105 protein-coding genes (2 of these 105 only partly in view) are annotated in these 114,220 nt (G+C 66.1%); 51 read left to right on the forward strand and 54 right to left on the reverse strand.

Annotation, left to right across the window (positions count from 1 at the left end):
- Positions 1–114, forward strand: the final stretch of a protein-coding gene (locus BMX78_RS10135) for a carboxylesterase/lipase family protein (RefSeq protein WP_091419104.1). Its footprint begins 1,461 nt before the window's first position; only the last 114 of its 1,575 coding nucleotides appear in the window; the start codon falls outside the window, past its left edge; its stop codon occupies positions 112–114.
- 106 nt (positions 115–220) lie between these two features.
- Positions 221–424, forward strand: a complete 204-nt coding sequence (locus BMX78_RS10140; protein WP_091419105.1) for a hypothetical protein — start codon at positions 221–223, stop codon at positions 422–424.
- A gap of 12 nt (positions 425–436) precedes the next feature.
- Here BMX78_RS10140 and BMX78_RS10145 read toward each other — a convergent pair whose 3' ends face one another.
- Genes BMX78_RS10145 through BMX78_RS10170 form a run of 6 tightly spaced genes read right to left on the reverse strand, consistent with a single transcriptional unit; the run spans position 437 to position 5,828 of the window.
- Complete coding sequence (locus BMX78_RS10145) at positions 437–1,543, reverse strand: GTP pyrophosphokinase (RefSeq protein ID WP_091419107.1); 1,107 nt, start codon at positions 1,541–1,543, stop codon at positions 437–439.
- Between the two features lie 47 nt (positions 1,544–1,590).
- Positions 1,591–2,637 (reverse strand): LacI family DNA-binding transcriptional regulator, encoded by a 1,047-nt coding sequence (locus tag BMX78_RS10150; protein WP_091419303.1) that lies wholly within the window; start codon positions 2,635–2,637, stop codon positions 1,591–1,593.
- Positions 2,638–2,684: 47 nt separating this feature from the next.
- On the reverse strand, positions 2,685–3,581 hold the full coding sequence (locus BMX78_RS10155; RefSeq protein ID WP_091419108.1) for a dihydrodipicolinate synthase family protein: 897 nt from the start codon (positions 3,579–3,581) through the stop codon (positions 2,685–2,687).
- Positions 3,582–3,585: 4 nt separating this feature from the next.
- A complete protein-coding gene (locus BMX78_RS10160; RefSeq protein WP_091419110.1) occupies positions 3,586–4,488 on the reverse strand; it encodes an EamA family transporter in 903 nt (300 codons plus the stop codon).
- 1 nt (position 4,489) lies between these two features.
- On the reverse strand, positions 4,490–5,230 hold the full coding sequence (locus tag BMX78_RS10165; RefSeq protein ID WP_091419111.1) for a B3/B4 domain-containing protein: 741 nt from the start codon (positions 5,228–5,230) through the stop codon (positions 4,490–4,492).
- Positions 5,223–5,828, reverse strand: a complete 606-nt coding sequence (locus BMX78_RS10170) for a helix-turn-helix domain-containing protein (RefSeq protein ID WP_091419305.1) — start codon at positions 5,826–5,828, stop codon at positions 5,223–5,225. Before BMX78_RS10170 ends, BMX78_RS10165 begins: the two co-directional genes overlap by 8 nt.
- A gap of 109 nt (positions 5,829–5,937) precedes the next feature.
- On the opposite strand from BMX78_RS10170, the gene BMX78_RS10175 reads away from it, so the two are divergent.
- The 4 genes from BMX78_RS10175 (at position 5,938) to BMX78_RS10190 (ending at position 9,948) form a co-directional block, all read left to right on the forward strand.
- Positions 5,938–6,153, forward strand: coding sequence for a hypothetical protein (locus BMX78_RS10175; protein ID WP_139204912.1), 216 nt, complete (start codon positions 5,938–5,940; stop codon positions 6,151–6,153).
- Positions 6,154–6,508: 355 nt separating this feature from the next.
- Complete coding sequence (uriH, locus tag BMX78_RS10180) at positions 6,509–7,531, forward strand: uridine-preferring nucleoside hydrolase UriH (RefSeq protein WP_286138899.1); 1,023 nt, start codon at positions 6,509–6,511, stop codon at positions 7,529–7,531.
- Entirely contained in the window at positions 7,532–8,959 is a 1,428-nt protein-coding gene (gene uriT, locus BMX78_RS10185) for a uridine transporter UriT (protein WP_091419115.1), read from the forward strand.
- A complete protein-coding gene (locus tag BMX78_RS10190; protein WP_091419116.1) occupies positions 8,956–9,948 on the forward strand; it encodes a ribokinase in 993 nt (330 codons plus the stop codon). Before uriT ends, BMX78_RS10190 begins: the two co-directional genes overlap by 4 nt.
- A gap of 66 nt (positions 9,949–10,014) precedes the next feature.
- On the opposite strand, the gene BMX78_RS10195 is transcribed toward BMX78_RS10190, so the two are convergent.
- The gene (locus BMX78_RS10195) at positions 10,015–11,232 is read right to left on the reverse strand and encodes an MFS transporter (RefSeq protein ID WP_091419118.1); all 1,218 of its coding nucleotides are present in this window, start codon (positions 11,230–11,232) and stop codon (positions 10,015–10,017) included.
- A 345-nt stretch (positions 11,233–11,577) separates the two neighbouring features.
- Here BMX78_RS10195 and BMX78_RS10200 point away from each other — a divergent pair, with 345 nt between their 5' ends.
- Entirely contained in the window at positions 11,578–12,369 is a 792-nt protein-coding gene (locus tag BMX78_RS10200) for an alpha/beta hydrolase (RefSeq protein ID WP_091419119.1), read from the forward strand.
- Positions 12,370–12,378: 9 nt separating this feature from the next.
- On the opposite strand, the gene BMX78_RS10205 is transcribed toward BMX78_RS10200, so the two are convergent.
- From BMX78_RS10205 to BMX78_RS10230, 6 genes are all read right to left on the reverse strand, one after another.
- Positions 12,379–13,425, reverse strand: a complete 1,047-nt coding sequence (locus BMX78_RS10205; RefSeq protein WP_170850768.1) for a LacI family DNA-binding transcriptional regulator — start codon at positions 13,423–13,425, stop codon at positions 12,379–12,381.
- A gap of 16 nt (positions 13,426–13,441) precedes the next feature.
- Positions 13,442–14,182, reverse strand: coding sequence for a cupin domain-containing protein (locus BMX78_RS10210; protein ID WP_091419122.1), 741 nt, complete (start codon positions 14,180–14,182; stop codon positions 13,442–13,444).
- Entirely contained in the window at positions 14,179–15,123 is a 945-nt protein-coding gene (locus tag BMX78_RS10215; protein WP_091419124.1) for a DUF6807 domain-containing protein, read from the reverse strand. Before BMX78_RS10215 ends, BMX78_RS10210 begins: the two co-directional genes overlap by 4 nt.
- A complete protein-coding gene (locus BMX78_RS10220) occupies positions 15,120–16,238 on the reverse strand; it encodes a Gfo/Idh/MocA family protein (protein WP_091419126.1) in 1,119 nt (372 codons plus the stop codon). The genes BMX78_RS10215 and BMX78_RS10220 overlap by 4 nt, the downstream gene beginning before the upstream one ends.
- A 2-nt stretch (positions 16,239–16,240) precedes the next feature.
- Positions 16,241–17,539: an ABC transporter substrate-binding protein gene (locus BMX78_RS10225; RefSeq protein ID WP_091419308.1), complete on the reverse strand. Its 1,299-nt coding sequence runs from the start codon at positions 17,537–17,539 to the stop codon at positions 16,241–16,243.
- A gap of 290 nt (positions 17,540–17,829) precedes the next feature.
- Complete coding sequence (locus BMX78_RS10230) at positions 17,830–18,555, reverse strand: GntR family transcriptional regulator (RefSeq protein ID WP_091419127.1); 726 nt, start codon at positions 18,553–18,555, stop codon at positions 17,830–17,832.
- A 138-nt stretch (positions 18,556–18,693) separates the two neighbouring features.
- Between BMX78_RS10230 and BMX78_RS10235 the strand changes: the two genes are divergently transcribed.
- The 7 genes from BMX78_RS10235 (at position 18,694) to BMX78_RS10265 (ending at position 26,472) form a co-directional block, all read left to right on the forward strand.
- The gene (locus BMX78_RS10235) at positions 18,694–20,076 is read left to right on the forward strand and encodes an MFS transporter (RefSeq protein WP_091419129.1); all 1,383 of its coding nucleotides are present in this window, start codon (positions 18,694–18,696) and stop codon (positions 20,074–20,076) included.
- A complete protein-coding gene (locus tag BMX78_RS10240; protein ID WP_091419130.1) occupies positions 20,073–21,104 on the forward strand; it encodes an L-idonate 5-dehydrogenase in 1,032 nt (343 codons plus the stop codon). The genes BMX78_RS10235 and BMX78_RS10240 overlap by 4 nt, the downstream gene beginning before the upstream one ends.
- Before the next feature lie 104 nt (positions 21,105–21,208).
- Complete coding sequence (gene manD / locus BMX78_RS10245; RefSeq protein ID WP_091419132.1) at positions 21,209–22,420, forward strand: D-mannonate dehydratase ManD; 1,212 nt, start codon at positions 21,209–21,211, stop codon at positions 22,418–22,420.
- Positions 22,421–22,467: 47 nt separating this feature from the next.
- Entirely contained in the window at positions 22,468–23,403 is a 936-nt protein-coding gene (locus BMX78_RS10250; RefSeq protein WP_091419133.1) for a PfkB family carbohydrate kinase, read from the forward strand.
- A gap of 68 nt (positions 23,404–23,471) precedes the next feature.
- Complete coding sequence (locus BMX78_RS10255; RefSeq protein WP_286138904.1) at positions 23,472–24,857, forward strand: mannitol dehydrogenase family protein; 1,386 nt, start codon at positions 23,472–23,474, stop codon at positions 24,855–24,857.
- Positions 24,850–25,473: a bifunctional 4-hydroxy-2-oxoglutarate aldolase/2-dehydro-3-deoxy-phosphogluconate aldolase gene (gene eda / locus BMX78_RS10260; RefSeq protein ID WP_091419137.1), complete on the forward strand. Its 624-nt coding sequence runs from the start codon at positions 24,850–24,852 to the stop codon at positions 25,471–25,473. Before BMX78_RS10255 ends, eda begins: the two co-directional genes overlap by 8 nt.
- Before the next feature lie 57 nt (positions 25,474–25,530).
- Complete coding sequence (locus BMX78_RS10265; protein ID WP_091419310.1) at positions 25,531–26,472, forward strand: carbohydrate kinase family protein; 942 nt, start codon at positions 25,531–25,533, stop codon at positions 26,470–26,472.
- A gap of 16 nt (positions 26,473–26,488) precedes the next feature.
- Here the strand turns inward: BMX78_RS10265 and BMX78_RS10270 are convergent, their stop codons facing one another.
- Positions 26,489–27,358: a ThuA domain-containing protein gene (locus tag BMX78_RS10270; protein WP_091419139.1), complete on the reverse strand. Its 870-nt coding sequence runs from the start codon at positions 27,356–27,358 to the stop codon at positions 26,489–26,491.
- Positions 27,359–27,474: 116 nt separating this feature from the next.
- Here BMX78_RS10270 and BMX78_RS10275 point away from each other — a divergent pair, with 116 nt between their 5' ends.
- Complete coding sequence (locus tag BMX78_RS10275) at positions 27,475–28,767, forward strand: C-glycoside deglycosidase beta subunit domain-containing protein (RefSeq protein WP_091419141.1); 1,293 nt, start codon at positions 27,475–27,477, stop codon at positions 28,765–28,767.
- A gap of 29 nt (positions 28,768–28,796) precedes the next feature.
- Positions 28,797–30,275 carry a sugar phosphate isomerase/epimerase family protein gene (locus BMX78_RS10280; protein ID WP_091419142.1) on the forward strand — a complete coding sequence of 493 codons (1,479 nt, stop codon included), beginning with the start codon at positions 28,797–28,799 and terminating at the stop codon, positions 30,273–30,275.
- Positions 30,276–30,362: 87 nt separating this feature from the next.
- On the opposite strand, the gene BMX78_RS10285 is transcribed toward BMX78_RS10280, so the two are convergent.
- Positions 30,363–31,319, reverse strand: a complete 957-nt coding sequence (locus tag BMX78_RS10285) for a LysR family transcriptional regulator (protein WP_091419144.1) — start codon at positions 31,317–31,319, stop codon at positions 30,363–30,365.
- A gap of 239 nt (positions 31,320–31,558) precedes the next feature.
- On the opposite strand from BMX78_RS10285, the gene BMX78_RS10290 reads away from it, so the two are divergent.
- The 12 genes from BMX78_RS10290 to BMX78_RS10345 all read left to right on the forward strand — a co-directional run bounded on the left by BMX78_RS10290 (position 31,559) and on the right by BMX78_RS10345 (position 43,201).
- Positions 31,559–32,848 (forward strand): ABC transporter substrate-binding protein, encoded by a 1,290-nt coding sequence (locus BMX78_RS10290; RefSeq protein WP_091419146.1) that lies wholly within the window; start codon positions 31,559–31,561, stop codon positions 32,846–32,848.
- A 54-nt stretch (positions 32,849–32,902) separates the two neighbouring features.
- On the forward strand, positions 32,903–33,862 hold the full coding sequence (locus BMX78_RS10295; RefSeq protein WP_091419147.1) for a carbohydrate ABC transporter permease: 960 nt from the start codon (positions 32,903–32,905) through the stop codon (positions 33,860–33,862).
- A 3-nt stretch (positions 33,863–33,865) separates the two neighbouring features.
- Positions 33,866–34,702 carry a carbohydrate ABC transporter permease gene (locus BMX78_RS10300; RefSeq protein ID WP_091419149.1) on the forward strand — a complete coding sequence of 279 codons (837 nt, stop codon included), beginning with the start codon at positions 33,866–33,868 and terminating at the stop codon, positions 34,700–34,702.
- 152 nt (positions 34,703–34,854) lie between these two features.
- Positions 34,855–35,631 carry a TIM barrel protein gene (locus BMX78_RS10305; RefSeq protein WP_091419151.1) on the forward strand — a complete coding sequence of 259 codons (777 nt, stop codon included), beginning with the start codon at positions 34,855–34,857 and terminating at the stop codon, positions 35,629–35,631.
- Positions 35,628–37,187 (forward strand): c-glycoside 3-oxidase CarA, encoded by a 1,560-nt coding sequence (gene carA / locus BMX78_RS10310; RefSeq protein WP_091419152.1) that lies wholly within the window; start codon positions 35,628–35,630, stop codon positions 37,185–37,187. Before BMX78_RS10305 ends, carA begins: the two co-directional genes overlap by 4 nt.
- A gap of 85 nt (positions 37,188–37,272) precedes the next feature.
- Complete coding sequence (locus tag BMX78_RS10315) at positions 37,273–37,668, forward strand: C-glycoside deglycosidase beta subunit domain-containing protein (protein ID WP_091419154.1); 396 nt, start codon at positions 37,273–37,275, stop codon at positions 37,666–37,668.
- On the forward strand, positions 37,665–38,768 hold the full coding sequence (locus BMX78_RS10320; protein ID WP_091419156.1) for a sugar phosphate isomerase/epimerase family protein: 1,104 nt from the start codon (positions 37,665–37,667) through the stop codon (positions 38,766–38,768). Before BMX78_RS10315 ends, BMX78_RS10320 begins: the two co-directional genes overlap by 4 nt.
- A 19-nt stretch (positions 38,769–38,787) precedes the next feature.
- Positions 38,788–39,813, forward strand: a complete 1,026-nt coding sequence (locus BMX78_RS10325) for a sugar phosphate isomerase/epimerase family protein (protein ID WP_091419157.1) — start codon at positions 38,788–38,790, stop codon at positions 39,811–39,813.
- A 9-nt stretch (positions 39,814–39,822) separates the two neighbouring features.
- Entirely contained in the window at positions 39,823–40,593 is a 771-nt protein-coding gene (locus BMX78_RS10330) for a nuclear transport factor 2 family protein (RefSeq protein WP_091419159.1), read from the forward strand.
- Positions 40,594–40,601: 8 nt separating this feature from the next.
- The gene (locus BMX78_RS10335; RefSeq protein WP_091419160.1) at positions 40,602–41,000 is read left to right on the forward strand and encodes a C-glycoside deglycosidase beta subunit domain-containing protein; all 399 of its coding nucleotides are present in this window, start codon (positions 40,602–40,604) and stop codon (positions 40,998–41,000) included.
- Positions 40,997–42,184 carry a Gfo/Idh/MocA family protein gene (locus BMX78_RS10340; RefSeq protein ID WP_170850769.1) on the forward strand — a complete coding sequence of 396 codons (1,188 nt, stop codon included), beginning with the start codon at positions 40,997–40,999 and terminating at the stop codon, positions 42,182–42,184. Before BMX78_RS10335 ends, BMX78_RS10340 begins: the two co-directional genes overlap by 4 nt.
- A 12-nt stretch (positions 42,185–42,196) precedes the next feature.
- Complete coding sequence (locus BMX78_RS10345) at positions 42,197–43,201, forward strand: sugar phosphate isomerase/epimerase family protein (RefSeq protein WP_091419162.1); 1,005 nt, start codon at positions 42,197–42,199, stop codon at positions 43,199–43,201.
- Between the two features lie 62 nt (positions 43,202–43,263).
- Here the strand turns inward: BMX78_RS10345 and BMX78_RS10350 are convergent, their stop codons facing one another.
- The 3 genes from BMX78_RS10350 to BMX78_RS10360 all read right to left on the reverse strand — a co-directional run bounded on the left by BMX78_RS10350 (position 43,264) and on the right by BMX78_RS10360 (position 45,609).
- A complete protein-coding gene (locus tag BMX78_RS10350; RefSeq protein ID WP_091419164.1) occupies positions 43,264–43,734 on the reverse strand; it encodes a carboxymuconolactone decarboxylase family protein in 471 nt (156 codons plus the stop codon).
- A gap of 141 nt (positions 43,735–43,875) precedes the next feature.
- Positions 43,876–44,550 carry a TetR/AcrR family transcriptional regulator gene (locus BMX78_RS10355; RefSeq protein WP_091419165.1) on the reverse strand — a complete coding sequence of 225 codons (675 nt, stop codon included), beginning with the start codon at positions 44,548–44,550 and terminating at the stop codon, positions 43,876–43,878.
- Between the two features lie 51 nt (positions 44,551–44,601).
- Positions 44,602–45,609, reverse strand: a complete 1,008-nt coding sequence (locus BMX78_RS10360; RefSeq protein ID WP_091419167.1) for an apurinic/apyrimidinic endonuclease family protein — start codon at positions 45,607–45,609, stop codon at positions 44,602–44,604.
- A gap of 69 nt (positions 45,610–45,678) precedes the next feature.
- Between BMX78_RS10360 and BMX78_RS10365 the strand changes: the two genes are divergently transcribed.
- Positions 45,679–46,095, forward strand: coding sequence for a C-glycoside deglycosidase beta subunit domain-containing protein (locus BMX78_RS10365; RefSeq protein ID WP_091419312.1), 417 nt, complete (start codon positions 45,679–45,681; stop codon positions 46,093–46,095).
- 23 nt (positions 46,096–46,118) lie between these two features.
- On the opposite strand, the gene BMX78_RS10370 is transcribed toward BMX78_RS10365, so the two are convergent.
- Entirely contained in the window at positions 46,119–47,381 is a 1,263-nt protein-coding gene (locus BMX78_RS10370; RefSeq protein WP_091419169.1) for an ROK family protein, read from the reverse strand.
- Positions 47,382–47,488: 107 nt separating this feature from the next.
- Between BMX78_RS10370 and BMX78_RS10375 the strand changes: the two genes are divergently transcribed.
- The 7 genes from BMX78_RS10375 to BMX78_RS10405 all read left to right on the forward strand — a co-directional run bounded on the left by BMX78_RS10375 (position 47,489) and on the right by BMX78_RS10405 (position 54,573).
- The gene (locus BMX78_RS10375) at positions 47,489–48,529 is read left to right on the forward strand and encodes a Gfo/Idh/MocA family protein (RefSeq protein WP_091419170.1); all 1,041 of its coding nucleotides are present in this window, start codon (positions 47,489–47,491) and stop codon (positions 48,527–48,529) included.
- Positions 48,526–49,320 (forward strand): hypothetical protein, encoded by a 795-nt coding sequence (locus BMX78_RS10380; RefSeq protein ID WP_091419172.1) that lies wholly within the window; start codon positions 48,526–48,528, stop codon positions 49,318–49,320. Before BMX78_RS10375 ends, BMX78_RS10380 begins: the two co-directional genes overlap by 4 nt.
- 185 nt (positions 49,321–49,505) lie before the next feature.
- Positions 49,506–50,984: an MFS transporter gene (locus tag BMX78_RS10385; RefSeq protein WP_286138900.1), complete on the forward strand. Its 1,479-nt coding sequence runs from the start codon at positions 49,506–49,508 to the stop codon at positions 50,982–50,984.
- A 16-nt stretch (positions 50,985–51,000) separates the two neighbouring features.
- Entirely contained in the window at positions 51,001–52,569 is a 1,569-nt protein-coding gene (locus BMX78_RS10390) for a GMC oxidoreductase (protein ID WP_091419175.1), read from the forward strand.
- A 66-nt stretch (positions 52,570–52,635) separates the two neighbouring features.
- Positions 52,636–53,598: a LysR family transcriptional regulator gene (locus tag BMX78_RS10395; protein ID WP_091419176.1), complete on the forward strand. Its 963-nt coding sequence runs from the start codon at positions 52,636–52,638 to the stop codon at positions 53,596–53,598.
- A gap of 136 nt (positions 53,599–53,734) precedes the next feature.
- A complete protein-coding gene (locus BMX78_RS10400; RefSeq protein ID WP_091419178.1) occupies positions 53,735–54,310 on the forward strand; it encodes a DoxX family protein in 576 nt (191 codons plus the stop codon).
- Positions 54,311–54,417: 107 nt separating this feature from the next.
- Entirely contained in the window at positions 54,418–54,573 is a 156-nt protein-coding gene (locus BMX78_RS10405; protein ID WP_502686285.1) for an SDR family oxidoreductase, read from the forward strand.
- Between the two features lie 89 nt (positions 54,574–54,662).
- On the opposite strand, the gene BMX78_RS10410 is transcribed toward BMX78_RS10405, so the two are convergent.
- From BMX78_RS10410 to BMX78_RS10450, 9 genes are all read right to left on the reverse strand, one after another.
- On the reverse strand, positions 54,663–55,439 hold the full coding sequence (locus BMX78_RS10410; RefSeq protein WP_091419179.1) for an SDR family NAD(P)-dependent oxidoreductase: 777 nt from the start codon (positions 55,437–55,439) through the stop codon (positions 54,663–54,665).
- A gap of 1 nt (position 55,440) precedes the next feature.
- Positions 55,441–56,439 carry a fumarylacetoacetate hydrolase family protein gene (locus tag BMX78_RS10415; RefSeq protein ID WP_091419181.1) on the reverse strand — a complete coding sequence of 333 codons (999 nt, stop codon included), beginning with the start codon at positions 56,437–56,439 and terminating at the stop codon, positions 55,441–55,443.
- A gap of 11 nt (positions 56,440–56,450) precedes the next feature.
- Positions 56,451–57,524 (reverse strand): amidohydrolase family protein, encoded by a 1,074-nt coding sequence (locus tag BMX78_RS10420; RefSeq protein ID WP_091419182.1) that lies wholly within the window; start codon positions 57,522–57,524, stop codon positions 56,451–56,453.
- On the reverse strand, positions 57,521–58,645 hold the full coding sequence (locus BMX78_RS10425; protein ID WP_091419184.1) for an FAD-dependent monooxygenase: 1,125 nt from the start codon (positions 58,643–58,645) through the stop codon (positions 57,521–57,523). The genes BMX78_RS10420 and BMX78_RS10425 overlap by 4 nt, the downstream gene beginning before the upstream one ends.
- A gap of 73 nt (positions 58,646–58,718) precedes the next feature.
- Positions 58,719–59,753, reverse strand: coding sequence for a cyclase family protein (locus BMX78_RS10430; RefSeq protein ID WP_091419185.1), 1,035 nt, complete (start codon positions 59,751–59,753; stop codon positions 58,719–58,721).
- A complete protein-coding gene (locus tag BMX78_RS10435; protein WP_091419187.1) occupies positions 59,750–60,706 on the reverse strand; it encodes a fumarylacetoacetate hydrolase family protein in 957 nt (318 codons plus the stop codon). The genes BMX78_RS10430 and BMX78_RS10435 overlap by 4 nt, the downstream gene beginning before the upstream one ends.
- 6 nt (positions 60,707–60,712) lie before the next feature.
- A complete protein-coding gene (locus BMX78_RS10440) occupies positions 60,713–61,732 on the reverse strand; it encodes a VOC family protein (RefSeq protein ID WP_091419188.1) in 1,020 nt (339 codons plus the stop codon).
- Positions 61,733–61,982: 250 nt separating this feature from the next.
- A complete protein-coding gene (locus BMX78_RS10445) occupies positions 61,983–63,167 on the reverse strand; it encodes an ABC transporter substrate-binding protein (protein WP_091419190.1) in 1,185 nt (394 codons plus the stop codon).
- 179 nt (positions 63,168–63,346) lie between these two features.
- Complete coding sequence (locus BMX78_RS10450; RefSeq protein ID WP_091419192.1) at positions 63,347–64,042, reverse strand: DUF2306 domain-containing protein; 696 nt, start codon at positions 64,040–64,042, stop codon at positions 63,347–63,349.
- Between the two features lie 158 nt (positions 64,043–64,200).
- Here BMX78_RS10450 and BMX78_RS10455 point away from each other — a divergent pair, with 158 nt between their 5' ends.
- Positions 64,201–64,932, forward strand: a complete 732-nt coding sequence (locus tag BMX78_RS10455; RefSeq protein ID WP_091419193.1) for a TetR/AcrR family transcriptional regulator — start codon at positions 64,201–64,203, stop codon at positions 64,930–64,932.
- 82 nt (positions 64,933–65,014) lie between these two features.
- On the opposite strand, the gene BMX78_RS10460 is transcribed toward BMX78_RS10455, so the two are convergent.
- Together BMX78_RS10460 and BMX78_RS10465 are read right to left on the reverse strand one after the other, a co-directional pair.
- The gene (locus BMX78_RS10460; protein WP_091419195.1) at positions 65,015–65,989 is read right to left on the reverse strand and encodes a polysaccharide deacetylase family protein; all 975 of its coding nucleotides are present in this window, start codon (positions 65,987–65,989) and stop codon (positions 65,015–65,017) included.
- Positions 65,990–66,026: 37 nt separating this feature from the next.
- Positions 66,027–67,544: a purine-cytosine permease family protein gene (locus tag BMX78_RS10465; RefSeq protein ID WP_091419196.1), complete on the reverse strand. Its 1,518-nt coding sequence runs from the start codon at positions 67,542–67,544 to the stop codon at positions 66,027–66,029.
- 109 nt (positions 67,545–67,653) lie between these two features.
- Between BMX78_RS10465 and BMX78_RS10470 the strand changes: the two genes are divergently transcribed.
- Entirely contained in the window at positions 67,654–69,201 is a 1,548-nt protein-coding gene (locus tag BMX78_RS10470; RefSeq protein ID WP_091419198.1) for a PucR family transcriptional regulator, read from the forward strand.
- A 35-nt stretch (positions 69,202–69,236) separates the two neighbouring features.
- On the opposite strand, the gene BMX78_RS10475 is transcribed toward BMX78_RS10470, so the two are convergent.
- The 7 genes from BMX78_RS10475 to BMX78_RS10505 form a co-directional block, all read right to left on the reverse strand.
- On the reverse strand, positions 69,237–70,190 hold the full coding sequence (locus BMX78_RS10475) for an ROK family protein (protein WP_091419200.1): 954 nt from the start codon (positions 70,188–70,190) through the stop codon (positions 69,237–69,239).
- A gap of 2 nt (positions 70,191–70,192) precedes the next feature.
- A complete protein-coding gene (locus BMX78_RS10480; RefSeq protein WP_091419201.1) occupies positions 70,193–72,211 on the reverse strand; it encodes a twin-arginine translocation signal domain-containing protein in 2,019 nt (672 codons plus the stop codon).
- Between the two features lie 126 nt (positions 72,212–72,337).
- Positions 72,338–73,351, reverse strand: coding sequence for a hydroxyacid dehydrogenase (locus BMX78_RS10485; RefSeq protein ID WP_091419203.1), 1,014 nt, complete (start codon positions 73,349–73,351; stop codon positions 72,338–72,340).
- Positions 73,348–74,274 (reverse strand): carbohydrate ABC transporter permease, encoded by a 927-nt coding sequence (locus tag BMX78_RS10490; RefSeq protein WP_091419204.1) that lies wholly within the window; start codon positions 74,272–74,274, stop codon positions 73,348–73,350. The genes BMX78_RS10485 and BMX78_RS10490 overlap by 4 nt, the downstream gene beginning before the upstream one ends.
- Positions 74,271–75,203 (reverse strand): carbohydrate ABC transporter permease, encoded by a 933-nt coding sequence (locus tag BMX78_RS10495; RefSeq protein WP_091419206.1) that lies wholly within the window; start codon positions 75,201–75,203, stop codon positions 74,271–74,273. Before BMX78_RS10495 ends, BMX78_RS10490 begins: the two co-directional genes overlap by 4 nt.
- 52 nt (positions 75,204–75,255) lie before the next feature.
- A complete protein-coding gene (locus tag BMX78_RS10500) occupies positions 75,256–76,569 on the reverse strand; it encodes an ABC transporter substrate-binding protein (RefSeq protein WP_091419208.1) in 1,314 nt (437 codons plus the stop codon).
- Positions 76,570–76,697: 128 nt separating this feature from the next.
- A complete protein-coding gene (locus tag BMX78_RS10505; RefSeq protein WP_091419209.1) occupies positions 76,698–77,876 on the reverse strand; it encodes a substrate-binding domain-containing protein in 1,179 nt (392 codons plus the stop codon).
- 155 nt (positions 77,877–78,031) lie between these two features.
- On the opposite strand from BMX78_RS10505, the gene BMX78_RS10510 reads away from it, so the two are divergent.
- Positions 78,032–78,790 (forward strand): sugar phosphate isomerase/epimerase family protein, encoded by a 759-nt coding sequence (locus BMX78_RS10510; protein WP_091419211.1) that lies wholly within the window; start codon positions 78,032–78,034, stop codon positions 78,788–78,790.
- A 311-nt stretch (positions 78,791–79,101) separates the two neighbouring features.
- Here the strand turns inward: BMX78_RS10510 and purU are convergent, their stop codons facing one another.
- Genes purU through glyA form a run of 7 tightly spaced genes read right to left on the reverse strand, consistent with a single transcriptional unit; the run spans position 79,102 to position 87,948 of the window.
- The gene (gene purU / locus BMX78_RS10515; RefSeq protein ID WP_091419213.1) at positions 79,102–79,998 is read right to left on the reverse strand and encodes a formyltetrahydrofolate deformylase; all 897 of its coding nucleotides are present in this window, start codon (positions 79,996–79,998) and stop codon (positions 79,102–79,104) included.
- A gap of 3 nt (positions 79,999–80,001) precedes the next feature.
- Positions 80,002–81,375, reverse strand: a complete 1,374-nt coding sequence (locus BMX78_RS10520) for an L-serine ammonia-lyase (protein ID WP_091419214.1) — start codon at positions 81,373–81,375, stop codon at positions 80,002–80,004.
- A complete protein-coding gene (locus BMX78_RS10525; protein WP_091419216.1) occupies positions 81,376–82,014 on the reverse strand; it encodes a sarcosine oxidase subunit gamma in 639 nt (212 codons plus the stop codon).
- Complete coding sequence (locus tag BMX78_RS10530) at positions 82,007–84,949, reverse strand: sarcosine oxidase subunit alpha family protein (protein WP_091419217.1); 2,943 nt, start codon at positions 84,947–84,949, stop codon at positions 82,007–82,009. The genes BMX78_RS10525 and BMX78_RS10530 overlap by 8 nt, the downstream gene beginning before the upstream one ends.
- Positions 84,946–85,359: a sarcosine oxidase subunit delta gene (locus tag BMX78_RS10535; RefSeq protein WP_091419219.1), complete on the reverse strand. Its 414-nt coding sequence runs from the start codon at positions 85,357–85,359 to the stop codon at positions 84,946–84,948. The genes BMX78_RS10530 and BMX78_RS10535 overlap by 4 nt, the downstream gene beginning before the upstream one ends.
- Positions 85,360–85,390: 31 nt before the next feature.
- A complete protein-coding gene (locus BMX78_RS10540; protein ID WP_091419220.1) occupies positions 85,391–86,611 on the reverse strand; it encodes a sarcosine oxidase subunit beta family protein in 1,221 nt (406 codons plus the stop codon).
- Entirely contained in the window at positions 86,608–87,948 is a 1,341-nt protein-coding gene (glyA, locus tag BMX78_RS10545) for a serine hydroxymethyltransferase (RefSeq protein WP_091419222.1), read from the reverse strand. Before glyA ends, BMX78_RS10540 begins: the two co-directional genes overlap by 4 nt.
- Positions 87,949–88,103: 155 nt before the next feature.
- On the opposite strand from glyA, the gene BMX78_RS10550 reads away from it, so the two are divergent.
- Together BMX78_RS10550 and BMX78_RS10555 are read left to right on the forward strand one after the other, a co-directional pair.
- The gene (locus BMX78_RS10550) at positions 88,104–88,775 is read left to right on the forward strand and encodes a GntR family transcriptional regulator (RefSeq protein ID WP_091419223.1); all 672 of its coding nucleotides are present in this window, start codon (positions 88,104–88,106) and stop codon (positions 88,773–88,775) included.
- Between the two features lie 102 nt (positions 88,776–88,877).
- The gene (locus BMX78_RS10555) at positions 88,878–90,092 is read left to right on the forward strand and encodes an MFS transporter (protein WP_091419225.1); all 1,215 of its coding nucleotides are present in this window, start codon (positions 88,878–88,880) and stop codon (positions 90,090–90,092) included.
- A gap of 108 nt (positions 90,093–90,200) precedes the next feature.
- Here the strand turns inward: BMX78_RS10555 and BMX78_RS10560 are convergent, their stop codons facing one another.
- From BMX78_RS10560 to BMX78_RS10580, 5 genes are all read right to left on the reverse strand, one after another.
- The gene (locus BMX78_RS10560; RefSeq protein WP_170850770.1) at positions 90,201–91,289 is read right to left on the reverse strand and encodes a LacI family DNA-binding transcriptional regulator; all 1,089 of its coding nucleotides are present in this window, start codon (positions 91,287–91,289) and stop codon (positions 90,201–90,203) included.
- 38 nt (positions 91,290–91,327) lie between these two features.
- Complete coding sequence (locus BMX78_RS10565; RefSeq protein ID WP_091419227.1) at positions 91,328–92,230, reverse strand: carbohydrate ABC transporter permease; 903 nt, start codon at positions 92,228–92,230, stop codon at positions 91,328–91,330.
- The gene (locus tag BMX78_RS10570) at positions 92,227–93,108 is read right to left on the reverse strand and encodes a carbohydrate ABC transporter permease (protein WP_091419316.1); all 882 of its coding nucleotides are present in this window, start codon (positions 93,106–93,108) and stop codon (positions 92,227–92,229) included. Before BMX78_RS10570 ends, BMX78_RS10565 begins: the two co-directional genes overlap by 4 nt.
- A 100-nt stretch (positions 93,109–93,208) precedes the next feature.
- Positions 93,209–94,543, reverse strand: coding sequence for an ABC transporter substrate-binding protein (locus BMX78_RS10575; RefSeq protein WP_091419228.1), 1,335 nt, complete (start codon positions 94,541–94,543; stop codon positions 93,209–93,211).
- A gap of 52 nt (positions 94,544–94,595) precedes the next feature.
- Entirely contained in the window at positions 94,596–96,032 is a 1,437-nt protein-coding gene (locus tag BMX78_RS10580; RefSeq protein WP_091419230.1) for a GH32 C-terminal domain-containing protein, read from the reverse strand.
- Between the two features lie 267 nt (positions 96,033–96,299).
- Between BMX78_RS10580 and BMX78_RS10585 the strand changes: the two genes are divergently transcribed.
- Positions 96,300–97,862, forward strand: coding sequence for a glycoside hydrolase family 32 protein (locus BMX78_RS10585; RefSeq protein WP_091419231.1), 1,563 nt, complete (start codon positions 96,300–96,302; stop codon positions 97,860–97,862).
- Positions 97,863–97,940: 78 nt separating this feature from the next.
- On the opposite strand, the gene hxlA is transcribed toward BMX78_RS10585, so the two are convergent.
- On the reverse strand, positions 97,941–98,564 hold the full coding sequence (hxlA, locus tag BMX78_RS10590) for a 3-hexulose-6-phosphate synthase (protein WP_091419233.1): 624 nt from the start codon (positions 98,562–98,564) through the stop codon (positions 97,941–97,943).
- Positions 98,565–98,621: 57 nt separating this feature from the next.
- On the reverse strand, positions 98,622–99,230 hold the full coding sequence (gene hxlB / locus BMX78_RS10595; RefSeq protein ID WP_091419235.1) for a 6-phospho-3-hexuloisomerase: 609 nt from the start codon (positions 99,228–99,230) through the stop codon (positions 98,622–98,624).
- Between the two features lie 128 nt (positions 99,231–99,358).
- On the opposite strand from hxlB, the gene BMX78_RS10600 reads away from it, so the two are divergent.
- Positions 99,359–100,645, forward strand: a complete 1,287-nt coding sequence (locus BMX78_RS10600; protein WP_502686286.1) for a helix-turn-helix transcriptional regulator — start codon at positions 99,359–99,361, stop codon at positions 100,643–100,645.
- A 95-nt stretch (positions 100,646–100,740) separates the two neighbouring features.
- Positions 100,741–101,547, forward strand: a complete 807-nt coding sequence (locus BMX78_RS10605) for an IclR family transcriptional regulator (RefSeq protein WP_091419236.1) — start codon at positions 100,741–100,743, stop codon at positions 101,545–101,547.
- Here BMX78_RS10605 and BMX78_RS10610 read toward each other — a convergent pair.
- Both BMX78_RS10610 and BMX78_RS10615 read right to left on the reverse strand, forming a co-directional pair.
- The gene (locus BMX78_RS10610; protein WP_091419238.1) at positions 101,532–102,707 is read right to left on the reverse strand and encodes an MFS transporter; all 1,176 of its coding nucleotides are present in this window, start codon (positions 102,705–102,707) and stop codon (positions 101,532–101,534) included. The genes BMX78_RS10605 and BMX78_RS10610 overlap by 16 nt on opposite strands.
- A 27-nt stretch (positions 102,708–102,734) precedes the next feature.
- Positions 102,735–103,424, reverse strand: coding sequence for a GntR family transcriptional regulator (locus BMX78_RS10615; RefSeq protein ID WP_091419240.1), 690 nt, complete (start codon positions 103,422–103,424; stop codon positions 102,735–102,737).
- Between the two features lie 107 nt (positions 103,425–103,531).
- Between BMX78_RS10615 and BMX78_RS10620 the strand changes: the two genes are divergently transcribed.
- From BMX78_RS10620 to BMX78_RS10635, 4 genes are read left to right on the forward strand one after another with little or no spacing between them, the layout of a single operon-like run.
- Positions 103,532–104,290, forward strand: coding sequence for a LamB/YcsF family protein (locus BMX78_RS10620; protein WP_091419242.1), 759 nt, complete (start codon positions 103,532–103,534; stop codon positions 104,288–104,290).
- Positions 104,291–104,340: 50 nt separating this feature from the next.
- The gene (locus BMX78_RS10625; protein ID WP_091419243.1) at positions 104,341–105,693 is read left to right on the forward strand and encodes an MFS transporter; all 1,353 of its coding nucleotides are present in this window, start codon (positions 104,341–104,343) and stop codon (positions 105,691–105,693) included.
- A gap of 18 nt (positions 105,694–105,711) precedes the next feature.
- Entirely contained in the window at positions 105,712–107,487 is a 1,776-nt protein-coding gene (locus BMX78_RS10630; protein ID WP_091419245.1) for a 5-oxoprolinase subunit B/C family protein, read from the forward strand.
- Between the two features lie 7 nt (positions 107,488–107,494).
- Positions 107,495–109,273 (forward strand): ATP-binding protein, encoded by a 1,779-nt coding sequence (locus BMX78_RS10635; RefSeq protein WP_091419246.1) that lies wholly within the window; start codon positions 107,495–107,497, stop codon positions 109,271–109,273.
- Positions 109,274–109,301: 28 nt separating this feature from the next.
- Here the strand turns inward: BMX78_RS10635 and BMX78_RS10640 are convergent, their stop codons facing one another.
- Positions 109,302–110,234, reverse strand: coding sequence for a LysR family transcriptional regulator (locus BMX78_RS10640; RefSeq protein ID WP_091419248.1), 933 nt, complete (start codon positions 110,232–110,234; stop codon positions 109,302–109,304).
- Between the two features lie 159 nt (positions 110,235–110,393).
- Here BMX78_RS10640 and BMX78_RS10645 point away from each other — a divergent pair, with 159 nt between their 5' ends.
- The 3 genes from BMX78_RS10645 to BMX78_RS10655 all read left to right on the forward strand — a co-directional run.
- Positions 110,394–111,698 (forward strand): aromatic ring-hydroxylating oxygenase subunit alpha, encoded by a 1,305-nt coding sequence (locus tag BMX78_RS10645; protein ID WP_091419250.1) that lies wholly within the window; start codon positions 110,394–110,396, stop codon positions 111,696–111,698.
- On the forward strand, positions 111,695–113,110 hold the full coding sequence (locus BMX78_RS10650; protein WP_091419251.1) for a ferredoxin reductase: 1,416 nt from the start codon (positions 111,695–111,697) through the stop codon (positions 113,108–113,110). The genes BMX78_RS10645 and BMX78_RS10650 overlap by 4 nt, the downstream gene beginning before the upstream one ends.
- A 256-nt stretch (positions 113,111–113,366) precedes the next feature.
- Positions 113,367–114,220, forward strand: partial view of a BCCT family transporter gene (locus BMX78_RS10655; RefSeq protein WP_091419253.1) — the 5' end (the start) only. The gene runs 1,063 nt beyond the window's last position; the window shows 854 of its 1,917 coding nt (coding positions 1–854); it begins with the start codon at positions 113,367–113,369; the stop codon falls past the right edge of the window.

A 114,220-nucleotide genomic window follows, 5' to 3' on the forward strand; every position in this document is an offset into this window, starting at 1 on the left:
ATTCTGGACGAGAAGCCACGCGTGGAAGGTGACCCTCGGCGGGAATTGCGGGAATTGCGGGAGGTGCTTGGGCCCCGTGTGTCAGGATTGCCTGCGTCGAGGCAGCGCGTTTAAGGGAAGAAATGGAGGCCAGTTAATCCGGAGCAGAAAAGGGGCTGTCCTTCACCCCTGCACCGCTACACTGAACCAACCACTCCCAGCATGAAATTGGCGGGCTCACATGAATAAGAAGCTGCACCTTACCCCGGCAGACGCGTTCCCGGAGGACCTGGAAAGCGTACCGGACCAGGAACTGCAGGTACTCGACAGCCAGGTCCAACGCCAGCTTGACCACGAAGTGGTTGTTGACGGCGAACCGAACCCTGAAACCGAGTTCCGCCACTACGAACTGGACGAGGAATTCGCCGACCGCGACAAGCGCTGACCTACCTAACTCCTACTTCTTCGTGAGCCTGTACCGCTCAATCTGCTTGAGCCGGCGCAGGAGGCTGTCCCGGCGGGGGTGCGGGACGGCGTCAGCCTCTTCGGCGGTGAGGTCGATGTGTTTGGTGCCGTACTGCCACAGCAGCAGGTCGTCGAGCAGCCGGTCCGGGCCGGGGGAGTAGCGGTGGTCCAGGGCTTTCCGCACTTCGGTGATGCGGTTGGCGCTGAGCAGCCCTGCCAGCTGCATGGTCTGGTTGAGGCCGTGCGCGGCGAGCAGCTCCGCGGCCCAGCCCCAATCGTCGTCCACCTTCCGGTCCACGTGCGGGAGCAGCGTGCGCCACACATCGCGGATCCGGTTGGGCGTCAGCGGCGCCGCGCCCTCGCCCTCGGTGTCCCAGAAGCTGCGCACTTCCTCATACCGTTCATGCAGGTCGGCAAAAGCCGTCTCCACCGTCTCGAGCATTGCCGCGGTGGCGGTGAACTGCCGGTCGAAGTGCGGGGTCCAGGCACGCGGATCCTCGGCCTTGAAGCGGATATCGTGCTCGATCTCGCTCCAGGCGTGCGCGAAAATCGTGCGGATCTGGCACTCGAAAAAGTAGCTGCCGTTGGGCTGGGCGTCCGGGTTGAAGACCTGCTGGTATTCCTTCACAGCCTCGTTCTGGATGGTCCGCAGGATCAGGTGCCTGCTGGAATACCCGTACGTGCCGGACTCGATGGAGCCGATGTCCTTTTCCCGGTCCCCGCGGCAGTCGAACAGCTGGCGCTGGCGCTTGATGATGTTGGCCACCGCGGCGTTCTCCGCCGGCAGCTTGGTGATGACCCGGATGCCCACCATGTCATTCAACGTCCGGAACGGGTCCGGGAACTTCAGGACCGGCGGGCCGCCCGGTTCCAGCGGCTCCTCAATCCGGGAGATCTTCTCCTTGAACGATTCCACCGTTTTGGTGCGCCCGGTGACAAACAGCGGTGTGACCTCGCTGTCCTTCAACATGTCCCGCATCAGCAGCAGGACATCCCGCGTGACCAGTTTCAGGGCAGGCCGGACGCGCTCGTAGATCTCCACGTTCCGCTGCACGGACTCGCGCAGGTCCGCGTCCAGGTTCTCCCAGTTACTTGGCATAATCCCAGCTTACGGCCGGGCACTGACAGAACGACGGCGGCAGTACTTCAGCGTTCCGTGGCAGCCGTGGAGCCGCGCACCACAAGCGAACTCTCCAGCGTGACCTCGTTCTGCTCCAGCGGCTTCCCCTCCATCAGCCGGCGCAGCTGCTCCCCGGCCTTCAGGCCCAGGGGAGTGGCGGGCAGGTGGACGCTGGTTAGGCCGGGATTGCTGGTGGCCGAATAGGGGAGGTCATCGAAGCCAGCCACCGCCAGCTCCTCCGGAATCCGCACTCCGGCCACCCGCGCCTCCTGCAGCACGCCGTAGGCATGCGTATCAGTACCGCAGACGACGGCGGTCACCCCCTCGCGCTGCCACGCCGGCCAGGCGTCGGCGAACGCTGAAGCCGATGCGCCGACGTCGATGGTAGTGCTGATGATGCGCCCCGCACCCACGCTGATGCCCCGGGCTGCGGCCTCATCCAGGAAGGCCTCGCGCCGGAGGGCGAAGGTCTCAGTGCCGGTGACGCTGTCCACGTACGCCACTTCCCGGTGCCCGGCGTCGGCCAGGTGAACCGCGAGTTCCCGCGCTCCGCTGGCCACGTCAAGGTTCACCGACGGCGCATACCCCGCCAGCCCGGGGGCGTCCAGCAGGACAAGGGGCGACGGCGACGCGAGGTCCTCGAGGAAGCCTGCGTTGGGTGCGTCCACCAGCAGCCCGGCCGGACGAAGCGACATCAGCCGCCGGACGTCGTCGGCCTCCGGGAACTCGCCCGCCTCGGTGACGGAGAGCAGCAGCTGGTACTGCGAGCCCAGGGATTCGCGGACCCCGGCGATCACTTTGGCGAAGAACGGGTTGGAGATATCCGGCGCCACCAGGATCACGATCGAGCTCACGCCCTTGGCCAGCGAACTGCCGATCCCGTCCACCACATAGCCAAGCTCGGCGATGGCGTCGCGGACGCGGGAGATGTTGTCCTCGGAGACGCGGCCCGCCGTCTTGCCGTTGGCCACCAGCGAAACGGTGGCGGTGGAGACGCCGGCCCGGGCGGCAACCATGGCCGCGGTGATCCGCCGCGAACGCGCCGGCTGCTGCACCTGTTCCGCGGATTCCATACCTCGATGGTAGTAGGCGGCGGACAGCACAAGGACACGTGGAACCCTTACGAGCCCAGCCCCAGCAAACCGATAACGTCAGCCACGCGGCGGCGCTGGTCCGCCGCCAGCCCCTGGATCGGCAGCGGGAGGCAGGACGCATCCACCAGGCCGAGGTGCTCAGCAATCGTGGCAACCACCCGGATGCTGCCCCCGAACTCGGCGAACAGACCCCACAGCGGGGCGAGCCGGTCTGATTCCGCCAGGGCGTCGGCCGGCCTGCCCTCCTGCACGGCCCGCGTGATGCCCAGGGCAAGCGCAGGCAACGTGCCTCCGATGACGGAATACCAGGCATCGCACCCGGCCACGAGGCCGGCGGCGGCATAAGCGTCCCCGGAGACACCGATGTTCACGTGTTCAGGGACCGCTGCGCGGATTTCCTGGATCCGCGCCCGGGCCTGCTCCGGACCGCCGGGAACGCCCGGAATTTTGATCGCGGCAATCCGGGGCAGTTGGGTGATCCGTCCGTACAGTTCCGCACTGAAAGTGAAGGGGGTGGTGGCCGGGTTGTCGTAGACCACGACGGGCAGCGGCGAGTGCGAAGTGACCGTACGGAACAGCTCGAAAACGTCGTTGTCCGTCAGTGGCTGGTACGTCATCGGCGCCAGCAGCAGCCCGGACGCGCCGGCCCGATCGGCGGCCTCCGCATTGGCCAGAACCTGCGATGTCCGCAGCGCGCCGATCCCCACGATCACGGGGACTGGCCCCGCATGCTCCACTGCCAGCCGGGCCACCCGGCGTCGCTCGTCTCCGCTGAGGTAAGCGTAGGAACCGGTGGAGCCCAGTGCGGTGATGGAGTCCACGCCGGCCGCTGCGAGGCGTTGAACCAGGCGCACGAAAGCTGCCTCATCCACCTCATCGTTGGCCAAAGGGGTCAGGGGAAAGGCGCTCAGGCCAGTGAACATCGGCTCAGCCCACGAAGTCGAGATCGGCGGGGCTGGCTTCCTGCTCTTTGGCCGGGCGCTTGCCGCCCCGCTGGGCGGCGGCCCCGGCGAGGACCACCAGCAGGATCCCCACCACCTGGACGGCAGACGGCTGCTGGTGCAGGATGAGCAGCCCGAGCAGGACGCCGACGGCAGGTTCGAGGGCCATCAGCGTTCCGAACGCGCTGGGCGTCATCCTGCGCAGGGCAAGCATTTCCAGCGCGAACGGCAGCACCGGCAGCAGGATGGCCAGTCCAGCCGCGGCCGCCAGGATGTCCAGGCTGAGGTGCCCGGCGGCCTGGGGAATTCCGACGACGGCGGCCGCCACTGCGGCGATCGGCACGGTGAGCGTGAGCGCGCCGATGCCGGTGAACCGGTCGCCGATCCGTTGCGTCAGCAGGATGTAGACGCCCCAGCCGACGGCGGCCAGCGCGGCCCAGGCAACCCCGAGGAGGTTGAAGTCGCCCTGCCACGGCTGGGTCAGCAGCACCACGCCCACCAGCGCCAAAGCGGGCCAGGCGAGGGCTTTGCGGTTATGGCTGCGAAGGGCCGCCACGGTCAAGGGACCGAGGAATTCGATGGCGACGGCGGTGCCGAGGTGGATGTGCTCCACCGCGGCGAGGAACCCCACGGTCATCACGCCAGTGGTGACCCCGAGGCCAAGCAACGGCAGCACATCCGGGCGGCGGATGGAGCGCAGCGGCGGGCGCCCGATTACCAGGAGAATGACTGCGCCCATGCTCAGGCGCAACCACGCGGTGCCGCCGGGTCCCACAGCTTCAATCATGTTCACGGACAGGGCAGAACCCAGCTGGACCGACAGGATCGCCGTGACCGCCAGCCCCCACGGCGGGACCGGGACGTTGAATGAAGCGCTGCGCTGGGTCATCTCAGTTTCCTTCATTGGAGTGATGGGGTGCGGCCAGGCGACGGCGGGCAATGGCAACGTCGGGTCCGAGCCTTTTCAGCCGGGCACCCAGGTCGTCGGCGGCTGCGTCGAGCGCGGCGTCAGTCATTGGCTCAAGGGCGTCCAGGATGAACAACGCTTTGGTAGTGCCGTCGCGGAGCTGGGTGCGCCGGCCTTGCCGCCAGTTCCAGCGCCGGCAGGTCACGCCGTCGTCATCGCCCCACACCACCTCGCCCGGCTCCGGATGCTCAAGCACCTCATCCCCGCCGGCCACCGTGTCAAAGGACTCCGTGCCGGCGGCGCGGATCAGCCGGGGTGCTCCGGCGTAGCCGGCCAGGTCCTCGCCGCCCAGCGGAACCTGGTGCAGCACAGAGACCGCGTTGTAAAGGTCGGTCAGCCGGTTTACCCGCGGCAGGCCGGAAGATGCCCGGCGGAGCAATGCCTCCAGGCTGTTGCGCGTGCGCTGCGGTTTGGCGCCGAAGGACTTGTACGCCTCACGCCAGGCGGCCACATGCGGCAGTTCCTCAATGCCCCGCCCGTCCATTGCTGCACGGGCTGCAGCCTCCGCCTCCTGCAGCAGCTTTTCACCGGCCTCGTCACTGGCGCCCGGAACCAGCCCGTCTACCGCCAGCAGGACGGCACGGTAATCCGGCCGCAGGGAGAAAACGGCGGGATCAACCCACGCACCTGCCAAAAATTCCTGGAGCACCTTGACGTCAGGCATTGGGGGCCTCCTTGTGGTGGGCCGAACCCACGCCCGGCTCGAAGACAGCCAGGGAGAAGCTCACCGGCTCCGGGGTGGCATTGGAGTACGAGTGGTCCACGTCGCCGGGGAAGGAAAGGGCGTCGCCCGGCTCCAGGACATAGGTCTCGCCAGCCACCACCACAGTGAGGGATCCCTGGCGGACCTGAAGTAGTTCCTTGGTCCCCGGCGCGTGGGCTTCGCTCTCATGCTGGTCACCCGCGCCCAGCGTCCAATCCCACAGCTCAACCACATCCGGTGAATCCGTTCCGGCTACCAGCACGCCCCGGCCGCCGGCGGCGGAAATCCACAGGGCGGCCCCGTCACCACTCCGGGTGACGGTCACTGGCTTTGGACGCGGGGCATCCACCAGCGCGGGCAGTCCGATGCCCAGTGCGTCGCTGATCCGAAGCAACGTGCCCACGCTGGGATTGGCGGCGCCCTGCTCGACGTTGACCACCATGCGGCGGCTCACGCCGGCGGCGTCTGCGAGCTGGTCGAGGGTCCACGCCCGGGCCTGCCTTTCCTGGCGTACGCGGTTGCCGATGGCAACTGCAAGGGCAGATGTGCTTTTGTCCATGAGTGCAGCATACTGCACTTTGAGTGCACTGACGGAATCGCACGTGACGTCCTTGAAGGCGGGTGCATCAGGTCTTCCTGAACGGCCGTTGTGGTGGGACGATGCCCTTATGAGCGACACCAGCCGAGGAAACCCGCGGGACCTTGGTCCGCACCAGCATGCCCACGCAGCACCCACCACCCAGCAGATGAGGACCGTCGGGCAACGCCGGCGGGACGCCGAGGAGAAGCTGGAGCATCATCTCCAGGAGGCCCGCCACAAGGCCGAGCACCACGAGGCCGAAGACGGGAAGGAACCCGCCGATTCCGGCGCCGGCGAGCCCTGATCCGGAAGCTTTGAGCGGTGAGCCTGATTCGCGGCCTCAGTTGAGGTCCGAATTCCTGCCAAGGCATTCGGCCACTACGACGGCGGCTGGAACTTCGAGCAGGGCAGCTTCCGCCTGCTGGTGGGCCGCCACGCAGCCGACGACTTCCAGGCGCTAGACATCGAACTGCGCTAAGCCGAGCCACGCAGACATGGCTTGCCTTTTTCTTTTGCCCTTTGGCATCAAGCGCTTGACCTGCACGAACGTCAAGCGTTTGACGTGACGTTCCCGACAGTGCCATGATCACTCTGAACGCTTCAACTCCCCGAGCAGTGTGTATGCACTTGGCGCGGGCCCCAAAGACGTGGAGAACATCGTGGACCCCAAACCCCGCAAGAAGATCATTCTTGACTGCGATCCCGGGCATGACGACGCTGTGGCGTTGCTGCTCGCGCACGGAAACCCGGACATCGAACTGCTGGCGGTCACCACGGTGGTGGGCAACCAGACGCTCGAAAAAGTCACCCGCAACGCCCTGGCCGTCGGAACCATCGCCGGCATCACCGGCGTTCCCTTCGCCGCTGGCTGCGGCCGTCCCCTGGTCCGCAGCATCGAAACCGCCCCGGACATCCACGGCGAGTCCGGCATGGACGGCCCCGCCCTCCCGGAGTCCACCATCGGGCTGGACCCGCGGCACGCCGTCGACCTCATCATCGACACCGTGATGGCCCACGAACCCGGCACCGTCACCCTGGTCCCCACCGCAGGCCTGACCAACATCGCCATGGCCGCCCGCAAGGAACCGCGCATCGTGGAACGCGTGAAGGAAGTTGTCCTGATGGGCGGCGGCTACCATGTGGGCAACTGGAGCGCCGTGGCCGAATTCAACATCATCATCGACCCCGAGGCCGCGCACATCGTCTTCAACGAGAAGTGGCCCGTGGTGATGGTGGGCCTGGACCTGACCCACCAGGCGCTGGCCACCCCGGACGTGGTCGAAAAAATCGCGGCCATCGGCACCAAACCGGCCAAGTTCGTCACCGAACTCATGGACTTCTTCGCCCACACCTACAAGGACGCCCAGGGTTTCGACTTCCCGCCGGTGCATGACCCCTGTGCCGTGGCCTACGTGATCGATCCCAGCATTGTCAGCACCCGCAAGGTGCCGGTCAACATCGAACTCCAGGGGACCCTGACGCTCGGCATGACGGTGGCCGACTTCCGCGCGCCCGCACCGGCCGACTGCCACACCAGCGTCGCCGTGGACCTGGACCACAAGCGGTTCTGGGCCCTGGTCACCGACGCCCTGGAACGCATCGGCGAGCCAACTATCACAGGCGAACCGGCCGACGTCGAACGCGAAGAACGTGCCGCCGTCACCGTGGGAGGGGTCAAGTAAATGACTGCCACCCTTACTGAAGCGAAGACCGGCCGGGGCAACATCACGGCCCTGATGGTTGCCCTGCTGGCAGCCTGCGTGGCCTTCCAGCTCAACGCTTCCATGCTTAGCCCGGCCCTGGTGACCATGGGCGAAGAGCTCAACACGGACCAGGCAGTCATCGGCCTCTCGCAGACGTGGTTCTTCACAGCTGCCGCGCTGTTCTCCCTGTTCCTGCCCCGCCTGAGCGACATCGTGGGACGCAAGAAGATCCTGGTGGGCATGATGCTGCTGATGGCCCTCGGCTCGGTCATCGCCGCCCTCGCCCCGGACGTCACCTGGCTCTTTGTGGGCCGCATCATCCAGGGCGTCAGCGGCCCCACGGTTCCGCTCTGCCTGATCATGCTGCGCTCTGCTGTCACCAACCCGCGCAAGTACGGCACGCTCATGGGCCTGATCACGGCCGTCAACGGCGGCGTTGCCGGCGTCGACTCCTTTGTAGGCGGTTACTTCGCCGAGCACTTCGGCTTCCGCAGCATCTTCTGGCTCATGGTGGTGCTGGCCCTGGTTGCCACGGCACTGGTCGCGTTCCTTGCCAGCGAAAGCAAGCCCGCCGCCGGCACCCGGATGGACTGGCTGGGGGTGTTCTTCATCGTGGTGGCCGTGGGCGCGCTGCTCACCGCCCTGAATGAAGGATCCAAGCTGGTGGGCGCGTTCTCCTCCGGCACCCTGATGCTCAGTATTGCGCTGGTCCTGGTGTCCGCCGCAGCGTTCTACGCCTTCTGGACCGTGGAGAAGCGGGCCGGCCAGCCCATGGTGGAAACCGCGCACCTGCGCCAGCGTTCCACCTGGGCGCCGCTGCTGACCACCACCCTGACCATGACCGGCATCTTCGCCGTCATCAACGGCATCGTTCCCGCCTACGTCCAGGCCGCCGATCCCGGCTTTGGCATCGGCCCCACCGAAATGTCGCTGATCATCCTCACCCCGTACGCGCTGTTGGGCTGGATCGTGGGACCGCTCAGCGGCAAGCTCGCCCCCGTGCTGGGCTACACCAAGGTGCTGCGCATCGGGCTCCTAGGGAGCATAGCGGCCCTGGCCGTCATCGCGTTCTTCGGCCTCAGCAGCCTGCCCCTGATGATTGCCGGCACGGTCTTGCTGGGCATTATGTACGCCGGTACGGTCAACATCATGCTCAATGGACTCGGGGTTGTCCTCTCGCCCGCCGGCAACCCCGGTTTCCTGCCCGGCATGAACGCCGGTGCCTTCAACCTCGGCGCAGGCCTCAGCTTCCTGGTGCTTCCCGCCGTGCTGGTGGCGACGTCGGCCCTCGGGGATGCGAAGGCGTCCTACCTGACTGTTGTGGTTGTTGGCCTGGCCCTCACCGTGGCGGCGTTCGCCGCCTCGCTGCTGATCCCCAAGCCCGTTGAAGCTGAGGTGGCCGAATGAGCGCCGCCGCTGAGCCAGCCACCGCTGAAGGTGAGGCGCGGCAGCCGGGCCGGATCGTCGTCGTCGGCTCCCTGAACGCGGACCTGACCATCTACTGCGACCGCCTCCCGCTGCCCGGTGAGACGGTGCACGGCAACGGGTTCGCTGTGAACCCGGGCGGCAAGAGTGCCAACCAGGCAGTGGCCGCCAGCCTGCTGGGCGGGAAGGTCAGCCTGGTGGGCGCGGTGGGGGATGACCCCAACGGCAGCATGCTGCTCTCCTCGGCGGCGCGAGCGGGTGTGGACGTGGGGCATGTCCGCACGTCACACGAGCCCACGGGCGTCGCGGTGATCGCCGTCGACGCCAATGGAGAGAACAACATCATCATCTCCGCCGGTGCCAATGGCACCCTCTCACCGGCGGATGTGGCGGAGGCCTCGGACGTCCTCGCGGAGGCCGCCGTCGTGTGCCTTTGCCTCGAAGTCAGCATGGGGACGGTACTGGCCGCAGCGCAGGCGGGGCACGACGCCGGCGCAACAGTGCTGCTGAACCTCTCGCCGTACGCGCACATCCCGGCAGCCCTGGCTGAGTTGACGGACGTCCTGCTGGTGAATGCCCATGAAGCCGCGCTGTTCCTCGGCCCGGGGGCATCCGTCCCGGGTGCCGGTGCCCGTGCCGCGCAGTGGGATGCCGTCCGGGAAAGGTTCGCCGAGCGGGGGATCCAGCAGGTGCTGGTGACGCTGGGTTCGAACGGTTCCGTGGTGCTGGACTCGCTGGCCCCGCCGGACCGGCTCGTTACTTTTGTGCAGCCCACCAAGGTCGCCGCCGTAGACACCACGGGCGCGGGTGATGCTTTTACCGGAGCGGTGGCCGTCCGCCTGGCGGCCGGGGATGCGCTCGCCGATGCCGCCGCCTTTGCTTCCGTGGCGGCTGCCCTGGCCACCACCCGGAAGGGGACGCAGGCGGCGTATCCGGAGACGGCTGACGTGCAGCGCATGCTGCGGAGTTAAAACAGCTGTCCGGGCGGACCCTCTGATGAGGTTCCGCCCGGACAAACCAACTGCCTGGGAAAACCCCTAGCTGACCGGGGCCTCGGTGCGGTCCGTCGCAACAGCGTGGGGGACCGCCAGCAGGGCTGCCACGGCCAGGGCGCCGGCTGCCGCGAAGACGTAGAAACCCCAGGGGTAGGCGATGCCGGCGGCAACCAGCCCACCCGTCAGGGCAGGCCCTGCAATGGCGCCGACGCGGCCCACGCCGGCAGCGAAGCCGAGTGCGGTGGCGCGCAGCCGGGCAGGGAACAACTGGCTGACCCAGGCATAAACGAGTACCTGGGAGCTGAAGACAAACACGCCCGTGACGAAGACGAGCACGTTCAACAGAACTGCGTTGTCGACCTTGACACTCAAAAGGGCGAGGCATACTGCCGAAAGTCCAAACCACAGCAGCACGATGGGCTTGGTTCCGTGCTTGTCGGCCAGGATGCCGGCGATGATCAGTCCGGCAACGGCGCCGAGATTCAAGACCAGGAGCAGGGAAAGCCCGGCGCTGACAGGGTATCCGGCAGAAGCCATCAGCTGCGGCAGCCAGGTATTCAGGCCATAAACCAGAAGCAGCCCCATGAACGAAGCTGCACCAATGGCCGCCGCAATGAGGGGATAAGGCTTCTGCACCAGGCTCCGGAACCCGGTCTTTTCCTCTGCGCCGGCAGCCCGGGCCGCAGGCAAAGTCTCCGGCAGCTTGAACCAGAGGAACGGCGCAAGGACCAGGCCGGCAAGGCCTCCCACCACAAACATGATGCGCCAATCGGGGATGACGATCATCGCCAGGAAGGCGGTGGCCACCGCGCCAACGTGGTATCCCGTCATGGTCCGGGTGGTTGACTTCCCGGCGGAACTGGCCGGGGCGTAGTCGTTCATGTAGGCAAGGGCGGCCGGCAGGCATGCCCCAAGCCCCGCCCCGGCCAGCAGCCGAAGCGCGCCGAATACGGCAACATTGGGGGCCCACACCACTGCGAGGGTGAGCAGCGAAAACCAGAGCACGCACGCCACCAGCAGGTTCCGGCGCCCGAAGCGGTCCGAAAGCGGGGCGATGAAGAGCGCGCCCAGGCCTACGCCCACGAGCGAGATGGTGGCCACGAAAGTGGCGCCGACAGCGTCAAAGCCAAGCTCGCCGGTCTTGATCAAGGTGGGAATGACGGTGCCGAGCACCACGAGGTCAAAGCCGTCCAGGACCATGGCCAGCCAGCAGAGCCAAACCGGCCAGCGCGTCGGGCGGGCGGAGGGAGAAGTTGTCATGGAATCCTCATTGATTTAGTAAAAGGAGGGAAGGGCAGCCGATCGAGAGCTCCACCACATCCGTACGTGACCCACGGCATGCCTTCTTCCGTCGATAAGGGTACAGGCTGGTTCGTTTCGTGCACAAAAGTTCGCTAACCGAACAAGTCGGAGCTCATGCAGAACGGGCTAGGTGTTGTGTCAGGGGCTTGACGGCAGCAGGTCTGTAGGCTCAGGTGCATGGGTGAGCTTCGGCGTCGTACGTTCTTTACGGGCGCAGCCGCCGGTGCCGTGGGAGCCGGCCTGGCAGCCTGCTCTCCTCCGGAACCGAACGGCACGTCCGTGGCACCAACAAGAGGGGATGCAGTGCAGCGGCACAGGTATAACTACGGCAGTGACCCCAGCCAGTGGGGCGAACTGTTCCTTCCAGAGCTTCCCGACGGCGGTACGCACGGCGTGGTGGTGGTGATTCACGGCGGCTACTGGCGCTCGCAGTACGGCGCCGAGTTGGGGCAGCCTTTGGCCGCGGACCTTGCCGGACACGGCATGGCGGCGTGGAACCTGGAGTACCGCCGCGCCGGAAACGGTGGCGGCTGGCCGCACACGTTCCAGGACATCCTGGCCGGCATCGACAAACTGCAGGAGCTCGCCGCCCCACATTCACTGGACCTGGCCAAAGTGGTGGCCCTCGGGCACTCCGCCGGTGGGCACCTGGCCGTATGGGCGGCTGGGCGGGACCGGCTGGGCGGGTTGGGGGAACGTGAGCATCGCGACGTCGGGGCAGGCGCCGCCGGCGTCCGCCTCACCGGCGTGGTCAGCCAGTCCGGCGTCCTCAACCTGGCGGAGGCAGAAAAACTCAACCTCAGCAACGGTGCGGTGGCCAACCTGCTGGGCGGGCCGTCGTCGGAATATCCCGGCCGTCACCGGTATGCGGACCCGATGGCAGCGCTCCCACTGGACGTTCCGGTCTATGCCGTCCACGCCACCGAGGACGACGACGTGCCGTTGGCCATGTCCTCCTCGTATGTGGAAGCAAGCCAGGCTGGCAGCATTCCGGCGCAGCTGGTCACGGTGTCCGGGGACCACTTCGCACTCATCGATCCGGCCGAACCGGCGTACAAAAAATGCAGAGAGCTGGTCCGGGAATTGCTGGGATGACCTGGAGCGCTAAGCCCGCACCCGAGCCGTTGATTCCCTGAATACCAACTCCATTGGCGCCAGGGACAACGCCTCAGTGGCGGGCTGCTGCCCCCGGATCCGGGCGATGAGTTCGGACATGCTCCGGGCCCCAAGCGCCTCCAGATCCATGTGCACGCTGGACAGGGTGGGGATCAGGAACGAAGACTCGGCCATGTCATCCCAGCCGAAGACGCTCACATCATCCGGAACCGCAAGGCCATGTTCATGCAGTGCCCGCATGACGCCGATGGCCATCTGGTCGTTGGCAGCGAAAACCGCGGTGACGTCCTTGATGGCCGCGATCTTCCGCCCCGCAGCGTAACCGGAGGCCGGAGACCAGTCGCCCACTGCAACTCCCAGGGATACCAGGCCAAGCTCGGCCACAGTTTCCTCGTAGACAGCCCGCCGGTTCCGCGCCGACGGCCAGGCTGTTGGCCCGGCGACGTGGAAGAAGTTCCGGTGTCCCAGCGAGGCAAGGTGCTCAACAATCTTTCGTGCCGCAGCGCCGTCCGCCAGGCTGCCCCGCGCACGCATCTTGTTGTCGTATTCGCCGGCCACCACCATGGGAATAGCCTGGGAGTGCCGGGCCGCCGGGCTCCCCTTGGGCCTGGGGACGAAGGACAGGATGCCGGCGATGTCCTCGCCGCCCAGCAGGGTTTCCAACTGGTGCGCGCGGGCTTCGGCGGTTCCCTCAATGGCCACAACGTCCACGCGGTATCCGGCCGAATGGGCGGCCGCGGCGGCGCCATTGAGCATCCGGGCGGGGAAATACAGCGAAGCTTCCGGAACCACCACTACCACCCGGTAATGCTCCCGGGACCGCAATGAGCGGGCTGCCAGGTTGGGTGTGTAGTGAAGCTCGGCGAGGGCCTTTTCCACGCGCTCCAGGGTTGCCGGCTTGAGCCCGCCAGGGGCTTTGAAGTACCGGGACACGGTTTGGTGGGACACGCCGGCAAGCGCGGCCACATCGTAGATGGTTGGCGCTTTTGCCTTGCCCTGTGTCATGGCTTCCTGTGCCACTGCTTCCTGCGCCATGTCCGGTGGTGTCCCTTCACCTGCTGCCGTTGCTGTCCCATTTTTGCAGCATTCCGCACATACCCAGGACGCGCTCCCCGCTCGAAGGCGCGCTCCGGGTGACGGCCGCATCCTTGAAGTGGCCGTACCTGCCTTCCGAAAGGTCGGCAAGCCACCCTTCCGTACGGGCAGCCTCGGGTGCGATGCTCTCCTTCCACAGCTCCTGCCAGTCAGGTACCCGCGCCTGCACCAGCCGGACGGCGTCACGGTGGAACCGCTCGACGGCACCGACGTCACCCGCCTGCGCAGCCGCCTTCAGCCGCAGGTAGCCGGCCAGCGCAGCGTCCCTCCTCGTGCGCGCCGCAGCAGGCAGCGAGGACGACGGCGAGGCGGGGCCGGCGTCGAGCGTTGCAGCCTGGGCATACCGCTTCGCGTCCGCAACCACCTCCGGCTCGAAGGTCAGGACGGCATCCCCGGCCTCCGGCAGTCCGCCATTTTGCATGATGGCCAGGATCTCCAGGTTGTCCCCGTTGACCAGTCTGTGGATGGTGCCCGGGCTAAACCAGAGCAGGTCATCGGGGGCCAGATCATAGGATTCGTACCCTGTTGCGCGAATGGTTTCCACGCGTCCGGATCCGGACAGCACCAGGTACGCCTCCGTGGAGGCGGTATGCATGTGGGGAGAGCCGCCGCATACCCCGTCACTGGCTTCCCAGTCGTAGACGCTCAGGCGTGTCAGGCCCACGCTGCCTGGGAAGGGGAGTGCCGGGGTCTTCATGCCCTGGTCCGGTCCGCCGCGACTTTCCGTTGCAGGGTTTCCCCGGCCAGGGTGGCGAGATGGTCCAGCCGCTCCTGGTCCGAGTCGCCGTCCGCGATCACCACGGCATACCGGTTGACCATTGTTTCGCCGGCGGCGAAGGTGACCTCAGTGCTGAAGAACGGGGCAGGACCAAAGCAGGCAAAGGGCTCGGACCGGGCAAACCATTCCGGCGGGTGTTGGGCGTTGGTGGTGGCGTCAGCGATCAGCACTGTGGAAAACCGGCAGGTGTCATCGTGCTGGCCCACGAATGCCAGCCAGGGGCCGCGGGTCCCGCGCAGCGCTTCGCCGCTGGCTCCGCCCGGGCCAACGATGCGGCCGCCGGTAAATTCGCGCGGGCCCCGCCAGAACAGTCCGCCGTACCCGGCGTTCTCCCGCCCTTCGGTGGTGGGCGAGCCGATGTGGATGTCGCCGCCGGAGACGTTCGTCATCTCCGTTTCGAAGACAAGGGTCCAGGCGGCGTCAGGGCCCGGGGTAATCCGGATGGTGCGGGTTTCGTCCACCACGTGCTTTCCGGCCTGCGTCCACCAGCCCAGCGTGTGGGCAAAACGGAACGCGCCGCCGTCGAGCACTGCTTCGATCACGCGCCCGTGGCGCATGCTCCCGTTGTTGGGCAGCCACGTGTAGTCCTTGCCGCGCCGGTAGCTGGGACCGCCCCAGAAGTTGTCATCGCCGAAGTGGGGCAGGGACCAGGCAATGCCCTTGTGCCAGACGTGGTCCCACGGGCGGTAGGCGGTGACCGTTTCGCCCGCCGTGGTGCGCAGCGGGTGGAAGAAGGGGCGCGGCGACTCGCGCTGTTCATCCGTGGCATCGTACGTGTAGGTGGCGATCTCCACGTCCCCGAGCGATACGGTCAGGGACTGGTTGTCGTCGCGCCAGCTGAGTGCGGCTTCGGTGCTCATGCTTCGAGTGCTTCCTCTTGTTTCCAGGGTTCCAGGTGTCCGTCCATGCGGGTGAAAAAGGGGCTCGACTCGTCAATCTGGCCCCGCGAAACAGTGGTCCCGCTGACGCTCGACGCGTAGATAGCGGCCGCCAGCTCCATGGTGGCATAGGCGTCTGAGATGGAGACAGCAGCCGGTTCCCCGGCCTGCAGGCTGCGGATGATCGCCGCGTACTGCGCCGGGTGTCCGCTGGGGTGGTCCGCCCCCTCGTTCCAGAGGCCGACGGCGTCCTGACCCGGTGCCGGGGTCACCTTCCAATGGTGGTCGCTGTAGCCGTAGAGGTGTTCGAGCTCCACCGTTGCGTTCTCGTAGTCCAGCCGAAGGTAGGAGGTTTCGCGGGGGGAGATGACGGAGTTGATGACAGTGGCGATCGCCCCGGATTCGAAGCGGACCACCGCAGCTGAGGCATCCTCCGTATCTGTTGTGCGGGCCAGCTTGCCAGCGAAGGCCGTCACTTCAGACCATGGACCCCACAGGTGCAGGAGCAGGTCGAACTGGTGGATGCCGTGGCCCATGGTGGGCCCGCCGCCCTCCACATCCCAGAGCCCGCGCCAGGGAACATCGAAGTATGGCTGGTCGCGGAACCAGAGGGTGTTGCAGGTGCCCACCAGCTGCCTGCCCAAGGTTCCGGACTGCTGGAGTGCGAGCAGCCGCTGCGCGCCCGAGCCGAAGCGGTGCTGGAAGATGCAGCTCAGGGAGCCGGCGGACGCCTGCTCCGCGGTTTCCAGCTGCCGCATCTGGCTCAGGGACAAGGCCGGCGGCTTTTCGATGACGGCATGCAGACCGAAGGACAGCGCTTCCAGTGCCAGGGGAAAGTGGCTGGAGGGGGGAGTGCAGATGGCTGCGAGATCCAGCGCGCCGCCGTCGAGCGCTTCTGCCAGGCTTGCCGCGGTCCGGGCGACGCCCCACTTGCCGGCAAAAGACTCCGAACGCGCGGGGTCCACGTCGATCGCTGCCGCGAGTTCGACGCCGGGTTGCTGCTTGAGTGCCTCGGCGTGGGCATTGGCGATGCCGCCGGTGCCGATGACAGCGACGCGAAGGGGGGTACCGGCGTCGTGATTCCTGTGGCGGGTCATTTCTACTTCCGGAGTGAGGAGGACAGTTCGTCGATGAAGGGCCGGGCGGCCTTTTCGGGGGTGGTGCGTTCGAACAGGATGTCCGAGGTGTAGCGGCTGAGGATATCCGTGATGGTGCTGCCGCCGGCAGGCGTGATGGGCGGGGCTGGCCTGACCTCGTCGGCGATGGCGTTGGTGAACTCGATCGCGGCCTTGTCCGTGGCGTTCAGCTTGGCGGCGATGGCTTCGCGGACTTTTGCGTTGGCGGGTATGCCGCGTTCAGTGAGCATGATGTCGGCCGCGGTCTGCCTGTTGGTGAGGTAGTTCAGGAACTTCTCCGCCGCCTTCTGGTGTTTGGTGCGGGATGAGACGGACCAGAACATGGATGGCTTGTAATAGGCCCCGCGTTCTGCTGCGTCAGACTCGCCGGGCAGGCGCAGCAGCTTCAGCTCCTGCCCGCTGGCGCCCGAGTAGGCCGTGAGCTGGGTGCTGAACACGCCGGAGAAGGCCATCTCGTTTTTGGCCAGGGGTGTCTGGTTCAGCGAAGCGGTGGCACTTTCGATGATGGCCGATGGCTTGGCGCCGGCGCCGGACGTGGACAGGTCCCGGACGTTCTGCCAGAACGAGACGAGCGTTTCAGGCTTGATCACCACGTTGCCCCCGTCATCGTAAAGCCGGTCACCGTGCTGGCGTGCCCAGATATAGAGGTCCTGATCCCCGTACTGCACACCCACGCCCGTGCCTGCCCCGCTCCGGCTGATCTGCTGGCCGATTTCCCGGTAGTCCTCCCACGTCCACGTGGTGTCATCCGGCAGCGCCACCCCGGCTTTGGCCAGGACGCTTGGGTTGGCAGCGATGCAGAACGTGGCGATGCCGGTGACCAGGCCAACCAGTTCCCCGTCCACCTCCCCGCTCTTGAGGGTGTCCGGGTCGATGCCGGAGGTGTCCAGGCCGGCTAGTTTTTTGATGTCCAGCAGGGCGCCGCGGTCGCCGTATTCCCGGACGTACTTCTCGTCCATCTGGATGACGTCCGGCGCGTCGTTGGCCGCCACCTGCGTCGCGAGCTTGTCCCAGTAGCCGGTCCAGTCGCTGTACTCACCCACCACAGTGATGTTGGGGTTCTCCGCCTCGAAGGCGTCGATGACTTTCTGGGTGGCTTTCTGGCGGGCATCACCGCCCCACCAGGTAAAGCGGATGGTGACGGGGCCGGACTCGTCGGCAGCGGGGGTGCCGCCGGCCGCGCAGCCGGACAGGGTCAAGGCAGACGCGGCAGCGGCGGCGGAGAGTAACAGGTAAGTCCGGCGGGTTGGTTGGTGGTTCACAGGCAGACCTTTCTTTCCGGAAGGACGGGCCACTGCGGCGTGGAGTCCTTCCCGGATTCCGAAGATGGTGCATGACATTGGGGAGGATGGGCTCCTCAGCACAAAGATGTCCGATCGCGGGCCGGCCAAGAAAGTGATCGGTAACACCAGTATTAGTTATCGATCACTTTTCTGTCAACGCTTAAGCGGACTGGTTTTACGCAGCGGGGAAAAGCCGGGTCCCTGCTGTCGTTGCCCACTGCGAGGGGCTCTGCCGCCAAGGAGGCGTGAAGAAGTGACGGGCGCGCTTGCTAGGTAAGGCGGGCGACGCTTCGCCTTCCGGGACGGGGCGCTGCGCCGTCGGAGAAAAGTTCAGGGGTGGATTCCTGGATGCGCTGGACGTCCTCGAAGACGCCCCGCAGGTGGAGGCGGAGACTGCTGTCGGCATCGTTAAGGTTATTTGTCTCCAGGGCATCCACCACGGCGGTGTGCTGCTCGATGAGCGTGGCTACCGGCCGGGTGTCCAGCAGGCTGAGGCGGCGGGCGCGGTCAAGGTGGGCCTTGGCGGAGTTGACGGCCGCCCAGGCGGACTCGTGTCCCGCCAGGCGCAGCAGCTCCCGGTGGAAGTCCTCATCCAGCCGGAAGAATTCCTCCACGTCGCCGGCGGCATCGGCCTCCGACTGGGCCTTAAGAATCTCCCGCAGGCCGGCGATGCCCGCGCTGTCCACGGCAAGATCGCGCAGCGACGCGCATTCAATGGCCTCCCGGACAAACTGCGCTTCGGACACCCGGGCCAGGTCCACGAGGGAAACAAACGAACCGATCTGGGGGAAGACCTGGACCAGGCCCTCCTCGCGCAGCAGGATCAGGCTCTCGCGTACCGGGGTCCTGCTGACGCCCAGTTCCTGCGCGAGCTCGTTCTCGGACAGCGGTTCCCCCGGGGGAAGCTGCAGCGAAATGATGCGCCGCCGAAGCGTCTCAAGGGTCTGGTCCCGCACGGACAGCCGCGGGGCCGCGCCTTGTTTATCCCTAGCCATGACCTCATTCTATGCTGTTGACACACTAGAATGGTAGTGCTTGTATGGTAGTAGAACGTGCTGCTGGTCACTGCTGCAGACCCGCCGGCGTCCCCCGTTTTATCCCCTTCGTTCGCATCGCCTGCAAAGGAGCACCTGATGACCGAAAGCATTGCGCCCCCCAACACGAAAGCGGAAGCAAAACCCACCCGCGAACTGGCCAAGGTCGCCGTATCCGGCTGGCTGGGAACAGCCATGGAGTTCATGGACTTCCAGTTGTATTCGCTGGCGGCAGCCATCGTCTTCAACAAGCTCTTCTTCCCCGACGCCAGCCCGGTCATCGGCCTCATCGCCGCCATGGCAACGTACGGCGTGGGCTACGTTGCCCGTCTTGCGGGTGCCGTTTACTTCGGCCGGATGGGTGACAGGATCGGCCGCAAGAAGGTCCTCTTCATCACTATCGCCCTGATGGGTGCGTCCACAACGCTGATCGGTGTCCTCCCCACCTACGCTATGATCGGCATCTGGGCCCCCATCCTGCTGGTGGCCCTGCGCCTGGCGCAGGGCTTCGGTGCCGGCGCCGAGATCGCTGGCGCCACCGTGATGCTGGCTGAGTTCGCTCCCGCCCGCCGCCGCGGCCTCATCTCCTCCCTCGTGTCCCTGGGCACCAACTCAGGAACCCTGGCCGCATCTGCCATCTGGGCAATCCTGGCCGCAACCCTCTCGGAGGAGCAGCTCCTGGCCTGGGGATGGCGCATCCCGTTCCTGTTCAGCTTCGTGCTGATGATCTTCGCCGTCTGGGTCCGCCGGTCCCTCAAGGAAAGCCCGGTCTTCGAAGAGCGTGCCGACGTCGTCGATGGCGTTGCACTGTCCAAGAGCGAAATCGCCGCAACGCAGGAACTGGCAAAGACCAGCACCATCGAAGCTGCGCTGCACCAGCGCAAAGGCAAGGCCTTCCTCATCGCCCTCGGCCTTCGCTTCGGGCAGGCAGGCAACTCCGGCCTCGTGCAGACCTTCCTCGTCGGCTACATCGCCACCGTCCTCCTGGTGGACAAGAGCGTGGCCACCAGCGCCATCATGTACGGCTCGCTGCTCGGCTTCCTCACCATCCCCGTCATGGGCCTCCTCGGTGACCGCTTCGGCCGGCGGCCGCTCTACCTGGCACTCAGCTCCCTCACCGCGCTGTTCGCCATTCCCATGATGTTGATGGTCACCAGCGGCAACACGGTCCTCATCACCGTCGCCATGGTGGCAGGCCTCAACCTGGGCGTGCTGAGCCTGTTCGCCATGGAGAGCGTCACCATGGCCGAGTTCTTCGGCGCCCGCACCCGCTTCACCCAGCTCGCGCTCGCCAAGGAGATCGGCGGCATCCTCGCAACCGCCATCGGCCCGCTGCTGGCCGCCACGCTCACCGCAATCACCGGCCACTGGTGGCCGCTGGCCGCGATGCTCGTCGCCTACTCACTGATCACCCTCATCTCGGCCTTCGTCGGTCCCGAGGTCCGCGGCCGCGACATGGTCCGCCTGGAAGACGCAGTATGAAAGCCGTTGTAGTCCACGGCGCCAACGATCTCCGGATCGATGAACGGCCCGAGCCGGTTGCCGGCCCCGGGGAAGTAGTGCTCGACGTCGAATGGGGCGGCATCTGCGGATCTGACCTTTCGTACTGGCGCCACGGCGGCTCGGGGACGGCTGTACTGAAGTCGCCGCTGGTCCTCGGTCACGAGGTGGCGGGGCGGATTGCCCAGCTCGGTGCCGGCGTCACGGACCTCGAGGTGGGGCAGCCGGTCACCGTCCACCCCGCAGAACTGGTGGGCGACGGCAGCATGCCGGAGCGCCTCGCCGGCCGCACCAACCTCTACCCGCAGATCCGGTACTTCGGCTCGGCCGCCTTCGACCCCCACACTGATGGCGGCTTCAGCGAACGCAAGCTCGCCCGTGCCTCCCAGATCCGGCCGTTGCCCGAGGGCGTGGACACCCTGCACGGCGCACTGGCCGAACCCCTCGCCGTCGCCCTTCACGCCGTCGGTCGGGTTGGAAACCTGTCCGGCCGGGACGTGCTGGTCAACGGTGCCGGCCCCATCGGATCCCTGGTGGTCGCCGCAGCGAAGTACGCCGGCGCCAGGAACGTGATCGCCACTGACATCAGCGAAGCGTCACTGGCTATTGCGAAGGCCATGGGTGCCGATGAGGTGCTGAACGTCTCGGCGGGCGGCAGCCTTCCGCAGGACATGGAACTTGTTTTTGAAGCCACCGGCATTCCAGCCGTCCTCGGCGGGGTCCTGCGCGCCACGGCCCGCGGCGGCACTATCGTCCAGGTGGGCAACCTGCCCGGCGCCCCCGCACCCGCGGCGCTGGGGGACCTGGTAACCAGGGAGATCACCTGGATCGGCTCGTACCGGTTCGTGGATGAGATCACCGACGCCCTCCGCGCCATGGCCGAAGGCCTGGACGTGTCACCGGTTATCACCCACACGTTCGATCTCGACCAGGCGGAGGAAGCCATGCGCGTTTCGGCAGACCCCGCCGCCGGCAGCAGCAAGGTCATGCTCCGCCTCAGCACCACCTGACCACCCCACCCAACTGAGTAGCAGTAAGTGTCGTTATGGCGGCTCATAACGACACTTACTGCGACCTACTTGCTCTATCTACCACCCACCTGAAGGACCAACCAGTGAAGATCACCGACGCACGGGTAGTGGTTTCGTCGCCCGGACGGAACTACGTCACGCTCGTAATTGAAACCGAGGACGGTATCACCGGCATCGGCGACGCCACCCTGAACGGGCGCGAGCTGTCCGTGGCGTCCTACCTGTCCGAGCACCTTTGCCCGCTGCTGATTGGCCGGGACGCGCGCCGCATCGAGGACGCCTGGCAGTACTTCTACAAGGGTGCCTACTGGCGCCGCGGCCCGGTGACCATGACCGCCATCGCCGCTATCGACGTCGCGCTCTGGGACATCAAGGGCAAGGCCGCCGGCATGCCGGTGTACGAACTCCTCGGCGGCGCAGCCCGCGAGGGCGTGATGGTCTACGGCCACGCCAGCGGCTCCACGCTGGAGGACTTGGGCGCAGACTTCCAGCACCACCTGGACCTCGGTTACAAGGCCATCCGGGCCCAGGCCGCCGTCCCGGGCCTGGAAAAGACCTACGGAATCGCCCCGGTGGACGGCAAGCTGTACGAGCCCGCCAGCGGCAACGTCCCACAGGAGGACACCTGGGAGACGACGGCGTACCTGGACTTCGCGCCGAAAATGATGGCCCACGTGCGCGAACAGTTCGGCTACAACGTGCACGTCCTGCACGACGTGCACCACCGCCTGACCCCCATCGAGGCGGGCAGGTTGGGCGCCTCGCTGGAGCAGTACCGGCCCTTCTGGATCGAGGACCCGACGCCGGCCGAGGACCAGTCCGCGTTCCGCCTGATCCGCCAGCACACCACCACGCCCATCGCCGTCGGTGAGGTGTTCAACTCGATCTGGGACTGCCAGCAGCTGATCACCGAACGGCTGATCGACTACATCCGCACCTCCGTGTCGCACGCCGGCGGCATCACCCACCTGCGCCGGATCTTCTCCCTCGCCGACCTCTACGGCGTGCGCTCCGGCTCCCACGGCGCGGGCGACCTCTCGCCGGCTTCCTTCGCCGCGGCCCTGCACGTGGACATGAGCATCCCCAACTTCGGCATCCAGGAATACATGGGCCACCGGGAACCCGCCAACGAGGTCTTCACCACCTCCTACACGTTCAATGACGGCTACATGCACCCCGGGGATGCTCCCGGCATCGGCGTGGAGTTCAACGAGGAAGCCGCCGCCCGCTTCCCGTTCGACCCCAAGTACCTGCCCATCAACCGGCGGCTCGACGGATCGGTGCACGACTGGTGAGCATCCCTACCCAACACCCGAAGCAAGAGCCGTTCGACGTCGTTGTAATGGGGGAGATCCTCGTTGAGGTGGCCACCGACGTGGCGTTCGGCCACGGCGTCCCCGCCCAGCTCGGCATCTCCGGTGACGCCCTGAATGTTGCCGCGGCAGCCGCTGCCGCGGGTGCCCGCGTGGGCCTCCTGTCCGTACTGACCGACGACGACCTCGGCAAGGCGATCGCCGCCAGGATTGTGGAACTCGGCGTTTCCCCCGACCTGCTGAAGTTCCGCCGCGGCCAGCAGGGCGTCTACCTGGTCCACTGTGACCCGGACGGCCAGCGCGAGTTCTCGTATGCCCGCACCGGCAGCGTCGGGTCCACGCTGGGGCCGGACGACGTCGACCCGGCAGTTTTCGCCGCTGCCGGCGCCGTGGTGGCGGGAGGTATCGCCTGTGCCATCTCAGAGTCATCGCGCGCGGCGGTTTTCAAGGCCGCCGCCGTGGCGAAGCGCTTTGTGTTCGATCCCAACTACCGCCCCCGCCTCACCTCCGTGGAGGAGGCGACGGCGGCCCTGCTGGAGCTCGCGCCCCGCGCCTTCCTGGTCACTCCATCCTTCCCCGGCGAAACATCGGCTCTCCTGGACTGCCCGACGCCGGTTGAGGCCGCCGCGAAGCTGCGCAGCCTGGGTGCGCGGAACGTCGCGGTCACCTGCGGTGCCGACGGCATCCAGCTGGACGGCGAAGGCCAGGACAAAACCTGGATCGACTCGATCCCGGCTCCGGCTGTGGTGGACCAGACCGGCGCGGGCGATGCCTTTGTTGGCACCCTCACCGCCCGCCTTGTCCTTGGCGACAACCTTTCCGCCGCTGCGAGGTACGGAGCAGCAGCTGCATCACTGGTGGTGGGCGGCAAGGGCGGCACCGGCTTCATCCCCACCCTGGAGCAAACCCGCGCCCACGCTTCCGTCGGGCTGGCACCGGAAGGAGCAGCGCCATCACACGCCTAAGCGCTGCCTCCCTTGCCGGCAACGACAAACACCGCGCACCCCTTGCGGACCGGACCATCCGGCCCGGCATCGTCCACCTCGGGCTGGGTGCCTTCGCCCGCGCCCACACCGCCGTCTTCACCGAAGAAGCCATGCTCGCCACCGGCGATTCCGGCTGGGGGATCATCGGAGTCACGCAGCGTTCCGACACCGTGGCACGCCAGCTGGCTCCGCAGGACGGACTCTTCTGCGTCGCTGAGCGGGGGAGCGGCGCCGCGCCGCTGCGCGTGGTGTCCAGCATCGTGGAGGCCATCTCGGGCCGGGACCGGCCGGATGCCGTGGTGGACCGCATCGCCGGGGACAGCACGCGGGTGGTGACACTGACGGTCACCGAAAAGGGCTACCGGATCGATCCGCACACCGGTTCCCTGAACCTCGCGGATGACCAGGTCCAGTCAGATCTTGCCGGGAACCCGCCGCTGACCGCCATCGGACAGGTCACGCGCGGCATCCAGAAACGGGCCATGGCCGGCGCAGGACCGCTCACCGTGGTCTCGTGCGACAACCTGCCGGGCAACGGTGAACTGACCGGCACCCTGGTCAGGGCGTTCGCCACCGCCCTGCCTGAGGATGAATCCGGGCCGCTGCTTGCTTGGCTGAAGGACAACGTCACCTTCCCCAGCACAATGGTGGACCGGATGGTGCCGGCCACCACAGCAGATGACCTTGACGCCGTCGAACGTGAACTGGGACTCCGGGATGAGGCCGCCGTGGTGGCCGAACCCTTTATGCAGTGGGTCATCGAGGACAACTTCGCGGGGGACCGGCCCGCCTGGGAAAAAGCCGGGGCGCTGTTCAGCAACGATGTGGCCGCGTGGGAGGCGGCCAAGCTGCGCCTGCTCAACGCGAGCCACTCGATGCTGGCATACCTCGGCCTGGCGAGCGGCAAGGCGACCATCAGCGACGCCATCGGCGAGGACGTATTCCGCGTGGCCTGCCAGCGGATGCTGGCCGAGGACGCGCTGCCCACCATCAGCCTCCCCAAGGGATTGGACGGCGAAACGTACTGCGCCCAGGTCCTCGAGCGCTTCGCGAACCCGGCGCTGGGCCACACCACCGCCAAGGTAGGCAGCGACGGTTCACAAAAAATCGGCCTCCGCCTGCTGACCACCGCACGCGCCGCCCTCGACGCCGGCCGTGAACCGCGCTGGGCCGCGCTCGCCGTGGCCGCGTGGATGCACCACGTGGCCACCACTGCTGCCGCAGACCTGAACGATCCCCTGGCGGACGAGCTCCAGAAGGCCCTGCCCGCTGAGCGGTCCGCCGCCACCGTGGTGCCGGCGCTCCTGGGCGTGCGCAGCATCTTTGACGCCGGACTCGCGGCCAACACCACCTTCGCGGACCTGCTGACGCACTGGTACCGCATCATCGACACCGGGCTGGAAGGCCTGAGAAAAGAGATCAACCATGGCTGACGCAACCAGCGTCCTGCACGTTTCCCCTGTCATACCCGTGGTCACCATCGCCGATCCCCAGCACGCCGTTCCGGTGGCCCGGGCGCTGGTCGACGGCGGGGTCCGCATCATCGAGCTGACCCTGCGCACGGACAGCGCGCTTGAATCACTGAAGCGCATCGCCAACGAAGTACCGGATATCCTGGTGGGCGCCGGCACCATCCTCAGTCCGGCCCAGGCCGACGACGCCGTGGCTGCCGGCGCCCAGTTCCTGGTCAGCCCCGGCGTGACGCCGACGCTGCTGGACCACATGCTGCAGCTGGACGTTCCGGTGCTGCCCGGAGTGGCCACCGTGGGTGAGGTGCTGGGTGTCTTGGAGCGCGGGCTCACTGCGATGAAGTTCTTCCCGGCCGGACCCGCCGGGGGGCCTGATTATCTGGCCGCCATCGGTGCGCCCATCCCGGCCGTCCAGTTCTGCCCCACGGGCGGCATCAGCCTTGCCTCCGCGCCGGAGTACCTGGCGCTGCCTAACGTCACGTGCGTCGGCGGCAGCTGGCTCACGCCCCGGGCCGCGGTGGAAGGTGAGGACTGGGCAAAGATCACCCGGCTGGCGCAGGGGGCTGCGGCGCTGGCCTGACACAAACTTGCCTGACACAAACTGCTGCCGGCGCCGCTCCTCTGGCAGAGTATGGGCATGCTCACAGTTATTGGCGAAGGCCTTGTTGACGTTGTCCAGCGCGCCTCCGGGATCGAGGCCCACGTGGGCGGCAGCCCGCTCAATGTTGCGGTGGGCCTGGCCCGGTTGGACCACCCGGTGCAGTTCATCGGCCGCTACGGCCGGGACGCGTACGGCGATTCCGTCGCCGCGCACCTGCGCTCCAGTTCCGTGATGCTTCCGCTGGGCCCGGACGATCTTCCCACCAGCGTGGCCACCGCCCTGATTGACGACGACGGCGCCGCCACCTACACCTTCGACCTCACCTGGGAGCTTCCCGGCATCGCCGACCGGCTGGCGTTTATGCTGCAGGGCACCACCCTGCTGCACACGGGCTCGATCGCGACGATGCTGGCGCCCGGCGCCAAGGACGTCCTGGCCGCCGTCGAATACGCCCACCCGCGCGCCACCATCAGCTTCGACCCCAACTGCCGGCCCAGCATCATCACCGACGTGGATTATGCGCGCCGCCACACGGAAAAGTTCGTCTCACTCGCTGACGTGGTGAAGGCCTCCGACGAAGACCTCGCCTGGCTCTACCCGGACACGGACGTGCTCGACGCTGCCCGCCGCTGGCTGGAACTGGGCGGCAACGAGGGCCCGGCTATGGTGGTGGTCACCCGTGGAGCTGACGGGCCGTGGGGGGTAACCCGGGCCGGCGAGGCGCAGGTGGCGGCACCGCGTGTTCAGGTGGCAGACACGGTGGGCGCCGGCGATTCCTTTATGGCAGCCCTGCTGTCCGGCCTGGTGGACCGGGGCCTGGACGGTGCCCAGAACCGCAAGGACCTGCGCGAACTTCCGGCAGAGGGCCTGGCCGAACTCCTTGCCCACGCGGCCAAGGCGGCGGCCGTTACGGTGTCACGGCCGGGCGCCAACCCGCCCACACGGGCCGAGCTGAACGGTTCGTCGGGGGAGGGCTAGGCCGGATTGCCCCTCGTTACCCCTCGTGGTTGTAGTAAGGCCACGGCAGGAAGCGACGCTCACCGCGACGGTCCGGTCCTTCCAAGGTGACCTTGCCTGTGGCAGCCCACTCCACGCCGCGGGGGAACATCCGGATGAACTCGATCCGCCGGAAGGTGTCAATGTCATGCCCTATGGTGATGGTGAAGCTGCGGCCTTCGCCATAGTTGTTGATCCAGGCAAGGGGCTGCAGCGTGTTGATGCCGGGGAGGCCTTCGATGCCCTCCGCCGGAATGGCCACCGGATAGTGGGGCATGGGCCACATCGGCGCCTTCTTGTACGACTCCAGGTCGTCAAACACTGAGAGAAGCACCTCCGCGCCGTCGTACAGCTGTACGCCCGTCAGGATGTCGTCACCTGTCACTGTCCATGTGTCGCTGATGCCCTCCGTGATGGGGTGGCGGGGCCGGGCTGTCTGCAGCAGGGCCTCACCCCAGGGGCGCGGACGCAGCCCGGTGGGAACGCTGAGCTTCGCGCCCCGCATGATGTTGTACTCCTCGGGATAACCCCAGTCATCCTCCTGCACCGCGGAGCCGTGGAACCAGACGATCCCTTTGCCGTCGTCGTGGACAAATTTCAGCAGGGCCGCGTCGGTTTCAGCGCCGAAACCGACGGCTTTTTCGTGGTATCCGTCGCGGCCCTCGAACACGATGATGACCACGTCGTACCTGTCGATGACGTTCGCGCCAAGCCCCCGCGGGTCCTCGATCACTCGAACGCGGAACCGGCCCGTGTCCTCAAGCACCGTGGTGAGCCACTGGTTGTGGGCCCGGAAGCTGCGGAATTCGTTGTCGTGCTCGCAGGTCATATGCCCGGAAAGGATGAGGGCGTTCAACACGTCAGCCATGCGATCTGGGCTCCTATTATTTGGCAAGTCGGGTTAGGGAGAAAGCTTACATACTTTAGTGTGAAAGCGACATAACGATGCTACGATCGGTGTGCACCTAGAGAGAGTGAGCAACGATGCTTCTCGAAAGAGACCTCATCCAGTCAGTCGGCTTCCGCAACGTCACCGAGGGCGGGCGTGTGACCGGCTTCCAGTTCCGTGTCCGGATGCCTTCCTACCGCGGCATGGCCGCGTCGCTGATCGACGGCATCGCAGTCCGCGTGGGCAACATCGTCGACGTCGGCCCTGCCGTTCCGCGCTGGACCTTCGGCGGGCGGACCTACACGCTGCAGCAGCTCTGGGATAGCGACGGCGTGCGCTGGCCCCTTGAGGAAGCCGCCGTGGTCACCGTTCCATTCGACGGCGGCCTGCCGCAGGGCGTCCATGAACTCACCATCGAACTGCGGCTGCGCATGTCCTATATTCCCGTGGAGCACCAGCCCACCGTCCACCGCGTCAGCCGTGCGGTGACGCTGGCCCCGGAGGGCGGCGGGGACACCTTCCGCTACGGCGTTTCCCTCTACAGCTACATGGGCGACTACGGCACGGTCATGGACCTGGAGACCGCGTTGGCCTCCATCGCGGACGTGGGCGCCACCGGCGTCGAGATCCTCGGCGAGGGCCACGTCCCCGGCTACCCCGAACCCGACCCTGCGTGGATCGACAACTGGTTCAGCCTGCTCGAGAAGTACTCCCTCGAGCCCACGAACTATGGATCCTGGATCGATACCCGCCTGCACCCGGGCCGGAGCATGACGGCTGCCGAGGGTGCAGAGGCGCTGCAGCGCGACCTGCGGCTGGCCCACCGGCTGGGCTTCGGCTTCGTGCGGCCCAAGATCGGCGTGGTGTCCAGCGACCTGGTCCCCGACCCTATCTGGACTGAATCTGTGGAGCGTTCCCTGGACCTTGCCCACGAACTGGGGGTCATCATCTGCCCCGAGATCCATTCGCCCACGCCCATCAAGCATCCCGTCGTCGAGGACTACATTAGCCTCATCGAACGGACCGGAACCAAGAACTTCGGCCTGCTCATCGACACCGGCATCTTCCAGGACCGGCCCATCCCGCTGCGCGACGGCGAGACCCGCGAAACCCGGCCGGCCTTCCTGGACGGGATCGGCGTCGACCCGGCCGACTTCGCAGCGATTGCCCAGTACGTGGTGTTCATCCAGGCGAAGTTCCACGACATCAACGAGCAGCTCGAGGACCAGCAGATTCCCTGGCTGCCCGTGCTCAAGGCGCTCAAAGACGCGGGCTACACCGGCTACCTCTCCAGCGAATACGAAGGCGACCGGACGCCGTGGCGGGCCATCGAGCAGGTACGCCGCCAGCATTCCCTGATCCGCCGCATCACTTCCGAACTTCCCTGACCCCTCCCTCCCAGCAAAGAGAACAGACAATGCCAAACGGACTTCTTGACGATTCAAGCCTCCGCACCCACCCGGACGGCCTGGCCCTGGCCCTGACCCTGCCGTGGTACCGAAGCCTGTGGCTCTCCTCGGTCTCCAGTCTGCGGCTCAGTCTCGACGGGCAGGACGTGCCTGCCGATGACTTGGCCCTGGAACTTGGCGGCGTCCGCTACGCGCTCGCCGACCTCCCGGCCCAGAGCGAAACCCTCTGGTACCTGCAGGAGCACCCCCTGCTGATCGCCAAGCGGGATACCCCTGCAGCCCTGGGCGAGGAGCACACCGTACAGCTCATCGGAGAGCTGCGCCTGCCTTACATGCAGATCGCCCCGGGCCAGGACGGCGGGCCCGGGATGTACGTCCCCAACTTCGTGAACCAGACACTCGAGCTGACCGTCACGGACAGGGCCGCTGCGGCTCCTGTATTAACGACTGCGGTCACCCCGCCTCCGCCAAAGGCTGAGGACGATCCGTTCTCGCTCGGGCTCACCCTGTACTCGGCCAGCGCCGAGTTCCGGGCCGGCTGGTACGACTTCGACGGCCTGCTGAACCGTGTGGCGGAGCTCGGCATCGGCCCGGGCATCGAGATCGTGGCCTCCCAGGTCCTGCCGACGTATCCGCACGTCTCGGATGACTTCGCCCATTCCTGGCAGGAGGCCTTCGACCAGCACGGCTTCACCGCCAGCTCCTTCGGTGCCAACCTGGACATGGGCCGGCGCCGCGACCGGGACATGACACCCGATGAGGAATACGAGTTCACACAGACGCTCTTCCGCGGTGCCAAGAAGCTCGGGTTCCCGCTGGTCCGCATCCAGAGCGCCAAGCCGGACCTGCTGCGGCGGCTGCTGCCGCTTGCCGAGGACCTGGAGCTCAAGCTTGCCTACGAGATCCACGCACCCCTGGGTCCCAACTCCCCGGAGATCATGAAGGTCCGCGACGTGTACGCGGAGCTCTATTCACCGCTGCTGGGCTTCGTGGCCGACTTCTCCTCCACTATGCACAGCATGTCCCCAACGCTCTTGCGGGCCGTCCGCCGTGCCGGACTCGACGACGAAGCCGTCCAAAAGCTGCAGGCCATCTGGGCCACCGACGCCCCCATGCGCGCGCGGCAGGAGGAGTTCATTGGCTACCTCCGGGCACGGGACTTCGATCCTGCCAGCCTTGGCGCCTTCGCCCACCTGGCCTTCAACATGCACGGCCATGTCAGCCCGCAGGATTGGGCGGACATCATGCCCCAAATCATGCACGTCCACGCGAAGTTCTACGACATTGACGACGATGGCAACGAGCCCGCCATCGACTATCCGGAACTGGTCCGCGTGTTCGTGGACGGCGGCTACCGCGGCTACTGGTCCAGCGAATGGGAGGGCCATGCCTTCGCCGAGCTTGGCGAGGTGGATCCGCTTCTGCTGGTCCGCAAGCAGCACGACCTCATCCGCAAGAGCATGCGCTCGGCGCTGGCGTCGGCCTGACCCCCCAGCGCTGTGCCTCCCCGGTGCCCGTCCGTTCACCCGGCCGGGCACCGCGGCCTTTAAGCCGGGGACCCTTAACTGCGGCTTTTAAGCCGGAGCTTGAGGAGCGTCCTTGGCGACCGCGGCGGCCACGATATCGGCCGCCTCCTTGAACAGGCCCCGCATCCACTCATGCTCCGAATCGCGGTTGTGCACCGGATGCCACCACAGGGCGTTCACCAGCGGCGTGGCATCGAAGGGGAGCGGGAGGATCCGCACTCCGCCCACCCGCAGCGCGAAGGGTATCAGCGCCGCCTGGATGAGGGCGATCCGGTTGGTTCCCACCACGAAATGCGGCAAGGACTGGAAGCTCTCCACCACCACGTCCACGCGCGGCTCAACGCCCAGCTGCATGATCTGGCGTTCCGCGGAGGTTGACGCCGACCTGGTCTGATAGGTCATCACCCACGGAAGTTCGGCGATGTTCTCCATGGTGATGCTGTCGCCGACGGCGTCGTTGGACGCAGAGACCACCGCCACCCAGCCGTCCCGCCACAGGTCCAGGTAGGGGAGCCCGGAAAGGAACCCGTGCGGAATCACCATGCCGTCCACGGAGCGGAGCCGGTTGGCTGCGTCTTCCACCACCATCGGATTGTGCAGCATGAACCGGAACCGGACGCCCGGCGCACGCTCGGCCGCAAGCTCGGAAACCACCCGGCCAACGGTGGTAAATCCATAATCGGAGCCGTAGATGGAGAACTCGCGCTCCGATTCAGCGGGCTCCCACGAGGCCTGGCTCTCGAAGACGCGCCGGGCCGCCTCCAGCGCCGTGGTGGTGTGCTCAGCCAGCCGCAGGGCGAAAGGGGTGAGCTCATACGCATTGCCGCGGCGGGCCAGGATGGGATCCCCAAAATGGGACCGGAGCCGCGCCAGCGAAGCACTCAGCGCCGGCTGGCTTAGGTGGAGCCGCTCGGCCGCCCTCGTCACGCTCCGCTCGGTAATGAGGGCATCCAGCGAGATCAGCAGGTTGAGGTCGAGCCGGGAAAGCAGGACATTATTCGTCACGGCTTGGCGATCTTTCAACGGTGAACTTTCGTCCCGCCAGTGTATCAGCGGCATCAATAGGGTCAGTGTGACGCATCACGTCCTCCGATGCACACCCAGGGCTTCCGCAGACCTCCGCGAAACTTATGTCTAGCATCCGCAATACTTATGTGCTTTTTCTGCACATCTCCTGCATACTGATGAGTGACCGGGGTCACGGCTCCCGGATATTTTCGACAACGAAGTCAGAAAGGCTGAACATGGCACAGCACCGCCACACCGCGGCTATGAAGGTTATCGGCGCCCTCGCCGTCCCAACCATCGCCGCCCTTGCTCTCACCGGTTGCTCAAGCTCCGCTGGCAGTACCTCATCGTCGAATGGGTCCAAGGAGTTTTCCCTGTCTTTTGCGACGTCCAACACCATTGAGAGCCCGTTCCAAAAACTGGCCGAGGACTACATGAAGTCCCACTCCGATGTGAAAATCACTTTCAACCCGCAGCCCAACGACTCCTATGACCAGACCCTGCGCACCCAGCTCCAGGCAGGCAACGCCTCCGACGTCGTGGTGACCTCGCCCGGCTCCGGCACCGGACGCAGCATCCTGCCGCTCGCCGAAGCCGGCTTCCTTGAGCCGCTGGACGACGCCGCCAAGGAACTGCTTCCCGAGGGAAGCGGCAGCACCTTCGGCCACGATGGCAAGGTCTACGGCCAGGCCACGGAAATCACCGTCGCTGCCCTTGTCTCGAATGAGACTGCCGCTGAGGCAGCCGGCGGCTTCCCCGCCGACTTTTCCTCCCTCCAGGAGCAGTGCAAGGCTCTGGAATCGTCCGGAAAGTCCCTCTTTGCCCTCGCCGGAGCAGCGCCTCCCAATACCGGCCTGATGGCGATGTCCCTGGCGGCCTCCCGCGTCTATGCGGAAGACCCGAAATGGAACGACAAGCGCGCCGCCAAGGAGACCACCTTCGCCGGTTCCGACGGCTGGAAGTCAGCCCTCCAGGCAGTCAACACCCTTAAAGATGCGGGCTGCTTCCAGAAAGGTGCTGCGGGCGGCGGTTTCGACGCCATCACCAAGGGCCTTGCCGGCGGAACGTCCGTGAGCGGCTTCATCCCGGCCCCCAGCTGGAAGCAGCTTGAATCGGCCGCCGGCGGCGCCAAATTCGCTGTCCGGGCACTGCCGGCTGAAAGCTCGAGCAAGAGCTACGTCTTCGCCAGCGCGAACTACGCCTTCTCCATCAACGCAGCCTCCAAGAACAAGGACGCCGCCAAAGCCTTCCTTGACTGGGCCGCCGAGCCCGAGCAGACCAAGGCATTCGCCGAAATCGACGGCGCGCTTCCGGTGACGGGCCTGGACAAGTACGACTTCGGAAGCGGCGCCTACAAGAACGTCGGCGACCTGATCAAGGACGGAAAGTACGGCCCCCTGCCGAACATCCAGTGGCCCAACTCTGCGGTCTACGATGCGCTGGCCACAGGGGTCCAGGGCATCATTACCGGCCAGAAGAGCCCCGACCAGGTCCTGCAGGCCATGGACGCCGCCTGGGGCCAGTAGAGCGTTCTTCACCATCAACGTTCCGACCACTCAAAGGGACAAGCAAGGAATACCATGACTGCGACGATGCAACCGAAAAGCGAAGCAGCAGAAGCACCCCGGCGAGGCAGGCGCACCCCGGGGGCGGGCCAGAACGCCCGCTCCCGGGGCCGGGGCCTGGAGTTCGGACACTGGTGGTGGGCCCTGCCCGGGATCGCCCTGGTGTTTGCCATCCACTATGTGGCAACCGGAATCGGCGGATTCTTCGCCTTTACCAACTGGACGGGCATTGGCTCGTTCAAGATCACGGGCTGGGCCAACTTTGAAGCAATCTTCAAGGACCCAACGAAAGTCGGAGCCCTCTCCAACACCCTCTTCCTGGCTTTCGGCTCAGTTCTGCTGGGCAACATCGCCGGGCTGGTCATCGCGCTGGGCCTGAACCGCGTCCTCAAGACGCGCTACATCCTCCGCACCCTGTTTTTTATGCCGGTGGTGCTCAGCCCGCTGGCCACGGCCTACATCTGGAAATACATCTTCGACTTCGACGGTCCGCTCAATGCCTTCCTGAAGGCCATCGGCGCCGGCGACCAGGCCAAACCATGGCTTGCCGACCCCCAGTGGGCCATCTGGACCGTCCTGGTGGTGCTGGTCTGGTCCTCCACCGGCTTCGCCATGGTGATCTTCATGGCCGGCCTGGCCGGCGTCCCCGCGGAAGTGGAGGAGGCGGCGGCCATCGACGGCGCCAACCTGTGGCAGCGGTTCCGCAACGTCACCCTGCCGGCCATCCGTCCCGCCGTCGCCATCGCCACCACACTCGGAATCGTCCAGGGACTGCGCGTCTTCGATCCCATCATGGCGCTCACCGGCGGCGGACCCGCCGGGGCCACGGAGACACTGGCCACCCAGGTCTACAAGCAGGCCTTTGCGCTCGGAAACTTCGGGGGCGGCGCCGCCCTGGCCCTGGTGCTCGCCGCCATCATCCTGATCTTCGCCGTACTCCAGCAGCGGCTGACGCGTTCGAACCCTGAGGACTAAGCCATGTTCCGCTACACCAAACTCACCCTGCTCCGCGAAGTCGGCCTGTGGGCGCTCGCCCTGCTGTTCCTCACGCCGTTCTACTTCCTGGTGACAACAGCCCTGAAGCCGGACACCGAATTGTTCACCACCTCGGCCCTGGCTCCGCCCAAAAGCCCGGACTTCAGCAACTTCATCGACGTCCTCACCGCCACCGGCAACTCCAACGTGGTGATGGGCCTGGTCAACAGCCTCATTATCACCGCGGGCAGCATCGTGGGACTCATCGCCCTCGGCTCCATCACCGGCTACGTCATCTCCCGCAGCACCCGCCGCTGGAGCAAGGGCGCCTACTACCTCTTCCTCGTGGCCATCATCCTTCCGGGCCAGCTCGGCGCCGTCCCCCTCTACATGGGTGCGCGGGCATTGGGGCTCACCGGATCCGCATGGGGCCTGATCGTCCTCTACACCGGCATGCTCCTGCCGCTGTCGATCTTCCTCTACGCAAACTTCTTCCGCGGCCTCGGCACGGACTATGAAGAAGCGGCCACCATCGACGGCGCCAGCAAGTCCCAGATCTTCTCCAAGGTGGTGTTCCCCATGATGGCTCCCGCCACGGGAACCGTCACCATCTTCGCCGGGCTCATCGTGTGGAACGACTTCTTCACATCGCTGATCTTCCTCGGCGGCTCCGCCAACCAGACCCTGCCGGTGGCCATGTACTACTACATCGGCTCCCTGGTCTCCCAGTGGAACTCCATCTTCGCCATTGTCATCGTGTCCATGATCCCCATCCTTGCCCTGTTCCTGTTCGCCCAAAAGCGCTTCATCCAGGGCTTCTCCGGCGGCCTGAAAGGCTGACCGGCCCGGCCGTCAAACCGCCGAGCCGGAAACCGCCAGGCACCAAACCGCACAAGCGGCCTGCCGTGATCCCTTGCGCCCAAAAACAGGCCCATCCGGGCAAAACCGCCCCACATTCCTACTGACCACCCTCAACTACCCAGGAGCCACGCATGTACCAGCTCGCGCCCAACATCGACCTATTGTTCTCCGAAGCAGGCGCCAGCGCCGCAGACCGTGTCCGCGCCGCAGCTGCCGCCGGCTTCGATGCCGTCGAAATGTGGGGACCCACGGGCAAGGACATTCCCGCCCTCAAGGAAGCCCTCGAGGAAACCGGAGTCCAGCTCACCGCCCAGCTGGCAGAGCCCCGGATGCAGTTCATGATCCCGCCCAAGGACCACGCGCCGTTCTACACCGGACTGGATGCCGGCGTCGAAGTGGCCCGCCAGCTTGGCTGCCCCCGCATTGTGGTGGGCAGCGGCACCGGCTTCGGCGGCCGCAAGCGGCAGGACCAGCTGGACGAACTGATCGAAATCTTCACCCAGGGCACAGCGCACATTGAGGGTTCCGGCATCACCCTGGTCCTCGAACCCGTGAATATCCGTGTTGACCACCCCGGGGCCCTCCTGGACCGCACCTCCGAAGCTGTCTACGTCGCCAGGGGCGTCAACTCGCCCAACTTCGGTGTCCTCTACGACCTCTACCACTCCACGGTAGAGGGCGAGGACGTGGCCGCAGAGCTCGCCAACGCCGGGGACCTCATCAAGTACGTGCAGGTCGCCGACGCCCCGGGCCGCGGCGAGCCGGGCTCCGGCTCCATCGACTGGCCCGCCCGCTTCGCGGACCTAAGGACCAGCGGCTACACCGGTCCCATCGGCCTCGAGTATTACCCCACCATCGACTCGGCAAAGTCGGTGCGCCGCATCCAGGAACTGGTGGCGGGGCGGTGAGCAGCAACCGTTATCCGGCCTCGGTCGACGTCGCCATCGTCGGCAGCGGTCCCACGGCTTCGGCCTACGCGCGGATCCTCAGCGAGGAAGCGCCCGGTGCCACTATTGCCATGTTCGAGGTGGGCCCTACGGTCAGCAACCCGCCCGGGGCGCACGTCAAGAACATCGAGGACCCTGAGCGCCGCAGCCTTGCCCAGCGCGCCTCGGAAGGCCCGGGGGCAGGCGCCGAAACGGTAAACTCCCCTGGAGCGGTGAAGAGCGGCCAGCGCCGTGCCCGGCCCGGAACCTACCTGCTGCAGGACGGCTACGCCTTCCCGGGCGAGGACGGCATGCCCGTCGCGGCCATGTCCAGCAATGTGGGCGGCATGGCCGCCCACTGGACCGCCGCCTGCCCCCGGCCCGGCGGCAAGGAGCGCATCCCCTTCCTGCCGGACCTGGAAGAGCTCCTTAACGACGCCAACCGGCTCCTGGGCGTCACCACGCACGCTTTTGATGGTGCCCCCTTCTCGGACCTGGTCCGGGAACGACTCGCCGGCGTAGTGGATCAGGGCCGAAAGCCTGCCTTCCGCGTCCAGCCCATGCCCCTTGCTGTACACCGGCGGCAGGATGGCGCCCTCGTCTGGTCCGGCTCCGACGTCGTTATGGGGGCGGCCACCCGCGATAATCCGCAGTTTGAACTGTTTGATGAATCGCTGGTGACCCGTGTGCTGGTGGAGGACGGCACTGCTGCCGGCATCGAAGTCCAGGACCGCCGCAGCGGGGACACCCATCAGGTGGCCGCCCGTTACGTTGTGGTGGGGGCGGACGCCCTGCGCACACCGCAGCTGCTGTGGGCTTCCGGGATCCGGCCCGACGCCCTGGGCCGCTACCTGAACGACCAGGCGCAGGTGGTGTTCGCGAGCAGGCTCCGCGATGTCCAGCCCGAGGACGCGCCGGCAGCGGCCAATGGTGCCCTCAGTGAGCAGAGCGGAGTGGCCTGGGTTCCCTATACGGACGAGGCGCCCTTCCACGGCCAGATTATGCAGCTGGATGCATCCCCGGTTCCCCTGGCCGAGGATGATCCCATCGTCCCGGGCTCCATCGTGGGGCTGGGCCTGTTCTGCGCGAAGGACCTGCAGCGCGAGGACAGGGTGGCGTTCGACGACGATACCCGGGACTCCTACGGGATGCCCGCCATGCGCATCCACTACCGGCTGACCGAGCGGGACCACGACGTGCTGGACCGCGCCAGGCAGGAAATTGTCCGCCTGGGCAAGGCTGTGGGCGAACCGCTGGACGAGCGCCCCTTTGTCCTGCCGCCCGGTGCGTCGCTGCACTACCAGGGCACCACGCGCATGGGTGACACGGACGACGGCGAGAGTGTCTGTTCGCCCGACAGCCAGGTGTGGCAGGTCCCCGGCCTCTTTGTGGCCGGCAACGGCGTTATCCCCACCGCCACGGCCTGCAATCCCACACTGACGTCGGTGGCCCTCGCCGTGCGCGGCGCACGGAAAATCGCAGAAGAAATCACCAGCTCTTTACTTATGTCCGAATCAGACAATAGACTGTCTAAATAATGAATAAGTGCCGGTAGCGCGGCAACTTCGTTCCAGCACAGGCATTTCACTCACGGCAAGGCATGCCGCAGACAAGGAGGTCTCGATGATCGCCGACCGCATAATCGAGCAGGGAACACTGACCACCCAGGACGGCCGCACCGCCGTCGAAGTCCGGATCCCCTGGTACCGCGCCCTTCCGGGCTCATGCATCGCCGGCGCAGCACTGACGGTTGACGGCGTTGCCGCACCGGAGGACTCCCTGCGCTGGACCATGAACAACCGCACGTTCAGCTTTGAAGAACTCGTGGATGAAACCGGCGAATGGTGGTTTCCGCTGGACTCGGCCGTCCTTTCCGGCGACCTTCCCGTCCGTGACGGCCAAGCCGAGCACGAGGTCCGGGTGGACCTGAAGCTCTACATCCCCTACATCATCACCGACCACGGCGTGCTGCACATCGAAGAGCACGACACCAAGACCATGAAGGTGGCACAGCGATGACCAGCCTCGGCACGCCGATCCAGGGCGTCACCCTTTACAGCTTCACCCGGGCTTTCCACGCCCGGCAGTACGACCTTGACGGCCTCATCCGCAAGGTGGCGGCCGAAGGTTTCGGCCCGGGCCTTGAGGTTATCGGGTTCTCGAGCCTGCGCGGCTTCCCGGACCGCATCGATGACACCTTTGTGGGCCAGTTCCGCGACCTGGTGGCCGAGGTGGACCTCGTCCCCACCTCGCTGGCAGTGAACGTTGATACCGGCATCCGGCGGGACCGGCTGATGAACCACGACGAGCTGGTCGAATACATGCGCAAGCAGATCGAAGTGGCCGCCCGGCTCGGCTTCCCGATCGCCCGCGTGCAGATCTCGCTGACCCCCGACGCCATGGAAAGCCTGCTGCCCGTGGCCGAGAAGTACGGCGTCACCCTTGCCCTCGAAGTCCACGCCGACCAGCACGGCGCGCACGAACGCGTCCTGGCGCTGCGCGACCGCTACGAGAAGCTCGATTCCCCGCTGCTCGGTTTCACTGCCGACTGGGGCGCCACTGTCACCGGCTTTGCCCCCTCCCTGCTGGAGGCCTACCGCCGCCGTGGTGCTTCGGAGGACCTGCTCCGGCAGGTGGTTGACCTGTGGGACGGCTTCTATGCCGAAGGACCGCCCAACAACCAGAAGGTCCACGGCGAACGTTTCGGTGCCTTTATTGGCCTCGCCGCCCGGAACGGCCGGCCGGACCTGGGCATCGACTTCGGCATCAACGGAACGGGACTGTTCGGCCCTGCACCGCTGGACACCTGGCTGGAAATCATGCCCTGGGTCCGCCACGTGCACGGCAAGTTCTTCGGCATCGACGAAAACGGCGAAGAGCCCTCAGTGCCGGTGCGCGGCCTGGTCCGGCAACTCGTGGAAAACGGCTACTCCGGTGCCATCTCCAGTGAATATGAAGGCTGGCATTGGAACAACTGGCAGGACCCGTTCGAGATCATCCGCGGCGAGCAGGCCGTCCAGCGTTCAGCAGCCGCCAACGCCGGTTCCGCCATGATCACCGACGCATCGGACGCCCGCCGCATCCTCAGCAGCCATCTCGCCCAGCCCGTCCGCGGCTGAAACAAAAGGAATCAAAGACATGTCAGAAGGCATCGCAGGCTCGGGCATCGAGCTTGGCATCACCCTTTACTCACTCACCTCCGAATTCGCCGCCGGGCTCTACACCCCGGAGACCCTGATCAAAGCGGTCGCCGATGAAGGCCTCGGCCCCGGCGTCGAATTCAACATCGCCCAGATGCTGCGCACCTACCCGGACGTGGACGAGGATTTCGTCCGCCTGTGGCGGGACAGCATGGACCGCTACGGCCTGACCCCCAGCGCCGTGGGCACCAACCTGGACATGGGCCGCCGTAAAGAGCGCGACATGACGCCGGACGAGGAGTTCGACTTCTTCGCCCGGCAGCTCAAGACCGCCAACACGCTCGGCTTCAACAAGATCGTCATCAGGTCCGCGGGCAAGGAACTGCTCCGCCGGCTGCTTCCGCTGGCCGAGAAGTACGACCAGAAGCTCGGCTACGAGATCCACGCGCCCCAGGGCCCGAACGATCCCAAGATCCTCCAGATCCGCGAGATGTATGAGGAGCTCGGCAGCGACCGGCTGGGCTTCACGGCGGATTTCAGTTCCACCATGCACAGCCTGTCGCCCACGCTGTTCCGCACCCTGACCCAGATGGGCCTCCCGCAGGAGCACTTCGCTGTCATGCAGGACATCTGGCGCAAGCCGCTGCCCATGCAGGAGCGGAACCAGGAGTTCGAGGACTACCTCCGCGAAAATAACTTCGATCCCGCCCGGCTGGGCCCCTTCACCCGGCTGGCGTTCAACATGCACGGACTGGTCCCGCCGGAGGAATGGCTGGACATCATGCCGCAGATGTTCCACGTCCACGCGAAGTTCTACGACATCGACGAGAACGGCAACGAGCCCGCCATGGACATCCCGCGCATCGTGCGCCAGTTCGTCAAGGGCGGCTACCAGGGCTTCCTGTCCAGCGAATGGGAAGGCCACGCCTTCGCGGACCTGGGCGAATCGGACCCCATCGACCTGGTGAAAAAGCAGCACGCACTGATGCGCCGCGCCATTGAAGAATCCGTCGTTCCGGCCTAGGGGGTCCAAATGCCTACTATCGACACCGACCTCACAGCAGAGGTGGAGCGCCTGCGGGGCGAACTTGCTGAAGCCCTGAAACTGGCCCGCCGGGCCAACGACCGGGGCGACATTGAGAACCTGTTCAACCGCTACATGTACCTGCACAATGCCTTTGAGGATGAACAGATTATCCCGCTGTGGGTGAAGCCGGGCACTCCCGGCATCCGGGCGAGGTACACCAACGCCGGCCAGTACACGGACTATGAGAGTGTCATCCGCTACCACCAGGGCCGTCCGCGGCCCGAGGGCAAGCTCATCCTGCACTACACCACCACTCCGGTCATCGAAGTGGCCGCCGACGGCAACACGGCCAAGGGCGTCTGGATCATGACCGGCAACGAGTCCGGCCTGACCGACCCGGAAGTGGCCAAAGACAGCCCGGACTACATGTATTCGCCGGGCGAGGTTCAGGGCAAAAAGGTCTGGGCCCACTGGGTCTGGTGCAAGTACGCTGTGGACTTCCTGCGCCAGGACGGGGAATGGAAGATTTGGAAATTCCGCTGCTACGAGCTCCTGCGGGCACCCTTCGAGGAAAACTGGATCAGCTTCGCCGAGAAGAACCAGCATGCCTTCGCCCTGGACCTGATGTACTTCGGCGACGACGGCAAGCCGGTGTTTATGCCGCCCGCGGACGAACCCGTGCCGCAGGAATACCACCCATACAGCCCCTCCACCCGGCAGACGCTTAATCCCCTGCCGCCCGCACCCCACGACACCTTCGTCGACACGTTCAAGTAAGGAAAGCCATGGCAACTCACAACTCCCTGTTCCAGGACGCCGACGTCCGCAGGCACCCCGAGGGCATTTCGGTGTCCGTGCAACTGCCCTGGTACCGCAGCCTCTGGCTCTCCGCCGTGGACGATGTTGCGGCCACGGTCAACGGCGTGGCGATCCCCAAGGAATCCCTCCGCTTCGAATTGCAGGGCAAGTCCTATTCCATCGCGGAGCTGCCCGAGCAGTGGGAAACCCTGTGGTTCGTCGCGGACAAGCCCGATGTCATCATCCCGCTGGACCGCATCCCCGACGCAGGCGAGGAGATCGACGTCGAGGTCATCCTCACCCTCCGCCTGCTCTACATGCAGATCGCGCCCATGCGCTACGTCGGAAACCGGGTGGCGGTTGAGCGCAAGGTAGTGCTGGCATGACAACCCTTCGGGTTGCCATGATCGGTTACGGCTTCATGGGAGCTGCCCACTCCCAGGGCTGGCGGACCGCACCCCGAGTGTTCGACCTGCCCGCCGAACCGGAAATGGCCGTCATCGTGGGGCGCAACGCCGAAGCGGTGGCGGACGCAGCCCAAAAGTGGGGCTGGGCTGAGTCCGCCACCGACTGGCGCGAGGTGATCGCCCGGGACGATATCGACGTCGTCGACATCGTAACTCCCGGCGACTCCCACACCGAGATCGCGATCGCGGCCCTTGAGGCCGGGAAGCACGTTCTCTGCGAAAAGCCGCTGGCCAATGCTGTTGCCGAGGCCGAAGCGATGGCCGAGGCTGCCGGGCGGGCCGCCGCCCGGGGCATTCGGGCGATGGTGGGATTCACCTACCGCCGGGTTCCCGCCGTGACGTTTTTGCGGAACCTGATTGCCGAAGGCGCCGTGGGAACCATCAACCAGGTGCGTGCCTCGTACCGGCAGGACTGGCTGGTGGACCCCGAAATGCCGCTCGCCTGGCGCCTGCAGAAGGAACACGCCGGCTCCGGGGCGCTGGGTGACATCGGCGCCCACGCCATCGACCTGGCCCAGTTCGTGACCGGACTGAACCTCGAAAAGGTCTCCGGCACCATCGACACCATCGTCAAGGAGCGCCCTCTTTTGGACTCGGGTTCCGGGCTCTCGGGCACTGCCGGTGCCGGCAAGGGCCAGGTGACGGTGGACGACATCGCCATCTTCACGGGCCGCTTCGAATCCGGCGCGCTGGCTTCCTTCGAGGCCTCCCGCTTCGCCACCGGCCGGAAGAACGCGCTGCAGATCGAAGTCTCGGGGGACAAGGGCGCACTGGCCTTCGACCTCGAGGACCTCAACAGCGTCCAGTTCTACGACCGGACAGCACCTGCGGACCGCCAGGGCTTCCGGAAAATCCTGGTCACCGAGGCGGAGCATCCCTACGTCTCGGCGTGGTGGCCGGCCGGGCACATGCTCGGCTACGAGCACGGGTTCTCCCATCAGGTCAAGGACTTCGTGGAAGCAATCGTGGGCGGCACCGATCCGCATCCCACGTTCGCTGACGGGCTGCGGGTGCAGCGGGTGCTCGACGCCGTCGAGCGCAGTTCCGAAAATGAGTCCGCCTGGACACGCGTCGCCGCCAACGTCCCGGCGCAGGTTTCGTAGGAGGGGAAACAGATGGCACGACCAATTACGCTGTTCACCGGCCAGTGGGCCGACCTGCCGTTTGAGGAGGTGGCCCGGCTCGCCGGCGAGTGGGGCTACGACGGGCTGGAAATCGCCTGCTGGGGCGATCACCTGGACCCCTGGCGCTGGGACGACGATGCCTACGTGCAGGGCAAACTCGACATCCTGGAACGCCACGGCCTTAAGGTGTGGACCATCTCCAACCACCTCAAAGGCCAGGCCGTGTGCGATGACCCCATCGACGAACGGCACCGCGGCATCCTGCCGGACAACGTCTGGGGCGACGGCGACCCTGAAGGGGTGCGCCGCCGTGCCGCCGAGGAAATGAAGAACACCGCCCGGCTCGCCGCCAAGCTTGGCGTGAAGACGGTGACCGGATTTACGGGTTCGTCCATCTGGAAGTACGTGGCGATGTTTCCGCCGGCCTCCGAAAAGATGGTGGACGCCGGGTACCAGGACTTTGCTGACCGGTGGAACCCCATCCTGGACGTCTTCGACGAGGTGGGCGTCCGGTTCGCCCACGAGGTGCATCCGTCCGAGATCGCCTACGACTACTGGACCACCCAGCGCGCGCTGGAGGCGATCGGGCACCGTGAGGCCTTCGGGCTGAACTGGGATCCGAGCCACATGGTGTGGCAGGACATCGATCCCGTGGGGTTCCTGTGGGACTTCAAGGACCGGATCTACCACGTGCACTGCAAGGACACGAAGAAGCGCCTGACCAACGGGCGCAACGGCCGGCTCTCGTCCCACCTGGCATGGGCCGACCCGCGCCGCGGCTGGGACTTCATCTCCACAGGCCACGGCGACGTGCCCTGGGAGGACGCCTTCCGGATGCTCAACTCCATCAACTACCGCGGGCCGTTGTCCGTGGAGTGGGAGGACGCCGGCATGGACCGCCTGGCCGGCGCCCCCGAAGCGCTGGCATTCGTCCGCAGGCTCTCCAGTTACGAGCCCTCGGCGGCAGCTTTCGACGCCGCCTTCAGCACGAAGTAGTTCAGCACCAACTAATTCAGCCCAAAGCCCGGCCCCGGAAAACCCCGGGGCCGGGCTTTCGGCTATTCCGGCTTGACTGCGTAGGCGCTGCTGATTGCTATCCGGTTGTAGGTATTGATCGTCATAGTCAGCCATGTCACGGCGGACACCTGTCCCGGAGTCAACTGCCCGGCCGCTGACTGGTACCAGCCCGCATTTGTGTGGGAGTCCTGGATCAGCGTGATGTATTCGCAAAGGGCCAGTGCCGCGCGTTCCTGATCGTCGAAGTACAGGCTCTCCCGCCAGGCGGGCAGCACACTCAGTCGCTCAAGGCTCTCACCTTTCGCCAGCGAGTCCTTGGTGTGGATCCGCAGGCAGAATGCACAGCCGTTGATCTGGGAGGCGCGGATCTTTACCAGCTCAATAAGCAGTGGCGAGAGTCCCTCTCCCAGGGCGGCCCGGTCCGCCCTCAAGGCTGCGGAATTGATGGCTTTGTACAGTTCCGGGTGCTGGGCACCCACATCGGTCCTGGGGAGGATTGCTGTAGCGGTCATTGTGTGTGGGGCTCCTTGGCTCGATAGGGAGTGCGCTTCTGCGCTGGGTCCACCATCTCTTCCCTGCTGCGTTGGGAACCACTGAATGGGACGAACTGCCACCAGACGTTCCACCTCCGGTGGCGCGGGAGCAGCGGCTGTCTACGTCCTTGCCCGGCCGCCGTCCAGGTATTCGGGGGTTGCCATGCCGGCAACGGCGAAGCCGGACAGGTTCCGCAAGAAGGCTCCGTCGATGTCCTGGCCTGTCGCGATCAGCCGGTGATGGATTGCCCCGTAGAGGGCATCGATAACCATGCCGGCGTCGATGTCGCCCCGCACTTGCCCCCGGTGCTGGGCCCGTTGAATGATCGTCAGGAATCCTTGCCGACGCTCCCGAAGCATTGTCTGCCGAAGATGGACGGCGAACTCTGCGTCCCTGATGGCCTCAGCCAGCAGGTTGGCGACTGTGGACGCCGCTCCGCCCACCTTCAGGCAATAGGTCAGCGCCACGAGGTAGGCATGCAGGTCCCTTGCCACATCGCCGGTGTCGTGAACGTCGGTGAGCAAGTTCGTTTTATAGGTGAATGCTTCCAGGACCAGCAGCTGACGCGATGGCCAATAGCGGTACAGCGTTGATTTGCTCACCCCCGACGCCCTGGCTACCGCGTCAATGGTGACGGCCTCATAGGTGAGCCGGTCGATCAGGTTGCTTGCTGCCCGCAGGACTTTCTCCCGCATTTCCGCCTCGCGGGAGGCCGCTAACGGGTGGGCAGGATCGGCGTTACGGCGCTGCGAAGCCCGAAACCCGGGAGGCTGATGGCCCGACAATGCGCTCATGGGAGAATCCTAGGGCACGTACTTGAAGCCTCCTGAAGCGGGACCCTTCCGTCAGCAGGCCACTTTACTCACGCGGCCCCCGACAAGGGCCGCCTCGGCCAGTGCAAGGTGCCGCCGGGTCATGTCTGTGGGGTCGTCCTGCAGCCACTCGTGGCCGCCCCACTCACTGGTGAGGGTGCCACTGAAGCTGTTGGGGCCCAGGAGGGCGCCCAGGTCCCGCAGCGGCTGCGAAACCCGCCCGCCGTCGTCGTGCAGGTCCCAGAACTTCAGGTGGAAAGCGCCCACCAGGGGGAGGATGCCCCGCAGGTCTGCCGCGTCACTGCGGCCGAAACGGATGAGCAGGTTCATAAAGAGGGTGTGGATCCTCGGGGGCACGTTTCCTGAGCGGAGGAGGCCGGTGACTGCGTCGATGGTGGCCGGATCCCGCCAGTCATTCTCCAGCCGCCCCACGAAGTCCTCAGGCAAGCCGCCCCGGCGCAGCTCCTCGAGGTAGGTGACGGGAAGGGCGGGCATCAGCATGCTGATGTCCACGAGGACCCGCACGTGGTCATCTCCGAGGGCATCTATCGCTTCGAGGGCAGGCTCGACGGCGGCGCTGCCCGGGGCCTGCTGCCCCTGGATCTCCTCATACACCACCAGATCGAGCTCATGGAGCAACGGCTGGACCAGCGTGAGCAGGTCGGTGCCGGCCTGGCCGATCGGGAGCCGGATTCCGCTGGCTCCCGATCGGTGCGCGGCACGGATCTGGGGGACCAGGAAATCCAGGCGTTCCTGCAGGGGGCGGCGTTCCGTCGGCGTGAAGTCGTCCAGACTGGCGCCGAGGATGCTGATGGCTCCGCCCTTCGCCGCCAGGGCATCCCGCAGCCCGTCCACTTCGGCGTCGCTGGGAGCGGGAAAGGAGCGCCATACCAGTCCGGGCTCGAGTTCGATCTTTTGCACCACAGAATCTGCGATGCCGGTGACGACGTCCTGGGCGGTCCGTCGCGCGGCGATGATGTCAGGGGTCCAGTTGAAGGAGCTGGCGCACAGCGTCCAGCTGCTCGGAATTTCGGGAGCCATAGGGCGTCTTCCCCCTTTATGCTTGTTAATGACAAACTTATGTCACTTTTAGGATAAAGGATGGAAGCCATGTTGGGAACCGCCGTGCGCGACGATGCGCTGACCGCCACTGCCGAAGGTTTTGAACTCCGCATCGGCCTGCCGTGGATCCGCTCCATGCCGCTCTCGAGCATCGCCGGCCTGGCGGTGGAGGTGGACGGCGTTCCCTTGGTACAAGGGGAGTTGGAGGTGATGCTCGGCTCTCGTCGAGTGTCCCCGGAAGCCCTGCAGGAAGAACGGGGCTGGTGGTTTGTGCAGGACCGGCTTGTCCTAGCGGCCGGGCGCCGGCTTTCGAACGGGACGCACGCCGTCGCCGTCGACTTCCAGCTGATGGTGCCGTACCTGCAGGCGCGGCCCGGCTCGCCCCTGGTCCTGCCGTTCCATCTGGCGGCCCGGCTGGAACTGGACGGAAAGCCGGTACCCAGTGTCTCCCGCGACGTCGCCTGAGCGGGCGACGTCCGGAGCTGGTCCTAGGCGGGAACTGCGACCCGCTCCGGTGAGGGGCGGCCGTCGGCAAACCACCGCGGGAAGGTGACATCGAACAGCTGCTCGCGCGCCAGTTCGGCGCCGCCGCGGAGGGGTTCGCGCTCGTCGGCTACGGAGAGGGTGATGGTCAGATCGCGGGTGGCAAGGGGCAGTGACAATTCGTAGACCCGCTGCCGCACTTCCGCCAAGAAGACCTCGCCGGCCGATCCCATGGCGCCACCGATGACGATGACGCTGGGATTGAACATGTTGACGAGGGCAGAAATGGTCTCGCCCGCCACGCGCGCCGACTTTTGAATCAAGGTGATGGCCAGGGGGTCGCCGGACCGGACGGCCAGGGTGATCTCCTCGAGGGTTAGTGCCCTCTTTTTGACTACCGCAGCCATGGAGCTGTTGGCCCCCTCCTTGATGGCCTGTTCCGCATCCCGGACCAGGGCCCAGCCGCTGGCTACGGCTTCCAGGCAGCCGATCTTCCCGCAGCGGCACTGGGCCGTGGAATCCAGGACCCGGACGTGGCCGATGTCACCGGCGGCGCCATTGGCACCGCGGTGGATCCTGCCCTGGGACAGCAGGCCTGCGCCGATTCCGGAGCCGATCTTGCAGTAGATAAGGTCCGCCAGGGAATCACGGCGGCGGGCACGCTCACCGAGGGCCAGCAGGTTGACGTCGTTATCCACCCAGACCGGCGCGTTGAAGCGGTCCTCGAACGGGGTCCGGACGTCGAAGCCGTTCCACCCGGGCATGATGGGGGGAGACACGGGCTGGCCGGAAGCAAAGTCGACCGGGCCGGGAAGGCCCACCACCACAGCCCAGACCGGCACTTTGGAGTTCTTTTCCAGCACCTCGTCCACGAGGGCCATGACTGCCTCAATGGTCTTTTCAGGGCCGCGGGATATATCCCAGCTGCGGTGCGTGTGCTCCAGGACGTCGCCGTCGAGCGCGGTCAAACCCACCCTGATGTGGGCCGCGCCGAGGGCACAGATGATGATCCGCCCCTGCTCGGAGCGAAAGCGCAGGGTCCGGGGCGCACGGCCGCCGGAGGATGCGCCGAAATCTCCCTCGCCGAGGAAGCCGAACTGGATGGCCTGGTCCACGCGCTGGCTGACAACGCCCCTGCCCAGGCCGGTAACCTTGCCGATTTCGGGGCGGGTGGTTGCTTCGCCCGTCCGCACCAGATTGACGATCCTCAGCAGGCTCGTCACTTCATCGGTCTGGGCTCCGAAACGGAGGGTGGACTCTGTCGTCATAGTTTCCAATTCTCACACATCAGGACCCACTAAGGCGCGGTTTGCCGTGACTATAGCCAGATGTTCCCGCACTTATGAATAATAGTGACAGAAGAAGGAGGGCGACGATGCCTTTGAACGTGGGGATTATTGGCTCCGGGCCCGGTGCCGCGGCGCTTCACCTGCCGGTGCTGGGGCGGCTTGACGACCTGTTTAATGTGGTGCACGTTGCCGATGCCGGAAGCGGGCGCGCCCGGGTCCTGGCTGAACGGCATGGTGCACGCTGGTCGGAGGGGGAGGCGGACCTGCTGGCAGACCCGGCCGTGGACCTGGTAGCCATCTGCAGCCCGCCCGGTGAGCACTCCCGCCAGATCCTGGCGGCACTCGCCGCGGGCAAGCGCGCCATCTTCTGCGAGAAACCGCTGGCCACCAGCAGGGAGGAGGCTGAACGTGTTGTCTCGGCGTGCAGGGAGGCAGGCGCCACCCTGCTGGTGGGGACGAACCATCTGTTCGACGCCGCATGGGGGCGCGCCAAGCACCATCTGGTGGCCCTGGAGGGCAGGGTGCAGGCCATCTCGGTAACGCTCGCGCTTCCGCCGAATGACAGGTACCACCGGCTGGTGGGCGAGGGCGGTCCCTTCCAAGGAGCCGGGCGGGGACGCCCGGACCTTGGCAACCCTGCCGTGGCGGCAGGAGTTCTCCGGCAGCTGCTGACCGGCCTAGCAATTCATGATCTTCCTGCGGTGAGGGACATTGCGCCGGGCATCGATGAAGTGGTCTACGCGCGGCTCGCTTCGCCGATCGGCTACCTGCTGGGGTACCGGGCCGGTGAAGTCCTGGTCCAGTTGGCGCTCACCATGCTTCCGGAGGGGCAGGATGCCCTGTGGCGGATGAGTATCGCCACGTCCCATGACCGCATCGAGGTCAATTTCCCGCCCGCCTTTGTCCACTCCGGAAGCGCTGCCACCAGGGTGCGGAGCGTTGACGGATTGTGGACGGAGTATCCGCGGGATGATGAGGACGGCTATGTGGCCGAGTGGCGCCTGCTGGCGTCGCTCCTTGAGGGAGATGCCCCTGTGGAGTACGACGAACTGTTGGCTGACGCCCTGTACGCCATCGATCTGGCCGACGCCGCTGCGGCCAAAGTTCTTGAAGGGGTGCCGCAATGAGTGAAGGCCTGGCGTTCAGCGTTTTCACCGAACTGCCTGCCTATACGGCGGCCGTCGCCGAGCTTCCCGTGAGTGCCGCCCTGGCGGAAAACGCGCATGGTGCGGTGGCGGTGGTGCCAGGAGCCGGCGACTGGTGGCAGGGGATGCTGGCCGCCCGCGCCGGGGGAGCGGCGGCCGTGGTGCTGGCCGATCCTGCCGTCCTTCCCCTGGGAGCCATTGACCTGAAGCAGTGGCCCGGGGACGTTCCGGTGATCGTTGAACGACCTCGCATCCGCCCGGATCTTGTAGCCGCCGCGGTTGCGGCACGGCGCGGCACCCCCGCCCGGATCATCACCGTTGAGTGTGCTGCCCCCGCTGCAGGCCTCGGTGCGCTCATCTGCGACGGCTTCGGCTGGATGCGGTCCCTTGCTGGCGGAGCGGTGGCATTTCAGTCAAGCATTGCCACAGTGCACAGCAGGATCGCACTCCTGCACGCAGGCGACTCCCAAGGCGGGACTGTTCCTGCCACCCTTTCGGCAACCGCCATCGGTGGTCCTCATGCCGGAGGCCTGCTCCAGGTGCTTGCCCTCGGCGAGGTGCGGACGGAGGTCACCGTGGACCAGCCCGCCGGGCTCGCCCGGGTGGAAACCGTCACTGAAGAAGGGTCTTTACGGGCTCCGGAACGCTACGAATCGTCAGCACGCCTGGCGCTCCGCCGGGCCTTCGACGCCTGCTTGGCGGACGGCCCGGCAACGGACCTGGCGGAGCTGCTCCACGACATGGAGCTGACCCGGGCACTGCTCGATGCGTAGGCAGAGCGTCCCGTCATGTCTGATACATACATTCTTATGTTGTTTTCTGACTAAAGTGCAGTATCATGGATAACGGCGCCGGGGTTCCTTCCGGACCCGTTCTCCGGTGTGATGGTGCGCCGGGGGCACACCACGTCGCGTCGACGGCCCGATCGTTCGGGTAGATCACTATGCCACTTTCGCCTTTGAGGCTCCGCCTCCTTGTTGTTGCCCTGCTCTCGGTCTCCTTCCTCGGGGCCCTGGACCATACCGTCGTGTCCACTTCGCTGGCCACCATCGCCGGTGAACTGGGTGCATTGACGCTCATGAGCTGGGTTGTGGTGGGCTACACCCTCGCCAGCACCGTGCTGCTGCCAGTACTCGGCAAACTCGGTGACGTGCTGGGAGCCCGCCGCATCTTTCTCTGCTCGCTGGTGATGTTCCTGGCCGCCTCACTGGCCTGCGGCTTCGCCACGGACATGGCCTGGCTCATTGCTGCCCGCGTGCTGCAGGGCATGAGCTCCGCGGGCCTGCAGCTGATGTCCCAGACCATCATTGCCCGCGTCACCACCCAGCGGGAACGGCCCCGCTACATGGCCATCATCGGCGCTGCCTTCCCGATCGCCATCCTGGTCGGCCCCGTCCTTGGGGGTGCCATCACCGACTTTTGGGGCTGGCAGTGGGTCTTCTGGATCAACATTCCGGTGGGGGCTGCGGCGCTGGGCCTGGCGCTCATCGCCGTACCCCATCTGGAGCCCGGCCCCATGCCCCGCCACTTCGACGTTGCCGGGGCGGCGGTCTTCACCACCGCCCTGGTGGCACTGGTGCTCGCCGTTACCTGGGCCGCCGAACGCAGCGCAGGCTTCGCTATGGCCGCCGCGCTCGCGGTAAGCATCGCCGGCTTTGCCGCCTTCTTTTTCATCGAGCGGCGCGCACCCGAACCCATAGTGCCGATCCACTTCTTCGCCAACCGGACCATCGCTGCAGGCACGGCACTCTCGGCGATTATCGGCGTCGGCCTCTTCTCCATTACCGCCTACCTGCCCACGTACTTCCAGATGGCCTACCAGACCACCGCCACCGTCTCTGGGCTGGTTCCCATCACCACGGTGTTCGGCATGCTCATCAGCAACCTGCTGACCGGATGGCTGGCCAGCCGGACGGGGCAGTACCGGATCTTCCCGATCGTGGGAACCATGATGGGGGCGGCCGGGCTTCTGGTGATGGCCATGCTGCCCGCGGGCCTTCCGCTGTGGGTTCCCATGATGGTGATGGCCGTGGTGGGGATGGGCACCGGAGCGTTTATGAGCCTGATTGTGGCGGTTGTCCAGGGCGCCGCCCCGGCCAGCCAGACCGGCACCATTACGGCCACCATCAATCTGGTCCGGCAGGTGGGGTCCACCGTGGCGACGGCGGTCATCGGCGGAGTGATTGGCTTCGGCGTCGCCGCGCTCCTGCCGGCAGGACTTGATGCTTCCACCCTGACGCCGCAGCTGGTGCACGCAGCCGCGCCTGCCATCCAGGCCAGCGTGGCACAGATCTACAGCTCAGTCTTCACTCCGATCTTCATTGCCTTGGCGGCCACCTACGCGGTGGGGATTGTCGCGGCGGTCCTGCTTCCGCACGGCCGCCTCTCCGACGACCCCGTTCCCGCTTCCACCACTTCCGAATCCCTCTCGGCCTGATTTCAAAGGAGACATCATGTCCAACCCCACCATTGCCATCGTCGGCAGCGGACCCATCGGTTCCACTTACGCACGGGTGCTCCTGGAGCAGGTCCCGAACGCGCACGTGGTGATGTTCGAAGCCGGACCGCAGCTCACCGGTGTCCCCGGCGAGAGCGTCCGCAACATCCCCGATCCTGCCGAGAAGGCGCGGGCCCGGGAAATGTCCCAGGGGCCGCAGGCCGGCGCCTACCGGGAATCGCTGGGCATTCCGGCAGGCACCGTCACCGAGGGCATGTTTACCGCCCGCCAAGGCACCCACCTCCTCGACTTCGGCGGTGCGGGCTCCGCCCACGCCCCCTCCTTCCCGGCCGCCGCTGCGGCCACCAACGTGGGCGGCCAGGGCACCCACTGGACCTGCGCGACGCCGTCGCCCGCCTTCAGCGAAAAGCTCCCCTTCATTGCCAACGACGAGTGGGACGGCCTGATTGAGGACGCCAAGCAGTTGCTGCACGTCCACAGTGCCGCGTTCGCGGACTCCAAGGTCGGTGAAGCCATCAGGTCCCTCCTCGACGAGGAGTTCGGTGCGGAACTGCCGGACGGCTACGGGGTGGGCACCCTTCCCGTGGCCGGGGACCCGCAGCCGGACGGGTCCGTGCGCTGGGCGGGTGCCGACGTCGTCCTCGGACCGCTGATCGACAAGGACACCCCGCTCTCGAAGCAGTTCGAACTCCGAGACCTCACCCTGGTCCGCCGGGTGGAGCTGGACGGACAGCGCGTCACCGGCGTCACCGTGCAGGACCTTCGCACGGGGGAGACTTCCTTTGTGGCAGCCGACATCGTGGTGGTGGCCGCCGACGCCTTCCGTTCGCCGCAGCTTTTGTGGGCCTCGGGCGTCCGGCCGCAGGCGCTGGGCCACTACCTCACTGAGCACCCCGTGGTCATCTCCACGGTGGCGCTCGACGCCGAAAAGATGGGCCGCTTCGCCACGGACGAGGACCTCAAGGCTGAGCTGGCCCGGCGTGCGCTGAATTCCGCCGACCCGGTGGCAGCCGTGAACCGCATCCCGTTCTCCGAGCCCGAACACCCCTTCTCGGTCCAGGTGATGTACACCGAAACCACGCCGTTCCCCATGGAGCCGGGCACCCCGTACTCCGAGAACCGCTGGGGCTACGTCAACATGGGCTACGGCCTGCGCAAGCACCCGCGCTTCGAGGACGCCGTCACCTTTGACGACAACGAGCCGGACTACCGCGGCTTCCCGAACATGACCATCGACTACGCGCTCACCGAGCGGGAGGAAACGGAGATCGCCCAGGCCACGGAACGGCTGCGCCGCGCCGGCAAGGCCCTTGGCGTCTTTGTTGCCGAGCCCCGGCTGATGCCCAACGGCTCCAGCCTGCACTACCAGGGCACCATGCGGATGGGCGCCACCGACGACGGCACCTCGGTGGCGGATCCGTGGTCCAAGGTGTGGGGTTACGAGAACCTGGTGGTGGGCGGCAACGCCCTGATTCCGACGGCGACGGCGATGAACCCCACCCTGATGAGCGTCGCCATCGCCGTGCGCGGCGCCCGGAAGGTGGCCGAGGAACTGGGTTCCTGACCCATGCGCATGGTAGAAAGGCGGCCGCTAAAAGGGCGGAACGGCGGGCACGGATAACCTGTGGGTATGAAGAACCTGGACCTGAACCTGCTGCCCCAACTTCAGGTCCTGCTGGAACTGCGCAACATCTCCCGGGCGGCGGAGCGGCTCCAGCTCAGCCAGCCGGCCACCAGCGCGGCGATGGCCAGGCTCCGGCGCCATTTCGACGACGAGCTCCTGGTCCGCAACGGCCGCACCTATGACCTCACGCCCTTTGCCCAGTCGCTGGTCCCGCTGGTTGATGAAGCCATGCTGCACGTCCAGCGGGCCACGCGGGTGCGGTCCGGGTTCGACGCCGCCACCAGCGAGCGGGAGTTCATTATCGCCGCCTCGGACTACGCTGCGGCGCTCATCGTCGGGCCGCTGCGCGGAATCCTGCGGGAAGAAGCACCGGGCGTCTCGGTGGACTTCGTCCCCACCGCCGGCTCCGGGATCCAGGGCCAGATGGCTGACTACTCCAAGATCGACCTGCTGGTGGGGCCCACGGGGTACCAGATGCAGGGAGCCAGCAAGCAGCTCTTCCGTGACAGCTTCGTGGCCGTGGCCGACGCCGGCAACCCGCTGCTCCAGCAGCCCCGCCTGACCCTCGAAGACCTGACCGCGGTGCCGCACGCCGTCGGCTATTTCGGCGAGGGCATCAGCACCCCGGCGGACAAGCTGTTCGAGTCCCGGGGCATCCAGCGCCGGGTGGCGGCCGTGGTGGCCGGATTCCTGTCCCTTCCGCTCCTGGTTGAGGGCACGGACCTTGTGGCACTCGTCCCCCGGATGCTGGCCGGACGGGCGCAGCGCGGCGCGGACATCGTGGTGCTGGAGTTCTCCGGCGGGACCGAGGCGTCCCTCGTGGAGGCCATGTACTGGCACCCGTCCCAGGCGGAGGACCCGGCGAGCGTGTGGCTGCGGTCCGTGGTCCAGCGCTCCTGTGCCAGGCTCCACGAGCTCTTCCCCGTGGATACCCATCCGGTGGCTATCCACGCGGCGGATACCCCATAAAGCCGCGGCTTGTACCCGCTGCCGGAGGGGGTACCCTGCATGATTCTCCCCCTGTGATGGGGTGGTTGCGCAGCCGTAGACTCGTGCTGACAGCGAGCCGGGCAGCGACCCGGGCAACCCCATAAGGAGGACTGTTATGCGCAATGTAACCACCAGCCCCGAGGCGGCCGCCGCCGCACAGACCCTGTTCCGGGTGGGCCTGGGAGGCGTGCTCATCGCCCACGGATCCCAAAAACTTTTCGGCTGGTTCGGCGGGGGAGGCGTCGAAGGCACCAGCAAGGGCATGCACGCCATGGGGTTCCGTCCCGCAAAACCCAGCGCCGTCCTCGCGGGTGTGGGTGAAGCAGGAGCCGGTCTGGCCTTGGCCTTGGGGCTGGCCACTCCTGCCGCCGGCGCCGCTGCCGCCACCACTATGGGTGTCGCCGCCAGCGTCCATGCCCCGAACGGCTTCTTCGCCCAGGAGGGCGGCCTCGAGTACCCGGCCGTGCTGGGCCTGGCAGCCGCCGCTTTCACGATCGGCGGCTCCGGCCTCTACTCCCTGGATGCGCTGACCGGCCACGTCCTGGACCGGCCCTGGATGCGGATCACCGCTTTGGCCGCAATCCCCACCGCCATTGCCATCCAGGTTTCCCGCCGGCGCAAGGCCCTCGCCGCAGACGCTGCAGCACCGGCCGCAGACACTCCTGCGGTCATCTCGACGGACGAGGGCTGAACCTGTCCCCATGAGTATCCACGCGGCGGATACCACCTAGACCCAAGACGCCGTTCCCCTTCCCGCCCGCGGCCACCGAGGGCAACCTCCTCGCTCCCGACCATCCGATGCGGACCATCGCCGGCAGCATCCCGCTGGGCCGGATCGGGGCGCCCGAAGAAGTGGCAAAGTGCGGCCTGTTCCTCGCATCGGACGAGGCCTCATACGTCACCGGCGCCAACCTGATGGTCGACGGCGGCTGGTCGGCTGTGCTGCCGGGCTAACTGCCACCCCTTCCCCAACTAGGTAGCGCTAAGTGTCGTTTTGACGCTCGAAAACGACACTTAGCGCTACTCAGTTGGGTGGGGGGCGGTCAGCGCAGGGCGTCGGAGACCGACTTCGCGCCGCCGTGGGATGTCTGGCCGCCGTCCACCGGGATCTCGGCACCCGTCACGAAGGAAGACAGCGGGCTGAGAAGGAAGAGCACGACGGCGGCCACCTCCTCCACGGTCCCGGTACGTCCCAGCGGGGTTTCGGCCAGGGTGGCCTGCCGGAACTCAGGCTTGGCACCCGCCGTCATGGGTGTTTCGATAAAGCCCGGATGGACCGTGTTGACCCGGATCCCGCGCGGGCCAAGTTCCATGGCTGCCACCTGGGACAACCCGCGGAGCGCCCACTTGCTCGCGGTGTAGGCCACTGGATAGTGCGCCGTGAGCCCGGCAACAGAGCCGACATTAACTATGGACGCTCCGCTGCCCATCAAGGGCGTTAGCGACTGGATTCCCAGCAGGCTGCCGGCCACGTTCACTTCGTAAACCTTCTGCAGGTCGGCCACTGACGCCTCCAGCAGCAGGCTTCGCTGGGTGATGCCGGCATTGTTGACCAGCCCGTCCACCTGCCAGCCCTGGGACCGGATCCAGGCAGCGAGGCCGGACCACCCGGAGGCATCGCCCACGTCCAGTTGCCGGTATATCAGCGCACCGGCCGAGGCCGAATGCTCCGTGCCCAACCCGGCAGGCATGTCCGCCGCCAGGTCGGTAGCGATCACCCGCGCCCCGGCCTCCGCCAGCAGGCGCGCCTCCTCGGCACCCTGGCCCTGCCCCGCGCCGGTGACCACCACCGTCCGGCCCTCAAGTTGAAGCGAAACCACCCTAGATCCCGGACGGAGCCGCAGCGGCCACCCGGTTGCGCGGCCGGGTCCGGGCCGGAACCCGGGTCACGGCCTCGCGCCGGGCGCCCACGGTGTTCTCGATACTGCCAATGCCTTCCACCGTCATCCGGACCACGTCGCCGGTTTTCAGCGGCGGCGGAGTCTGCGAACCGTTGCGTCCCCAGAGTTCGGCCAGGCAGCCGCTGCCGCACGTGCCGGAGCCCAGCACGTCGCCGGGCCGCACCACCGAGTCCTGCGACGCGTAGGCCACGAGCTCGGCGAACGGCCAGCCCATGTTGGAGAGCAGGTCCTGGCCGATGAGCTCGCCGTTGACCTCAACAGCCATGGAGATCGGCAGGAAGCCCTCGGCGTCGTGCCGGTCCTCGAACTCGTCCGCCGTGACAATCCAGGGGCCGAGCGTGTTGGCGAAATCCTTGCCTTTGCACGGCCCGAGGCTGACCTTCATCTCGCGGCGCTGCAGGTCCCGCGCCGACCAGTCGTTGAGCACGGTGTACCCGAAGATGTGCCGGTGCGCCTCCTCCGCGCTCAGGTTCCGCCCGTCGCTGCCCGGAACGCGTCCGACGACGGCAGCCACTTCCGTTTCAAAGTCCAGGTCCGTACAGCCCGCCGGAATACCGATCACCTCGCCGGTGCCCGTCACTGTGTGCGGGTTGGTGAAGTAGAAGGTGGGCGCCTCGTACCATTCGGGCACCACGCCGGCCACGCCGTCGATGCTCTTCCGCACGCCTTCGACGTGTTCTTCGAACGCCACGAAGTCGCGGATGGTGGCGGGCACCAGCGGGGCGAGCAGGCGCACATCCGCCAGTGGAACGGCGGCAGCGGAACCGATGACCTGACGGGCACGTGCCAGGGTCTCCTCGAGTCCCGCGTCGAGCAGCGTCTGGACGGACTGCCCTGCCGGCAGGGCAAAGCAGTTTCCGCCGTCCACAAAGCCGGACTCTGTCCCGCCGTCGTGATCCCAACGGGCAATCTTGACCATGTACGTGTTCCTTATGCGTTGCGTCGGGCGGCCAGGGCGGCCGCCGCGGTGATGCCCAGCGTGCGTGCGTTGCCGCCCAAAACCCGGGTTTCGTCGTCGGATGACAGGCTGGTAGCCTGCACCTCGTCCACGGGAAGGTCGGAGCCCATGTCGAACGGATAGTCCGAGCCCAGCAGTACCTGGTCCGGACCGGCCGCGGCTACGAGAGCCCGCAGTTCCGCGGGGCTGTGGACGAGCGAGTCGAAATACAGCTTCTTCAGGTAGGACGACGGCGGCTGGGCACAGCCGTGTGCCTCGGGCCGGACCTTCCACGCGCGGTCCGAGCGGCCCAGGGTGGTGGGAAGGTAGCCGCCGCCGTGCGCTGCCACAATTTTGAGCTCCGGGCGCCGGTCCAGGACGCCGCTGAAGATCAGGTGGGACAGGGCCACCGCGTTCTCGGCGGGCTGGGACACGGTGTTGGCAAGGTAGAAGCGGTCCAGCCGCTCATCCAGCGAGCAGCCGAACGGGTGCAGGAACACCAGGGCGCCCAGCTCCTCGGCCCGGCTCCAGAACGGCTCAAGGCGGGGGTCGGACAGTTCCACGGTGCTGCGCTCCGGGGCCCCGGGAGTAGCGGCGAACGAGCCGATTTCGACGCCGAGCAGTCCGCACTCCAGCACGGCATGCTCCAGGGCTTCCACCATCAGGGCAGGGTGCTGGAGCGGGACCAAGCCCAGGCCATTGAGGCGGTCCGGCGCGCGGTCCACAAATTCGCGGACCGCCTGGTTGGCGGCCTTGACCAGTTGCAGGGCCAGTTCCTCGCCGGCGAAGTAATAGAAGTGCGACGGCGACGGGGAGACCAGCTGCACGTCCACGCCTTGAGCATCCATGTCCGCGAGCCGGCGGTCCAGGTCCGTCAGCTGAGGCCAGCGCTCCTTGATCATCCGGCCCGAAGCCGCCATCGATTCCGGTCCGTTGCGCCGCACCTCCAGGGCCTGCTGCGCGCCGAAGCCCTCGGGATCGGCCTCGGCCACGAGCTGCTGCAGGGCCGGAAGCAGGATATGGGCATGGACGTCAACGGTGGGGGCTTGAACAGAATCGGTGCTCATGCGGGTTCCTTAACGAGGCTGGAGATTGAATGCATGAGGCCGGGCACATTGGCATCCCGGACGCCGTCGAGCATCCATTGACCCAACTGGACGGACGCGTTAACAACTGCCTTTGCCCTGTCCAGGCGGCGGTCGGTGAACTCTTTCCAGAGCGTCTCCGTAACGTCGTCGGCACTGATCAGGAGTTCGGCAAGCACAGCCGCATCCTCCATCGCCATGGCAGCACCCTGCGCAATAGTGGGCGGGCAGCTGTGCGCGGCGTCGCCGATGATGACGCTGCGGCCGCGGTTCCAAGGGCCGTCCACCAGGTGGGTGGTGAACCACGTGTAGTTGATGCGGGCGCCGTGGTCCAGGTTGGCGCGGATCTCGTTCCACGGTCCGCCGTAGGCTGCGGCGAGTTCAGCCATGATGCGGGGGCCGTCCTCGTGCTTGCGCTCCTGGGCCTTCTCCACCAGGTAGGCGTAGATGGTGTCAGGACCGGTGGGGCAGTAGCCGGCAATGAAGCACGGGCCGCCGTAGGTCAGGTCCGTGCGGACCACTTCCTCGGGGCGCTCCACGAAAGCACGCCAGATTCCCATGCCCGTGGACTGGGGTTCGACCTCGATGCCGATGGCCTTGCGGACGGCCGAGTGCAGGCCATCGGCGCCGATCAGCAGGTCGTAGGTGGCGCTGCCGCCGTCGGCGGTGCCCACGGTGACGGACCCGCCGTCGTCCGTTATTCCGGTGACGGTCCTGCCGTAGCTGATGCGGGCGCCGGCCTTCTCGGCACGTTCGCGGAGGATGGCGGTGAGGTCCGGGCGGTACATGCCCATGGTGGCGGGAAGGTCCTCGCCGCCGGTGCGGATGTCTTCGAGGACGGCGATGACGGTGCCGGCGGGGTCCGGGGCGCGCAGGCCCAGGGTGCTGAACCCGTAGCCCTTCGCCTCCACCTGGTCCCAGACGCCGAGCTGCCGGAGCACCCGCAGGGCGTTGCCCTGCAGGGTGATGCCGGACCCGAGGGTCTGCGGGGCGTCCGCCTTTTCGAGGATTTCGACCTGGATTCCGGCGTCGGCCAGGAGGATGGCTGCGGCCAGCCCAGCGGCTCCCGCCCCAACGATTCCGACGTTCTGTACTGCTGCCATCGCTGACTCCTTTGTATTGACGGCGATACTGCTGGTGATTGTTGCTGTTTTAACTGAAGCTACCGGACGGGGATTACCGGACGGCGATCGGGTTGACCGGTGATCCGACTGCCCCGGTGATGGGGAGCGGGGCTGCCGTCAGCAGGAAGTCGTACCTGCCGTCCGCCGCGCACGCCTCGGCCAGTCCGTCCGGGTCCCACATCTCGCCCAGGAACAGGCCAAGGTTGGGGATCGCGATCTGGTGCAGGGGCTGGAAGGCGGCGTCGAACTCGTTCGGACGGACCTCGAAACCCCAGGTGTCGGTGGCGATCCCGGCAATTTCGCTGCGGTGCAGCCAGGGCGCGGTAGTAAAGGACAGCCCCGGGGCTGATCCGCCCGCGTAGTCGCCCCAGCCGTCACGGCGGACCCGGGTGTACTGGCCCGTGCGGATTATCACGATGTCGCCCCGGCCCACGGTTGAGCTGGGGCCTTGGAGTTCGATGGTCCGCTGGAGGTGTTCCGGGGTGATCGCGAATCCGTCCGGCAGTTCGCCGTCGTTCCTTCCCAGCTCGGGGCCGAGCGCCCGGCCGACGTCGAGCAGCACGCCGCGGGTGACGATCTTGGCGGCGGCGGTTTCGATGCCGGTCAGCAGGTCGCCCTCGGAGGTGACCACGTCCCCGGCGGCGCGGCCGTTCCAGGCCTTGCCCTGGTCGAAGATGTGGCCCAGGCCGTCCCACTGCGTGGAGCACTGCAGCGGCATGGCGATGACGTCGTCCGCGCCGCCGAAGCCGTGCGGGAAGCCCTGGTTGCCGCGCTCGGCGTCTACCCCGGTGTCCGTCATGGTGTGGACGGGGTTGGTGCGGCGGCGCCAGCCCTTCTGCGGGCCGTTGGTGTCGAACGGCTGGGACAGCGAGAACGCCTCACCGGTCGTCACCAGTGCCGCGGCCTCGACGCGCTTGGCTGCGTCGATGAAGTTCAGGGTGCCCAGGACGTCGTCCTGGCCCCAGCGACCCCAGTTGTTGTGGGCCTGCGCCATCGCCCGGATGCTGCCGAGCGGATCCTCACGCCGGATAACCGGGGAATCAGTTGATTCCCCGGTGCCGGTTGGTGCTGTGTCCTGGGTGGTCACTGGACACCTTCACGTGTGGTTTCGTCCTTGCAGTGGATGAGCTGGCTGCCCAGCCCGGTGATGGTGCCTTCCATAACGTCCCCGTCCTGGAGCAGCCGGCCCCAGTGCTGGCCGTTGCCGGCGGGGCTGCCGGTCAGCACCAGGTCGCCCGGGCGCAGCGGCATGATCTGCGACGCTTCGCTGACCAGCTTCGCCACACCGAAGATCATGTCCTGCGTGGACTCGTCCTGCATGGCTTTGCCGTTGACTTTCAGGGTGACCTGGACGTCCTGCGGGTCGCCGAAGAACTTGGCTGGGACCAGCAGCGGCCCGGTGGGCAGGAAGCCCGGGGCGTTCTTCGCGCGGTACCAGTCCGAACCGATGGCGGGCATGTCCTTGCGGAAAACGTACTCGCGGGTGGTGATGTCGTTGACCATGGTGTAGCCGAACACGTGCTCCAGGGCCTCCTCGGGGGTAACCCGGAACGCCGTCTTCCCGATCACCGCCGCCAGTTCCAGCTCCCAGTCGTGGGACTTGGAGTAGGACGGCAGGGTGAGGTCGTCCGTGGCGGACGCGATCGCCGTCGGGAGCCCGATGAAGAAGTACGGCGTGCCCTGGCCCGCGCGCTTGTCCATCATGGCGGCGGTCTTGGCGCGCACTTCCTCCTCGTCCTCGCCGGGTTCGCGGTGGGCTGCGGCAAGGTCGATGACGTGCTTGCGGTAGTTCGCGCCGGTCTGCAGGACCTGCGCGGGCTCCACCGGAGCAAGGATTTCGACGTCGGCCAGGGCCAGGCCGGTGTCCTTGCCGGCCGAGGCGGCCAGGCTGTCCAGCTGGGGTTCAGTGGTGTCCCAGTGCTCGATCAGGGAGTTGATGTCCCCGTCCAGCGGCAGGACCCGGCCTTCAACCAGCAGTCCGGCGCGGGCCTTGGCGTCGCCGGCTTCCTGGAACCGGATGAGTGCATAGGTTTCAGCCATGGTGTCTTAGCCCCGGCCCTGCTTGGCGTACGGGTTCAGGAGGGCTTCCTTCATTTCCGGTGAGGCGCCTTCCTCGGTGGCGGTGAAGCCTTCGGCCGGCGGGAAGGATTCGGTCATGGAGTGCGGCATGGCGCCGTTCTTGTAGAAGTTGTTGGAGCCGAGCGAGGGCTTCCAGGTGTTGGCTTCCCAGTCCGGGACGTAGTTGCGGTAGCCGCCGGAGTTGAGCTCCACGCGCAGGCCGGAGGGGTCGCGGAAGTAGAGGAAGTTCTGCTCGCCCACGCCGTGGATGGAGGGGCCGTATTCCATGGGGGTCCCGTTTTCCATCATGACGTCAGCGGTGCGGAGCAGGTCCTCGGTGGCGTCCACCCAGAAGGCGATGTGGTTGACACGGCCGGCGCGGCTGGAGGTGTCAAGGACAACGCCGAGGTCGTGGGACTTTTCGTTGGTGGTCAGCACGGAGAACACGGTGATGGGTGCTTCGTCCAGGTCCACGAACGCCATGACGCGGAAACCGAGGGCTTCGTTGTACCACTTGGCGAAACCGCGGACATCGGAGGAGGCTACGGTGACGTGGTCCAGGAAGCGGGGGGCGGCGGCGTGGCTGCTGCGGCGCTCCGGCCGGTCCGGGTAGGTCGATTCGAAGCCGGGCTCGGCCAGGAACTTTTCCACGTCGTAGAACAGGCGCATGTGGTGGCCGTAGGGGCCGGTGAATTCATAGGCCTTGCCGTAGCCGTGGCCGCCGGCGGTCCAGGAGCCCTGCACGCCGGTCGCTTCGATGCGCTGGGCTGCGGCTTCAAGGGCTGCCTGGGAGTTGGTGCGCCAGGCCATCCGGCCAAGGGACGCTTCGGCGCCTTCGGTGATCACCAGGCTGTAGCGGTAGTAGTCGCCCCAGCAGCGCAGGTAGACGTTGCCGTCCACGCGGTCGATGATGCGCATGCCGAACTTTTCCTCGTAGAACCGTGCCGAGGCTTCGACGTCCGGGGCGGTGATCTCGAGGTGGGCAAGATGGGAGAGTGGAGTTTCCACGTTGAAGTCCTTTTGGTTACTGGCTGCTGTGGGTTTGGTGCAGGTCCTGTAACTACTGTGAGGCACTTCATATATTTGGGGAAGGCGAGTTTTTCGATATCAACTATCCGTCCCACCGATATCTCCCGGCTGCGACGCTCTCTCACTTAATGCGCTTAAATGCCCAACGCCCGCTCACTTTCTTTAGGAAAGTGAGCGAGCGTTGGCCAAAATGGCGCATCAAGTGAGAGAGCGTCCCGGGTGGCCGCGGTTACTCCTTGCCGAGTTTGGCGGCCGAGGTCTTCTCGCCGGACACGCTGTTCAGGGCGCGGAGGTCGAAGATGCCGTTGATGTCCGCCTGCTTGGTGGTGCCGGCAGTGACGCCGTCGGCCAGGAGCTTCTGGTAAGTCCCGGCGAGCGGGTCCACGGTGAACACGATGTTCTTCAGTGACCGGTCGATCACATCGGCCTTCAGCTCTGCACCGGCGGCTTCCTTCAACGCTGCATTGATGACACTGGCCTTCTCGCCGTCGGCTGCCTTGTTCAGCCACTCAACCGACTTCACGTGGCCCTTCAGCAGCGCTTTCACGGTGTCCGGGTGGTCGGCGGCAAACTTCTGGTTGACGATCAGGATGGTGGTGGGGAACTCGCCCGGTTTGCCGGACAGCGAGCCGTCCCACAGGTCTTTTTCGTCCACGAGGACCTTGGCGCCTGCGGTCAGAACCAGGCGGGAGGCCCAGGGCTCAGGCAGCCATGCGCCGTCGAGCTTTCCGTCCTGGAACAGCTTCAGGGTTTGGGCGTTCTCGGTGGGGTTGATGGCGACGTCGCCGCTGCCGTCCACGTTGGTCTTGTAGCCCTGCGCGGTGAGCCAGGCGCGGAGGGCCACGTCCTGGGTGCCGCCGAGCTGCGGGGAGGCGAGGGTCTTGCCCTTGAGGTCTGCCGCGGAGTTGATCTCCGGCTTGACCACCAGCTGGGCGCCGCCGGCCGCAGCGCCGGCGATAATGTTGATCGATTCTCCGCCGCTCTTGACGAACGAGTTGATGGCAGGATTCGGGCCGATATAGGTGGCATCGATAGCGCCGGCGTTCAGGGCTTCGATGGCGGCGGGGCCCGCGTTGAACACCTGGGTGGTCAGTTTGGTGTCGCCGAGTTCGTCGGCGATGTAGCCCTGGCTGACGCCCACCAGGGCGGGGGCGTGCGTGACGTTGCCGAAGTATCCGAGCTTCAGTTCGGCGGCGGGGTTGCCGGAAGGAGCGGTTTCCTCGGCGGCGGCCGGTGCACCGCTGCCGTTGTTCACCGTGGCGGCGACGGCCGCGCCGCCTCCCACCAGGGCCAGGAGGACGGCGGCGATGCCGATCTTCTGCCCGAGCGGACGCTTGGGGCGGGGGGACTGGCCGGCCACGATGCGTGTGGAGCCTTCGTGGCTCTCCGGGCTCTTGTTCGAGGGGTCTGACATGGGAAATTCCTTTGCTGGGGCGGGTGCTGGAATGAGAGTACGGAGCACCCGCCGGCGCCACAATCAACCCCGACGCCGGCGTTCACGCAGCGTCGCGAACGCTCAACAGGACGTAGCCCGGCGTTACGGAACGTCTTGGGAAGACATACAACAAAGGACGTACGACGGCGGAACGCGGCTTAGTTGCCGCGGAAGGTTTGGCGCGGTGGTTGGGAGCGCCTGCGGATGAAGTATTCCGCCACGGCAAGGTTGATGACCCAGGCGGCGCCCATCAGCAGGGCCCTGGTTGTTGTGTCCGGCGGGCTGGAAAGGAGTTCGGGCACGATGAGGATCAGGGCCTGCGTTCCGGCGCCGAGGCCAATGGCGTAGGCCCGGGTCATCCAGGCCCCATGCTGCGTGAAGTCGCGGCGCAGCACGGCGCGAAGTCCCAAGACGAGGCTGACGGCCATGGCGGAGCCGAAAACGAGCCGAAGGACAAGCAGCAGCGCACCGTCGCTGGGCGGCAGGGTGTAGAAAACCGTCATCCACAGGCCGGAGAGTGCGGCGAGCAGGCCTGCCGGCAGGAGGATCCGCCCGGTCATGCGGTGCCACCTGCGCTTGCGCCCGCGAAGTGACGGCACGAACTGGAACGCCCCGAGCAAGGAGTACACCGTGACGCTGATGATGTGGACCACCACCGGCGCCGGGGAGTCGAAAAACCTGGCGTTGCGCTCTGTCACTGCCCCTCCGCCAGTCAGTTCGGCGAGCCGGGCGGCTCCGGCCACCACCGGGATGAGGCTGAGGAAGATCAGGCCGGCGGGAACAAGCCACTCCGGCCGGCGTCGGTGCGTGACCGCCGGTGCCTTCGTCTTGGAGCTTTGTTCTGTGGTGTGCATTGTTCTGCTCCTTCGATGCCAACCGGCTCGTCCGACGGGGCGGACCAGACGCGTTGTGTAGGGTGGCAAGGTGTACGGCGTACACCTGCTAAAGCTAAAGATAGGTGTACGCCGTACACTGGTCAAGGGGTTCCAAGCAGAGCGGAAGGACCAAGGGCATGAGCAGTCAGGGCACCGCCCCGCGCGTGCGCCTCAACCGCGACCGCGTGCTGCAGGCCGCCGTCACGCTGGCTGACGGGATAGGGATCGCGCCGCTCAGCATGCGCCGGCTTGCACAGGAGTTGGACGTGGTGCCGATGGCGCTCTACAAACACGTGGCCAACAAGGACGAGCTCCTGGATGGAATGATCGACGTGATCATCACCGAGATCGCTCCGCCCGCCACGGGCCTGGGTTGGAAGGACGTTGTCCGGGGCAGGATCCTCTCGGCCAGGAGCGTGCTTCAGCGTCATCAGTGGGCCCGGCAAGTCCTTGAGACGCGTACCAACAAAACGCCGGGCGTCCTCGCCTACATGGACTCCTTTATCGGGATGTTCCTCGACGGCGGTTTCTCGGTGGACCTGACGCATCACGTGATGCACGCCATCGGCAGCCGGATGTGGGGCTTCACGCAGGAACTGTTCGACGAGCCGGTCAACCACAATGACGCGGGTGCCGCGGACGCGGACGATGCTGCCCGGCAAGCGATGTTCCAGGAGATGGCCAGGCGCTATCCCCATGTCCTGACCATCGCCATGGCTTCCGCCCACGACCCGGCCGGCGTCGTAGGGCAGGGCTGCGATGACCAGTTTGAATTCGAGTTCGCGCTGGACCTGCTGCTGGACGGAATCGACCGGCTGCACGCCCAAGGATGGACGTCGGTGCGGGCGCAAAGGCCCGCGACGACTTAGCTGGGTTCAGCGGCTTTAAACAGTGGAGTGGCACCGCGACCGCAAGGGCCGCAGCACCACTCCACCGTTGAAATGCCTGGGATCAGCTGCCCGCGGGCGCCAGCCGTGCCTGCTGTACGGCCGCCTGCTGTACCGCCGCCGGGGTGAACCGGGCTCCCGTATCGGGGAACGCCGGCACCTCGATCCGCGCGTGGGTGTGGACCTCCTGGACTGTCCTGCGGGTGTGCTCGGCGATCTCTTCCATGGTGGCCACCCACATGCCGTCCATCCCCTTGACCCGCTCGATGAGCCGTTCCAGGGCGACGGCCTTGGAGGGCCGGCCGGAGATGAAGGGGTGGTTGGTGAGGACGAAGCAACTGCCCTGGGCGTGGTGCGCCTCCGCCTCAAGCGTCCACATTTCGAGGACCTTGGCGGGGCTTTCGATGACGCCACTGCCGGTCACACCGGGGTAGAACGCGTACTGCTCCCAGTCATCCAGCGTCCAGTCCACGGGAATTTCCACGATGTCCCGGGAATCGCCCGGGGCGACGCTGAAGCGGTAGGGGGCGTCGCCGTCGAGCAGGCTGGAATCGTAGAGGAAGCCGCGGTCCGCCAGCAGCGCCGGGGAGTGCCAGTTCAGCTCCCACCAGGGTGCCCGGTAGCCTACCGGCTCCACGCCGGCGGCTTTCGCGAGCGCCTCCAGTCCGCGGTCGATGTACCTGGCTTCGGTCTCTGCGTCGATTCCCTGCATTGGCTCGTGCAGGTAGCCGTGGTGCGCCACCTCATGTCCGGCGTCCACTATCCGCCGGACGGTGTCCGGGTAGCATTCGGCCGTGAAGCCGGGAACGAAGAACGTGGCGCGGATGTCCTGGCGCTGGAGGATCTGCAGCAGCCGGGGAACAGCCACCTTTGGTCCGTACGACTGGTGCGTCATCAGGGACATCCGGCGGGTGCTCTTGGGATCGTGGGCGATGGTGCAGGATTCGGCGTCGACGTCGAACGTGAAGGATGCGGCCGCGCGCTTGCCCTCGGGCCAGGTGATGGGGTGGGCGGAATCGGCGAATGCTTCAAGGGTCATGATGGTCCTAGCGTTACGGGAAGTGCGGGCGAGAAGGTCAGAGCGCTGCCGGCGTGCCGGGAGCGGATGCTCCGGTCAGCTCGGGAGAAAGCTCGGCTGCGGGAGCCGGGGCATCGATGAATTTCCGGTGCATCTTCGGACCCAGGATGGCGTAACTGGCGGCGCTGGCAAGGCCGCCGGCGAGCCAGGACAGGTCCCAGCCGCCCAGGGCCACGGCGATGGGGCCCTGCATGGCGGGAACGAGCCCGTACATAAACAGCCAGGTGGCGAAAATGCCCACCAGGAGGGAGGTGACGCCCGCCCAGTTGACGCCGGGAAGCCGCCTGGTGCCGACGCCGTCGAACAGCCTTTCGGGATTGCCGGGCCAGCGCTTGTCCACCCAGAAGTAGTGCACCAGCATGACGCCACCCCAGGCGGCCACCCAGGCCACCAGGCCGATGAGCCAGGCGTCCAGGACTGCAGCGAAGTCCTCCTGGAAGATAAAGAAGACGACGGCGGCGAGCGAGAAGACGCCGACGAACAGGTTGAGCTTGCGGCGGCTGATGGTGATGTCCAGTGCCTGCGTGGCCACCGAGAAGGTGTAGATGTTCAGGATGTTGGTGGCGATGGGGCCGTGCAGCACCATCAGCAGTACCGGCAGCGCCATGACGCCGAAGTTCTGCACGATGAGCTTGCCGGGATCGATCTCGCCGCTGTTGGTGGCCAGGCTTGCGCCGAGCACGCCGAGCCAGACGACGGGGATGAACTGGCCCAGGACGGAGGCCAGGTAGACCTTCTTCTTGGGAACTTCGGTGCTGACGAACCGGGAGTAGTCGGCCGCGTAGGTGAACCAGGTGATGCCCCAGCCGATGCCGATGGCGGTCATCACGGCGCTCATGGCGGCGATCCGCTCGGACCCTTCGAGGATGTTGCCTGCGGGGCCGGCGTAGCCCCAGTCGATCTTCATGCCGAACCAGGCCACGGCGGACATCACGGCGAGGATGATGATGGTGGGCGGGACCGTCCACTTTTCAAAGGCGGCGATGGCCTTGTAGCCGAACCAGGCGATAGCCACCTGTGCGGCCATGATTGCCGTGGCCACACCGATCTTCCAGGCGTAGTTGTGGGCCGTGGGATCCACCCAGCCGAGGGTGCCGAACAGCGCCATGACCAGGTCCAGGATGATCCAGGTGTTCACGGCGCACCAGCCAATCACCAGGAGCGCCTGGATGGCTGCCGGAAGGTAGTTGCCGCGCCGGCCGAAGGCGGCCCGGGCCAGCACCATGCCGGTGGCGCCGGTCTTCTGGCCGAGCAGGACGAAGCAGCCGAAGAGCAGCATGCCGATCAGGTTGCCCAGCACCAGGACCGTCACGGTATCAGCGAAACCCAGCCCCAAGTGGATTCCGAGGGCGCCCAGGACCCAGTTGATCGGTGCCAGGTTGGCGCCGGCCCAGATCCAGAACTGGCCTGAAACCTTGTGCGTGCGCTGGGATTCCGGGATTGGCTGGAGCCAGGCTTCGACGTCTTCCACATGGGTGGACTGCTCGATTCCTGGGCTTGTGGGTTGTTGTTGCATCGAAGCCTCTTCGTTGAGGGGATGGGGATTCTTCAAGATTATGTGTCAGGGACCACATCCACCATCTACAATGTGTCTTGAGCTTTCCCCTTCTATATGACGGAGTGTCATGCCAGTCCGATTGGAAGATGTGCTTCGGCATTCCACCGTTGTTGCCGCCGATCCCGTGGTCCGTGCGGCGGCTGGGGCTGTCCCGAAAACCCAGCTCCGCTGGATCCACTCGAGCGAGGTTTTGGACATTGCGTCCCTGCTGGGCGGCGGCGAACTCCTGCTCACGGGAGGCCAGGCCCTTGCCTCTGCCTCCGATGAGCGCCGGACGGGCTACATTCGTGACCTTGCTGAGCGCGGGGTGGCGGCGCTCGCCGTCGAGACAGGAAGTGTGCTGCCATCTATTCCTTCGTCGATGATTGCCGCTGCCGAGGAGGCCGGCCTTCCGCTCATTGAGCTGCGCCGTGTGGTGCCCTTCGTCGCGGTGATGGAGGCAATCAACTCACAGCTGGTCAGCCAGTCAGCCGCCCAGCTGCAGCAGGCGGACCAGGCCAGCCATGCCATGGCGGTGGAGCTCGCCCACGGAAGCGGCCTTGACCGGATCCTGGCGGTCCTCGCAGCTGCCACGGGCTCTGACGTGGTGCTGACGTCCACCGCCGGAGTGACGCTGGCCAGTGCAGAGCCGAACGGGCACGTGAGTGATTCGGAACCTCCCGTCATCGGCGAGGACGCGGGCGAGGCCGGAAGGACCATTCACATTGAGGTCCCTGTGCGCGGGATACCTTCTGCCCGGTTGACCCTGTATGTGCAGGGTGACGCCGATGTGAACCTCGCGAGGATAGCCGGGAACAGGTCCGTGGACATTCTTGCCCTGGCACTGTTGCAGCGGATGCATCCCGGTTTGAAGGAGATGGCCGGGGCGGCCTTGATCCGGGCCATAGATTCCGGCAAGCAGAACTGGCGGCTGCAGGAGCTGGGGCCGGCAGCGGGCATTCCAGTCTCTGCCCAGGTGGTGGCCGTAGTTGTCCGTTCTCCGGCTTCCAAACAGCTCCGAAGGAATGTGGAGCACCTCCTGGATCCGGGCGGGCAGCACGGCGCCAGCTATGCGGACAACGCGGAACTGCTGGCCCTCGCTGTCCTCCGCCCAGGGAACGCGCAGGATGAACGGCAAAAGATCGTTCACGGCCTGCAGTCACTCGAAGTGCCGGAGGGGACGGTCAGTGCAGTAGGTCCGGTGGCTTCAGGGATCTCCGCCGCGCCCTGGTCGGTCGCCGAGGCGCGGCTGACGCTGGAACTTGCTGCCGACGTCGGCCGGTCCAGGCCTTCGGCAAGTACACCCGCGCAGGTGCTTGATGCGCAGGCGTTCGCAGTGGAACGCTTGGCGGTCCAGGCGATGGATGAGGCCCGGCGCCGCGATTTCGTCAGCCAGCAGCTGGCTGCCGTTCTTGCCCACGACGCCGATCGGCACTCCCAGCTGGTGGAGACGCTGCGGGTTTGGCTGGACTCCGGGTGCAATACGGCGCAGGCAGCGCGTGAACTTCATGTGGAGCGCCAGTCCATGCACCAGCGGCTGCAGCGGATCTTCTCCCTGTGCGGCGGCGACCCCCGCGGCACCGGCCGGCTGGCGGCCCTGCACCTGGCCACCCGCCTCGCCGCGCTTGAGCCTTGACAGTCCAATTCATGCCTGCGAACCGTTTGGAAGCGTCAGATGGTCGCTAAGACGGCGGCGCCGACTGCACCGATGGGCTGCCCGGCAGGCACAAGCCGGACGCGTTGCCCCAGGGCAAGCCCTGCAAGGAACGGTGACGCGTCGTCAGCGCGGGTAAGTTCCCGGCGGAGTCCGCTCATCAGCGGTTGGCCGAGGGCGTTCAGTCCGCCACCGATGTAGATGGCGGAGGGGTCATACGTGAGCCCGAGGATCCGGATCGCCGCAGCGGCGGCCTGGAAGAACCGGTCCCGGATTTCTGTGGCCTGTGGATGGCCGGCGAGAGCCGCCTCGAACAGTGACACTGCCGGCCATGGGCCCCCGCCGTTCCACTGGCGTGCGATGGCCGATCCGGACGCGAGCATTTCCAGGCAACCCGTCTGGCCGCAGGGGCATACCTCGGCATGTAGGTTTGTGGGCAGGTGCCCTATCTCGCCGGCCGCCCCGGTGGCTCCCCGGACCAGCGAACCATTGCTGACAAAACCGGCCGCCAGGCCTGTCCCCAAATTGAGGTAAGCGCTGGACAGTCCTTTGGGGTTCTGGCCCTTGGAGAGCAGATGGTGAGCGCCCAGCGCGGCGGCGTTGACGTCGTTTTCGACGTGGACCTTGATCCCCAACTCCCGTTGCGTCAGTAGGCCCAATTCCAGGCTGCAGACCCGGACATTGACCGCATTCGATACGTGCCCGCTGGAGGTATCAACCGTGCCCGGGATCCCGATGCCTAGGGCAGCCACGGAATAACCCGCCAGGACATCCGCGCTCCGCAGCTCTTCGATGACCTCGAAGAGCGTGCGAAGAAGCTCCTGGTTTCCGTGGCCGGACGGGACGCGCAGGGTGTGCAGAATCCTATGGTCGGCGTCGATGGCAACGGCTTCCGTCTTGGTTCCGCCGATGTCCACACCGATCGTTACCGTCGGCAGGGCTGATGGCACGGAAGCGCTCGAGTCGGGCATCCCTACTTCCTCGGGTGGTCGTCGATCCGGACGAGGTTCCGGCCACGCATGGTGTAGAGGTAGCCGTGCTCGTCATTGGTGATGTGCGATCCGCTGTACCAGCCGCCGTTGGTGTCCGCGAGCACGGTTGCCACCTCGAAGGTCTTGGGATCGAAACGGAACACATTGGTGTCCGAAACGCCGTAGATCACGCTGCGGTTGGTCACCAGCGCACCGAAACCATAGGACAGGGAGCTGATGTCGGCCCGGTGCACCAGTTGCTGCGTAGGGATGTCAATGACGAAGATGCCGCCCTTGCGGGTCAGCCCGTAGAGGTTCCGTCCCTGGATGGCTAATGCGGAGATGCCCGCTCCCATCCCGGGTTCGATCCGCCAGAGCTCTTTGCCGGCAATGGGATCGAAGGCGACGATGGTGCCCGGGCCGTCCAGGGTGGGGAGGCCGCCGCCGAGGTAGGCCACGCCGTCGCGGGTGGCCACCGCCCGCAGGAGCTGGCGGTTGTCGATCGGGTTGATGAAGCACTGCTTCGCCCCGGTGGCGGGATCGTAGGTCCAGAAGGAGCCGCCGCCCTCGGTGTCGGACTGCGCGGCGACCAGCATGAGCTTGTTGACGTCGTCCCAGCAGACGTCGAGCGGCCGGTTCTGCGCGCCCGGAAAGTCGGCGGCCTGGTGGATCGGCTGGCCACTGAGCGGATCGTACTTCCAGATGCCCTGCGAGCTGTACTGGCCCGTGTAGAGGACTCCGCCCACGATGACGGCGTCCTTGGCCTCGCCCTGGGACTGCAGGTTGACCACCTCACCGGTGGCGAGCGAGTGGCGCGCGATCACTCCGTTGCCGCCCACGTAGGCGAAACCCGCGCCTGCGGCGATGCCCATGACTGTCTGAGGGGTGGCGGACGCCCCGGCTTCACCGAGGTCGGTGACTGCCATGCTTCCTGTGCCGGGGTTGATCTCGGCCACGAAGCCGTAACCCGAAGTTGCCAGGATTGTATTGTTCCTCGCATCCACACCCCAGATCTCGCCGAGGGAGGGGCCGTTGAGCGTCAACTGCGAGATCGTGTTCGTTTCGGGGGAGTAGGCACACAGGCCGGTTTCGTTGGCGAAGTAGACCTGGTCGCCGATGCTGGTGAAGTTCTTGGCGGTCTTGCCGATGGACGTCGCCACGGCATAGGAGGTGAGGTTGTCCAGGTCCAGCAGGGCAACTTTGGACTGCTGGGTGGACGCCGCGGAACTGACCAGGAGCTTGTCGCCGAGGATGGCCAGTTCACGGATACTCGGATCGGCCAGCATCTCCGGCGGGGTGACATTGGCGAAGGTCTGCCCGGCCCGGTTGTAGGCCCACAGGCACGCGCGGCCCGCGCTCCCGCCGCCGCCAAGGGTGCTGCCGGCACCGAAGAAAACCGTGTCATTGGTGGCGACAACCGCCCGCGCCAGGGTGGCCCCCGTATCGGGGATCCCGAGGCTGATGACCTGGCCCGTCGCTGGATCGTACTCCCACAACGCCGGTCTGGTGGCGCTCCCGCCGCCCACCGCGTACAGGCGGCCGTCCGGGGCCACGCTGAGGTCGCGCACGTCGCGGTCGCCGATCCGGCCTATCGGCGTGGCCTTGGCGGACAGGGCGGTCAGGTCCCAGCGGTAGAGGTTCGGCAGAGTGCCGGCGGTGTTCTGCAGGACGCCGGCGTAGAGGTAGCGCCCGCTGGAATCGGCGGCCAGGGCCTGGATGCTGTAGCCCGTGTCCAGCACGGTCTCGCCGATTACCTTGCCCGAGGGGACGTGGAAAGCGATGATCCGGACGGGATCAAGGTTGCGGGAACCGATGTAGACGATGTCGCCTACCAGGAGCGAACTCATCAGTGAGAACTGGACCACCGCCGGTCCGAGGTCGACGATGTCGGTGGTGCCGGCTGCGGGCGCCGTGCCCGCGGCTGCTGCCGGTCCGGACGTGGTCAGGCCCAGTGCCGCCGCAAGGCCGACTGCGCCGCCTGCCTGGAGGATGGACCGCCTGCTGATATGGGAGATCTGCATTGAACTTCCTTTGCTTCGAAGGGGAGATGGGGACCTGCGGCGAGGTGCCGCCGTCGTACTTTTTTGCGCGCGGAAGTACCGTCCGGGGCACTCGGGGGAGTACGGCGTACGACGGCGGCGCGTCAGTCAGGCGGTAAAGGCCAGGTCCTCGACCTGGACGGGGAACAGCAGGGGCTCGCCCCGGGAAACGCGGTGTGCTTCGGCCACTGCAGTGGCCGCCAGCCGTTCCAGCTCAGTGCCGAGGGAGCCGGCAAGGTGCGGGGTGAGCAGGACGTTGGGGTTGGTATAGAAGCCAGAGTCCGTGGGCAGGACCCATGGCGTGGTGACGTCCAGGACGGCAAAGACTTCGTGCCGCTCCAAGCGGGCCAGGAGGGCATCCTGGTCCACCAGTTCACCGCGGGCGGTGTTGATGAAGGTGGATCCGGTGCGCAGGCGGGCAATCAGGCCGGCGTTGATCATGTTCAGCGTGGCGGGAAGGGATGGGGCGTGCAATGACACGACGTCGCTGGTGTCCATCAGTTCCTCCAGGCCAACCGGCGTCACGCCGAGGGCCTGGGCATCGTCCGCGCTCAGGAACGGGTCTGCCACCACTACGTCCAGTTCGAACGGCTTGAGCAGGCGGATGACGTGCCGGCCGATCTTGGAGGCGCCGATGATTCCTACCCGTTTGCCGTAGTTGCCCATGTCCGGGAACAGGCCGTCCGGTTCCACGGAGGTTTTGGCGCGGTGCAGCGTCCGGGCGATCTGCAGGACCCTCTTGTTGGCCAGCAGGATCATGGCCAGCGCGTATTCCGCCACCGGGATGGCATTGGCGTCCGCTGCCGTGCTGACCTGGATACCGCGGACCCAGCACTCACCGTCCACGTGGTGTTTCACCGTGCCGCCGGCGTGCAGGATGTGCCGCAGCCGTGGGGCGGCATCAAGGACCGGGGCGTCCACGGTGGGGCAGTTCCAGCCGGTGATGAGGATGTCGGTTTCGGCGAGCAGCGCGAGGGAACGCGCGGAGGTGAAGTCCTCCATGGGTTCGGGACTCAGGAGCCGCAGCCCGCCGTTCAGGGATGCCAGGCGTCTGGTGGAAAAGATCCTGGGGGCGACGCCGGGACCCATGGCAAGGGCGACATTGAGGACTTCAGTGCTCATTTGACGGCTCCCGCGGTGAGTCCGGACTTCCAGAAGCGCTGCAGCAGGATGAATGCCAGCAGCAGCGGAATGATGGAGAGCAGCGACCCGGTGATCACCATGGGGACGAATTCAGGCTGGGGGACGGCGTAGCCCTGCCAGATGGAGATGCCCACGCTGACCGGCAGCAGTTGCTGGTCCTGGAGCATCACCAGGGGGAGCATGAAGTTGTTCCACACCCCAACAAACTGAAAGAGGGCGATGGTGATGTAGCCGGGCATCATCATGGGCAGGCCCAACGAGAAGAAGGAGCGGATGGGTCCGGCGCCGTCCACACGGGCTGCCTCCAACGTTTCCATCGGCACGTAGGAGGAGGCATAGACGCGGGCCAGGTAGACGCCGAAGGGGTTGCAGAGGACGGGGATGAGGATCGCCCAGATGGTGTTGGTCATTCCCACTACCGAGGCGAGCAGGTACATGGGCAGAACGGTGGCAGTGTTGGGGATCAGGACTCCCACCAGCACGAAGCCGAACAGTGAGTCCTTGCCGCGGAACTGGAACTTGTCGAAGGCATATCCGGCCATGACGGAGATGAGGCTGCCGACGACGGCGCCGAAGCCGGCGTAGAGGACGGAGTTGCCCATCCAGCGGAAGAACAGGCCTCCGTCCTGGGCTGCCACTGCTGCAATGTTTTCGAAGAGGGCAAAGTTCCCCAGGGCGTAGGCGCTGGTCCCGTAGAGATCCGCGGCGTTCTTGGTGGAGGCAAAGAGCAGCCACAGGACCGGGACCACCATGTAGAGGGAGCCCAGGACCAGCAGTCCGTTGACGGTGAGTTTGCTGCCGAAACTTCCCTGGCGCGCAGTGGTTGTCTCGCGCGGGGCGCGTATTTTGGCCATGGGCTTGGGCGCCTTGTTCGGGGCGGCGGGAAGAGTGTTGGTGCTCATGATTTGTTCATCCTGGAACTGAGTCGGGTAACAACCAGGGACAGGATTGCTGCCAGCCCGGCAATGATGATGGAGGCGGCCGCGGCCTGGTTGAGGTTGTGCCGGATGAAGGCCGCATCATACGCCCACAGGTTGGGCACCCAGGTACTGGTGATGGATGGGGTGGCCTTGGCGATAATGGAAGGCTCCGTGAAAAGCTGCAGCGTGCCGATGATGGTGAACAGCATGATCACGCTCAGCGCGGGGAGGATGAGCGGGAACTTGATGGCCAGTGCTGTCCGGATTTCGCCCGCACCATCCACCCGTGCTGCTTCGAGGATTTCCCTGGGGACAGCCTGCAGTGCGGTGAACAGGATGATGACGTTGTAGCCGGTCCATTCCCAGACGCCGATGTTGACGATTGCCGGCAGCACCATATGGGCATCGAGGAAGTTGATCTGCATGCCGCCGCCCTGGAGCACCTGCACCAGCGGGCTGATGCCGGGAGTGTAGAGGTAGGCCCAGATCAGGGCAGCGATGACGCCGGGCACCGCGTGCGGAAGGAAGACGAGCAGCTGGAACAGTTTGCGTGCCCGGGCCACCGTTGCGTCAAGGAGGAGGGCAAAGACCACCGCGCCGCCCACCATGGTGGGGATATAAATCAAGCAGTACAAGCCGAGCCGGGCAATGCCGCTGACGAACGATTCGGACTGCAGGACCTGCAGGTAGTTCTCAAAACCAACGAAGGCGGTCTTGGCTTCGCCGAAACCGAGGCCGGATTTCTGCTGGGCATAGAAGCTCAGCACAATCGAGTAGATGACGGGTGCCACCATTGCGATGGCGAAGACTGCGAAGAACGGGACCAGGAAGAGGGCTGCGGTTTTCCCGCCGGTTCCTGAGGCTGCACTGCCCTTGCGGAGCCGCGCGCTGGTGAAGGCCTGAGCGGCCATGATGATCTCCTAACTGCCTGGGCTGCCTCCGCAGAGGCAGCCCAGGGTGTACCTACTCTTTGACGGAAAGACCGTTCTGCTTGAGCCCGGCCACGGTTGCTGTCTGGGCCGTGTCTACTGCTTCCAGGACGGTGCCGCCGGTGCCGAGGTTGCCGAAGGCGTCCTTGAGGGCGGTATTCGTCAGATCCCAGCTCGGGCCCCACTGCCAGCCCGGGCTGACGGTGGTGTAAGCCTTGTCGAAGACGGCATAGATGTCGTTGCCGAAGTAGCTGGCGTCATAGGCTGCCTGCGCAACGGGAGTCAGGCCGGGGAAGGCGAGGAAGGCCGAGCCCGTGTTTCCGCGGGCTTTGATGGCTTCCTGGTTTGTGGTGAGGTATTCGATGAACTTGGCGGCGGCTGCCGGGTTTTTGCTGCTTTTGGTGACGTTGAAGCTGGATCCGCCGTAGAAGGCGCCGGCCGGTGTTCCCCAGTTCGGCATTTCGGCGGCGATCCACTGACCTTTCTGTCCGCTTGCTTCCGTCCGTTTCTGGATGCCCGTGGCGCTCCAGTTTGCGCCCACGACGCCAACAACAGTCCCGTTGGCCAGGTCCAGGCTCCACTCGTCGCTGTAGGCCTGCGTCACCTTGACGAGCTTGTTGTCAATGAGCTCCTGCCAGTAGCCGGCTACCTTTTTGGTGGCTTGGTCGTTCACGCCCACCTGCCAGCTGTCGTCCGAGGTGCCGAACCATTTTGCCCCCGCCTGCCAGGCGAGTCCGGCCGTGGCCGGTACTTGGTTGGGGTTGAAGCTTGCCAGGTAAGAGTCCGGTGCCACAGCTTTTAGTTTCCGGGCCGCCTCTTCGAATTCCTGCCAGGTTTTGGGTACCTCGACGCCGGCCTTGGCCAGCATGTCCTGGCGGTAGTACATGACCATGGGGGCCGCATCATAGGGCAGGCCGTAGGTCTTGTCGCCGAACTGGACCATGCTTCGGATCTCGCCGGCGAGCTTGTCCACGGTGGCGGACTTGTCGATCAGTCCGTCAAGCGGCTGGACCTGGCCGTTGCTGACGAATTGCGGCAGCTGCGGGTACTCGATGGTAGAGACGTCGGGGCCGTTCCCTGCGGTGATTGCCGTGGACAGCTTGGCGTAGCCGCCGTTGTCGGCATTGGGGACGGTCTCGAAATTGACGGTGATCTTGCTTTGGCCCGCGTTGAACGCTGCTGCCACTTTGTCCATGCCGGCCAGTGCCGACCAGAAGGTAATCGTGCCTGAGGGATCCTCGGCGGCTGCGGGGGCAGCGGACGGGGTGGGTCCCGTTCCGCAGGCGGCGAGCAGCAGAGCGCTGCTGGCCAGGCTGGCCGCCCCGATGAGCAGTTTGCGACGCTTCATTGTTCTCCCTTGAAATCCACGATGCGAAGGTGGAATGTGGCCGATGCCACATCATGTATTTCAATGAAACACGCAAAGTTGAACAAAGCCAACGAAGTGAACAGTAGTGAACACCTCCTGCTGGTCTATCACTGGTGGCCGGTGCCATCCCCCTCAGGTGCCGTGGACTCACGAACCACCAAGGTGGGTGACAGGATCACCCTTTGGAGCGCCAGGCCCGAAAGCCTGCGTGGGCCCAGGCGGTTGAGGCACATCTGGACGGCGTGGTACCCGACGTCGAACTTGGGCGGTGCCACCGCACTCATGGGGACGCTGCCGAAGGAAGCGATTTCATCGTCGTAGGCCACCAGCGCAAGATTCTCCGGAATGTGGAGTCCCCGCGCCTCGCACAAGTCGGCAAACATGAGTGCATCCTCGTCGTTGTGGACGATGGCGGCCGTCGCTCCGCCATCAACGAAGCTGCTGACGATGCTGTCCAGCTCGCGGCGAAGGCTCTCAGGGTCATTGGCCGCCAGGGTGATGCTGCGTTCAAGGGCGGCATCCTGCGTCACTCCGGCCGCCGACATGGCCCGGCGGTAGCCTTCGCTGACGGGCGCCGAGGTGGGGCTGCTTTCCCGTACACACAGTGCTATTTTCCTGTGCCCGAGGGACAGGAGGTGTTTAACGGCGATCTCCGCTCCCAGGACATGGTCGCTGCGCACCGATTCCAGCCGGCCGGCATCCATAGCCCCATCGATTGAACGCTCGACGACGATCACGGGCACCTCTGCCGAATCCAACAGTTCCAGGGTGGCTGTTTCGGCCAGCGTTTCGCCGCTGGGCGTCACCAGCAACCCGTCAACCCCACTTTTCAGCAACCGTTGAATCTGGCGCTGCTCTTCGGCGGCAGAGTAGTTGGAGACCCCAAGGACAAGCCTCACGCCCAGCTCCCGGGCCGCGGTTTCGGCACCCCTGATAATTCCGGGGAAGTAGTACCTGGCCGTAGGCACGATCATGCCGATGGTAGCGAGCGGACGCTGCCTCGCGGGGGAGCCGGCACTTCCGCCGGTGGAAGCGGCGTGGCCCGGTTCTTTGCTGACATGTTTCACGGCTCCGTGGGCTTGCTTTCCGGCGCCCCGTGGGGAGCCCGTTCCGGCTACTGCCCCGCCGTGCACACGCTGAAGCAGGCCCTTTTCATCGAGCACGGCAAGATCGCGACGCACCGTCATCCCCGAGATTCCCAGCCGCCGCGCAAACTCGGCCGCATTTAACGATCCGCGCAGCGCCAGCTCCCGAAGGATCTGATTCTGCCTGTCCTCAGTCAACACAGCGCGCCTTCCGGTCGTGTTTATTTTTGTGCAGGTTGTTCATAATGAACTACATACGACATAACGTGGGGAGTCAAGAATCCGCACCGAACTGCCCACTGGAAGGCAATTTGCCAGCGGCCAAAGGGACTTACCAGGGAGCGAAGGTGCCAGCCATGCCGGATGCGGAGTTCACCACAGGCCTTTGTTCCGTGACTCTTCGGGGACTTTCCATTGAGGGCGTGCTGGAGAGCGCCTCCGCAGCCGGGGTAGCTGGCATCGAATGGGGTGCGGACGTTCATGTTCATAACGTTGACTCCGCGGCGCGTGCGCGGACCGGGACCGCAGCCGCTGGCCTCGAGGTTCTTTCCCTGGGGTCGTATTACCGTGCCGGGTCGTTCGGCGATTTTAGGAGCGTCATGGCCATCGCCACTGAACTTGGTGCACCGAGGATCCGGATATGGGCGGGCGGCGAGGCTTCGGGAGAGGCCACACCGAGCCAGTGGGACGCAGCGGTGGAGGATACACGGCGTATCGCCGGCCTGGCCCAAGCCGGGGGAATACGGCTCGCGTTCGAATATCACGGGGGCACACTGACTGACTCGCCGGAGACGACGCTTGAACTCCTCCGCCAGGTGGACCGGAGCAACGTCGGCACCTATTGGCAGCCGGCCGTGGGACTGGACGACGGGCAAGCCCTCGAGTCCTTGCGCTGTTTGATGGAGCACGTTGTGGGCGTTCACTGCTTTTCATGGTGGCCGAGCATCGAACGGTTGCCGCTGAGAGCCCGGAGGCAGTTGTGGACGGACGTTTCGAGCATGCTGGGGACCAGCGGGAAGGACATGGACGTCATGCTTGAATTCGTCGTCGGCGACCTCCGTGAGAACGTCATCACCGACGCCCGGTTCCTCAAGCACGTGTTTGTGGAACAGTGAAGGCCTGGGGCAACCAGGCTCACTGAAACCGCGCAAGGCCCCCTTGGCACACAGCGCTCGACGGCGGCGCGCACTTGGGTACGCGGCCGCCGTCGGCCTTTTGCGTCGAGCACCATCAAACGCCCCATCACCTTTGGCATCCAAATCCGAAACGCCCCATCACCTTTCGCAGGAAAAACCGGAACCCCTCGCAACCAAGTGCGAAAGGATCCCGGCTTTCCTTACAGGAGGTGATGGGGCGTTGGTAGAAACCCTGCGGGAGGTGATGGGGCGTCTGTGGAAACCGGGCAGGATGTGATGGGGCGTCGGGGTTAGCGGAGGACCACGGTGCGGTTGCCCTGCAGGATCACCCGGCCCTCGCAGTGCCACCGCACGGCGTTGGACAGGGCCTTGCATTCGGTGTCGCGGCCGGCGGCCACCAGGTCCTCGGGCCCGTAGGTGTGGTCCACTTCAACCGTCTGCTGGGAGATGATCGGTCCCTCATCCAGTTCGCTGTTCACGTAGTGTGCCGTTGCCCCAACGGTCTTCACGCCTCGCGCGTACGCCTGGTGGTACGGCTTGGCACCCTTGAAGCTGGGCAGGAACGAGTGGTGGATGTTGATTGCCTTCCCATCCAGCTTCCGGGTGAGGTTGTCGCTAAGCACCTGCATGTACCTGGCCAGCACCACGAGCTCCACATCGAACTCGTCCACCAGCTCCAGCAAGCGTCCTTCGGCGGCAGGCTTGGTGGAGGCCGTGACCGGAACGTGGAAGAACGGGATCCCGTGCCATTCCACGAGAGCCTGGTGGTCAGTGTGGTTGGACACCACGGCCACCACGTCAACCGGCAGCTCGCCGATCCGTGCCCGGAAGAGCAGGTCGTTGAGGCAGTGCCCGAACTTGGACACCATGATCAGCACCCGCCGCTTTGAGCCGTGCCGCTCCAGCCTCCAGCGCATCCCGAACCGCTCGGCGACAGGACCAAAAGCGGTCCGCAGCGCGTCCGCGGTGGAGGCATCGCCGTCGGACGCAAAATGCACCCGCATAAAGAAATGCCCCTCGGAGCGCTCGCCGAACTGCTGGTTGTCGATGATGTCGCAGCCGTGCTCCAGCAGGAACCCGGACACGGCGTGGACGATACCCGGGGACTCGCTGCAGTCCAGGGTCAGGACGTGCTCCACCGTGGTGGGGGCAGCGGCAGGGACGGTTTCAGTCTCAATTGCAGTCATGGCTCAGCACTCGATTACGTTGACGGCAAGGCCTCCGCGGGAGGTTTCCTTGTACTTGGTTTTCATGTCGGCTCCTGTTTCGCGCATCGTTTTGATGGCTTTGTCGAGGGACACCTTGTGGCTGCCGTCGCCGTGCAGGGCAAGGCGGGCGGCGTTGATGGCCTTCACGCTGGCGATGGCGTTGCGCTCGATGCAGGGGATCTGCACCAGCCCGCCCACCGGATCGCACGTCAGGCCCAGGTTGTGTTCAATCCCCACCTCGGCGGCGTTTTCCACCTGTGCGGGCGTCCCGCCCAGCACCTCGCAGAGCCCGGCGGCGGCCATGGAACAGGCGGAGCCCACTTCACCCTGGCAGCCCACCTCGGCACCGGAGATGGAGGCGTTGATCTTGAACAGGATTCCGACGGCGGCCGCGGCCAGCAGGAAGCGGACCACACCGTCGTCGTTGGCGCCGGGGACGAACTTCACGTAGTAGTGCAGCACCGCGGGGACGATGCCCGCCGCGCCGTTGGTGGGCGCGGTGACGATCCGCCCGCCGGCGGCGTTCTCCTCGTTCACGGCCAGCGCGAACAGGTTCACCCATTCCATGGCCCGCAGCGGGTCCGTGTCCCCGGTGTCCGCGGTCAGAGTTTGGAATAACGACGGCGCGCGGCGGCGGACGTTGAGCCCGCCCGGAAGGATTCCTTCCGCGGCACAGCCGTTGTCCACGCATTCGCGCATGACCGCCCACAGCCCCAGCAGCTTTTCCCGGAGTTCCGCTTCGGTCCGCCACACCAGCTCGTTGGCCAGCATCACGTCCGAGATGGACATGCCCTCGCGCTGGCAGATCTCCAACAATTCGTCCGCGGTGCTGAACGGGTAGGGGAGGACGGTGGAGTCCGCCACGATCCGGCCGCCGGCGTCGGCATCACCGTCTACTACGAAGCCGCCCCCAATCGAATAGAAGCTCCGCTCGCTGAGCACGGCGCCGGAGTGGTCCAGCGCCCGAAAGGTCATACCGTTCGGGTGGGCCGGGAGGGACTTGCGCCGGTGCAGCACCACGTCCTCATCCCAGTTGAAGTCCACCCGGTGGTCGCCGCCGATCCACAGTTCGGCGTCCAGCGCGGCGGCCGCCACCTGGTCATCGGCCGTGGTGGTGTCCACGGTTTCGGGGTCCAGGCCCTTGAAGCCCAGGACCACGGCCTTGTCCGAGCCGTGGCCCCGCCCGGTGGCACCGAGGGAACCGAACAGTTCGGCCTGGACCCGCGTGGTATAGCTCAGGTGTCCTTCGCCTTTGAGTCCGTCGGCGAACAGCTTCGCTGCCCGCATCGGGCCCACCGTGTGTGACGACGAGGGCCCGATGCCAACGGAGAACAGGTCCAGGACGCTGAGCGCCATTTAGGGGACCTCGGGGGAGGCGTACTCCCGCATTGCGTCCAGGAGCCAGCGGCCCAGGAAATCGGCGAACGAGGCGCGGGGGAAGATCCGGAAGGACTCCTCGCCGGTCTTCCACAGCACCACCGGGATGTTGCCGATTTCGGTGGACAGCGCCGTGCCGGCCGACAGGACGCGGGGGTGCAGGTCCAGGGAGCAGCCCTTTTCCAGGACTGCCCGGGCCCGCGGTCCGGTGAGCTCGAAGGTGGTGCGGTTGGCGGAGAGATCCACCACCTGGCCTGCGCCGTCGGCCAGGGCTTCGCGCAGTGCCTGGATCAGGTCGCCACCGAGCGACTCGTGGGCTTCCGTCGGTGCCACCACCAGGAATTCTTCGGGTCCGAGCCACAGGACGGAGGTATCGCCCGTGCCGCTGACGCCGCCGGACGCTGCGGGCAGGCCGCCGGTGACGGCGGCGATGCGCTGTCCGGCGTCGCTGTTCCGGTCAACCCGGAGGCCCACCATGGTGAGGAAGGAGACTTCGCGCAGTTCCACCACGCCCTTGACGGAGCCGGCTTCAAAAGCTCCGCCGAGCGGGGCGGCCGGGCTGACGCGCAGGGAGAGGTTCTTCTGGGCGGAGTTTGCGGGTGCTGCTGTTTCAGCCATCTTTGCGGGCTCCTTCGGGGTCAAAAAGTACGGTTTCTGCGACAACAACGTCCACCAACTGGTCGCCGGCGGCTGCCACGAGGGTTTCGCCGATCCGGTTGCGGCCGTTCTTGATCAGGGCCAGGCCGAATGACCTGCCCAGTGCTGCGCTGTGGTAGCTGGAGGTGACGAAGCCTTCCATCGGGACCGGCCCGTAGGCGGGGTTGGTGGAACGGCCCTTCTCCACGAGCTGGGTGCCTTCCGGCAAGCGCAGCGTCCCGTCCACGGGGAGCACACTCACCAGGTGCTTGCGGTCCTCACGCTGTCCATCAACCCGGGCGTAAGACCGCTTGCCGATGAAGTCCTTCGCCTTGGAAACGATCCATTCCATCCCCGCATCCTGCGGGGTGACGGTGCCGTCGGTGTCCTGGCCAACGATCGGGTAGCCCTTTTCGGCGCGGAGCACGTGCATGGTTTCCGTGCCGTAGGGGGTGATGTTGAATTCGGCACCGGCTGCTGCCACGGCTTCCCACGTGTTGAGCCCGTACCAGGACGGCACGTTGATCTCGTAGGCGAGTTCACCGGAGAAGGAGATGCGGCAGACCCGAGCGCGGACGCCGGAGGCGAGGGTGGTTTCGCGGAAGGTCATGAACGGGAAGGCTTCGGCGTCCAGCCCGCCGTTCGCGGCCAGTTCCGGCGCCACCTTGGCCAGGACCTCACGGGACTTGGGCCCGACGACGGCGATGGTGCTCCACTGCTCCGTCACCGAGGTGCAGTGCACATCCAGCTCCGGCCACTCGGTCTGCAGCCATTCCTCCAGCCAGTCCAGCACCTTGGCGGCGCCGCCGGTGGTGGTGGTCATGAAGTAGGTCTCCTCGTCGAGGCGCAGGGTCACGCCGTCGTCGAAGATCATGCCGTCGGGGGTGCACATCACGCCGTAGCGGGCGGAGCCCGGGGCGAGCTTCTTGAACGCGTTGGTGTAGACCCGGTTCAGGAACTCGCCGGCGTCCTTGCCCCGGATTTCGATCTTGCCCAGGGTGGTGGCGTCCATAAAGCCTACGGATTCGCGGACGGCGGCGCATTCGCGGAGCACTGCGGCGTCCATGTCCTCGCCGGCCTGCGGGTAGTACCAGGGCCGCTTCCACTGTCCCACGTCCTCGAACAGGGCGCCCTTCGCGACGTGCCACGGGTGGATGGAGGTGACGCGGGCGGGGTCGAACAGCTCGCCGCGCTGGCGTCCAGCCAGTGCCGCGAACGCCACCGGGGTGAAGGGTGCCCGGTAGGTGGTGGTGCCGATGTCGCCGATGCCGCGGGAGGCCTCGCCGGCGGTGCGCAGTGCGGCGGCGATGACGCCGATCGCGTTGACGCCGGAGGTCTTGCCTTGGTCGTTGGCGGTGGAGATGGAGGTGTACCGCTTGATGTGCTCCACGGACCGCATGCCGGCGCCGGTGGAACGCAGCACGTCAGCCACGGATTGGTCTCGCTGGAAGTCCACGAAGTGGTGGTGCCAGTCGTCCGGAGTGCCCTGCTCGCCCGGCACCAGCCACAGCTGGCGGGTGGGGGCTGACGCCTTCGGCTCACCGAGCGGGGAAGGTTCGACGGCGGTGCTGAAGCCGGCAGCGCGTGCCGCAACGATGCCGGCGGAGATTCCCTCGGCCAGGCAGTTTGCGGTCTCGAAGGAGCCGCGGCCCGAGCCGATGGTCTGCTGGTTGGGGACCAGGGTGCTGGGCACAAACGCGGCCAGGTCTTCGTCCCAGCGCAGCTTGCCCTGCCGCTGTGAGTGCAGGTGCACCAGCGGGCTCCAGCCGCCGGAGACAGCCAGCAGGTCGCAGGCGATCTTTTCGATGCCCGAGGTGAGTTCGCCGTCGTCGTTAATGCTGCGGACGGTGACGCCGTCCAGGCGGCCTTCGCTATCACCGGAGGTGTTGGCCACCGCGCTGCCGATCAGCACGCGGGTGCCGGCTTCGACGGCGGCTGCTGCCACGTCGGTGAGCTGCGGACGGGCGTCCACCACGGCGGCGATCTTGACGCCGGCGGCGCGCAGGTCCGCGGCCAGGGCGTAGGCGCTGTCATTGGTGGTGCTGATGACCACGCGCTGCCCGGCTGCCACCGCGAAGCGGTTCAGGTAGCTGCGGACGGCGGAGGCCAGCATGATGCCGGGGCGGTCGTTGTTCTCGAAGACCAGCGGGCGTTCGTGGGCACCGGGGGCCAGGACCACCTGGTTGGCACGGATGTGCCAAATACGCTGGCGGGAAACCCCGGAAGCGGCGGGGGAGGACAGGTGGTCGGTCCGGTTCTGGACAGCGATGACGTAGTTGGCGTCGTAGGCGCCGAAGGCCGTGGTGCGGTTCAGGACAGTGGATTCGGAGCCGGAGACGAGCTCGGCCTCGACGTCAGCCACCCATTCCAGAGCCGGCTTGCCTTCGATGGTTTCTGCCAGCTCGGGTGCGGTGGAGCCGGAGAGGAGGGATCCGCCCAGTTCGGGCTGGTCGTCCAGCAGCATCACACGGGCGCCGCTGCGGACGGCCTCGCGGGCTGCGGCCAGGCCGGCGGGGCCGCCGCCGATCACCAGGACGTCGGTGTGGACGTACTTCTTGTCGTACTCGGCGCGGTCATCGGCCGGATCCAGCTTGCCCAGGCCGTTGAGGTATTCCGCCTTGAGGCCGTCCACCAGGGTGACGGTGGTGGCGGGAAGCATGGATTCAGCCACGTGGCCGGGGAAGCGGGGTTCGACCCGGACCAGCGCGTTGGCTTCCTCCACACCGGCGGACATGATGCCCCGGGGGCGGTCCTCGTACAGCGAGTTGCCGGCGGCGACGCGGCCGTTGGCCAGCAGGGCGGAAGCGAGGGTGTCACCGGGGTGGCCGGTGAATTCTTCGCCGTCCACCGTGAAGCGCCAGGAGATGGTGCGGTCGATGCGTCCGCCGGCGGCGAGGCGGGCGTTCTGGGAAGTCACTTGGTTGCTCCTTCCGGGGCGGTGGTGCTGGAAGTTGGGGAAGTGCTCGTGGCAGCGATGCTGGGTGCCGCGCTTCCGGTGGTGGTGCTGTCAGCGGCGGTGCTGGCAGTGCCGGTTTCGGCGGTCACTTTTCCGGCGGCGTCCGGCCGGGGCGAGCCCATCGGGTAGATCGCCTGGATCTCGTAGGTGACGGTGTCGCGGAGCATGTTGAACCACTGGCGGCAGCCGGTGCTGTGCAGCCAACGCTCGGCGAAGGCGCCCTTGGTGTTGTCCCGGTAGAACAGGTACTCGGCCCATTCGCGGTCGGTCAGCTCGTTCGGGCTTTCCGGGTAGGCCACGTGGGCCTGGCCGCCGTAGTGGAACTCGGTCTCGTCGCGCGAGCCGCAGTTGGGGCAGGAGATGAGCAGCATGTGCGTCTTCTTTCTAAAGTGCGTCTGGCAGCTAGTGGGCGACGGCGGCAGCGCCGTGTTCGTCGATCAGCGCACCGGTCTCGAAGCGCTCCAGCGCGAACGGCTTGTTCAGCCGGTGCGGTTCGCCGGTGGCGATGTTGTGGGCGAAGGTCATGCCCGCAGCGGGGGTGGCCTTGAAGCCGCCGGTGCCCCAGCCGCAGTTCACGAACATGTTCTCCACCGGCGTGTTGCCCACGATCGGAGAGGCGTCCAGGGTGGTGTCCACGATGCCGCCCCAGGTCCGGAGCACGTGGGCCCGGGCGAAGATGGGGAACAGCTCGACGGCGGCAGCCATCTGGTGCTCGATCACGTGGAAGGATCCGCGCTGGCCGTAGCCGTTGTAGGAGTCGACGCCGGCGCCCATCACCAGTTCGCCCTTGTGCGCCTGGGAGACGTAGACGTGCACGTGATTGGACATGACCACCGTGGGGTGGACCGGTTCGTGCAGTTCGGATACCAGCGCCTGCAGCGGGTGCGACTGGATCGGAAGCCGGAAGCCTGCCATTTCGGCCAGCACCGAGCTGTGGCCGGCAGCGGCGAGGCCCACCTTCTCGGTGTTGATGGTGCCGCGGTTGGTCTTGACGCCCACCACGCGGTTGCCGTCCTTGACGAAACCGGTGACTTCGCAGTTCTGGATGATGTCCACACCCAGTTCGTCACACTTGCGGGCGAAGGCCCACGCCACGTGGTCGTGCTTGGCGATGCCGGCACGGGGCTGGTAGGTGGCACCCATGACGGGGTAGCGGATGTTGTCGTTGATGTTCAGGATGGGGCAGAGTTCCTTGACCTGCTGCGGGTCAAGCCATTCGGCGTCCACGCCGTTGAGCTTGTTGGCGCCTACGCGCCGCATGCTTTCACGGACGTCTCCCAGGGTGTGGGCGAGGTTCATCACGCCGCGCTGGCTGAAGAGGAAGTCGTATTCGAGTTCCTCGGGCAGGATTTCCCAGAGCTTGAGGGCGTGCTCGTAGATGGCCGCGCTCTCGTCCCAGAGGTAGTTGGAGCGGATGATGGTGGTGTTCCGGGCCATGTTGCCGCCGGCCAGCCAGCCCTTTTCCAGGACGGCGATGTTGGTCATGCCGTGGTTCTTCGCCAGGAAGTAGGCGGTGGCCAGGCCGTGCCCGCCGCCGCCCACAATCACGGCGTCGTAGGAGGACTTGGGCTCAGGGTTGCGCCAGAGGAAGTCCGGGTGCTCGGGGAGGTGGTCTGCGCTCACTTGGTGGCTCCAATCAGGTCTGCTTCGAAGGCGGCAACGTCGGCGCCTTCGTTGAGGTGGGGGTAAAGGGGGAACTGTTCGGCAAGGGCCGTGACGCGGGCGCGGAGTTCGACGACGGTGGCGTCACCAATGGTGCCGTTGCCTGCAGCGGCGATGAGCGCCGTCGCGATGATCTCCGCAACCTCGGCAAACTCGGTGGCGCCGAAGCCGCGGGTGGCAAGTGCCGGGGTGCCGATCCGGAGGCCGGAGGAGACCATCGGCGGGCGGGGGTCAAAGGGCACGGCGTTGCGGTTCACGGTGATGCCGATGCGGTGCAGGGCGTCTTCGGCCTGCTGTCCGTCCAGCTCGGAGTTGCGGAGGTCCACGAGGACCAGGTGGACGTCGGTGCCGCCGTTGACTACGGAGATTCCTGCTGCGGCAACGTCGTCGCGGAGGAGCCGTTCGGCGAGAAGCTTGGATCCCTGCAGGACGCGCTCCTGGCGCTCCTTGAATTCGGGGGAAGCCGCGAGCTTGAAGGCCACGGCCTTGGCGGCGATCACGTGCTCCAGCGGACCGCCCTGCTGGCCGGGGAACACGGCGCTGTTGATCTTCTTGCCGTACTGCTCCTTGGCAAGGATCACGCCACCGCGGGGGCCGCCCAGGGTTTTGTGCGTGGTGGTGGTGACAACGTCTGCGTACGGCACCGGGTTCGGGTGCAGGCCGGCCGCAACCAGGCCGGCGAAGTGCGCCATGTCCACCATGAGGTAGGCGCCAACGAGGTCGGCAATGCGGCGGAACTCGGCGAAGTCCAGCTGGCGGGAGTAGGCGGACCAGCCGGCAACGATCAGCTTGGGACGGTGCTCCAGGGCCAGCGCCTCCACCTCGGCCATATCGATGCGGAGGTCGGATTCGCTCACGTGGTACGGGACCACGTTGTAGAGCTTGCCGGAGAAGTTGATTTTCATGCCGTGCGTCAGGTGGCCGCCATGGGCCAGGCTCAGGCCCATGATGGTGTCGCCCGGGTTCAGCAGGGCGAACATGGCGGCAGCGTTGGCCTGGGCGCCGGAGTGCGGCTGGACGTTGGCGAATTCTGCACCGAACAGGGCCTTGACCCGGTCGATGGCCAGCTGCTCAACCACATCCACGTGCTCGCAGCCGCCGTAGTAACGCTTGCCCGGGTAGCCCTCGGCGTACTTGTTGGTAAGGACCGAACCCTGAGCCTCCATCACGGCGGACGGGGCGAAATTCTCCGAGGCGATCATTTCCAGCGTGGACTGCTGGCGCACCAGCTCCTGCGCAATGGCCTGCTGGACTTCGGGATCGACTGCGGAAAGTCGCTCGTTCAACTGCTCAACCACGGATGCTCCTTTGAAATACCACTTATTCAATGACTGATATATCAGTGTGAGGTCAATGGTATGATTGGGATCACAGCAGAGTCAATAGCTGGACCGAAAGCGGCTGAAAGCTACGAGTTCGGATTCGGCGGGTATCGAAGAAACGGAGCAGCCCCTTGAATGCACTTCTTGCCCTGACACCGGCGGAGGAGGAAGCGCCGTCGCAGGCGGAGGCCGCCTACCGGCAGCTGCGCGACAAGCTGATCATGCTGGAAATCCGTCCCGGCGAGCCCATCAATGATGGCCAGCTGGCCGCTGAGCTCGGCTTTGGCCGTACTCCCGTCCGCGAGGCGATCAAGCGGCTTGAGGTGGACCATCTGGTGATTTCGTATCCCCGCCGCGGGACTTTTGCCACCAACGTGGACTTTACGGAGCTGGCTGACGTGTCCGAGATCCGGGAGCTGCTCGAGCCCCTCGCGGCGCGCCGCGCGGCGGACAGGGCCAGCGAAAGCATGCGCCGGGAACTGCTGCACGTGGCCGATGCCATCGCAAGCATCGATCCCGGCGCCGGCGAATCACGCGACCTGATGCGCTACGACCTGATGGTGCACCGGCTGATCTACAAGGCCGCGGCCAACCCGCACCTGGAGGACACCCTGATCCGCTACGACAACCTCGCCACCCGGATCTGGTGCGTGGTGCTGGACAAGGTCCCCTCGGTCACAGGACACATCACCGAGCACGTGGATCTGCTCAAGGCGGTGGCCGCCGGCGACGCGGACAGGGCAGGGGAGCTCGCTTTGCACCACGTCACCAGTTTCGAGGAAACCATCCGGAAGATCCTCTAGCCCGCCCCGGGACGCTCTCTCACTTGACGCGGCATAAACCGGGACCCTCTCTCACTTAACGCCGCATACACCGGGACGCTCTCTCACTCTTGAAAGGATGGAATGCGCGCCAGGCCCGCTGCCACTTGGAACGCCCAGGACCACACCGTCAGGTTCGGCTTCGCCTTCATCGGCGTTTTGCTCATCGCCGTCAACCTGCGGGTGTCCTTTGTCAGCGTGGGTCCGGTGCTGGCCAACATCAGCGGCGATCTTGACCTGACAAGTGCTGCAGCAGGGTTCCTGACGGGGCTTCCGCTTATTGCTTTCGCAGTCTTCTCACCCGTGGCGCCCGCCTTCGCTTCCCGTCTGGGCCTCGACCGTGCGCTGTGGATGTCCCTGCTGATCCTGGCCTCGGGCATCGTGCTCCGCTCCCTGCCTGTGCCCGGCCTGATCTGGGCGGGCACGGCATTGATCGGTCTGGCCATCGCGTTCCTCAATGTCCTGCTGCCCTCCCTCGTCAAGCGCGACTTTCCCATGAGGGTCAGTCAGTTGACGGGGAGCTACACCGCCACCCAGGCCGCCGTCGCCGCCATGGGGGCCGCCGTCGTCGTGCCCGTGGCGCAAACGTCCCCCGCGGGGTGGCGGCTTGCCCTCGGTATCTGGGCGGGACTTGCCCTCATCGCCATGGCAGTGCTCCTGCCATGGCTCCGCCGGCACAGCTCCGGCAGTGTGGACGCCGCCAAGCCGGCGGTCTCCTACCGGTCGCCTTGGGCATCAGCCTTGGGCTGGCAGGTGACCATCTTCATGGGACTTCAGTCGATCGCCTTCTACGTCCTGATGGCCTGGCTGCCAACCATCGAACAAAGCCGCGGGGTCCCGGCCGCTACCGCCGGAATCCATCTGTCCCTTTTCCTGCTCGTCAGCGTCTTCGCAAGCCTCGGGGCAGGCGGAATTCTTCACCGCGGTTCGGACCAGCGGCTTGTTTCCTTCGCCAGCGGAGCGGCGATGGTTGTGACGTTCCTGGGCCTGGCGATCGCGCCGGACCTTATTCTGTTGTGGGTTGTTCTGGGGGCAATCGGATGCGGAAGCCTCATTGTCATTGCCCTGTCGCTGTTCAGCCTCCGGACCGTGAACCATCCGCAGGCGGCATCGCTGTCCGGCATGGCGCAGTCCGTTGGCTATGGCCTCGCTGCCGTTGGGCCGGTGATGTTCGGCGGGCTTCGCGATCTGAGCGGAGATTGGACGCTTCCGCTCCTGGTCACCGCGGGGATCATGGCGATCCTCGCCATGACGGGTGTGCTCGCGGGGCGGAACCGGGTGATCAGCGCCTCGACATGACGCCGCCACCCGTCGTCGTACTTTTTCTCCAACGCGGGGTCACTTCCGGCCCAATTTCCCGGCTCGGAGGGGCTATAAGTGACCCCGCGTTGCTGTATCGAAACCAGGTCAGGCCCGCGCCTGGGCCTTGACGGACGTCCGTTCCACGGCGGGGCAGTGCATCTTCGCCACCCCGTCGGCCGCCATCTCTGGTGCCCCCTCGAGCTCCAGCAGCATCCGCACCCCCGCCGCGCCCAGTTCATAATGGGGCAGCGAAACCGTGGACAGCGGGGGCCTAAGATGCGCGGCGATGACTTCCTGGTTGTCGAAACCCACCACGGCGATGTCGTCTGGGATGGACAAGCCGCGTTCCCGCAGGCCGTCGTAGAGGCCCATGGCCATCCGGTCGTTGTAGCAGTACACCGCCGTGACGTCGCGCTGGAGGAGCGCCCCGGTGGCCCCGTATCCGCCTTCCTGGTCCGGATAGGCTTCCATCACCAGTTCGGGGTCGAACGCAACGCCCGCTTCCTCAAGTGCCTCGCGGTACCCCTGGAGCCGGCCGTCCTTGGCCGGGGCGGGAATGGTGGCGTTGATGAAGGCAATCCGGCGGTGGCCGTGCCGCAGCAGGATCTCCGTGGCCGAGCGCCCGCCCTGGACTTCATCCGGGACCACGGCGCGGGCACCGGGCTCATGGGAAAAGCAGTTCACCAGGACGAAGTCCGCTTCCCGCAACGGTGCAGGAATGTCGGTCTGCCGGTGGAACCAGGTGGAGTAGAGAATGCCGCGCACTTTGTACTCAAGCATCATCTGGATGGCGTCCTGTTCCAGCTCGCCGTTGCCCTCGGTGTTGGCGATCAGGAGGGCGTAGCCGTGCTTCCAGGCCTCGTCCTGGGCACCATGGATGATCTGGCCGGCAAAGGGGGTGGTGGCAACGCCGTCGGCCACCAGCCCGATGAACCGTGAGGTTCCGCTGACCAAGGTCTTGGCCATGGCGTTCGGCCGGTAGCCGAGGGTCCGGATGGCATCCTTGACGCGCTGCCGGGTCTCTTCGGCGATCCGGGCACTTTTTTTCTTGTTGACCACCAGTGAGACGGTGGCGGTGGAAACGCCGGCAGCTTCGGCGACCTCCCGCAGGGTGACAGGATGGGCGCGTTCGGGGGTCCGCCGGGAGCGGGCAGCAGGCGCCGCCTCCCCTGAACTTTTCTCCATTGAACTCATCTGCCCTCCGTCAGGAGTATATCCATCCGTTGGCGCGCTCATCCCTTCGTCGCCCCGCTCTCCAGCCCCTGGATCATGGCCTTGTTGAGCACCAGGAACACCAGCAGCAGCGGGGTGATGGTGACGCACACAGCCGCGAACGTTGCCGTCCAGTCCACCTTGCCCATGGCGCCGATGTAGTTCTGCAGGCCCAGCGGGATGGTCTTCAGGTCCTCGGACAGCACAAAGGTATTGGCGAAGATGAAGTCGTTCCAGATGAAGATGCTGTTGACCAGCACCACCGTCACCACCGTGTTCAGGGACAGCGGCAGCGTGATCAGCCCGAAAATCCGGTAGGGGCCGGCGCCGTCCAGGGAAGCTGCCTCGTAGGTTTCGCGGGGAATGTATTCAAAGAACGACGAGAACAGGTACACGGACATCGGCAGCGAGAAGCCGGCCAGCGGGATGATCATCGACTGGTACGTGTCCAGCAGATTCACCGCCGAGTAGTCGATGAACAGCGGGACCAGGGCGATCTGAACCGGGACGATGATGCCGATCAGGAACAGCCCGCGCACCAGTTTGCTGAGCCGGAACCCCAGCACCTGGATGGCGTACGCGGCCATCATGCCGAACAGGACGATCAGGATGTTGGCGCCCATGGTGACGATGAAGCTGTTGAGGATGTTCCGGCCAAGGTCCCCGGTTTCGAAGGCCCTGGCGTAGTTTTCCCATGTGAGGGAGCTGGGGAGGGCAAAGGGATCGCCGGTGGCAAAGTCGTGTTCCGTGCGCAGGCTGGTCAGGAACAGCCACGCGAGCGGGTAGACCTGGACAATCACAATCAGCATGATCAGCACGCGGGAGAGCGTCCGGAACAGGTTGGGCTTACGACGGCGGCGGGAGACTGCCGGGCGCGGCGGAACCACTGCGGGTGGGCTGGCTGGGGGTGCCTGGATGGTCATGACTCTGCCTTCCGCTTGAGCAGGAACAGGATGAGGCCGACGGCGACGAGGCACTCAACGACGATGAAGACGGAGATAGTGCTGGCGTAGCCGAAGTCCGTGCTGGTGAATGCGGTCTTGTACATGTAGGTGGTCAGCAGTTCGGAAGATTGTCCCGGCCCGCCGTTGGTCATCAGGTAGGGAATGTCGAAGCCGCGGAGGCCGTAGGTGGTGGCCATGATGGTGGTGGTGATCCAGACCGGCCGGATGTATGGGAAGCGGATTTTGGTGAACAGGGTCCAGCGGGAAGCGCCGTCAAGGACTGCGGCTTCCTCCAGTTCCTTGGGCACGGCAATCAGGGCTGCGTAAATGATGAGCATGTACAGCCCGGTGAAGCGCCAGCCTTCCGGGGCCGAGACTGCTGCGAGCACGGTGTTGACGTCCGAGAGCCAGGGCCGCTCCAGGCTGCCCAGCCCGATCCAGTGCAGCAGCTGGTTAAGCAGGCCCACCGGGTCGATGGAGTAGATCCTGACGAACAGGAAGGCGATGGCCACGGTGGAGATGATCGCGGGCAGCAGATAGAGGGTCTTGATGAGCTCGCGTCCCCGGCGGAGGGAGGTGAGCAGGCTGGCCACCAGCAGGGCGCCGCCCAGCTGCAGGACCAGGCAGATGGCCAGGTAGAGGAGGGCGTTCAGGAACGCGCGCCAGAAGATGTCGTCGGCAACGAACATCCGGACATAGTTGTCCAGCCCCACGAATTCCATGTCGCTGATTCCGTTCCAGGAGAAAAAGCTGAGGAACAGCGACTGCAGGATCGGGAAAAGTACCGCTGCGCCGTAGAGCAGCAGGGGCGGGAGCAGGAAGACCAGGACAGAGGTCCGTGACCTGTTGGGAAGCATCCTGTTGGGTTGCATGTCGAGCCTTTCGGGCGGGGGACCGGGAGGGTCCCCCGCCGCAGTGGTTACTGGAAGAAGCAGTGCCTGTTTGCAGAAGCAGTGCCTACTTGAAGAACTTCGGTGCGTTCTGCTTGACGGTGTTGTCCATGGTCTCCGTGAACTGCCCGGGCGTGATGTTGCCCTGCACCAGCAGGACGAGCTCCTGCTGCAGCCGGCCGTTCGTGGTGGGGTCGAGCTGGGTATCCCACGGCATGGCCTGCTTCGAGCCCAAGTCCTTGGCCTGGTCCAGTGCCTTGCGGTAAAGCGGAGTGGCGTTGGCCGGGACAGTGGTTTCCACCGTGGTGGTGGGGGAGAGCGCGCCAGTGGCCGCATATTCCGCGGGGTACTTCTGCAGCGCGAACTTCAGGAAGTCACTCACGAGCGGATCGTAGGTCTTGGAATTGACGGCCATGCCAATGCCCGACGGCGAGACGAACTCGTTTGCCGACGTCGCCGATCCCGCCGTGGTGGGCAGGGTGAAGAAGTCGATATCGTCGCGGACGGCCGGGTTCAATTTGTCGGTGGCCAGGCTGGGCAGTTCCCATGTTCCGATGTTGTACATTGCGGCCTGGCCGGAGGTGAACTGGTTCTGCGCGTCGGAGTAGCCCTGGGCGGAGAAGCCTTCCTGGAAGCACTTTGCCTTGCCCAGCTCTGCCATCCAGTTCACCGTCTTCTGCCCGGCGGCATCGGCGAACTTTGCTTCGCCCTTCTTCAGCTTCTGGACAAAGTCCGGCCCGGCTTCCCGGAACGGCTGGTAGGCGACGTAGCGCTCCAGCGGCCACTGGTCCTGGCCGTCGATGGCGATGGGGGTAATCCCGGCGTTGCGGAGGGAGGTGCACATGGCGGGGATGTCGTCCAGCGACTTCGGGACGGCTACCCCTGCCTTCTCCAGGAGGGCCTTGTTGTACCAGATGAATTCCAGTTCGAACTGGAACGGAATCATAAAGAGGGACCCGTCATCGAACCGCTGGTAGTCCAGTGCACCGGGGCGGTAGTCGTCGTAGAGGTCCAGGGTTTTCAGCAGCTTGTCGGCGTCCACCATCTTGCCCTGCTTGGCCAGCTGCTGCGCGAAAGGTGTGGCGTCGGTATCGAACAACTCGGGCAGCTTGTTGGCGGCGGCCAGGGTCTCGAGCTTCTGGATATAGGACGGCCGGTCGGGGGTGGTGATGAGGTTCAGCTTGAAGCCCGGGTGGTCCTTGGCATAGTCATCGGCAAGCTTGGTCATGATGTTGATGACGGCGCCGTCGGCCGGGCGGGACAGCAGCCACGAGATTTCGCGGGGTTTGACCTCGCCCGCCGGACTGACATTCGAGGGATCGGTGGAACTGCCGCCGCCACAGGCGGTCAGGGCGAGGACGGTGACAGCTGCAGCGGCGGCTGCGCGGAGCAAGTTTTTCATGGCGGCAATCTTCCTTGATTGGAACGGAGGGGTTGTGGGGAGAGGCAGGGATTCAGTTGTTGGTGCGCTTACGTACTTCAAAATCGGTGACCGTGGCCGAGCCTTCGCCGGCGAACACGCCTATCCGCCCGGACGGAAGGTTGTAGATCCTGGTGCTGAGGGCGACCTGCCGGTCTACCACGGCGACGCACAGGTCCCCCTCGACGACGATTTCCAGGGTGTGTTGTCCCGGGCTGAGGTCGCACGGGCGTTCGAGTTCGATTTCGAACGGGACATCGCCCGAGACGTGCCACTGGGCGTCGCCGGTGCTGGCGCGGGGCCACCGGTCGAAGACCAGCCGTCCGCGTTTCGGCTCCAGGCGCAGGATGTAGGAGTGGTCGCCGTCCGGGCTGGCGCGAAGCAGCATTCCGCATTCTGTGGTGCCCGGTTCGATGTCCAGCACTGCCTTGGCGTAGAACTGGCCGGGGAGGTCCTCGTTGGAGATGGCGGCGGTGTAGCCGTCCCGTACATGGAGCCGCATCGGGAGCTCACGGTTGAATGTCAGCGGCACCTCGTCCCAGAAGCTGTCCACCAGTTCGTCAGCGAAGCCGAAGCCCAGGGTCCCGTCGGAGTTCTGCCGGGCCTCCAAAACTGCCATGGTGCCCGCCCACTGCCAGGCGCCGTCGTCGGAATTTCCTTCTTTGCTGGCGATCCAGCCGAAGAAGAACCGTCGGCCGTCCCGTTCCGCGGACTTTGAAGCGTAGAACGCACGCCCGTCGATGGAGTCCTGGGCCGGTACCGTCCAGGGCCCGTCGGGGCTCTTGGCCATGCGGTACCTGGTGGTGAAGTTATCCGAGAACTCTGAGTACACCATGTACCACCAGCCGCCCCAGGAGAACACGTCCGGGCATTCGTGGGTGATGTAGCGGCGGGGGTCCCAGAAAGGCTCGGTGTACTCCCAGGTCATCAGGTCGCTGGAGACGCACTGGGCGATAACGCCGCGGCGCCGCTCGGGCCCCGCGGCGTGCCGGGCGGCGATCAGCATCCGCCACCGGCCGGCAGCCTCGTCCCGGAAAACGAAGGGATCCCGCCAGTCGCCGGACTCGTAGCCGGCCGGGGCGCCGAAGGTGAGCTCCGGGTGCTTCACCCAGGTGCGCATGCCGTCTGTGCTCGTGGCGTGCATCACCAGCTGCAAGGGCAACCCGTCCGGTCCCAGGTTGTTCGGATTGTGCCCGGTATAGAACAGGTGGTGGACGCCTGCTTCGTCCGCCACGATGCTGCCCGTGTAAGCGTTGAAGTCCAGGTCCGCGTCCGTCCCGTGCGGGAGGGACACTCCGTGGTCCTGGAACTGGATCAGGTCCTTGGTGGTCACGAGGTTCCAGGAAGTTCCCGGTTTTGGTTCGGAACGGACTTCGTGGAGGTAGAAGAGCCAGAACTCACCGTCGTGCTGGAAAGGGATGAGGTCTCCCACCCAGGCGTCTGCGGGCTGGAAGAAGATCGGGTGATTCATCGGCGTTGATGTCCATTTCTGCTAAAGCGTTTGATCACCTCGAAGATAGCGCTGATTGGGTCCATGATCAAGCGTTTTAGCAAAGTTAAATCCGCCAGCTGTGGAAGTGGCGAGCAGTAGTTGGTGTTTTTTGCCTAAACGCTTGACCAAGCGGCCACCGCGGCGGTAGCTTCTCCTGCTAAAGCGCTTTATCAAAACGGCCCTGACGCCAACGAAGGTGCACCGCCGGGCGCCGGGCAGAGCCGCCCCCACGAGAGGAAGTCGATGATGACCCATGCCATTTCCCGCCGCCATATCCTGCAGGGCACAGGAGCAGGCGCCCTCGCCCTGTTCGCCGGCAGCGCACTGACTGCCACGCCCGCCCAGGCCCTCGCCCCGGGGTCGCTGCGGGCCGTCTTCCATATGACGCCGCCGTCCGGCTGGCTTTGTGATCCGCAGCGCCCGGTCCACCTGGACGGCGCGTACCACCTCTACTACCTGCACTCCACGCAGAACAACGGCCAGGGCGGCTGGGACCACGCCACCACCACCGACGCCGTGTCCTTCGCCCACCATGGAGTGGCGCTGCCGCTTCAGCCGGACTTCCCCGTGTGGTCGGGCTCAGCCGTTGTGGACACTGCGAATACTGCGGTGTTCGGGGCCGGTGCCATTGTTGTGCTGGCCACGCAGCCCACGGGCGGCATCCGTAAGTACCAGGAGCAATACCTCTACTGGTCAACTGACGGCGGCTACACCTTCACCGCACTGCCCGATCCGGTGATCTTCAACAGCGACGGACGGACCGCCACCACGCAGGCGGAGATCGAGAATGCGGAGTGGTTCCGCGACCCGAAGATCCACTGGGATGCGGCGCGCACTGAATGGGTGTGCGTCATTGGCCGCGCCCGGTACGCGGCCTTCTATACGTCCACAAACCTGCGCAACTGGCAGCTCAAGCGCAACTTCGATTTCCCGGACCACGCCCTGGGCGGGATCGAGTGCCCGGACCTGTTCGAGATGACTGCCAATGACGGCACCCGGCACTGGGTGCTCGGCGCCAGCATGGACGCCTACAGCATCGGGCTGCCCATGACCTACGCCTATTGGACCGGAAGGTGGGACGGGGAGCAGTTCCTCGCGGACGACGTCAGCAACCCGCAATGGCTCGACTGGGGCTGGGACTGGTACGGCGCCGTCACATGGCCCGTGGCGGAGGCGCCTGATACGCGGCGGTACGCGATCGGCTGGATGAACAACTGGAAGTACGCCGCCCGTGATGTTCCCACGGATGCCACCGACGGGTACAACGGCCAGAACTCGATCGTCCGCGAGCTGCGACTGGAACGCCAAGCAGGCGGCTGGTACGCGCTGCTCAGCAGCCCGGTCACGGCGCTGGCACAGTACGTTACGTCCACCACCACCCTTCCGGACCGCACGGTGAACGGAAGCGCAGTGTTGCCGTGGAGCGGCCGGGCCTATGAGCTGGAACTGGACATCTCCTGGGAGGCGGCCGCGAACGTCGGGGTTTCGGTGGGCCGCTCAAGTGACGGTACGCGGCATACGAACATCGGCAAATACGGCAGTGATCTGTACGTGGACCGGGCGCCGTCGGACCAGGCGGGTTTCCCCTTGGTCCCGTACACGCGGGCGGCGGCACCCATTGATCCCGCCGCACGCTCAGTACATTTGCGGATCTTCGTTGATACGCAGAGCGTCGAAGTGTTCGTCAATGCCGGCCACACGGTGCTCTCGCAACAGGTGCATTTTGCAGAGGGTGACACCGGGATTTCCCTGTACTCCGACGGCGGCCCCGCCACCTTCTCCGGCATCACCATCCGTTCCTTCGAATAGCAGGCAACGCGAAACGGCGGCCCACACCCGAAGGTGAGGGCCGCCGTCGGGATTTCGACAAGCTCAATCACCGGGAAGCTAGATGATTGCGGCCTTCAGTTCCTTGGCAGCGACGGCGGGGTCGTCGGCGCTGTAGATGGAACCGCCGACGACGGCCACGTCAGCACCTGCACGCTGCACCGCCTCAATGGTGGAAAGGTTAACGCCGCCGGCTACGGAGAACGGGACGCGGGCCTCTTCGCCGGCGCTCAACAGCACGTCCAGGTTGTAGCCGGGCTTCGCCTGCTCATCCAGGCCGGCGTGGAATTCGATGAACCTGGCACCCAGCGCACGGGCTTCCTTGGCCCGGGTGACCTTGTCCGCTACGCCAATCAGGTCCACCACAATCCCCTTGTTGTGGGCCCGGGCCGCCTTCACGGCCCCGGCGATGGTGGAATCGTCGGCGCTGCCCAGGACGGAGACCAGATCCGCGCCGGCGGCGAAGGCGATCTCTGCTTCGAGCTCGCCGGCATCCATGGTCTTCATGTCGGCGAACACAATCTTGTCCGGGTGGGCGGTCTTGACAGCGGTGACGGCGGACAACCCGGCGTTCTTCACCAGCGGCGTGCCCAGTTCAATGATGTCCACGTATTCGGCGACTTTGCCGGCAAGGTCGAGGGCGGCTTCGACAGTGAGGACGTCCATGGCTACTTGCAGTTTCATGTTGTATCTCTTTCGGTTGACGGGTTGTTGAGGAGGCTTGATGGGGGAGGGTGCAACTCATTCGAGGTTCGCGTGGCGCTGCCAGAGGTCCTCCGGGGCGGCGGCGTCCTCGTCCCACAGGCTTTGGAATACGGCCTCGGTGGCGGCGAACAGCACCTGCTCGAAGAGGCTCCCGGAATACTGCCGGGTCACCGCCGAGCCGTGGTCCGCCTTCTGCGCCGCAGGAATCAGGACGACGGCGGCCGCGGCGTCCGCGAGCGGGGACCCTTTGGCAGTGGTGTAGGCGGCCACTCGGGCACCTTGGGCGACGGCGGTTTCCGCCGCCTTGACTACACCCGAGGTGGTGCCGGAACCGGAAGCTGCGAGCAGCAGGTCGCCGGCCCGGATGGCAGGTGCTGTGGTCTCGCCCACCACGTGCACGGTCAGTCCGAGGTGCATCAGCCGCATCGCCGCCATTTTCAGGACCAGGCCGCTGCGGCCGGCGCCGGTCACGAAGATCCTGTCGGCCAGCCTCAGCTCCGTCACCAGGGCGGCCACCTCTTCGGGATCGATCCGCTGGAGGACGGCGCTGATCTCGTCCAGGACCAAGGCGCGGTTCTGGTCAAAGGCGCGGGACGCGCCGGGGGTTGTATGGGCCGGGTCTGTTGCTGCTGCGATAGCGCTCATGCGTACCTCCTTGGACGTTGTGACCCTTCAATGCTCGCCCGTCCTGCGGGTGGGTCCAACGCCATGATCGGACGGTCCTCGCTACCCAAAGGGGTAGCTGTTTCGCGCTGCGCCCGTACACTGGGCAGGTGGAACACCCCAATACCGCCTTGCTTAAGGCCGTCGCCGATCTGGCCACTGCTCCGCTGATGGAGATCGCCCACCGGCTGCGGGAGGCCGCCAGCCCTTACTGGGAATCGACTGCCCTGGTGATTTTCACCGAAGACTGCACCGGCCGCCCGCAGAAGAAGTCCGGTGCCGAGGCCATCATCAGCCGGGTCTCGATCGCCGAACTCGACGCCATCCGGGCCACGCTCCTCGCCGACGCGGACGCCGACGCGGACGCCGGGACGTGGCGCGGCGAAGCCGCCTTCGGCGGCGGAATCCGGCAGATCCTCGCCATGACGTCGCCCAGCAACGCACTGTTGGTCCTCTCCGACCCGCAGTCAATTCCGGGCTCCGACACTGAGCCGGACCCGCAGTGGCTGCTCAACTACCTGTGGCGGCTGGCGGCCGAACGGATCCGCGAAAAGGTTGCTGATGCGCCGCCGTCGTACCTCATCGAATCCCGCGCCGCATCTGCAGAGCGCCTGCGCGTGACGGCCGAACTGGTGGACCAGCACTCCACCACCCTCGAGACCCTGCTGGCTGCGCTCAGGTCGCCGGCGCTGGCCGACGCTGCCGCACGCACCGCCGCAACTGACGTCGCAGCCAAAGCCCTGGTGGGCCTGCGCACACTCAGCGACCGGACCACTGACCTCGTCGAAGAGCCTGTAGCCTCAGCTTTCCAGCGGCTCCGCGAGGACCTTCGCCCGCTGATGAGCTTCAGCGGGATCGACGTGCAGTTCATCGAACCTCCGGTCAACGGCCGGGCGCTTCCCGGCGAGGTTGCGCACGCAGCGAGGGCCATTGTGCGCGGCCTGGTGCTGGCAATGGTGGACCAGGAAGGCGTCCGCCGGGTCCGGACGCAGTGGGATTGCGACGGCGTGAACCTGCTCATCAACGTGCGCGACGACGGCCCCGGCGAACTGTCCGCCTCGGCGCCGGCCATGGCGCGCCTGGTCCAGCGCGTCGAGGCCCTCAACGGCAGCATGGGCGTGGACGTGATGCCCGGGTGGGGTGCCGACGTCGCCGTCACCCTCCCGCTGGACCCCCCAGCCCGCCCGTTTGCGGAGGTGGCCGACTGGAACCTGGGGGAGCGGGAAGTCGAGGTGCTGCAGCTGCTTGCCGCAGGGCAGCGAAACCGCGGTATCGCCGCGAAACTGCACATCAGCGAGAACACCGTGAAGTTCCATCTCCGCAACCTGTACCGGAAGATCGGCGCCTCCTCCCGTACGGAAGCCATGGCGCTCGCGCACAGTAACGGCCTGCGTTAACGCGATTAACGTACTTGTCAGCTCCGTCACAGCTCCCGGTCTAGGATCGAAACTGTGGAACCAACCCGATGGTGCCACGGGCGGGAGTATGGATCATGGCTTCGAACAATGACCGGGAGCCCGACGCCGACGCGGAGGCGGGCCACGGCGGCGTGCAGTCCGTGGACCGCGCCCTCGCGGTCCTGGAGATCCTGGCGCGGGACGGCCACGCGGGCGTGAGCGACATCGCCGAGGAAATGGGCATCCACAAATCCACCGTCTCCCGGCTGCTTGGTTCGCTGGTGAGCAGGGAAATGGTCCATCAGAACAGCGAGCGCGGCAAATACCAGCTCGGCTTTGGCATCCTCCGGCTGGCCAGCTCCATCCCGGGCAGGCTGAGCCTGGTCCGCGAGGCCCGGCCCGTGCTTGAGGCCCTCGCGGAGGAGTTCAAGGAAACGGTGAACCTTGCCGTCCTCCGCTCCAACTACGCCGTCAACGTGGACCAGGCAATGGGCCCGTCAACCCTGGCCACCTACGACTGGGTGGGCAACCTGACACCGCTGCACGCCACCTCCAGCGGAAAGGTCCTGCTGGCCGCCCTGCCTGCCGAGGAGCGGGACCGCATCCTGAAGGAAACAGGCCTGCCGCCGCGGACTCCCCGGACCATCACTGACCGGAAGGAACTCGAAACCCAGCTGCTCGACGTCGCGCGCGACGGGTACGGCGTGGTGCGGGAAGAGTTCGAGATCGGCCTCACGGCAGTCGCCGTTCCGGTCTATAACCACCTGGGCGCGGTGATCGGGGCCATCAGCATCTCCGGACCAGCCTTCCGCTTCGATCCGGAGACCGCGCCGGGACTCATTCAGGGCCTCCAGCAGGCCGGACTGCAGGTCAGCGCCAGGATGGGCTATACCCGGCGCTGACTGCCGGCCGAACCTGCGGATGCAGCCGGCGGATACCCGGCCATCAGCGCCGCCGAAACCACCCAGATAACGCCGATCCCTGCCACGGCCAGTCCGCCACCCCACCCGGTAGCGGAGGCGGCAAGTCCGGCACCCGCGGCGGACGCCGTGGCCCGGAAGCCTGCGCCCACCGTGAAGATCTGGGACCGGAGGTGCGGCGGGCTCAGGTGGTTGCGGAGGAAGAGCATGGCTGCGGAGGTGGAGGCGGTGAACACTCCCGACAGGCCGATGGCAGCCACGGTCCAGGCGGTGCCGAAGTCGAAGGCCGCCCCGATGGTCAGCAGGCCGGTGGCCAGGAATCCCAGCATCATCACTGTGTGCGGGCGGGCGCGTGTGGGCCGGATGGTCTCGTACAAGGCGCCGAGAAGGCTCCCGACGGCGAACGCAGTCACCAGCAGTGCACCTTGGCCGGGCGTACCGATGCGTTCGATCGAGAGTGCGACGGCTGCCACCGCAAGTCCGCCCTGGCCAACTTGGGTCAGGGTGGAGGCGCCGGTGACCACGGCCAGCGGCCGGTGGCTGAGGATGCGGTGCAGGCCGGATTTGACCGTTTGCCACACCGAGCCGCCGGTGCGGCCGCGGGCCTTTAGGCCGGCAACGGCCGCGCCGACGGCTCCGGCGAACGCGGCGGCTGAAAGGACCCACAAGGCGGCGCCGCCGGGCAGGAACGAGGCCATAACAGCCACCAGCGCAGGCCCGGCAACCGCAGAAATGTTGTAGGAGAGCGCGTCGTAGGCGAAGGCCCGCCGCTGGTCCGGGATCTCATCTGCCACAAAGCTCGAAAGCCCACCCATGTAGAAGGGCGAGAGCGCTCCTGCGACGGCCAGGAACGCGAACACCAGGGGCAGCGGGACCTCGCCGAGGAAGGCCGCCATGGCCAGGGCGGCCGCGGTCAGGAAACCCGCCACCGCTACCAGGACCCCTGGCCGGCGGGAGCGGTCCAGCGCCGCACCCACCATGGGCGCTGCAATAACGCTGGGTCCAAGGGAAACGGCCACCAGGGCGCCGCCGATTGAGACGTCGTCCAGTTCCTGGACGGCGAGGATGGGGATGGCAACGGTAGAACCTGCCATCGCCAGCCGCGGCGGCACTGAGGCCGCAAGGTATCCAAGCGCGCTCATTCCGTTTCCCCGGCCGCTGCCCTGCGCTTACCCTGCACCGGCACCGTGTACATCGCTCAGGTTGTCCTCCGACCGGTCCAGGTACGCGAGCAGGAGGCTGGCCGCCCGGTCCAGCTCCCCGGACTCGAGGGCCGCGCAGATCGCCTCGTTGTCCGGCAGGTAGTGCCGGTAAAAATCGGCATCCATGGTGGCTTTATGAAAATACAGGCGCATTTCCGCCAGCACCTGGCCCATGATGCTGTTCAGCCGGGGGCTGCCGGCCATCGCAACGATGGCACCGTGGAAATGCTGGTTTGCGGTTCCCAGCGCCTCGTCGTCGCCGGCTTCCGCGGCGCGTTTGCCTTCCTCCACAGCTGCCCGGACCGCGGCGATGTCCTCGGCGCTGCCTCCGCCGCGGACCGCGCTGACCTCGATGGCGCGCCGAACCGTATAGACGTCGTGGATGTCCCCGGCGTCGAGGTTGGCCACGAAGACGCCGCGGTTGGGGAGGCGGACCACCAGCCGTTCGCTGGCAAGTTCGGCGAAGGCCTCCCGGACAGTGTTGCGGGAAACCCCCAGGTCCTCGGCGATGGTGGATTCGGTGAGCCGGGTTCCCGGCAGCAGCGTTCCCTCTGCAAGTTGGCGCCGCAATTCCGCTGCCACCCGCTCGGCCACCGAAGGTACTGCGACCCGGAGACGGCCGGGAGCCGGCCGGACGGTGGGGCTCGAAGAGGTCATACCCGAGAATTTACACGATCGCCACATCGTTGAATCGAAGGATCGTTGAACAATTTGAATTTTTAGTGCATCCTAGTGGGGAGCCATCAATGAGACGGGAATCACAAATGACAGCCATCGACCTCAACAGCGATGTGGGCGAATCCTTCGGGCGCTGGACCCTGGGTGATGACGAAGCGATGTTCGGTTCGGTGTCCAGCGCGAACGTCGCCTGTGGGTTCCACGCTGGAGATCCCTCCGTCATCCGCAGGACCTGCCGGAACGCAGCGGCAGCCGGCGTCGTCATCGGCGCTCATGTGGGCTACCGGGACCTGGCAGGTTTCGGCCGCCGCTTCCTGGATGTCAGCCCCACCGAACTGGCCGACGACGTCGTCTACCAGATCGGTGCCCTGCAAGCCCTCGCAGCGGCGGAGGGAGCCCGGGTCCAGTATGTGAAGCCGCACGGCGGCCTCTACAACGCCATCGTCAGTCACACTGCCCAGGCCCAGGCCGTCGTCGATGCCGTGAAATCGGTTGACCCGGGCCTGCCCATTCTGGGCCTCCCTGGTTCCGAGGTCCTGCGGCTTGCGGAAGAAGCGGGCCTGCGAGCGGTGACCGAGGCTTTCGCCGACCGGGCGTACAACCCCGACGGGACACTCGTGTCCCGCTCACAGCCCGCAGCGGTCCTTCACGACCCCGTCCAAGTGGCGGAGCATGTATTAAGGATGGCCACGGAAGGCTCCGTCCAGGCCATCGACGGATCCACCCTGAAGATCCGCGCAGAAAGCATCTGCGTGCATGGTGACTCACCGGGGGCCGTAGCCATGGCCGCCGCCGTGAAGTCCGCACTTGAGGATGCCGGTGTCAGCATCGGTTCGTTCCTCTAAACCCCGCACCATCCCCATCCCGAACCACCCCTCATCCCCCCGGAGGAAACATGACCGGCACCAACAAGGCAGCCAGGACCGCGGCAAGGAAGCCGCCGGCCGGCGCGCTGAAGGCATACATCGCCAGCCTCACCGGCACATCGCTGGAGTACTACGACTTCGCCATCTACTCCGTCGCCTCGGCGCTGGTGTTCCCCAAGATCTTCTTTCCCTCAAATGACGAGTTCGTGGGGCTGCTGCTCTCCTTCTCCGCCTTCGCGGTGGGCTACCTGGCACGCCCCATCGGCGGTGTCATCTTCGGCCGCCTGGGCGACAAAATCGGCCGCAAGTACGTCCTGGTGTTCACGCTGGTGCTGATCGGCGTCGCCACCGTCCTCATCGGTGCGCTGCCCGACTACTCGGTGATCGGCGCCGCGGCCCCCACCATCCTGGTGCTCCTGCGCCTGGCCCAAGGCATCGGCGTCGGCGGCGAATGGGGCGGCGCGGTGCTGCTGTCCAGCGAGTTCGGCGACCCCAACAAGCGCGGCTTCTGGTCCTCCGCGGCACAGATCGGCCCGCCCGCCGGCAACCTGATGGCCAACGGCGTCCTGGCCATCCTGGCCGCCTCGCTCAGCACCGAAGCCTTCCTTTCCTGGGGCTGGCGTGTGGCGTTCCTCGCCTCCGCGCTGCTGGTGGTCTTCGGCCTGATCATCCGCCTCAAGCTTGAGGAGACCCCGGTCTTCAAGGCCATCCAGGCCAAAGGCGACCGCCCCAAGGCCCCCATCAAGGAAGTCTTCACCACCGAGCCGCGGGCCCTCGTCTCGGCAGCCCTCTCACGGGTGTGCCCCGACGTCCTCTACGCCCTGTTCACCGTGTTTGTCGCCGTCTACGCCACCAAGGAACTGGGCATGACCACGGGCAATGTGCTGGCCGCAATCCTCATCGGCTCAGCCTTCCAGCTCTTCCTGATCCCGGCTGCGGGCGCCCTCACTGACCGCGTGAACCGGCGCTGGGTGTACGGCATCACCGCCGCCGCCACCGCCGCCTACATTCCACTGTTCTTCCTCATGATCTCCGGCAAGTCCGTGGTGATGCTGACCATCGGCGTGGTGATCGGCCTGGCCCTGCACGCCTTTATGTATGGCCCGCAGGCTGCCTTCATCACCGAGCAGTTCCCGGCCCGTCTCCGCTACGCCGGCAGTTCCCTGGCCTACACCCTTGCCGGTGTGGTGGGCGGCGCCGTGGCTCCGCTGATCTTCACCGCGCTCTACGGCGCAGCGTCAGGCGGCTGGTACCTGATCGCCGGTTACATGCTCCTCACAGCCATCGTCACGATCATCGGCATGCGCCTGGGCCGCGACCCGCAGCCGGAGGCAGACCTCCACCTGCTCCACACCGGCCAGGCAGGGGAGAGCCGCGCCTGAGCGGCGCGGCCGTCTTCCATGGAAACAGTCACGAACACCACCGCCGGCTCCATCGCCCGGGTAGTCGCTGTCAGGCCCGTGGGCACCACCGCGGTGCTGGCCGAACTGGCAGGGCTCCATGACGTGCTGGCGCTGCAGGCCGTGCTTCTGGAGCACCCGTTGCCAGGCCAGGTCGATGTCCTGGCAGCCGCAGAAACCGTGCTGGTCAAGGCCGATTCGCCCCAGTCCGCCCGGCGCATCGCAGCCAGGCTGCTGGAGCTGGACCTGACGGCCCAGGCGCAGTCGGAAGGCAAGCTGGTGCAGATCGAGACCGTGTACGACGGCGAGGACCTCGCCGAAGTGGGACGGCTGACCGGGCTCGGGATTGAAGGAGTCGTGGCCGCCCATACGGGTCAAGTCTGGACCGTGGCCTTCGGCGGCTTCGCGCCGGGCTTTGGGTACATGGTGGGGGAGGACCAGTCCTTGGAAGTCCCGCGCCGGAGTTCACCACGCACCGTGGTCCCGGCGGGATCGGTGGCGCTTGCTGGCAACTACTCGGCCGTGTATCCGCGGCAGTCACCCGGCGGCTGGCAGCTGATCGGCCGCACTGCAGCCCGGATGTGGGATCTCGGGCGGGAACAGCCGGCTTTGGCCGCGCCTGGGGACCGGGTGCAGTTCCGGGCCGTGCGGGAGCTGGTGGAAATTCCGGAGCCCGCCCCTGCTGAAAGCGTTGCAGAAGCCGGCGCCCAGAATGCAGGCGCCCAGGATATCGGTGCCCAGTGTGCCGGTGCCGCTTCCGGCCTGCGGATCCTGTCGCCCGGACTTCAGAGCCTGATCCAGGACCTGGGCCGTCACGGCCACGGCGGGCTGGGAGTGTCGGCCGCGGGGGCTCTTGACCGTTCCTCGCTGCGGCGCGCCAACCGGATCGTGGGCAACCAGCCGTCGGCCGCCGTCGTGGAGACCGTGGCCGGCGGGCTGCGCGTGCAGGCGGTGGGGGACCAGGTGCTCGCCGTCACCGGCGCGCCGGTGGCACTGACTATTACGCCGCCGTCGGACGTTCCCGGCGGTGGCACGGCCGGCACCAACACTGCCGGGGACAGTGCGGCGGGGGACAGCACGGCGGGGGACGACGGCGGCCGCTCCGGGGAAGTGCGCCCGGTGCCCATGGCCACGGCGTTCGCCCTGCTGGACGGCGAGGTCCTGACCCTCGGGGCACCGGAGCGCGGATTCCGCACCTACCTTGCCGTCCGCGGCGGCGTGGACACCCAACCCGTCCTGGGCAGCCGCTCCACGGACACCATGTCCGGCATCGGCCCCGCGCCCCTTGCGCCAGGCGGGTTCATCGAGGCGGGGAAGGCCACCTCCTCCAACGTGGTGGGCAATCCTGAAATCCAGCCGGACTATCCGGACACCGGAGTGACCGTCCTGGACATCGTGCCGGGACCGCGGGACGACTGGTTCGACGCTGCCGCGCTGGACTCGCTCTGCGGCCAGGAGTGGACGGTGACTCCCCGCTCCAACCGGGTTGGGATGCGCCTGGACGGCGAACCCCTGGAACGGAGCCGGAACGGGGAACTGGCCAGCGAGGGGACCGTGGCCGGAGCCCTCCAGGTTCCGCCCGAGGGGCAGCCCGTGCTGTTCCTGGCTGACCATCCCATTACCGGCGGCTACCCCGTGGTGGCCGTGGTGGTGGACCACCAGCTGGACGTCGCCGCGCAGGTCCCCATCGGCGGACGCCTCAGGTTCCGCTGGGCTCCCGGATATCCGCTGCCCGCCAATACCCATCCTTCCCCCGACGCTACCCAGACGAAGTGAGCAGCATATGCGCAAGGTCCTGATTGCCAACCGCGGAGAGATCGCCGTCCGCATTGCCCGTGCCTGTGAGGACGCCGGCCTGGAGTCCGTGGCGGTGTACGCGGACGTGGACGCCGACGCCCTTCATGTGGGCGCGGCTTCCGAGGCCTACAGCCTGGGCGGCAACGCGCCGTCCGAGACCTACCTGGACATTTCCCGGCTGCTGCGCGTGGCCGCCGAGTCCGGGGCGGACGCGGTGCACCCGGGTTACGGGTTCCTGTCCGAGAATGCCGACTTTGCCCAGGCTGTCCTGGATGCGGGCCTGACGTGGATCGGGCCGTCACCGGAAGCCATCCGGCTGCTGGGCAATAAGATCACGGCCCGGGAGATCGCCGTGCGGGCAGGCGCTCCACTGGTGGCGGGCAGCGACGGGCCGGTGGCAACGGCTGCCGAAGCGCGTGCCTTCGCCGTAGAGCACGGCCTTCCGGTGGCCATCAAGGCGGCCTTCGGCGGCGGCGGGCGCGGGCTGAAAGTGGTCCGTGAAATGGACCAGATCGAGGAAGCCTTCGACTCCGCAGTGCGCGAAGCGGTAGTGGCCTTCGGCCGCGGCGAATGCTTTGTGGAACGGTACCTGGACCGGCCCCGGCACGTGGAGGCGCAGGTCCTGGCGGACATGCACGGCAACGTGGTGGTGGTGGGAACGCGTGATTGCTCCCTGCAGCGTCGGCACCAGAAACTGGTGGAAGAGGCACCGGCACCGTTCCTCACCGGGCAGCAGACCAGGCAGATTTACGACGCCGCCAAGGCCGTGTGCCGGGAAGCCGCCTACTCCGGTGCCGGAACGGTGGAGTTCCTGGTGGCCGCGGACGGGACCGTCGCGTTCCTGGAGGTGAACACACGCCTCCAGGTGGAGCACCCCATTACGGAGGAGACCACCGGCGTGGACCTGGTCCAGGAACAGCTCCGGATTGCCGCCGGCGAACCCCTGCGGTTCGCCTCCGATCCCACGCCGCGCGGGCACTCTTTTGAATTCCGGCTCAATGCCGAGGACGTGGGCCGGGGTTTCCTGCCCTCGCCCGGAACCATCGCCACCTTTAGCGGCCCCACAGGTCCGGGAGTGCGCCTTGACTCGGGGGCGCGCGCCGGTTCTATCGTGGCGCCGCAGTTCGATTCCCTGCTGGCCAAGCTGATCGTCACCGGCGCCGACCGGCAGCAGGCGCTTCGCCGGGCCCGCCGGGCCCTGGCCGAAATGGAGATTACCGGCGTAGCCACTGTCCTGCCGTTCCACCGCGCCGTGGTCCAGGCCCCCGACTTCACGTCAGAGACGGCGCTCACCGTTCACACCCGGTGGATCGAGACGGACTTCGCGGACACCATCGCGGCGGATCCCGAGTTCGGCACCTCCGCTCCGGACGGCGTGCGGCGCACCATCACCGTTGACGTGGACGGCCGGCGCCTCGCCGTCGGCCTTCCCGCGGACCTGCTGGACGGCTGGGCACGCTCCGGCGGAAGCCTTCCCCGAGGCGCTTCGGTGGAGGAAGTTCACGACGGCGGCGCTCCCGCCCACGCAGCCGGCTCCGGCGCTGTTGACCCCGGGGACCTGCGCGCGGACATGGCCGGGACCGTGGTGAAGTGGCTCGTGCAGCCGGGCGCCCACGTGGCGGCGGGGGACCCCGTCGTCGTCCTTGAAGCCATGAAGATGGAAACCCAGGTCGCCGCCCACCGGGGCGGGACCGTGACGGACATCCGGGCGGAAGCCGGCGGCGTGGTCACTGCAGGGGCTGTGCTGGCGACCATCGGGAGTTAAACGCGGTACCGGCGGCACCAGCTCCGGCTCAGAGATCCTCGTCGAGCCGGCTGGTGAGGATCCGATTGGCGTTGACCTGCAGGATGCCGAGCGACTCCTGGATCAGGGGTGAGGCGATGCTGCCCCTGCGCACCGCGGCGACAATGCGGCGCGTGGGTTTGGTCTTACCGGTGATGCGTAGCCGCACCACGTTTTCGGCACCATGCAAAGGTGCCAGCCGGGGCAGCAGGCCGACGCCAAGCCCCGCACCCACGAACGCGATGTGGGTCTCCCATTCAACGGCTTCATGGGCAATCCGCGGTGTCATCCCGACTGCCGTGAACGCCGCAGTGAAGAGGGAATGGTAGGTGGAACCGGCGGACTCCGTGATCCAGGGTTCCGATGCGAGTTCTTCAAGCGTTGCTGTTTCCCGTGATGCCAGCGGATGGTCACCGGGAATGATGACGTCCAGGGGATCGTCGAGCAGAACTCGCTGCTCGAAGCGCGGATCGTCCTCACCGTAAGTGTCGGACTGCATGGCGACAATGACTGCAAGGTCGATTCGTTCGGCAACCAACAGGTCGAAGCAGCGGGCCGGATCAGCCTCCAGAACCTGTACCTCCAGGAGGGGGCGTGTCGAGCGCAGGGTGGCGGCCAGCGGCGCGAGCAACTGGGCGGCCGCGGTGGAGAATCCGCCAAGCCCGAAACGGGACTGCACCTGGTCGCCGGCCTCCATGGCCGCGGCGCGCAGGCTCTCCCATTCCGCGATGAGGGTGTCTGAACCCTCCACGAGAAAGCGGCCAGTGGCCGTGAGCCGCACACCCCGGCCGTCCTTCGTCAGCAGCTGCATTCCCAGCACCCGCTGGAGCTCCCGCAATTGCGCGGAGACCGCCGAGGGAGAGTAGCCGGTCAGCTCCGCGGTCGCGCCAACAGTGCCGCATCGGGCAAACACCCGAAGTGTTATGAGCCGTGGATCGATCATGCATCCATTGTGCAGGGTTATCCTCAAAATCTTGCGCTTTTGTTGCAGCTGCTGTGACCCTAATCTCATCATTACAACTACTTCGACCATGCCGGTAGCACCCCGCGCACGCATGGCCAACGCAACACCCACTACTCCATGCCTCCCGGGAGGAAACCCATGACTGCTTCAGTGAACGTCCCCCTCAATTCACGCGGAAAACTCGCTGCATCCTTGCCTGCCGAGCAGCTGGCGGAAATTGCCGCGCTGTTTGAGTTCCGGCGCACCGGCTACTCCCTCGATGCCCCCTTCTACACCGATCGCTCGATCTTCAACATCGACATGGAGGCCATTTTCGGCCAGCACTGGATCTTTGCCGCCAGCACCGCCGAACTGCCGGAGCCGGGCGACTACGTCACCGTCGACTACGGTCCCTATTCCCTGATTGTGCTGCGCAACGACGACGGCGCCGTTAACGTCCTGCACAACGTATGCCGCCACCGCGGCGCCCGCGTCCTCACCGAACCTGCCGGGTCAACCGGAAACCTGGTCTGCGGCTACCACTCCTGGACCTACTCACCGGAGGGCAATCTGATCCATGCCTCCGCACCGGGGGAAACGAAGTTCGACAAGAGCTGCTTCGGCCTCAAGCGCGCCCACGGCCGCGAGGTCGCCGGACTCATCTTCGTCTGCATTGCCGATGAGCCGCCGACGGACTTCGACGAGACCGCGAAAATTTTTGAGCCCTACCTGGCGCCCCACGATCTTTCCAAGACAAAAATTGCCTACCAGCAGAACATCATCGAAGAGGGCAACTGGAAGCTCGTCATGGAGAACAACCGTGAGTGCTACCACTGCGACGGCCACCCTGAGCTGGCCTGCTCCCTCTTCCCCACCTGGGGCCTGACCGAGGGCCTGATCCCGCCCCACCTTGAGGAAGTGTGGAACCGGAACAAGGATGCCCAGTCCTCCCTGGAGGAGCGCTGCCGCCGCTACGGCCTTCCCTACGAGGTGGTCGAGGAACTTGATACGCGGATCGCGGGAATCCGTATCTCACGGGAATCACTCGATGGAGAGGGTGAATCGTTTTCCGCGGACGGGCGGAGGCTTTCCAAGAAGCTGCTGGGTGACCTGCCCGACTTCCGCCTTGGCCGCTGCTCGATGCACCTGCAGCCCAATAGCTGGTTCCATTTCCTCGGCGACCACGTCATCACGTTCGGGGTTTTCCCGATCAACGAACACCAGAGCCTCGTACGCACCACCTGGCTGGTGGCTGACGACGCCGTGGAAGGCGTGGACTACGACCTGGAGAAGCTTACCTACACCTGGAAGCAAACGAACCTGCAGGACAAGGCGTTCGTGGAGCTGTGCCAGCAGGGTGCCGGCAGTCCCGCCTATGAGCCCGGTCCCTACATGAAGAGCGAATACCAGGTCGAGGCGTTCATTAACTGGTACGTGCAGCGCGTGCAGGAGCACTTGGCATGATTGAACTCCTCACTGAAACGGCAACCCAGGAGCCACAGCGTATCCGCGGTCTTGAGATGCCGTGGAACAGGGTGATGGGAAGCCCGGAGACGCCCGCCCGGGCAGCCCGGGCGCTGGGCCCATGGCACCCGCAGGAGTTCATGGCCGAATGCGTCGAGACCGTTCCCGAGGCCGGCGCCATGATGACCTTCGTGTTCCGCCGCTGCGACGGTGCGCCCCTGGCGTTCCGTGCCGGCCAGTACGTGAACGTCGCATTTCCCGTCAATGGCGAGGACCAGGAACCCGTGGACCGCAGCTACTCGCTGTCCAGTTCGCCCACCGAGCCCTGGACCTTCAGCATTACCGTCAAGTGCGACCCCACGGGATTGGTCTCGCCCTGGGTGCACGAGAACGTCAAACCCGGCACCGTCCTTGAGATGCTGGGGCCCGTGGGAGCATTCCACCTGCCCGACGCCGACCGGCGGGCACGGTATCTCCTGCTTGCTGCCGGCGCGGGCATCACTCCCATCATGTCCATGGTGCGGACCATCCACTCCCTGCCCGGACACGCCGATGTTGTGGTCCTCTACCACGGCTCGGATGCCGGCGGCTTTGCCTTCCACCGGGAACTGGCCTACATCGCCTCCGTGGACTCCCGCTTCAAGGTCCACTACTCGCTGGGCGACCGCAGCGTACCGGAGGGGTGGGAAGGGCTCAGGGGAAGGCTCACGGCGGCCATGCTCGAGGAGGTGGCCCCCGATGCCAATGGCCGCCAGGTGTACGCATGCGGTCCCGAGGGTTACCTGAACACCGCCACCGGGCTCCTCAATAAGGTCGGCGTCGACGACACGTCCATCTACATGGAGTTCTTCTCCGGAGACCGCCAGACGCTCCTTGAATACCAGCAGGAAGTGTCCCTTGCAGCCGACGTCGCGGAGGAAATCGCCGACGAAATCGCCGAATCCGCCGAGGACTACTACGAAAGCCAGCCCGCAGCGTTCGGGCTCTATGAGCCCGGCTATGACGCGGACGGGACGCTGCAGGCCTCAGGGCTGCCGCTGGAAATAAGTGACCCGGACACACCCGGCTCCAACCCCGCCGTCGACAGCCCGGGCAGCGAGCCGGAAGCCGGACCCCCTGACGCCTCCACCTTCAACACGGTGGGAACAGGCAGCCTCACCATGTCCTTTATGCGTACCGGCATCAATGTGCGGATCGACCCTACCGAACACATCCTCGAGGCGGCGCAGCGTGCCGGCGTCAGGATCGGCGCGAACTGCAAGGAAGGCATGTGCGGCTCCTGCAAGGTCGTCAAGCTCTCAGGAGACGTCGAGATGAACCACCAGGGCGGAATCCGGGCGCGGGAAATCTCTGCGGGCAAGTTCCTGCCCTGCTGCTCCACGGCGCAGACGGACCTCGTTATCGATGCCTAGCCCGGTTCCGGCTGTCAAGGCGCAGCCGGAACCCTTGAAATAGGGCTTAAGACTTGAGAAATACCTTGACATGCGACTGTGATTCGGGCCACTGTGTTGCTTATGGCGAGACGTGTTGTTCTTTACGGAACAGTCGCCACGCTGGAAGCACAACTGACCTTCATCAATGAATAGCCAGGAAGACACCGATCTTCCGCCCGGTTTGGGGACGCCGGTGTACAGCGTGAGCCCATGAATTCAAACCAAAGGACTTGACATGGCTTTGAACAGCGACATCCGTATGGATGCCCAAACCCCCCTTGAGCTGGAGGAGCCCAACGTGGTTCCTGCACCGGAGAACTCTCCTTCCGCGCACGAATCACACGACGCGGAGGACACCGAACAAATCATGCAGGAACTCCGCCAGACCAAGGCCGAACAGGCAGTGGCACAACGGCGGAACCGTAAGCTCACCCTCGACAAGGCCACCTTCGGCATCACCGGTGTCCTCGCCCTGGCCTTTGTGGCTTGGGGCTTCCTGGGCCGGGACAGCCTGGCCGCCACGTCAACAGCCGCCCTCGGGTGGGTGATGGAATACACTGGCTGGCTCTTTATGGTCCTGGCCTCCTTGTTTGTTGTTTTCGTCCTCTGGCTTGCGCTCGGCAAATGGGGCAACATCCCGTTGGGCAAGGACGGCGAAAAGCCCGAGTTCCGGACTGTCTCCTGGATCGCCATGATGTTTGCCGCCGGCATGGGCATCGGCCTGATGTTCTACGGCGTGGCCGAACCGCTGTACCACTACATCTCCCCGCCGCCCGGAACGGTGGACGGCCGCACGCCTGCCGCGATCCAGACAGCTATGGCCACCTCCATCTTCCACTGGACCCTCCATCCCTGGGCCATGTACGCCGTCGTCGGAATCGCCATGGCCTACGGCACCTACCGCCTGGGCCGCCGGCAGCTGATCTCCGCTGCCTTTACCTCACTCTTCGGGCTTCGGGCAGTGGAAGGCCCCGCCGGGAAGTTCATCAACATCCTTGCCATCTTCGCAACGCTCTTCGGCACCGCCGCATCCCTGGGCCTCGGGGCCCTCCAGATCGGCAGCGGCCTGACCTCGAACGGCTGGGTCGG

The organism is Arthrobacter sp. OV608 (assembly GCA_900110595.1).
Taxonomy (GTDB): domain Bacteria; phylum Actinomycetota; class Actinomycetes; order Actinomycetales; family Micrococcaceae; genus Arthrobacter.

Coding starts and splice junctions, on each gene's coding strand:
- BMX78_RS10565 (WP_091419227.1), bottom strand. CDS start 92,230: ATGACCATCCAGGCACCCCCAGCCAGCCCACCCGCAGTGGTTCCGCCG.
- BMX78_RS10460 (WP_091419195.1), bottom strand. CDS start 65,989: ATGACCCTTGAAGCATTCGCCGATTCCGCCCACCCCATCACCTGGCCC.
- BMX78_RS10405 (WP_502686285.1), top strand. CDS start 54,418: ATGCGGACCATCGCCGGCAGCATCCCGCTGGGCCGGATCGGGGCGCCC.
- BMX78_RS10195 (WP_091419118.1), bottom strand. CDS start 11,232: ATGACAACTTCTCCCTCCGCCCGCCCGACGCGCTGGCCGGTTTGGCTC.
- BMX78_RS10490 (WP_091419204.1), bottom strand. CDS start 74,274: ATGAGCACCAACACTCTTCCCGCCGCCCCGAACAAGGCGCCCAAGCCC.
- BMX78_RS10620 (WP_091419242.1), top strand. CDS start 103,532: ATGACAGCCATCGACCTCAACAGCGATGTGGGCGAATCCTTCGGGCGC.
- BMX78_RS10170 (WP_091419305.1), bottom strand. CDS start 5,828: ATGGACAAAAGCACATCTGCCCTTGCAGTTGCCATCGGCAACCGCGTA.
- BMX78_RS10625 (WP_091419243.1), top strand. CDS start 104,341: ATGACCGGCACCAACAAGGCAGCCAGGACCGCGGCAAGGAAGCCGCCG.
- BMX78_RS10335 (WP_091419160.1), top strand. CDS start 40,602: ATGGCAACTCACAACTCCCTGTTCCAGGACGCCGACGTCCGCAGGCAC.
- BMX78_RS10560 (WP_170850770.1), bottom strand. CDS start 91,289: ATGAGTTCAATGGAGAAAAGTTCAGGGGAGGCGGCGCCTGCTGCCCGC.
- BMX78_RS10240 (WP_091419130.1), top strand. CDS start 20,073: ATGAAAGCCGTTGTAGTCCACGGCGCCAACGATCTCCGGATCGATGAA.
- BMX78_RS10605 (WP_091419236.1), top strand. CDS start 100,741: ATGGCTTCGAACAATGACCGGGAGCCCGACGCCGACGCGGAGGCGGGC.
- BMX78_RS10450 (WP_091419192.1), bottom strand. CDS start 64,042: ATGCACACCACAGAACAAAGCTCCAAGACGAAGGCACCGGCGGTCACG.
- BMX78_RS10280 (WP_091419142.1), top strand. CDS start 28,797: ATGCCAAACGGACTTCTTGACGATTCAAGCCTCCGCACCCACCCGGAC.
- BMX78_RS10585 (WP_091419231.1), top strand. CDS start 96,300: ATGACCCATGCCATTTCCCGCCGCCATATCCTGCAGGGCACAGGAGCA.
- BMX78_RS10470 (WP_091419198.1), top strand. CDS start 67,654: ATGCCAGTCCGATTGGAAGATGTGCTTCGGCATTCCACCGTTGTTGCC.
- BMX78_RS10525 (WP_091419216.1), bottom strand. CDS start 82,014: ATGGCTGAAACAGCAGCACCCGCAAACTCCGCCCAGAAGAACCTCTCC.
- BMX78_RS10580 (WP_091419230.1), bottom strand. CDS start 96,032: ATGAATCACCCGATCTTCTTCCAGCCCGCAGACGCCTGGGTGGGAGAC.
- BMX78_RS10355 (WP_091419165.1), bottom strand. CDS start 44,550: ATGAGCGCATTGTCGGGCCATCAGCCTCCCGGGTTTCGGGCTTCGCAG.
- BMX78_RS10465 (WP_091419196.1), bottom strand. CDS start 67,544: ATGCAACAACAACCCACAAGCCCAGGAATCGAGCAGTCCACCCATGTG.
- BMX78_RS10145 (WP_091419107.1), bottom strand. CDS start 1,543: ATGCCAAGTAACTGGGAGAACCTGGACGCGGACCTGCGCGAGTCCGTG.
- BMX78_RS10210 (WP_091419122.1), bottom strand. CDS start 14,182: ATGAAGACCCCGGCACTCCCCTTCCCAGGCAGCGTGGGCCTGACACGC.
- BMX78_RS10345 (WP_091419162.1), top strand. CDS start 42,197: ATGGCACGACCAATTACGCTGTTCACCGGCCAGTGGGCCGACCTGCCG.
- BMX78_RS10265 (WP_091419310.1), top strand. CDS start 25,531: ATGCTCACAGTTATTGGCGAAGGCCTTGTTGACGTTGTCCAGCGCGCC.
- BMX78_RS10300 (WP_091419149.1), top strand. CDS start 33,866: ATGTTCCGCTACACCAAACTCACCCTGCTCCGCGAAGTCGGCCTGTGG.
- BMX78_RS10290 (WP_091419146.1), top strand. CDS start 31,559: ATGGCACAGCACCGCCACACCGCGGCTATGAAGGTTATCGGCGCCCTC.
- BMX78_RS10400 (WP_091419178.1), top strand. CDS start 53,735: ATGCGCAATGTAACCACCAGCCCCGAGGCGGCCGCCGCCGCACAGACC.
- BMX78_RS10320 (WP_091419156.1), top strand. CDS start 37,665: ATGACCAGCCTCGGCACGCCGATCCAGGGCGTCACCCTTTACAGCTTC.
- BMX78_RS10325 (WP_091419157.1), top strand. CDS start 38,788: ATGTCAGAAGGCATCGCAGGCTCGGGCATCGAGCTTGGCATCACCCTT.
- BMX78_RS10160 (WP_091419110.1), bottom strand. CDS start 4,488: ATGACCCAGCGCAGCGCTTCATTCAACGTCCCGGTCCCGCCGTGGGGG.
- purU (WP_091419213.1), bottom strand. CDS start 79,998: ATGACTGCAATTGAGACTGAAACCGTCCCTGCCGCTGCCCCCACCACG.
- BMX78_RS10435 (WP_091419187.1), bottom strand. CDS start 60,706: ATGGCTGAAACCTATGCACTCATCCGGTTCCAGGAAGCCGGCGACGCC.
- uriT (WP_091419115.1), top strand. CDS start 7,532: ATGACTGCCACCCTTACTGAAGCGAAGACCGGCCGGGGCAACATCACG.
- BMX78_RS10480 (WP_091419201.1), bottom strand. CDS start 72,211: ATGCAGATCTCCCATATCAGCAGGCGGTCCATCCTCCAGGCAGGCGGC.
- BMX78_RS10380 (WP_091419172.1), top strand. CDS start 48,526: ATGAGTGAAGGCCTGGCGTTCAGCGTTTTCACCGAACTGCCTGCCTAT.
- BMX78_RS10250 (WP_091419133.1), top strand. CDS start 22,468: ATGGGGGAGATCCTCGTTGAGGTGGCCACCGACGTGGCGTTCGGCCAC.
- BMX78_RS10340 (WP_170850769.1), top strand. CDS start 40,997: ATGACAACCCTTCGGGTTGCCATGATCGGTTACGGCTTCATGGGAGCT.
- BMX78_RS10315 (WP_091419154.1), top strand. CDS start 37,273: ATGATCGCCGACCGCATAATCGAGCAGGGAACACTGACCACCCAGGAC.
- BMX78_RS10155 (WP_091419108.1), bottom strand. CDS start 3,581: ATGTTCACTGGCCTGAGCGCCTTTCCCCTGACCCCTTTGGCCAACGAT.
- BMX78_RS10205 (WP_170850768.1), bottom strand. CDS start 13,425: ATGGCGCAGGAAGCAGTGGCACAGGAAGCCATGACACAGGGCAAGGCA.
- BMX78_RS10140 (WP_091419105.1), top strand. CDS start 221: ATGAATAAGAAGCTGCACCTTACCCCGGCAGACGCGTTCCCGGAGGAC.
- BMX78_RS10495 (WP_091419206.1), bottom strand. CDS start 75,203: ATGGCCGCTCAGGCCTTCACCAGCGCGCGGCTCCGCAAGGGCAGTGCA.
- BMX78_RS10640 (WP_091419248.1), bottom strand. CDS start 110,234: ATGATCGATCCACGGCTCATAACACTTCGGGTGTTTGCCCGATGCGGC.
- BMX78_RS10165 (WP_091419111.1), bottom strand. CDS start 5,230: ATGCCTGACGTCAAGGTGCTCCAGGAATTTTTGGCAGGTGCGTGGGTT.
- BMX78_RS10575 (WP_091419228.1), bottom strand. CDS start 94,543: ATGAAAAACTTGCTCCGCGCAGCCGCCGCTGCAGCTGTCACCGTCCTC.
- BMX78_RS10420 (WP_091419182.1), bottom strand. CDS start 57,524: ATGAGCACCGATTCTGTTCAAGCCCCCACCGTTGACGTCCATGCCCAT.
- BMX78_RS10415 (WP_091419181.1), bottom strand. CDS start 56,439: ATGGTCAAGATTGCCCGTTGGGATCACGACGGCGGGACAGAGTCCGGC.
- BMX78_RS10520 (WP_091419214.1), bottom strand. CDS start 81,375: ATGGCGCTCAGCGTCCTGGACCTGTTCTCCGTTGGCATCGGGCCCTCG.
- BMX78_RS10425 (WP_091419184.1), bottom strand. CDS start 58,645: ATGGCAGCAGTACAGAACGTCGGAATCGTTGGGGCGGGAGCCGCTGGG.
- BMX78_RS10535 (WP_091419219.1), bottom strand. CDS start 85,359: ATGCTGCTCATCTCCTGCCCCAACTGCGGCTCGCGCGACGAGACCGAG.
- eda (WP_091419137.1), top strand. CDS start 24,850: ATGGCTGACGCAACCAGCGTCCTGCACGTTTCCCCTGTCATACCCGTG.
- BMX78_RS10500 (WP_091419208.1), bottom strand. CDS start 76,569: ATGAAGCGTCGCAAACTGCTCATCGGGGCGGCCAGCCTGGCCAGCAGC.
- BMX78_RS10630 (WP_091419245.1), top strand. CDS start 105,712: ATGGAAACAGTCACGAACACCACCGCCGGCTCCATCGCCCGGGTAGTC.
- BMX78_RS10375 (WP_091419170.1), top strand. CDS start 47,489: ATGCCTTTGAACGTGGGGATTATTGGCTCCGGGCCCGGTGCCGCGGCG.
- BMX78_RS10175 (WP_139204912.1), top strand. CDS start 5,938: ATGAGCGACACCAGCCGAGGAAACCCGCGGGACCTTGGTCCGCACCAG.
- BMX78_RS10235 (WP_091419129.1), top strand. CDS start 18,694: ATGACCGAAAGCATTGCGCCCCCCAACACGAAAGCGGAAGCAAAACCC.
- BMX78_RS10555 (WP_091419225.1), top strand. CDS start 88,878: ATGCGCGCCAGGCCCGCTGCCACTTGGAACGCCCAGGACCACACCGTC.
- BMX78_RS10150 (WP_091419303.1), bottom strand. CDS start 2,637: ATGGAATCCGCGGAACAGGTGCAGCAGCCGGCGCGTTCGCGGCGGATC.
- hxlB (WP_091419235.1), bottom strand. CDS start 99,230: ATGAGCGCTATCGCAGCAGCAACAGACCCGGCCCATACAACCCCCGGC.
- BMX78_RS10455 (WP_091419193.1), top strand. CDS start 64,201: ATGAGCAGTCAGGGCACCGCCCCGCGCGTGCGCCTCAACCGCGACCGC.
- BMX78_RS10650 (WP_091419251.1), top strand. CDS start 111,695: ATGATTGAACTCCTCACTGAAACGGCAACCCAGGAGCCACAGCGTATC.
- BMX78_RS10615 (WP_091419240.1), bottom strand. CDS start 103,424: ATGACCTCTTCGAGCCCCACCGTCCGGCCGGCTCCCGGCCGTCTCCGG.
- BMX78_RS10215 (WP_091419124.1), bottom strand. CDS start 15,123: ATGAGCACCGAAGCCGCACTCAGCTGGCGCGACGACAACCAGTCCCTG.
- BMX78_RS10190 (WP_091419116.1), top strand. CDS start 8,956: ATGAGCGCCGCCGCTGAGCCAGCCACCGCTGAAGGTGAGGCGCGGCAG.
- BMX78_RS10510 (WP_091419211.1), top strand. CDS start 78,032: ATGCCGGATGCGGAGTTCACCACAGGCCTTTGTTCCGTGACTCTTCGG.
- BMX78_RS10390 (WP_091419175.1), top strand. CDS start 51,001: ATGTCCAACCCCACCATTGCCATCGTCGGCAGCGGACCCATCGGTTCC.
- BMX78_RS10270 (WP_091419139.1), bottom strand. CDS start 27,358: ATGGCTGACGTGTTGAACGCCCTCATCCTTTCCGGGCATATGACCTGC.
- BMX78_RS10360 (WP_091419167.1), bottom strand. CDS start 45,609: ATGGCTCCCGAAATTCCGAGCAGCTGGACGCTGTGCGCCAGCTCCTTC.
- BMX78_RS10635 (WP_091419246.1), top strand. CDS start 107,495: ATGCGCAAGGTCCTGATTGCCAACCGCGGAGAGATCGCCGTCCGCATT.
- BMX78_RS10295 (WP_091419147.1), top strand. CDS start 32,903: ATGACTGCGACGATGCAACCGAAAAGCGAAGCAGCAGAAGCACCCCGG.
- BMX78_RS10350 (WP_091419164.1), bottom strand. CDS start 43,734: ATGACCGCTACAGCAATCCTCCCCAGGACCGATGTGGGTGCCCAGCAC.
- BMX78_RS10370 (WP_091419169.1), bottom strand. CDS start 47,381: ATGACGACAGAGTCCACCCTCCGTTTCGGAGCCCAGACCGATGAAGTG.
- BMX78_RS10230 (WP_091419127.1), bottom strand. CDS start 18,555: ATGGCTAGGGATAAACAAGGCGCGGCCCCGCGGCTGTCCGTGCGGGAC.
- BMX78_RS10330 (WP_091419159.1), top strand. CDS start 39,823: ATGCCTACTATCGACACCGACCTCACAGCAGAGGTGGAGCGCCTGCGG.
- BMX78_RS10395 (WP_091419176.1), top strand. CDS start 52,636: ATGAAGAACCTGGACCTGAACCTGCTGCCCCAACTTCAGGTCCTGCTG.
- BMX78_RS10610 (WP_091419238.1), bottom strand. CDS start 102,707: ATGAGCGCGCTTGGATACCTTGCGGCCTCAGTGCCGCCGCGGCTGGCG.
- BMX78_RS10275 (WP_091419141.1), top strand. CDS start 27,475: ATGCTTCTCGAAAGAGACCTCATCCAGTCAGTCGGCTTCCGCAACGTC.
- BMX78_RS10445 (WP_091419190.1), bottom strand. CDS start 63,167: ATGTCAGACCCCTCGAACAAGAGCCCGGAGAGCCACGAAGGCTCCACA.
- BMX78_RS10485 (WP_091419203.1), bottom strand. CDS start 73,351: ATGAGCACTGAAGTCCTCAATGTCGCCCTTGCCATGGGTCCCGGCGTC.
- BMX78_RS10220 (WP_091419126.1), bottom strand. CDS start 16,238: ATGACCCGCCACAGGAATCACGACGCCGGTACCCCCCTTCGCGTCGCT.
- BMX78_RS10365 (WP_091419312.1), top strand. CDS start 45,679: ATGTTGGGAACCGCCGTGCGCGACGATGCGCTGACCGCCACTGCCGAA.
- BMX78_RS10475 (WP_091419200.1), bottom strand. CDS start 70,190: ATGCCCGACTCGAGCGCTTCCGTGCCATCAGCCCTGCCGACGGTAACG.
- hxlA (WP_091419233.1), bottom strand. CDS start 98,564: ATGAAACTGCAAGTAGCCATGGACGTCCTCACTGTCGAAGCCGCCCTC.
- BMX78_RS10305 (WP_091419151.1), top strand. CDS start 34,855: ATGTACCAGCTCGCGCCCAACATCGACCTATTGTTCTCCGAAGCAGGC.
- BMX78_RS10645 (WP_091419250.1), top strand. CDS start 110,394: ATGACTGCTTCAGTGAACGTCCCCCTCAATTCACGCGGAAAACTCGCT.
- BMX78_RS10570 (WP_091419316.1), bottom strand. CDS start 93,108: ATGCTTCCCAACAGGTCACGGACCTCTGTCCTGGTCTTCCTGCTCCCG.